The sequence below is a fragment of the Gemmobacter fulvus genome (assembly GCF_018798885.1).
Taxonomy (GTDB): Bacteria; Pseudomonadota; Alphaproteobacteria; order Rhodobacterales; family Rhodobacteraceae; genus Gemmobacter; species Gemmobacter fulvus.
Genome location: NZ_CP076361.1, coordinates 2,170,623 through 2,285,590 on the forward strand (window position 1 = coordinate 2,170,623; position 114,968 = coordinate 2,285,590).

At 64.9% G+C, this 114,968-nt stretch carries 105 protein-coding genes, 3 tRNA genes and 1 riboswitch (2 of these 109 cut by a window edge); of the genes, 53 read left to right on the plus strand and 55 right to left on the minus strand.

The features are described from left to right. The 15 genes from KM031_RS10485 to KM031_RS10550 all read right to left on the minus strand — a co-directional run. Positions 1-519, minus strand: partial view of a glycosyltransferase gene (locus KM031_RS10485; protein ID WP_215504946.1) — the 5' portion only. It extends 1,053 nt beyond the left edge of the window; only the first 519 of its 1,572 coding nucleotides appear in the window; its start codon is at positions 517-519; its stop codon lies off the left edge, out of view. A 94-nt stretch (positions 520-613) separates the two neighbouring features. Further along, complete coding sequence (locus tag KM031_RS10490) at positions 614-1,294, minus strand: Crp/Fnr family transcriptional regulator (RefSeq protein WP_215504945.1); 681 nt, start codon at positions 1,292-1,294, stop codon at positions 614-616. Further along, positions 1,291-2,223, minus strand: a complete 933-nt coding sequence (locus tag KM031_RS10495) for a hypothetical protein (protein ID WP_215504944.1) — start codon at positions 2,221-2,223, stop codon at positions 1,291-1,293. The genes KM031_RS10490 and KM031_RS10495 overlap by 4 nt, the downstream gene beginning before the upstream one ends. Further along, a complete protein-coding gene (locus KM031_RS10500; RefSeq protein ID WP_215504943.1) occupies positions 2,220-2,738 on the minus strand; it encodes a (2Fe-2S)-binding protein in 519 nt (172 codons plus the stop codon). Before KM031_RS10500 ends, KM031_RS10495 begins: the two co-directional genes overlap by 4 nt. Beyond that, complete coding sequence (locus KM031_RS10505; RefSeq protein WP_215504942.1) at positions 2,735-5,554, minus strand: xanthine dehydrogenase family protein molybdopterin-binding subunit; 2,820 nt, start codon at positions 5,552-5,554, stop codon at positions 2,735-2,737. Before KM031_RS10505 ends, KM031_RS10500 begins: the two co-directional genes overlap by 4 nt. A gap of 166 nt (positions 5,555-5,720) precedes the next feature. Further along, complete coding sequence (locus KM031_RS10510) at positions 5,721-6,749, minus strand: hypothetical protein (protein ID WP_215504941.1); 1,029 nt, start codon at positions 6,747-6,749, stop codon at positions 5,721-5,723. A 14-nt stretch (positions 6,750-6,763) separates the two neighbouring features. Further along, positions 6,764-7,312, minus strand: a complete 549-nt coding sequence (locus KM031_RS10515) for a hypothetical protein (protein ID WP_215504940.1) — start codon at positions 7,310-7,312, stop codon at positions 6,764-6,766. Positions 7,313-7,331: 19 nt separating this feature from the next. Beyond that, on the minus strand, positions 7,332-14,420 hold the full coding sequence (locus tag KM031_RS10520) for a LamG-like jellyroll fold domain-containing protein (RefSeq protein ID WP_215504939.1): 7,089 nt from the start codon (positions 14,418-14,420) through the stop codon (positions 7,332-7,334). A gap of 228 nt (positions 14,421-14,648) precedes the next feature. Continuing rightward, a complete protein-coding gene (locus KM031_RS10525) occupies positions 14,649-15,338 on the minus strand; it encodes a response regulator (protein WP_215504938.1) in 690 nt (229 codons plus the stop codon). Continuing rightward, on the minus strand, positions 15,335-18,016 hold the full coding sequence (locus tag KM031_RS10530) for an ATP-binding protein (RefSeq protein ID WP_215504937.1): 2,682 nt from the start codon (positions 18,014-18,016) through the stop codon (positions 15,335-15,337). Before KM031_RS10530 ends, KM031_RS10525 begins: the two co-directional genes overlap by 4 nt. After that, on the minus strand, positions 18,013-18,603 hold the full coding sequence (gene kdpC / locus KM031_RS10535; protein WP_215504936.1) for a potassium-transporting ATPase subunit KdpC: 591 nt from the start codon (positions 18,601-18,603) through the stop codon (positions 18,013-18,015). The genes KM031_RS10530 and kdpC overlap by 4 nt, the downstream gene beginning before the upstream one ends. 12 nt (positions 18,604-18,615) lie before the next feature. Next, entirely contained in the window at positions 18,616-20,652 is a 2,037-nt protein-coding gene (gene kdpB / locus KM031_RS10540; RefSeq protein ID WP_215504935.1) for a potassium-transporting ATPase subunit KdpB, read from the minus strand. Between the two features lie 8 nt (positions 20,653-20,660). Beyond that, positions 20,661-22,328, minus strand: a complete 1,668-nt coding sequence (gene kdpA, locus KM031_RS10545) for a potassium-transporting ATPase subunit KdpA (protein ID WP_215504934.1) — start codon at positions 22,326-22,328, stop codon at positions 20,661-20,663. Between the two features lie 12 nt (positions 22,329-22,340). Continuing rightward, positions 22,341-22,511, minus strand: coding sequence for a K(+)-transporting ATPase subunit F (kdpF, locus tag KM031_RS22695; RefSeq protein ID WP_370879000.1), 171 nt, complete (start codon positions 22,509-22,511; stop codon positions 22,341-22,343). Between the two features lie 216 nt (positions 22,512-22,727). Beyond that, positions 22,728-22,803, minus strand: a tRNA-Lys gene (locus KM031_RS10550). A gap of 106 nt (positions 22,804-22,909) precedes the next feature. Here KM031_RS10550 and dapF point away from each other — a divergent pair. Genes dapF through KM031_RS10565 form a run of 3 tightly spaced genes read left to right on the plus strand, consistent with a single transcriptional unit; the run spans position 22,910 to position 26,925 of the window. Next, positions 22,910-23,746, plus strand: a complete 837-nt coding sequence (gene dapF, locus KM031_RS10555; RefSeq protein WP_215504932.1) for a diaminopimelate epimerase — start codon at positions 22,910-22,912, stop codon at positions 23,744-23,746. Further along, a complete protein-coding gene (gene mtaB, locus KM031_RS10560; protein ID WP_215504931.1) occupies positions 23,743-24,996 on the plus strand; it encodes a tRNA (N(6)-L-threonylcarbamoyladenosine(37)-C(2))-methylthiotransferase MtaB in 1,254 nt (417 codons plus the stop codon). Before dapF ends, mtaB begins: the two co-directional genes overlap by 4 nt. Before the next feature lie 24 nt (positions 24,997-25,020). Next, positions 25,021-26,925: a heavy metal translocating P-type ATPase gene (locus KM031_RS10565; RefSeq protein WP_215504930.1), complete on the plus strand. Its 1,905-nt coding sequence runs from the start codon at positions 25,021-25,023 to the stop codon at positions 26,923-26,925. 48 nt (positions 26,926-26,973) lie between these two features. Here the strand turns inward: KM031_RS10565 and dnaJ are convergent, their stop codons facing one another. The 4 genes from dnaJ to KM031_RS10585 form a co-directional block, all read right to left on the minus strand. Further along, positions 26,974-28,137, minus strand: coding sequence for a molecular chaperone DnaJ (gene dnaJ, locus KM031_RS10570; protein ID WP_215504929.1), 1,164 nt, complete (start codon positions 28,135-28,137; stop codon positions 26,974-26,976). A 75-nt stretch (positions 28,138-28,212) separates the two neighbouring features. Further along, positions 28,213-30,123: a molecular chaperone DnaK gene (gene dnaK, locus KM031_RS10575; RefSeq protein ID WP_215504928.1), complete on the minus strand. Its 1,911-nt coding sequence runs from the start codon at positions 30,121-30,123 to the stop codon at positions 28,213-28,215. Between the two features lie 210 nt (positions 30,124-30,333). After that, positions 30,334-30,936, minus strand: coding sequence for an SH3 domain-containing protein (locus KM031_RS10580; protein ID WP_215504927.1), 603 nt, complete (start codon positions 30,934-30,936; stop codon positions 30,334-30,336). Beyond that, on the minus strand, positions 30,933-31,754 hold the full coding sequence (locus KM031_RS10585) for an ABC transporter permease (RefSeq protein ID WP_215504926.1): 822 nt from the start codon (positions 31,752-31,754) through the stop codon (positions 30,933-30,935). Before KM031_RS10585 ends, KM031_RS10580 begins: the two co-directional genes overlap by 4 nt. 133 nt (positions 31,755-31,887) lie before the next feature. Here KM031_RS10585 and cysQ point away from each other — a divergent pair, with 133 nt between their 5' ends. The 8 genes from cysQ to KM031_RS10625 all read left to right on the plus strand — a co-directional run bounded on the left by cysQ (position 31,888) and on the right by KM031_RS10625 (position 41,203). Further along, positions 31,888-32,682, plus strand: coding sequence for a 3'(2'),5'-bisphosphate nucleotidase CysQ (gene cysQ, locus KM031_RS10590; protein ID WP_215504925.1), 795 nt, complete (start codon positions 31,888-31,890; stop codon positions 32,680-32,682). Then, on the plus strand, positions 32,679-33,476 hold the full coding sequence (locus tag KM031_RS10595) for a 3-deoxy-manno-octulosonate cytidylyltransferase family protein (RefSeq protein WP_215504924.1): 798 nt from the start codon (positions 32,679-32,681) through the stop codon (positions 33,474-33,476). The genes cysQ and KM031_RS10595 overlap by 4 nt, the downstream gene beginning before the upstream one ends. Further along, the gene (locus KM031_RS10600; RefSeq protein WP_215504923.1) at positions 33,473-34,729 is read left to right on the plus strand and encodes a glycosyltransferase family 2 protein; all 1,257 of its coding nucleotides are present in this window, start codon (positions 33,473-33,475) and stop codon (positions 34,727-34,729) included. The genes KM031_RS10595 and KM031_RS10600 overlap by 4 nt, the downstream gene beginning before the upstream one ends. Positions 34,730-34,902: 173 nt before the next feature. Next, positions 34,903-35,802 (plus strand): UTP--glucose-1-phosphate uridylyltransferase GalU, encoded by a 900-nt coding sequence (galU, locus tag KM031_RS10605; RefSeq protein WP_215504922.1) that lies wholly within the window; start codon positions 34,903-34,905, stop codon positions 35,800-35,802. 3 nt (positions 35,803-35,805) lie between these two features. Beyond that, positions 35,806-37,041, plus strand: coding sequence for a glycosyltransferase family 4 protein (locus KM031_RS10610; protein ID WP_215504921.1), 1,236 nt, complete (start codon positions 35,806-35,808; stop codon positions 37,039-37,041). A gap of 35 nt (positions 37,042-37,076) precedes the next feature. Continuing rightward, entirely contained in the window at positions 37,077-38,087 is a 1,011-nt protein-coding gene (locus KM031_RS10615; protein ID WP_246567007.1) for a glycosyltransferase family 2 protein, read from the plus strand. 10 nt (positions 38,088-38,097) lie between these two features. Beyond that, the gene (locus KM031_RS10620; protein WP_439953532.1) at positions 38,098-39,795 is read left to right on the plus strand and encodes a DUF5927 domain-containing protein; all 1,698 of its coding nucleotides are present in this window, start codon (positions 38,098-38,100) and stop codon (positions 39,793-39,795) included. A 1-nt stretch (position 39,796) separates the two neighbouring features. Continuing rightward, a complete protein-coding gene (locus KM031_RS10625) occupies positions 39,797-41,203 on the plus strand; it encodes a nodulation protein NodH (RefSeq protein WP_307742823.1) in 1,407 nt (468 codons plus the stop codon). A gap of 5 nt (positions 41,204-41,208) precedes the next feature. On the opposite strand, the gene KM031_RS10630 is transcribed toward KM031_RS10625, so the two are convergent. From KM031_RS10630 to KM031_RS10665, 8 genes are all read right to left on the minus strand, one after another. Then, positions 41,209-41,673, minus strand: coding sequence for a PTS sugar transporter subunit IIA (locus KM031_RS10630; protein ID WP_215504919.1), 465 nt, complete (start codon positions 41,671-41,673; stop codon positions 41,209-41,211). Between the two features lie 36 nt (positions 41,674-41,709). Beyond that, positions 41,710-42,285, minus strand: coding sequence for a ribosome hibernation-promoting factor, HPF/YfiA family (gene hpf / locus KM031_RS10635; protein WP_215504918.1), 576 nt, complete (start codon positions 42,283-42,285; stop codon positions 41,710-41,712). A gap of 233 nt (positions 42,286-42,518) precedes the next feature. Further along, positions 42,519-43,274, minus strand: coding sequence for an LPS export ABC transporter ATP-binding protein (gene lptB, locus KM031_RS10640; RefSeq protein ID WP_215504917.1), 756 nt, complete (start codon positions 43,272-43,274; stop codon positions 42,519-42,521). Then, positions 43,274-43,765 carry an LptA/OstA family protein gene (locus tag KM031_RS10645; protein WP_215504916.1) on the minus strand — a complete coding sequence of 164 codons (492 nt, stop codon included), beginning with the start codon at positions 43,763-43,765 and terminating at the stop codon, positions 43,274-43,276. Before KM031_RS10645 ends, lptB begins: the two co-directional genes overlap by 1 nt. 19 nt (positions 43,766-43,784) lie before the next feature. Continuing rightward, the gene (gene lptC, locus KM031_RS10650) at positions 43,785-44,372 is read right to left on the minus strand and encodes an LPS export ABC transporter periplasmic protein LptC (RefSeq protein WP_215504915.1); all 588 of its coding nucleotides are present in this window, start codon (positions 44,370-44,372) and stop codon (positions 43,785-43,787) included. Positions 44,373-44,381: 9 nt separating this feature from the next. Beyond that, positions 44,382-45,353, minus strand: a complete 972-nt coding sequence (locus KM031_RS10655) for a KpsF/GutQ family sugar-phosphate isomerase (protein ID WP_215504914.1) — start codon at positions 45,351-45,353, stop codon at positions 44,382-44,384. Continuing rightward, positions 45,334-45,948, minus strand: a complete 615-nt coding sequence (locus tag KM031_RS10660; RefSeq protein ID WP_215504913.1) for a ribonuclease D — start codon at positions 45,946-45,948, stop codon at positions 45,334-45,336. The genes KM031_RS10655 and KM031_RS10660 overlap by 20 nt, the downstream gene beginning before the upstream one ends. Positions 45,949-46,058: 110 nt before the next feature. Then, positions 46,059-46,143: transfer RNA gene (locus KM031_RS10665), tRNA-Leu, on the minus strand. Between the two features lie 148 nt (positions 46,144-46,291). Here KM031_RS10665 and KM031_RS10670 point away from each other — a divergent pair. From KM031_RS10670 to KM031_RS10730, 13 genes are all read left to right on the plus strand, one after another. Further along, positions 46,292-47,278 carry a complex I NDUFA9 subunit family protein gene (locus KM031_RS10670; RefSeq protein WP_215504912.1) on the plus strand — a complete coding sequence of 329 codons (987 nt, stop codon included), beginning with the start codon at positions 46,292-46,294 and terminating at the stop codon, positions 47,276-47,278. Between the two features lie 3 nt (positions 47,279-47,281). Next, positions 47,282-48,088 (plus strand): undecaprenyl-diphosphate phosphatase, encoded by an 807-nt coding sequence (locus tag KM031_RS10675; RefSeq protein ID WP_215504911.1) that lies wholly within the window; start codon positions 47,282-47,284, stop codon positions 48,086-48,088. Positions 48,089-48,250: 162 nt separating this feature from the next. Next, positions 48,251-49,687, plus strand: a complete 1,437-nt coding sequence (locus KM031_RS10680; RefSeq protein ID WP_215504910.1) for an NAD(P)-dependent oxidoreductase — start codon at positions 48,251-48,253, stop codon at positions 49,685-49,687. Positions 49,688-49,810: 123 nt separating this feature from the next. Further along, the gene (locus KM031_RS10685) at positions 49,811-50,623 is read left to right on the plus strand and encodes an alpha/beta fold hydrolase (protein ID WP_215504909.1); all 813 of its coding nucleotides are present in this window, start codon (positions 49,811-49,813) and stop codon (positions 50,621-50,623) included. After that, positions 50,620-51,327, plus strand: a complete 708-nt coding sequence (locus KM031_RS10690; RefSeq protein WP_215504908.1) for a hypothetical protein — start codon at positions 50,620-50,622, stop codon at positions 51,325-51,327. Before KM031_RS10685 ends, KM031_RS10690 begins: the two co-directional genes overlap by 4 nt. Continuing rightward, positions 51,317-51,757, plus strand: a complete 441-nt coding sequence (locus KM031_RS10695) for a GFA family protein (protein ID WP_215504907.1) — start codon at positions 51,317-51,319, stop codon at positions 51,755-51,757. Before KM031_RS10690 ends, KM031_RS10695 begins: the two co-directional genes overlap by 11 nt. Positions 51,758-51,760: 3 nt before the next feature. After that, positions 51,761-56,299 carry a glutamate synthase large subunit gene (gene gltB, locus KM031_RS10700; RefSeq protein ID WP_215504906.1) on the plus strand — a complete coding sequence of 1,513 codons (4,539 nt, stop codon included), beginning with the start codon at positions 51,761-51,763 and terminating at the stop codon, positions 56,297-56,299. A 105-nt stretch (positions 56,300-56,404) separates the two neighbouring features. Next, entirely contained in the window at positions 56,405-57,160 is a 756-nt protein-coding gene (gene mtgA / locus KM031_RS10705) for a monofunctional biosynthetic peptidoglycan transglycosylase (RefSeq protein ID WP_215504905.1), read from the plus strand. 83 nt (positions 57,161-57,243) lie between these two features. Beyond that, positions 57,244-57,909, plus strand: coding sequence for an FtsZ-binding protein FzlA (fzlA, locus tag KM031_RS10710; RefSeq protein WP_215505019.1), 666 nt, complete (start codon positions 57,244-57,246; stop codon positions 57,907-57,909). 35 nt (positions 57,910-57,944) lie between these two features. Further along, complete coding sequence (gene queG, locus KM031_RS10715; protein WP_215505018.1) at positions 57,945-58,973, plus strand: tRNA epoxyqueuosine(34) reductase QueG; 1,029 nt, start codon at positions 57,945-57,947, stop codon at positions 58,971-58,973. A 51-nt stretch (positions 58,974-59,024) separates the two neighbouring features. Next, entirely contained in the window at positions 59,025-59,489 is a 465-nt protein-coding gene (locus KM031_RS10720; RefSeq protein WP_215504904.1) for a DUF1294 domain-containing protein, read from the plus strand. A gap of 47 nt (positions 59,490-59,536) precedes the next feature. Next, the gene (locus KM031_RS10725) at positions 59,537-59,722 is read left to right on the plus strand and encodes a hypothetical protein (protein ID WP_215504903.1); all 186 of its coding nucleotides are present in this window, start codon (positions 59,537-59,539) and stop codon (positions 59,720-59,722) included. A 120-nt stretch (positions 59,723-59,842) separates the two neighbouring features. Further along, positions 59,843-60,271 (plus strand): organic hydroperoxide resistance protein, encoded by a 429-nt coding sequence (locus KM031_RS10730; protein ID WP_215504902.1) that lies wholly within the window; start codon positions 59,843-59,845, stop codon positions 60,269-60,271. Positions 60,272-60,339: 68 nt separating this feature from the next. On the opposite strand, the gene KM031_RS10735 is transcribed toward KM031_RS10730, so the two are convergent. Next, complete coding sequence (locus KM031_RS10735; protein ID WP_215504901.1) at positions 60,340-61,206, minus strand: branched-chain amino acid aminotransferase; 867 nt, start codon at positions 61,204-61,206, stop codon at positions 60,340-60,342. Between the two features lie 146 nt (positions 61,207-61,352). On the opposite strand from KM031_RS10735, the gene KM031_RS10740 reads away from it, so the two are divergent. The 7 genes from KM031_RS10740 (at position 61,353) to dxs (ending at position 67,160) form a co-directional block, all read left to right on the plus strand. Next, positions 61,353-61,853 carry a MarR family winged helix-turn-helix transcriptional regulator gene (locus KM031_RS10740; RefSeq protein WP_215504900.1) on the plus strand — a complete coding sequence of 167 codons (501 nt, stop codon included), beginning with the start codon at positions 61,353-61,355 and terminating at the stop codon, positions 61,851-61,853. Then, positions 61,850-62,563, plus strand: a complete 714-nt coding sequence (locus tag KM031_RS10745) for a response regulator (protein WP_215504899.1) — start codon at positions 61,850-61,852, stop codon at positions 62,561-62,563. Before KM031_RS10740 ends, KM031_RS10745 begins: the two co-directional genes overlap by 4 nt. An 84-nt stretch (positions 62,564-62,647) precedes the next feature. After that, positions 62,648-63,124, plus strand: a complete 477-nt coding sequence (locus KM031_RS10750; protein ID WP_260691900.1) for a DUF1176 domain-containing protein — start codon at positions 62,648-62,650, stop codon at positions 63,122-63,124. A 72-nt stretch (positions 63,125-63,196) separates the two neighbouring features. Next, the gene (locus KM031_RS10755) at positions 63,197-64,123 is read left to right on the plus strand and encodes a histone deacetylase family protein (protein WP_215504897.1); all 927 of its coding nucleotides are present in this window, start codon (positions 63,197-63,199) and stop codon (positions 64,121-64,123) included. Continuing rightward, complete coding sequence (locus tag KM031_RS10760) at positions 64,120-64,359, plus strand: exodeoxyribonuclease VII small subunit (RefSeq protein ID WP_215504896.1); 240 nt, start codon at positions 64,120-64,122, stop codon at positions 64,357-64,359. Before KM031_RS10755 ends, KM031_RS10760 begins: the two co-directional genes overlap by 4 nt. Then, a complete protein-coding gene (locus KM031_RS10765; RefSeq protein ID WP_215504895.1) occupies positions 64,356-65,225 on the plus strand; it encodes a polyprenyl synthetase family protein in 870 nt (289 codons plus the stop codon). The genes KM031_RS10760 and KM031_RS10765 overlap by 4 nt, the downstream gene beginning before the upstream one ends. A gap of 21 nt (positions 65,226-65,246) precedes the next feature. Then, on the plus strand, positions 65,247-67,160 hold the full coding sequence (gene dxs, locus KM031_RS10770) for a 1-deoxy-D-xylulose-5-phosphate synthase (protein ID WP_215504894.1): 1,914 nt from the start codon (positions 65,247-65,249) through the stop codon (positions 67,158-67,160). Positions 67,161-67,176: 16 nt separating this feature from the next. Here dxs and KM031_RS10775 read toward each other — a convergent pair whose 3' ends face one another. Together KM031_RS10775 and KM031_RS10780 are read right to left on the minus strand one after the other, a co-directional pair. After that, entirely contained in the window at positions 67,177-67,824 is a 648-nt protein-coding gene (locus KM031_RS10775) for an exopolysaccharide biosynthesis protein (RefSeq protein ID WP_215504893.1), read from the minus strand. An 87-nt stretch (positions 67,825-67,911) separates the two neighbouring features. Further along, complete coding sequence (locus tag KM031_RS10780) at positions 67,912-68,772, minus strand: SDR family oxidoreductase (protein ID WP_215504892.1); 861 nt, start codon at positions 68,770-68,772, stop codon at positions 67,912-67,914. Positions 68,773-68,937: 165 nt separating this feature from the next. On the opposite strand from KM031_RS10780, the gene KM031_RS10785 reads away from it, so the two are divergent. From KM031_RS10785 to KM031_RS10795, 3 genes are all read left to right on the plus strand, one after another. Next, positions 68,938-70,413, plus strand: a complete 1,476-nt coding sequence (locus KM031_RS10785; protein ID WP_215505017.1) for an AMP nucleosidase — start codon at positions 68,938-68,940, stop codon at positions 70,411-70,413. 151 nt (positions 70,414-70,564) lie between these two features. After that, the gene (locus KM031_RS10790; RefSeq protein ID WP_215504891.1) at positions 70,565-70,852 is read left to right on the plus strand and encodes an HU family DNA-binding protein; all 288 of its coding nucleotides are present in this window, start codon (positions 70,565-70,567) and stop codon (positions 70,850-70,852) included. Between the two features lie 78 nt (positions 70,853-70,930). Then, entirely contained in the window at positions 70,931-71,824 is an 894-nt protein-coding gene (locus tag KM031_RS10795) for a DMT family transporter (protein WP_215504890.1), read from the plus strand. A 10-nt stretch (positions 71,825-71,834) separates the two neighbouring features. Here KM031_RS10795 and aroC read toward each other — a convergent pair whose 3' ends face one another. Beyond that, positions 71,835-72,935, minus strand: a complete 1,101-nt coding sequence (gene aroC, locus KM031_RS10800; RefSeq protein ID WP_215504889.1) for a chorismate synthase — start codon at positions 72,933-72,935, stop codon at positions 71,835-71,837. A 124-nt stretch (positions 72,936-73,059) separates the two neighbouring features. Beyond that, a riboswitch (TPP riboswitch) is annotated at positions 73,060-73,158 on the plus strand. A gap of 39 nt (positions 73,159-73,197) precedes the next feature. Between aroC and thiB the strand changes: the two genes are divergently transcribed. From thiB to KM031_RS10815, 3 genes are read left to right on the plus strand one after another with little or no spacing between them, the layout of a single operon-like run. Beyond that, positions 73,198-74,178, plus strand: coding sequence for a thiamine ABC transporter substrate binding subunit (gene thiB, locus KM031_RS10805; protein WP_215504888.1), 981 nt, complete (start codon positions 73,198-73,200; stop codon positions 74,176-74,178). Further along, positions 74,154-75,701: an ABC transporter permease family protein gene (locus tag KM031_RS10810; RefSeq protein ID WP_215504887.1), complete on the plus strand. Its 1,548-nt coding sequence runs from the start codon at positions 74,154-74,156 to the stop codon at positions 75,699-75,701. The genes thiB and KM031_RS10810 overlap by 25 nt, the downstream gene beginning before the upstream one ends. After that, complete coding sequence (locus tag KM031_RS10815; protein WP_215504886.1) at positions 75,685-76,374, plus strand: thiamine ABC transporter ATP-binding protein; 690 nt, start codon at positions 75,685-75,687, stop codon at positions 76,372-76,374. Before KM031_RS10810 ends, KM031_RS10815 begins: the two co-directional genes overlap by 17 nt. A 75-nt stretch (positions 76,375-76,449) precedes the next feature. On the opposite strand, the gene KM031_RS10820 is transcribed toward KM031_RS10815, so the two are convergent. The 4 genes from KM031_RS10820 to KM031_RS10835 form a co-directional block, all read right to left on the minus strand. Next, positions 76,450-77,238 (minus strand): cytochrome c1, encoded by a 789-nt coding sequence (locus tag KM031_RS10820; protein ID WP_215504885.1) that lies wholly within the window; start codon positions 77,236-77,238, stop codon positions 76,450-76,452. Positions 77,239-77,257: 19 nt separating this feature from the next. After that, positions 77,258-78,571, minus strand: coding sequence for a cytochrome b (gene petB, locus KM031_RS10825; RefSeq protein ID WP_215504884.1), 1,314 nt, complete (start codon positions 78,569-78,571; stop codon positions 77,258-77,260). Between the two features lie 12 nt (positions 78,572-78,583). Next, positions 78,584-79,144, minus strand: coding sequence for a ubiquinol-cytochrome c reductase iron-sulfur subunit (gene petA, locus KM031_RS10830; protein WP_215504883.1), 561 nt, complete (start codon positions 79,142-79,144; stop codon positions 78,584-78,586). Positions 79,145-79,353: 209 nt separating this feature from the next. Beyond that, the gene (locus tag KM031_RS10835; protein ID WP_215504882.1) at positions 79,354-79,965 is read right to left on the minus strand and encodes a glutathione S-transferase; all 612 of its coding nucleotides are present in this window, start codon (positions 79,963-79,965) and stop codon (positions 79,354-79,356) included. A 146-nt stretch (positions 79,966-80,111) separates the two neighbouring features. Here KM031_RS10835 and KM031_RS10840 point away from each other — a divergent pair, with 146 nt between their 5' ends. Further along, a complete protein-coding gene (locus KM031_RS10840) occupies positions 80,112-80,678 on the plus strand; it encodes a peroxidase-related enzyme (protein WP_215504881.1) in 567 nt (188 codons plus the stop codon). Between the two features lie 66 nt (positions 80,679-80,744). Here the strand turns inward: KM031_RS10840 and ykgO are convergent, their stop codons facing one another. Further along, positions 80,745-80,870 carry a type B 50S ribosomal protein L36 gene (gene ykgO / locus KM031_RS10845; protein ID WP_054302743.1) on the minus strand — a complete coding sequence of 42 codons (126 nt, stop codon included), beginning with the start codon at positions 80,868-80,870 and terminating at the stop codon, positions 80,745-80,747. Positions 80,871-80,935: 65 nt separating this feature from the next. Then, a tRNA-Val gene (locus KM031_RS10850) sits at positions 80,936-81,010 on the minus strand. A gap of 141 nt (positions 81,011-81,151) precedes the next feature. On the opposite strand from KM031_RS10850, the gene KM031_RS10855 reads away from it, so the two are divergent. Continuing rightward, positions 81,152-82,024, plus strand: a complete 873-nt coding sequence (locus tag KM031_RS10855) for an N-formylglutamate amidohydrolase (protein ID WP_215504880.1) — start codon at positions 81,152-81,154, stop codon at positions 82,022-82,024. Positions 82,025-82,076: 52 nt separating this feature from the next. Here KM031_RS10855 and KM031_RS10860 read toward each other — a convergent pair whose 3' ends face one another. Both KM031_RS10860 and KM031_RS10865 read right to left on the minus strand, forming a co-directional pair. Continuing rightward, a complete protein-coding gene (locus tag KM031_RS10860; RefSeq protein ID WP_215504879.1) occupies positions 82,077-83,330 on the minus strand; it encodes a DNA polymerase IV in 1,254 nt (417 codons plus the stop codon). An 82-nt stretch (positions 83,331-83,412) separates the two neighbouring features. Then, positions 83,413-84,864, minus strand: coding sequence for a D-amino acid dehydrogenase (locus KM031_RS10865; RefSeq protein WP_215504878.1), 1,452 nt, complete (start codon positions 84,862-84,864; stop codon positions 83,413-83,415). Between the two features lie 131 nt (positions 84,865-84,995). Here KM031_RS10865 and KM031_RS10870 point away from each other — a divergent pair, with 131 nt between their 5' ends. The 3 genes from KM031_RS10870 to KM031_RS10880 all read left to right on the plus strand — a co-directional run bounded on the left by KM031_RS10870 (position 84,996) and on the right by KM031_RS10880 (position 86,512). Continuing rightward, positions 84,996-85,871, plus strand: coding sequence for an SPFH domain-containing protein (locus KM031_RS10870; protein WP_370879022.1), 876 nt, complete (start codon positions 84,996-84,998; stop codon positions 85,869-85,871). Continuing rightward, positions 85,871-86,131 (plus strand): NfeD family protein, encoded by a 261-nt coding sequence (locus KM031_RS10875; RefSeq protein ID WP_215504876.1) that lies wholly within the window; start codon positions 85,871-85,873, stop codon positions 86,129-86,131. Before KM031_RS10870 ends, KM031_RS10875 begins: the two co-directional genes overlap by 1 nt. Positions 86,132-86,197: 66 nt before the next feature. Further along, positions 86,198-86,512 carry a hypothetical protein gene (locus KM031_RS10880; RefSeq protein ID WP_215504875.1) on the plus strand — a complete coding sequence of 105 codons (315 nt, stop codon included), beginning with the start codon at positions 86,198-86,200 and terminating at the stop codon, positions 86,510-86,512. A gap of 43 nt (positions 86,513-86,555) precedes the next feature. Here KM031_RS10880 and KM031_RS10885 read toward each other — a convergent pair whose 3' ends face one another. Beyond that, complete coding sequence (locus KM031_RS10885; protein ID WP_215504874.1) at positions 86,556-86,936, minus strand: winged helix-turn-helix transcriptional regulator; 381 nt, start codon at positions 86,934-86,936, stop codon at positions 86,556-86,558. A 106-nt stretch (positions 86,937-87,042) separates the two neighbouring features. On the opposite strand from KM031_RS10885, the gene KM031_RS10890 reads away from it, so the two are divergent. After that, positions 87,043-87,669, plus strand: a complete 627-nt coding sequence (locus KM031_RS10890; RefSeq protein WP_215504873.1) for an NAD(P)-dependent oxidoreductase — start codon at positions 87,043-87,045, stop codon at positions 87,667-87,669. Positions 87,670-87,711: 42 nt separating this feature from the next. Here the strand turns inward: KM031_RS10890 and KM031_RS10895 are convergent, their stop codons facing one another. Both KM031_RS10895 and KM031_RS10900 read right to left on the minus strand, forming a co-directional pair. Beyond that, positions 87,712-89,514: a flavin-containing monooxygenase gene (locus KM031_RS10895; RefSeq protein WP_215504872.1), complete on the minus strand. Its 1,803-nt coding sequence runs from the start codon at positions 89,512-89,514 to the stop codon at positions 87,712-87,714. A gap of 77 nt (positions 89,515-89,591) precedes the next feature. Next, complete coding sequence (locus KM031_RS10900; protein ID WP_215504871.1) at positions 89,592-90,662, minus strand: 2,3-butanediol dehydrogenase; 1,071 nt, start codon at positions 90,660-90,662, stop codon at positions 89,592-89,594. A 245-nt stretch (positions 90,663-90,907) separates the two neighbouring features. Between KM031_RS10900 and KM031_RS10905 the strand changes: the two genes are divergently transcribed. Beyond that, on the plus strand, positions 90,908-92,794 hold the full coding sequence (locus KM031_RS10905) for a sigma-54-dependent Fis family transcriptional regulator (RefSeq protein WP_215504870.1): 1,887 nt from the start codon (positions 90,908-90,910) through the stop codon (positions 92,792-92,794). Here the strand turns inward: KM031_RS10905 and KM031_RS10910 are convergent. From KM031_RS10910 to KM031_RS10970, 13 genes are all read right to left on the minus strand, one after another. Next, the gene (locus KM031_RS10910; RefSeq protein ID WP_215504869.1) at positions 92,773-94,464 is read right to left on the minus strand and encodes a hydantoinase B/oxoprolinase family protein; all 1,692 of its coding nucleotides are present in this window, start codon (positions 94,462-94,464) and stop codon (positions 92,773-92,775) included. The two genes, KM031_RS10905 and KM031_RS10910, sit on opposite strands and share 22 nt — an antisense overlap. Further along, on the minus strand, positions 94,464-96,491 hold the full coding sequence (locus KM031_RS10915; RefSeq protein WP_215504868.1) for a hydantoinase/oxoprolinase family protein: 2,028 nt from the start codon (positions 96,489-96,491) through the stop codon (positions 94,464-94,466). The genes KM031_RS10910 and KM031_RS10915 overlap by 1 nt, the downstream gene beginning before the upstream one ends. Then, on the minus strand, positions 96,492-97,187 hold the full coding sequence (locus KM031_RS10920) for an ABC transporter ATP-binding protein (RefSeq protein ID WP_215504867.1): 696 nt from the start codon (positions 97,185-97,187) through the stop codon (positions 96,492-96,494). It abuts the gene before it with no gap. Then, entirely contained in the window at positions 97,174-97,890 is a 717-nt protein-coding gene (locus tag KM031_RS10925; RefSeq protein WP_215505016.1) for an ABC transporter ATP-binding protein, read from the minus strand. Before KM031_RS10925 ends, KM031_RS10920 begins: the two co-directional genes overlap by 14 nt. Beyond that, the gene (locus KM031_RS10930; RefSeq protein ID WP_215504866.1) at positions 97,887-98,819 is read right to left on the minus strand and encodes a branched-chain amino acid ABC transporter permease; all 933 of its coding nucleotides are present in this window, start codon (positions 98,817-98,819) and stop codon (positions 97,887-97,889) included. Before KM031_RS10930 ends, KM031_RS10925 begins: the two co-directional genes overlap by 4 nt. Then, positions 98,816-99,691, minus strand: coding sequence for a branched-chain amino acid ABC transporter permease (locus KM031_RS10935; protein ID WP_215504865.1), 876 nt, complete (start codon positions 99,689-99,691; stop codon positions 98,816-98,818). The genes KM031_RS10930 and KM031_RS10935 overlap by 4 nt, the downstream gene beginning before the upstream one ends. A 36-nt stretch (positions 99,692-99,727) precedes the next feature. After that, a complete protein-coding gene (locus tag KM031_RS10940) occupies positions 99,728-101,014 on the minus strand; it encodes an ABC transporter substrate-binding protein (protein ID WP_215504864.1) in 1,287 nt (428 codons plus the stop codon). Between the two features lie 70 nt (positions 101,015-101,084). Then, a complete protein-coding gene (locus KM031_RS10945) occupies positions 101,085-102,461 on the minus strand; it encodes a hypothetical protein (protein ID WP_215504863.1) in 1,377 nt (458 codons plus the stop codon). After that, the gene (locus tag KM031_RS10950; protein WP_215504862.1) at positions 102,458-103,039 is read right to left on the minus strand and encodes an amino acid synthesis family protein; all 582 of its coding nucleotides are present in this window, start codon (positions 103,037-103,039) and stop codon (positions 102,458-102,460) included. Before KM031_RS10950 ends, KM031_RS10945 begins: the two co-directional genes overlap by 4 nt. After that, positions 103,032-103,868, minus strand: a complete 837-nt coding sequence (locus KM031_RS10955) for a UPF0280 family protein (RefSeq protein WP_215504861.1) — start codon at positions 103,866-103,868, stop codon at positions 103,032-103,034. Before KM031_RS10955 ends, KM031_RS10950 begins: the two co-directional genes overlap by 8 nt. After that, entirely contained in the window at positions 103,865-105,298 is a 1,434-nt protein-coding gene (locus KM031_RS10960; protein WP_215504860.1) for a 6-hydroxynicotinate reductase, read from the minus strand. Before KM031_RS10960 ends, KM031_RS10955 begins: the two co-directional genes overlap by 4 nt. Next, positions 105,295-107,979: a molybdopterin-dependent oxidoreductase gene (locus KM031_RS10965; protein WP_215504859.1), complete on the minus strand. Its 2,685-nt coding sequence runs from the start codon at positions 107,977-107,979 to the stop codon at positions 105,295-105,297. Before KM031_RS10965 ends, KM031_RS10960 begins: the two co-directional genes overlap by 4 nt. Beyond that, positions 107,976-108,806 carry an FAD binding domain-containing protein gene (locus KM031_RS10970; protein ID WP_215504858.1) on the minus strand — a complete coding sequence of 277 codons (831 nt, stop codon included), beginning with the start codon at positions 108,804-108,806 and terminating at the stop codon, positions 107,976-107,978. Before KM031_RS10970 ends, KM031_RS10965 begins: the two co-directional genes overlap by 4 nt. Before the next feature lie 66 nt (positions 108,807-108,872). On the opposite strand from KM031_RS10970, the gene KM031_RS10975 reads away from it, so the two are divergent. The 9 genes from KM031_RS10975 to KM031_RS11015 all read left to right on the plus strand — a co-directional run. Next, positions 108,873-109,373: a MarR family winged helix-turn-helix transcriptional regulator gene (locus tag KM031_RS10975; protein ID WP_246567002.1), complete on the plus strand. Its 501-nt coding sequence runs from the start codon at positions 108,873-108,875 to the stop codon at positions 109,371-109,373. Between the two features lie 57 nt (positions 109,374-109,430). Continuing rightward, a complete protein-coding gene (locus KM031_RS10980) occupies positions 109,431-109,901 on the plus strand; it encodes an Lrp/AsnC family transcriptional regulator (RefSeq protein ID WP_215504857.1) in 471 nt (156 codons plus the stop codon). Positions 109,902-110,027: 126 nt separating this feature from the next. Next, positions 110,028-110,807, plus strand: coding sequence for an ABC transporter ATP-binding protein (locus KM031_RS10985; RefSeq protein ID WP_215504856.1), 780 nt, complete (start codon positions 110,028-110,030; stop codon positions 110,805-110,807). Between the two features lie 25 nt (positions 110,808-110,832). Continuing rightward, on the plus strand, positions 110,833-111,600 hold the full coding sequence (locus KM031_RS10990; RefSeq protein ID WP_215504855.1) for a transporter substrate-binding domain-containing protein: 768 nt from the start codon (positions 110,833-110,835) through the stop codon (positions 111,598-111,600). 30 nt (positions 111,601-111,630) lie between these two features. After that, positions 111,631-112,353 carry an ABC transporter permease gene (locus KM031_RS10995; RefSeq protein WP_215504854.1) on the plus strand — a complete coding sequence of 241 codons (723 nt, stop codon included), beginning with the start codon at positions 111,631-111,633 and terminating at the stop codon, positions 112,351-112,353. Between the two features lie 7 nt (positions 112,354-112,360). Then, positions 112,361-113,050, plus strand: coding sequence for an ABC transporter permease (locus KM031_RS11000; protein WP_215504853.1), 690 nt, complete (start codon positions 112,361-112,363; stop codon positions 113,048-113,050). Positions 113,051-113,081: 31 nt separating this feature from the next. Beyond that, positions 113,082-114,320 (plus strand): trans-sulfuration enzyme family protein, encoded by a 1,239-nt coding sequence (locus tag KM031_RS11005; RefSeq protein ID WP_246567000.1) that lies wholly within the window; start codon positions 113,082-113,084, stop codon positions 114,318-114,320. Between the two features lie 12 nt (positions 114,321-114,332). Further along, complete coding sequence (locus KM031_RS11010) at positions 114,333-114,776, plus strand: Lrp/AsnC family transcriptional regulator (RefSeq protein ID WP_215504852.1); 444 nt, start codon at positions 114,333-114,335, stop codon at positions 114,774-114,776. A 182-nt stretch (positions 114,777-114,958) separates the two neighbouring features. Next, a protein-coding gene (locus KM031_RS11015; RefSeq protein WP_215504851.1) for a homoserine dehydrogenase crosses the window boundary here: on the plus strand, positions 114,959-114,968 show its beginning. It continues 1,055 nt past the right edge of the window; 10 of the gene's 1,065 nt are visible here — the first part of the coding sequence; the start codon lies at positions 114,959-114,961; the stop codon falls past the right edge of the window.

Consider the following 114,968-nt stretch of genomic DNA (forward strand, 5'->3'; position numbering starts at 1 on the left):
GTCCCGGCCCGCCATGGCCTGCGCCATTGCCGCGCTGGACTCGGCCTGACTGCGCGGGACTGGCTTGGGCATGTGGCCCAGCTGCTGTCCTTCGGTGATGAAGTGGCGGAACGGCTGCCGCTGATCCAGTGCCAGATAGCAGCGTTGATAGAAATCGGCATCAAACCCGGCAGAGGGCGCGCGCACCTCCGCATCGCCATGCGCCATGAAATGCAGCGCTGCTGCTGCGCCCAGCCCGGCCAGATCGGGATAACGCTCAAGGTAATAGGCCGGGTCAATCAGAGGATGCGGCTGGCGCATCTCTCCGGCGGCGATCCTTTGCAGAAAATCGGCTGCCGCCGTTGCTGCCCCGCCGACCTGCCAATCAGGATAGCGTTGTTTGTAATACCGCGTTGAAAAATAGGGCCCCGGATCCAGACCAAGCCTGTCTCCCCTGGCGATGAAATGCTTCAACGACCCGCGATCCCCCAGCCCGTGACGCTGGCCATAGAACGCAGGATCGAAAATCGCATCATACATCGGCGGTCCTCCTGGCCTTGGTCATCCCTGCGGATCAGGCGCAGCTTCGCATGGATGAAGGCCGGATCAAAACCGGGAAAGCGGCACTGCGGGATCAGACATCGAGCACGGCATTCTCGATCCGCTCGTCCAGCGCCTTGCGGTCCAGCACGGTGATCATGCCCTTGCCGATCTGGATCACCGCCTCGTCGCGCAGCTCTCCCAGCTTGCGGTTCACCGTCTGGCGCGAACAGCCGATGATCGCGGCCAGCGAGGATTGGCTGGCCCTGATCTGCGGGCGGTGTTCGCTGGTCAGCTGGCTCAGATAGATGCACAGCCGCTGATCCACCGAATAGAACTGGCTGACCGATTTCGCCACATTATCGCGCATCAGCCGATCATAATAGATCCCGGCCAGATTGCGCACAAAGACCGGCGATTGCAGATGGGTATAGATCAGCGGCGTGGCGCAGAATAGCACGCTGGTATTGGCCTGCGCCGTGCAATTGGCGGCACAGAGGTTTTCGGACAACGCCTCCACATCGCCCAAAACATCGCCGGGGGTCGAGATGTGGACCACGCTCAGGTTGCCCTGCGCATCGACATAACTCACCTCAACCTGCCCTTGCGCCACCAGATAGAGACCGGGGCAGGGTTCGCCCTGCGACAGGATTTCGGTCGGGCTGGCGAAACGGCGCAGGGCGCAGGCGTCCAGAAAGGTGATCTTCTGATCATCCGACAGATCGGCCAGCAGGCTAGCATCCAGAAGATGCGGGAAGGCAAGGCTGTTCTTCACGGAGCGGCTTTCGGCAGGGGCGTCAGCATACAGGCCTGTTGCGTCGGATCAGCGCAACACGAGGCGATCTGCGAGACCGCGTCGCCATAGATCACATGCCAGCTGGGCAGGCTCTGGCCAAAGGCGGGCGGCATGGCATGGGACAGCGGATAGCGGAGCGCTGCGGCATCGGCGCCGAGCGGTGGCTCCTTGCCGGTCATCAGCCGGGTCAGGTTGCCGCAGGTTTCGGCCATGCCGATGCGGTGGCAGCTGACACAGGTATTGTCGCGCAGCGCAAAGGTTTCGGTGGGCCATTGGTCAAACCCGAACTGGCCGCCGACATGGAAATAGGGGCCGAACGGCGCTTGCGGCACCGCGTGCCAGACCTGACCCACAAAGGGGGAATACATGAACGGGTCGTTGTCGTGGCAATTGCCGCAGCCATCGGCGGCGACCTGTTCGGGCTCATTCCAGAAACTGTTGTCCCGCGCGTCGGTGGGCGAGGGCACCGCGAGGCCAGAGACCGGCGCGTCACGGCTGCCCGAGGCCTGAAACCAGCAGGTCGCGCCGGTGGCGGGATTATGCGCCACGATATCGATCTCGTCAAAATCCATGCTGGCAGGATCGCGGATCACCTTCTGGCGGCACATGACCGATACCATCATGTCCCTGGTGGACAGCGACAGGATGCGCGAATGAGGCACACATTGGCCATCGGACCCGGCACCGTTGTCCAGCAGGGCAGGGCGGTCGCAGTCCATCTGCGGCTGTGGATCGGTGACCGGCACGCCATCCACCGTTACCGGCACCGGCACGCCATCGGCGCATGAAAATTCCGGCAGCGGGCCGACGGCGGCACGGCAGGCCTCGGCATAGGCTTCATTGCTGGTCTGGGCGATTGCCGGGCTGGCCAGCGCGATCAGGACCATGCAGAACAGGGGGCGGATCATTGCACGGCCCCCCGTGTGGCGATGACGGCCAGCGCGGTTTCGCGCAGCGCATCGACATAACGCACATAGCCGGAGCAGCGGCAGATATGGTCACCGATGGCGGTGGCCATCGCCGCCTCAAGATCGGCAGGCGGCGGGGCGAGGGCCAGCCCATCCAGAAACACCTTGGCCGCCATCACGAACCCCGGCGTGCAATAGCCGCATTGAAACGAGAAATGGCGCAGGAACGCCTCTTGCACCGGCAAAAGCTCGGCTCCGGCCGAGACGCCCTCGATGGTGGTGATCGCCGCCCCGGCGAGGATCGACAGCGGGGTGGAACAGGCGATGACCGGCGTTTCCACCGGGTTCGGCAGTTTTGCCATGGCCACGGTGCAGGCGCGGCAGACGCCGATCCCGCAGCAGAACTTGGTGCCGGTCAGGTTCAGATCGTCATGCAGAAAGTCGATCAGCCGATCTTCGCCCCGCGCATCGGGCACCTCTTGTGCCATGCCGTTCACGGTGAATTTGATGCTCATTGTGCCAGACCTTGCAGAATTTTCGCTTGGGTGATGGGCAGCGAGGCAAAGCGCCGCCCGGTGGCATCCAGCAATGCGTTGGAGATTGCGGGGGCAACGGAACACATCACCGCCTCGGCAATGCCGCGCCCGGCGCGCCCGTCTCCCGGTGTCTCGGGCAGGATGATCAGCTCTTGCGCCCGCCCGCCGCGCGTATAGGTCGTGGCCAGCGGCATGTCCTGCAAGCGCGCAAGGTGATAACGGTTCAGGTTCCAGCTGCCATTGGCCGGGCCGTCCATGCCGGGCAGCAGCTCTTCCAGCAGCGCGTAAGACAGCGCCATGGCAACCCCGCCCTGCGATTGCCCCGAGACGAGTTCGGGCACATGCACCCGGCCCGCGTTGAGGATGCTGATGACGTTTTCCACCTGCACCCGCCCTGTATGGCGATCCACGGTCAGGCCGATGATGTTCAGGCAGGGCGCCCAGACATAACGCGCATAGCGCTTGCTGGCGCTGCCGGGGCCTTGCGTGTTCTGCCGCACCACACGGGCAGGCGTGTCCGCACCTGCCGCGTAATAGGACAGGCCATCCAGCCGCAGATGCACCGATCCGCCGGGGGTGGGAAAATCGGCCTCGGCCCAGCTTGCCTGAAAATAGGCATGGCCCAAGGCACCGGTCGGCAGGCCGCTGTCATGCATGGTGCGGGCCAGATCGGCCAGCGGCAGCGGTGGCAGGCTACCGTCCACGGCGACCAGCGCGCCGTCCTGCCAGACGGTTTGCGCGGGGGCCATGTCGGGGCGCTGCCACAGCTGCCGCGCCGCCGCCATCACGCTGCCTTCAAACAGCGCGCGGGCGGTTTCCTGAACGGCATGAACCTGATGCAGCCCAGTCAGGCAGGCCGAGGACGAGCCGACGGATTTCGGCGTCCAGTCGGGGTTCTGCCAGCGGGTGCCGGTGCTGTCGGTGGTGGTCAGCCCGGTCTGACCCCAGAGCGCATAGCTGGCCATATCGACCCGCGCCGCATTGGCGCCAAGGATCGGGCCGATCACCACACCCAGCGTGGTGGCCGAGCCATTGCCCATATCCACCGCATCGGATTCCACCCGCAGCGTGCCATCCGCTGCCAGATGCACCGCCGCCACCATGCCATCGCCCGAGGTGCCATAGGCCTGCAAGGACAGCGCAATCCCGGTGCCATAGGTCAGGCCGCGTACCGCGTAGTCGGCCTTTATCGCCGCCCGGTCCTGCCAGAGCGGATGGGCTTCGGCCAGATCGAGCATTTCGGACAGCCGCAGTTCCTGTGCAATGGGGCCGCCCGCAACCGTTGTGCCATCATCCGCCACCAGATTGGCGCGGCGCAGCGCCACCGGATCCCAGCCCTGCCGCGCCGCCAGATCATCCAGCGCGGTTTCCATGGCGAAATAGGCCTGCGGCCCGCCAAACCCGCGCATGGATCCGGCGCTGACATTCTGGGTATGCACCGCATTGGCAAAGATATTCGCCATGGGCAGTTGATAGGCCCCCCCGGCGCAGAGCGCAGCAAGGCTGGCGACATAGGGGCTGAGGTTCTTGCGCCCGCCGCCATCAAAGCGCAGCACCATCTGCGCCGCCTGCAACTTCATGTCGGGGCCGACCGACAGGCTGCCGTCGATGCGGGTGGTGTGGCGCTTCAGCCCGGTGCGGAACTGTTCAAACCGGTCAAACTCCAGCCGCACCGGATTGCCCTCGGTAAAGGGGGCGGCAAGGGCCAGCAGCAGCGAGAAAGGCGAACTGTCGCGCCCGCCAAAACCCCCGCCGGGGTAACAGCTGGTCAGATTGACCGCCGTCACCTTGACCGGCGCATCCTCGGTGCCGAACATGCCCGCAATATCGGCAATATCGCCATCGGGCGACTGGGTGCCCAGCACGATGTTCAGCGCCTGCGCCGCGCCATCATACCAGGCGATGCCGGTTTCCGGCTCCATGAACATCGGATCGACCGAACCCATGTCGCAGGCAATCGGCTGGGTCAGCAGTCCGGGCTGGGCGGCAAGGGCGGCGTCGATCTTTTGCCGATAGGCGGGAACCTCTGTCATGTAGAGGTTCGGGTCCGCGGTGGCATAGCTGAAATTCTCGCCCGCCAGCGTGTATTTCACATAGGTGGTTTCGGGTGGGAACACGCTGCCCATCCCGATGGAATGGCCGGTATCCAGCGCATAGATCTGGAATTCGGCATCGCGGAACTGCAAGGCACTGCGGGCCGCGCGTAAGCCCCGCGCGCTGTCAAACAGCAAAAGCGCCACGGCCTGACCCAGAAAATCCGGCACATTGCCGGGCTGCACGATCAGGTCAAATTCGATGTCCGGCGGGCGGTCAAAGCTGCCGGTCTCGCCGGTTGCCAACAGGGCATCCAGCTTTTCATCAATATGCAGATCGCGGCGGGTCCGCAGTTTCGGCGCGGCGAACTGCCCGGACAGCTGATTGCCGAGGATCACCCGGCGCGGGCGGGCTGCATCCGGCAGGCCCGCCAGATCCAGCCCCAGAAAGGCGTGATCGGTGGTCAGCGCATACAGAAACAGCGCATACCATTGTTTTGCGGGCCAGCCCGGCATGTCGCGAGCGTTGAAATCGCGGGCAAAGACCTTCTGCCCGGTCACCTTGGCGCGGCCGTCAATCCGCTCGGCGGCAATGCCCGGCACCGGAGAGCCGTTGCGCCCCACCTGCGCCAGCGCATTGGCGGGGCTATCGGCGCGAGCAACCTGCGGCAGGCCGGTCACGCAACAGGCGATCAGGCCCGCCGTGGTCTTGATGAAACTGCGGCGGGTCAGACCCGGAAATGGCTTGCGGCTGTCAATCATGTGATCCTCAAAACGGCAAAAAAGCAGGACCCGGGAACAGCACGCTGGCCAGATGGGCGCGGCCAGCGTGCTGCAACTTTCAAGATAATTCAACAGACTTCACTCGCTAAAAGGGTGATCGGCTGCCGGAAGATTGGGGGCTTTTCTTCTGGCTGCCGATCCTCGGTCAAGGACCGAGATCGACGCACATGGTGGAAACCGATCCGGCGGTCATCACCTTGTAATCCTGTCCCAATTTATCGACCCGCCGCTTGCCTGTCAGCAGGCACGGCCCGGCAACGCGGGCGGCAGGGTGGTGGTAAAGACGATGCGTGCTGCCCATCACCACTTCGCCCTTGATGGTCAGCGTCGGGCGCCCGCCCTCTGGCACTTCGGACCAGTCATTGCCGAAGGTGATGGTGTAATCGAACATCGTGCTCCAGTTGGCGGGCACAAGGCGATCCGTCCAGCCCACCTTGAAATCGGAGGTCGTGGTGTTCTTGCCCTCAAGAAACAGCGATTTTCCATCCAGCTGGTCGCCCGAGCTGACGGTGTAGCTGCTGCCTTTGGGCACGTTGGAGAATTTCACCACAAGGTCCATCACCTCTTCCACGTCGCCATGGCTATAGGCGGCCTTGCTGACCATCTGCGGCACGGCGCCCCGGATCAGCTGCATGTTGCGCTGGGCGATATTGGCATTGTCGGCCATGGTTTCGGCCAGCGACGCCACATTGTTCACCCCGGCCAGCGGGTTGGGAAAACCCGGGCTCAGCGCCACGGCGATCATGCAGTAATGATCCGCAGTATCCGGTGGCACCCAGGTGAAGGCATCGCTGGAACAGCCGATCATGCCCGCCTTGATGGCGAAATCCGGCGACATGTTCCCGCCCGAAGTGGCGAGCTGGTTTTCCTGCCACAGGAACGGGTAAAGCAGGATGTTCGGCGTGGCCCAGAACAGGTTCCACTGCCCGGTGACATCGGTCTTGCCGAAATTCTTGCCCCGGACATAAAAGTAGTTCGGCAGGTTGATATACAGCGAATTGTCATAGGCGTTGCCGTAGTTCGATTCCTTCTCCAGATCCGATACCGGATTGAAGGGTTTGGTGCCGGCCGAGATGATATCGGGCGATCCGGCGGTATAGCCGCGCGGCAGGCTGCCGGTTTCGCCGATCTGGTTGCGCAGGGTAATCACGCCATCTTGCGGGTCGTTTGCCATCGGGAAATCTCCGGTCAATGCGAAAGGGGAAGGGCGATCTTTTGCAGCACGATCTTGCGATCATCCCCGCCGGGCGTCTGTTCGATGCGGGACAGGCTGAGCGTCAGGGACGAGCTGGACTTCAGCGCATCGGGATCCGCCAGCCACAGCCGCAACGACAGATCGGCGCTGAACTTGCCCAGCTTGCTGCCGGACATGCCGATCAGGCTGCTGCCCTCGACCGGCTGGCGCGGAATGGCCAGCGCGGTTTTGGTGCAGGCCACCTCGACCTCGGTGCCCTGCGGCAGATCGGTGAAGCGCAGGTCAAGATCGACCTCGGAATAGGCGACGTTCTGGGTATAGGTGGCACTCAGATCCAGCACCGGCGGTTCGGCCTGCACATCTTCGGAGGTCAGGCTGACTTGCAGGAACGGCAGGCCGTCCTTGCCGGTTTCGGTGGTCAGCGCATAACCCACCAAGGCGCGGGTGCTGATGCTGTTGCGGGTCAGCCCGCAGGTGGCCGCGGTTTCAATCCGATAGCCGCTGCGCAGCCCGGTCAGAACAAAGGTGGTGTCATCGCTCATCGTGTTCTCCGTTGCAGGATCAATGCCCGGCATAGGCCTGGGCTTCGTATTTGCTGGCCATGTAGCTGAGCAGATTGGCGCGCAGATCGGCCAGTTCGCGGAACTCTGCGCTGCCATAGGTCTGGGCGGCGGCGTAGAAATCGGTCCACCACGGCACGAGGCTGACCAGAATGCCCGCCCCGCTGTCGCGGCTGCCCAGCAGCGCATCAATGGCGCTGCCGATCTCCAGCGGGGTGGGATCGGGTTTGCCGATCACCTGATCCAGCACGCGGGTCAGCCAGCTGTTGCTGTCAAGATTGGCGGGTGGGGTGATATTGGGCGCGTCGGTATCGTCCTTCACCGGCTGGAACGGCGCGGGCACGCGGCTGACATAGGTGGTGCGATACAGCACCCGCCATGGCTGCGCCGGATTGGCCATCGCCTCGCGCATCGCTGCCGCCGCCGCCGTGGTGGAATTGTTCAGCCAGTTCGGTTCGACCACCTGCGACAGCGCGTCGAAATTCGCCTGTTCCGGTGCAATCAGGAACGACATGTAACGATAGGCATCCACCTTGCCCGGTGCCGCGTCGCGCTGGTAGCCGCCGAACAGCAGCTTGCCCGTGGCATCCCGTGTCAGGATCGGCGCGGCCAGAAAATCGGTCGGGATCACGTTGCAGGTCAGGCGGAAGCCGTTCTGTGTATTCGCAGCCTTGGTCGCCGTGGCCGTCCAAGTATTGCCCAGCATGGCATCGGCTTCGATATAGTAGCCACCGGCGGGCGAGGTCACCTTGGCCGCGAATTCCGCGCCGGCGGCGAATTTCAGCGAACTCGCGCCGGTATAGGTTTCGGTATAGGTGTTGGCCGTGCTCCATTCCTCGCGGTGCAGCCCGCCCGCCGCTGTCCAGACGTAATTGTTGAACATGCTGCGCAGGTTGCGATTTTCGCCGAAGTTGAAACCGGGCGACTCTGCCAGCCTGTCCTTGGCATCCTGATACTTGGCCAGAAGCCGATACTTGTCGGCATCGAATTGGTCGTACCAGGCCTTCAGCGCCTGTTCCTGCTGGCGGATTCTGGTCTTGATCGCATAGGCCTCGACCGGCTTGAAGTAGCTGCCGCGCTCCAGATCGGCCCCCGGATAATCGGGGTCATTCACCAGACCGACCTTGCCATCCAGCGTGCCGTTCTTGACGTAGCGCGGGTTGATCGGGAAATCGATGATATTGGTATCGACCGGGATCTGGGTGTTGGGCATCATCACATAGCCCACCGGGGTCTGCGTGCCTTTCAGCGCCAGCATGTAAAGATCGGCGGTGGCCGATTTGACCAGCGCGATGCCGACATTGTTCTGGATATAGCGCCGCCCCACAGTGGGGTTTAGGATGGCATCCTCGGCCTCCCAAGTGCCCGACGGCGTCATGCTGGTCGACAGGCTGACCGCGTTGGAATGGCTTTGCGCCACCTGATCGGTGCTGCCGATATCACCCGATAGCGTCAGTTTTGCGCCAAGCTTTACCTCATATTCCACCACCTGAACCTGAGCTTCCGCCCCCAGTCCGACCGAGGTTTCGGCCTTGCCTTTCCAGAGCGGCCCGCCCTTCACGTTAAACGAGCCGTTGAAGGTGGAACTGCGGCTGGCGCTGAAGCTCCAGGTCTTGGTTTCGGTTTCCTGATACAGCGCGGTGCTGATGCCCGCATAGGCCCGCGCCGGGCCGCCGCCATCGCCCACCCAATAGGCCAGCGTCTGGTTCTCGCTCGGCAGCGGCGGGCCGCCTTCGATATACCCGACGATGGTGGGTTTGCTTTGCACCTGGCCGACAAAGATCGTGTCCAGATCACCCACCTTGTAGCCGGTGCGCAGCTCCGTCTCGCCGGTGTCGGCGCGGTAGAAATACCCGCGCTTCATTACCGAATAGATCCGGCCATAAGCGTCTTTTTCGGCGGCGGCATATTCGGCGACGGCAGGCGCGCCGGCGATATGCGCCACATAATAATCGGGCACACCGCCCAACGCATTGACCACATACTGGCCTTCGTTCTGCAACGGCGCGGAGCTGGGCTTCCAGACCGGCGGGGTCGTGTCGGGTTTCAGCCGCCCGTTATTGCCGCGGCCCGTCATGTCATAGACCACCGGGCCGGAGCCTGCGTCGATGCGCCAATAGGCGGCCAGATGATCCTCGCCGCCAGACAGCGGCTTGTTCATGCTTTCGCGCAGTTGCTGTTCGGTCAGTCGGGTGTTGAACAGGCGGATATCGTCAATATCGCCATGCAGCGGCAGGCTGGGGGCCGTGGTGGCAAGCGATGCCCCGAAGCTCATCTGCAGGTCGCCATAACCGCCCATGTCTGCGGCGGAGACCGGCAGTGGCAGGCTGGTGCGGCCATTGACCACGATCTGCGCCTGCGCCACGTCCTGCCAGATGCACCACAGCTGGTTGCTGGTCAGATCCAGCGGATGATTGCCGGTCAGATCGGCGGCAGAGGTGCCGCTGGTTTCCTCAAAATCCCAGCCCGCCACCAGACCATCCTGATTGACCGGGGTCAGCCGCAGCGCGGTGGTGCGCGCGATGTCATCGGGGGTCAGATTGCGGCTCCAGACCCGTAGATGCGACAGCAGCCCGCGATACTGGAAGGTGCCCGAGGCGGCCTTGGCCACCATGAATTCCGATGTTTCGGTGCGCACCTGTGGCTGGCGGGTGAAATCAGCCTTGTTGTTGGTGATGGGCGCAGCGCCATTCACCGAAATCGCGGCATTGATGAAATAGCTTTGCTGGGCGTATTGATCGGTGCCCTTGCTGTCGGCATTGGCCCCAGTGGTGAAATTGGCCACCACGTAGCAGGTCTGTCCCAGCACGACGGGGATCTTGACCTCATGGCTGAACCGGATCGGCGGATCATCGTAATTCGCGCCGTCACGCTGCAATTCCACCTTCAGGCAGGCTTGCCCCAGCGTATTGATATAAAGTGACCAACTGCCGGGTTTTTCGGCGATGATCTGCTTCTGATTCAGCACCTTGGGCGAAACCCAGACCTCGACCGCAAAGGTGCCCGAGGGTTTGAACGCCTCGGCTTCCTTCACCTTGCCCGAATTCTGCCCGTCAAACTTCAGCGCGCGCCCTTGACGCGAGGCCAGCGCCACATTGGTCCAGCCCTTGAGGATGCGGTTAGAGGCGATGACCAGATCATTGCGCCCGGCATAGGGCACCTTGAAGGCCCCGTCCTTGTCCCAGCCGGGGCTGGCCAGATTGGTGATCGGCGCGTCATATTCCGCGCCCGAGGCCGCCGAATTGGCCGCCAGACTGCCGCCACCTTCGGCCAGATTCCAGCGGATCCCCAGCATCGGATCGGTATCGGGGAACCCGTAGCGCCAGCTGTTGGCCACATCCGCCGCAGACAGGGCGCGCTGCCAGAAGGCAAGGCCATTCACCGCCGCCACGATTCCCTGGCCCGTGCGGCTGCCCAGCGTCAGCGCACCCAGTTTGCCGGTAAAGCTGTTGGTGGCCTCGACCGTCACCGGGGCCTTGTCGTTCAGTGCCAGCCCAAGCGTGACCTTGCCGCTGCCCGCGTCGGCCACGGTGGCGGTGACGCAGCCCCACAGGCCCGGAGTCAGCGCCGTCGGCAGCGTCAGCTTGCCCGCGCCTGACAGGAAGGTCAGCGTCACCTTGCCAAAGGCATCCAGCGTGAGCGACAGATATTCGGTGCCGCCATTCACCTCGGATACCGTCAGGATCGTGCCCGTCACCACCGGATCGGGCAGCCGCAGATAGAGTTGCAGCGTCAGCGCGGGCGGATCGAAGTTGAACGATCGGCTGACGAAAGTGGTTTTCACCAGATTGAGCGCAGGCCCCTGCTTGGCCCCGAGCATCAGCCGGATCGGCATGTCGGGGTCGTCCTTGCAGCCGGTGACGTTATAGGTCAGCAGCCGTTCATTGGCGGCAGCGCGCGCTTCGTCCTGCCGCAGCCAGCCCTGCACTGTCAGATCGCCGGGAATGGCCATCGCCTCGGTTTGCGGCAGCGCCTTGTCGACGCTGACCTGCACGAAATTCGCGGTCTTGCCTGCCGTCATGCCCAGGCTGAAACGCGGGGTGACTGGCATCCAGCCGCCATTCACCCCCGGAACGCGCAGTGCCGCAATCCCGTTGCTGGCGGTGCGGGTATCGGCCAGCCGCCCGATGCCGCCATTGCTGGGCATGGCTTCGGTGACCGCGCCGAACATCAGCGAGCCGCGCAACACGCTGTCCTGCCCGTCAAAGCGCAGCACGGCCTTTTGAAAGACGGTGGCCAGCGTGCGGGCCTGCGGGGCGATCACCGCCCGGTCGAAACCCGATCCCTGATACAGCACCCGCACCATGCCGGCATAGGCCAGCGCAGCGCCCGGAACCGGCGCGACGGTATTGGTCACATCGGCGCTCAGCCCATTGCCAAGCGCATAGATCTGCGTCGCCAGCCCGTCGAGATATCCCGCTGGATAGGCATAATGCGGATCGTCGCCGTTCAGCGCGCGGATGAAGGCCGCCTGTTCGCGGGGCACCTCTTGCAGCAACTGGTCACAGACCTCCACCTTGCAGGTGGCAAGGCTGGACCCGTCGCTGATGCGCAGCGTGAAGGTTTTCAGGGCGTTGCGCACAAAGATCACAACATGGCCGATCTGATCGTCCGAGCGCGCAATGCTGATCCGCACCCCATAGGCGCGGCTGCCGGGCGTGGTGACGGCGGCATAATCATAGCGCGAGGCCTTGCCCGACAGCGCGTCGATCACCGATTGCGCATCGGCGGGCACATCGGGCCAGACCTGACGCAATACCTCGGTCGCGGGCCAGCGCGGCGGGTTGGCAGTTTCCACCGTCAGGGTCACGCGGTCGGCGCGGCTGCCCGAGGTGACGGTCAGCGCCGACAGCGGCAAGGGCAGGCGCGGCACCGAGGTGAACAGGAAAAACGCGCCATCCGTTCCGGCACCGCTGGCGGCGGCAACGGCGGGCGCGCGGCCCGAATAATCGTAATAGGGCCGGGCCCGGCTGATCACATCACGGTCGTCCGGGTTGTCGGAGGCCGCGCCGTTCCAGATGCGCTGGAATTGCGCGATGTCACGCGGCAGGCCCGACCACAGTTCGGTGCCCACATCGCCGGGGCCTTTCACCTCAACATCACAGAGCAGCGGCGACACATCCGACGGGCGAATGGTGATCGCGGTGGCGTTCATATAGGTGCCGACGCGATGCGCCACAAAATCGACAAAGCCGCTTTGCGCCTTGTCGGCGGCCAGCAGACGGGGCGCGACCGGCGTCCAGGCCGCGCAGGGCTGGCCATGGTGCAGCAGGATCAGCGGGTGGTCGGCGGTGTCATTTGCCTGAACCGAGGCCCCGACGGCCCAATCCGTCGACCAACCGCCCGCAAAGCCCGCGCGGGCCGCATCCACCGCGAATTGCGCCACCGACAAAGCATTGTCTGCCGCCTGATAATACAGATGCAGCAGCCCGTCCGACCCTTCGAGCAGGCAGAAATCCGAGGCGGGCGCAATGAAATCGGCCAGACCAGCGTAAAAGGTCAGTCCGCCTGCATCAATATGGAAGGCCCCGCTCATCGGGCTGTCCACCGGCGAGGTGGAAGGCTCCAGCTTGGCCCCCTGCACGGTGACGGTGATGCCGGAGGCCGCAAGGTTCGGCGTGACGGGCGGGGTGGTGCTGTAATCGACGCTTTCGCAGGGCAGGCGCAGGATTTCGGTGCCAGCCGACAGCAGGCGCAGCGATTTGAGCGCGCCCTTGAAGCCGGAAGAGGCCCCGCCGATCCGGTCCAGCACCGCACCCGAGGGGTTGGCCGGGGCAGAGCAGGGGGTCAGCGGCACGGCACTGCCATTCACCGTCAGGGTAAAGGGCGCATCGCCCGGCCCGCCATAGGCCAGAACGACCTGCGACCAGACGCCGGGCTGCAAGACCTGATGCAGGGTGGTGGCGCGCACCGCCACGGTGCCGGTGCCAAAGCCACATTCCAGCTTGTCCCCCTCGACGATGCGCAGGAAGGGCGCGGCGGTCTCTGCCGATGCGGTCGGATCGCCGCCGATCAGCCAGGTGCCATCGCCCTTTTGCGCCGGGGCAAACAGCGCCTCGATCTGATAGGGGCCATTCAGCCCGCGCGGATCGGGGCTGCCCTGCGGTGCGGCCAGCCGCAGTTCCGAGAGGCCGTCAAAGCTCAGATCAAACGGGGCCGGGGTCAGGGCGGTGGCGCTGACCGGCCCGCTCAGCCGTGCCATGCGGCCATCTGCACCAACCGCACAGTCGAGTGTCGCGCTCAGGGTCTTGCCGTTTTCGGTGACGGTCTGCACGATCATCACTCGCGTCGCGCGTTTCACGCCAAGGCTGCTGCCATCGGGCTGCATCACCTTTTCATGTTTCATATAGGTGGTGAGGCGCGGGGCTGCGGTCAGCGGCAGGGCATCCGCCGCCCCCTCGCGCTTCAGTGAAAAGCGGCTGTCGGGCAGGATGTGGTGATCGTCTCCCACGGCCTTGCCGGTCAGATCGAACAGACCGGCCTCATTCGCCGGAAAGCGGAACAGGCGCAGATCATTGGCCGCCTTGTCGCGGACGATGAATTGCCAGGCGAAACTGTCCTTGCCGCTGATCGGCAGCAACGCCACGTCAAAGGCCCCATCCTCCACCCGGTCGATCATCGCCAGTTCCAGCGTCGGCTCCAGAAACGGCTTGCCATCGGGATCGCGGTAATCGGGCTTGTCGGATTTGTCGGCGGGCACATCCTCGTTATGGCTGCGGGCAAAGCGCACTTCCCAGACCGGCGACAGGGTATAGGTCGTCACCTTCTGATTGCTGCCCGATTGCGCCGACAGCAGGCGATAGCGGTTCACGATCAGCGTGCCGCGCGCCGATTGCTGGATGATCGAGATGTATTTCTGATCGGTCACCACCCGGAAGGGCGTGTCACTCGGGGTGACAGTGTGGCTGTCGCGGTCCAGTGTGATCAGGCTCATCCCGACTTCGCGGACCTGCCGTGTTATGTCGAGTTTCGTGAACCCGGCCCAGTCCAGCACCGTATCATTGGCATCGGTATTCTGGCCAAGGACATTGAACCAGATATCGGTTTTCGCGATGCCCGCCGCGTCCAGCACAGGGCGACCAAATACCAAGACAACCCCTTGAAATGTAACCGAAACAAGATGCGAAAAATTTTGCATCACATACTTCCCTGTGCTGGCGGCGCATGGCGTCTTTCACAGGTTCCGCAGGTGCACAGTCGGTGCAGATCCGAGAACCTGCAGGAACGTTGCCAGACAAAGCTCAGGCGAGTGTCGCCCGGGCGACACTCGCGCAAAGATTGTTTTTTGATGTAGGAGGGGTGAGGCGGCGGCGAGGCCTCAGCCCATAAAGCGATAGCCGATGCCGGGTTCCGTCATGATGTAACGGGGGTTGGCGGCATCATCGCCGAGCTTCTGGCGCAACTGGCGGATATAGACGCGCAGATACTGGCTGTCCTCGACATGGGCAGGCCCCCAGAGCGATTTGAGGATCATGCTCTGGGTGATCAACCGGCCCGAATGGCTGGCCAGCATCCACAACAGATCGAATTCGCGCCGGGTCAGATGCAGCGGCACCCCGCCCTTGGTGACGCTGTGATTGGCCGGTTCGATCCGAAGATCGGCAATCTCGATCACCGTGGGGGCAGTCGGCCCGCCCCGGTCGCGCAGCAGGCTGCGGATCCGGGCCAGCAACTCCTTCATGCCGAAGGGCTTGACCACATAATCCTGCGCGCCCGCATCCAGGGCGGCCACCTTTCCCGCCTCGTCCGCGCGGACAGACAGCACCAGAACCGGCACCTGGCTCCAGCTGCGGATCTCGTGCAGCACGGTCAGCCCATCGGCATCGGGCAGGCCAAGATCCAGAATCACCAGCCCCGGCGCTTCGCGGGCCACCGCAAGGATGCCCTCGCGCGCGGTGCCCGCCTCGATCACGTCATGGCCATCGGCTTCAAGCGGCACGCGCAAGAAGCGCCGGATCGGTGCTTCGTCGTCAATCACCAGAATGCGGGTCGTGTCGGGGGCTGTCATGCAGAGGTCTCGGGGTTGAACAGGGGCAGGGTGATCACGATACGCGTGCCCGGCCCGTCTTGCGATGCGGTTTCTGCCCGGATCGTGCCGCCCATGGCCTCGATCAGGCCCTTGCAGATGGCCAGCCCAAGCCCGGTGCCTGCGCGCTGCCGGTCGCCTTCGGCCACGCGGTAGAACATGTCGAACACGCGTTGCTGTTCCGCGGGCGGGATGCCGATGCCGGTATCGCTGACCGACAGGTCCACCTTCGCGCCCGCCGTGCGCGCGGCCAGCACGATGGTCGATCCGGCAGGCGCATATTTCGCGGCATTGTCCAGAACATTCACCAACACCTGTTCCAGCAGCACGCCATCGGCCAGAACCAGCGGCAGGGTGTCGGGCACCTCGGCCAGCACCTGATGCGCGCGCAACGGGCCGCGCAGGCGGTGGCGGGCGCTGCCGACCAGCTCTGCCAGATCCAGCGGCGCCATATGCGGTTTCAGCGCGCCATGCCCCAGACGTGTCATGTCCAGCAGGTTCTGCACATAGCGGTCCAGCCGCTCGCCCTCTTCGCGGATGTTTTCGGCCAGATCCTGCCGGGCCGCCGGGGCCAGATCGGGGGCATCGGCCAGACTGCCAGCCGCGCCGATGATCGTCACCAGCGGCGTGCGCAGATCATGGCTGACCGAGGACAGCAGCGCCGTGCGCAGGCGTTCGGTTTCGGTGGCGAGCCGGGTTTCCGACAGCTCTTCGGTCAGGCGCAGACGTTCCAGCGCCAGCGCAATCTGATCGACCAGCGCGTCCAGCAGCCGCCGGTCGGTGCGGGCCAGCAGGCGGTCATCGGCAAAGGCGATGCCCAGAACCCCCAGACGGCGTTCGGCAGTGACGAGGGGCAGAAAGAACCAGCGCGCGGTCGGCAGCGTATCCGAGCCCCGCCCGGCAGGCTCGCCCTTGTCCCAGGTGAATTGCGCGGCAGATTGGTCGCGCACCTCCAGCCGGTCTTCGGGCGGGAATCCCCCGACCACCTGCAACTCGCCGCCCGGTTCCGGCATCAGCAGCACCGCCTCACAGCGCAGCGTCGTGGCCACATGGCTGACCGAGGCCCAGATCACATCATAGGCGGTGGCAGCGGCGGCAACCCGGCGGCTGAAATCGTAAAGCTTGTTGGTGCGCTCGGCGATGGTGGCCTGCGCCTCGATCCGCGCGCGCAGCCGGGCCGCCAGATTGCCGGTGATCAGCGAGGCAACAAGGAACAGGCACAGCGTCAGCAATTCGCTGCGGTCGGTTACGGTGAAGGTCAGGCGCGGATCCACGAAGAACAGATCGTAGGACAGGAACCCCAGAACCGAGGCTAGCGCCGATGGCCCCATGCCGCGGCGACTGGCCACCACCACCACCGCCGTCATGAAGATCAGTGACAGGCTGGCCACCGGGAACAGCCGCTCTGCCGCAAAGGCACAGACAGAGGCGAGCGTGACGGCGACCGGGGCCTCGGCCCAGGAGCGCGGCTCGCCGCCCGACCACGGCAGATGCCAGCGCCGCTTGGGTGAGCGTTCGTCCGGTTCGGCGGCCAGCGTGATCTCGAACCGGCCGGACTGGCGCAGCAGATGCGCCGCAACATCCTCTGTCACCAGCCGCGCCCAGAGCGGACGGCGGCGCGGCCTGCCGATGATGATGCGGCGCACGTTGCGGTCGGCGGCATAGGACAGGATCGCCTGCGCCACATCGCGTTCGGCGTCCAGCGTCGCCAGTTCCGCCCCCAGCCGCTCGGCCAGCCGCAGCGTGCCTGCCAGCCGGTCCTTATCGGTTTCCGGCAGGGTTTCGGCGCGGGTCTGCACGACGTTCAGCGCAATCCATTCGGCGCGCGCCCGATCGGCAGAGCGTTTGGCAACGCGGATCGCCTCGCGCGCGGCGGGGCTTTCATTGACGCAGACCAGAATCCGTTCCTGCGCAGGCCAAGGGCCGGTGATGGCATTGGCTGCCATATGTTCGCGCAGTTGCGCATCCACCCGGTCGGCGGCGGCGCGCAGCGCCAGTTCGCGCAGCGCCGTCAGGTTGCCCTTGGCAAAAAACGAGGTCAGCGCGCGGGCGGCCTGATCCTGCGGATAGATCTTGCCCTGTTTCAGGCGGCTGACCAGCTCATCCGGTGGCAGGTCGATCAGCTCGATCTCATCCGCCATTTCCAGCACGCGGTCGGGCACGGTTTCGCGCACACGCACCCCGGTGATGCGGGCCACCGTATCGTTCAGCGTTTCGATATGCTGGATGTTCAGCGTGGTGAATACGTCGATGCCCGCCGCCAGCACCTCTTCGACATCCTGCCAGCGCTTTTCGTGCCGCCCGCCATCGGCATTGGTATGGGCCAGCTCGTCGATCAGGGCCAGCGCGGGGCGGCGCTGCAGCAGGGTATCCAGATCCATCTCGGCCAGCGCGCGGCCCCGATAGATCACCGGCTTGCGCGGCAGTTGCGGCAGCCCGGCCAGCTTGGCCTGCGTTTCGGCCCGGCCATGGGTTTCGATCAGGGCGGCCAGCACGTCGATGCCTTCGGCATGTTTGCGATGCGCATCGTCCAGCATCGCCCATGTCTTGCCGACGCCCGGTGCCGCCCCGATGAAGATCTTGAGCCGACCACGCCCCTCACGCGCGGCATGGGCCAGCAGCGCATCGGGAGAGGGGCGTGGCCCGGTGACTGGGATCATTCGGACGTGGCTCCTGCGGCCTCCGGCATCGGGAATGCCGCTTCAAGGGCCAGATTGGTCAGCAGCACATTTACGCGCGGCTCGCCATAAAGCCAGAGGGTTCGGCCTTCCACCGCGTCTTCGATCAGCGCGCGGATGGCGGCAGGATCGGCGGCCCGTGCGGCGGCGATCCGTTCTACCTGCGCCAGCGCGGTGGCCGGGCTGATATGCGGATCCAGCCCCGAGCCGGAGGCGGTGACCGCATCTATCGGGGCCGGTGTCGCGCCGTTTTCGGCCTGCCACGCCACGCGCCGCGCCGCGACGTCGCTTGCCAGCAGCGCCGAGGTCGGGCCAAGGTTCGAGGCAGCGGTTCCGGCGGCGTTCCAGCCGCTGGCCGAGGGGCGCGGGTGCAGATTGCCGGGTGCGGCGAACGCCTGCCCGACAAGGGCCGAGCCGATCACCCTGTCACGCTGAACCACAAGGCTGCCATTGGCGGCGGTGGGGAACAGGGTCTGGGCAAGGCCGGTCATCGCCAGCGGATAGGCAAGCCCGGTCAGCAGGGTGAAGCCAAGCATCAGGGTGAGGGCAGGGCGCAGGTGCAGGAACATGATGGACCCCTTTCAGGCAAGGTTCAGGGCAACAAGGCACAGGTCGATGGCCTTGATCCCGACAAATGGCACGATCAGACCGCCGAGGCCGTAAACCGTCAGGTTGCGGCGCAGCAGGGCGGCGGCGCTGGCGGGGCGGTAGGCGACGCCGCGCAGGGCCAAAGGCACAAGCGCGATCAGGATCAGCGCGTTGAAGATCACCGCCGACAGGATGGCGGAGGTGGGCGAGGCCAGCCCCATGATGTTCAGCACCGCCAGCCCCGGATAGGCAGCGACAAAGATGGCGGGCAGTACGGCGAAATACTTTGCCACGTCATTGGCGATGCTGAAGGTGGTCAGCGCCCCGCGCGAGATCAGCAGCTGTTTGCCCACCATCACCACCTCGATCAGCTTGGTGGGATCACTGTCCAGATCAATCAGGTTGGCGGCCTCTTTCGCGGCAGGTGTGCCCGCGTTCATCGCCACGCCGACATCGGCCTGCGCCAGCGCCGGTGCATCATTCGACCCGTCGCCGCACATGGCGACCAGCCGCCCGCCCGCCTGTTCGCGGCGGATCAGATCCAGCTTCATTTCCGGCGTCGCTTCGGCCAGAAAATCATCCACCCCCGCCTCGGCCGCGATCGCGGCGGCGGTCAGCGGGTTGTCGCCGGTGATCATCACCGTGCGGATGCCCATGGCGCGCAATTCGGCAAAGCGTTCGCGTACGCCCGGTTTCACGATGTCCTTCAGATGCACCACACCGAGGATCTGCGTGCCCTCGGCCACCAGCAGCGGCGTGCCGCCCGACCGCGCAATGGCATCCACCTGTGCGGCCAGCGCGCCGGGCGGGGTTTGCCCGGTCAGCCGGATCACCGCATCAATCGCGCCTTTGCGAAAGCTGCGGCCGTCGGCCAGATCCAGTCCGGACAGCCGGGTCTGTGCGGTAAAGGCCACCGGCTGCGCGCCCTGCGGCAGGGCGGGCACCGTGCCCAGCATCTCGCGCGCCTTGCTGACGATGGATTTGCCCTCGGGCGTCTCGTCGGCCAGCGATGCCAGCGCCGCCGCCTCGGCCAGCCGCTGTGCGTCGATGCCCGGCGCGGGGATCAGCGCATCAGCCATGCGGTTGCCGAAGGTGATGGTGCCGGTCTTGTCGAGCAGGAGCGTGTCCACATCGCCTGCCGCCTCGACCGCGCGGCCCGATTTGGCGATGACATTGGCCTTCACCAGCCGGTCCATGCCCGCGATGCCGATGGCCGACAACAGCCCGCCGATAGTGGTGGGGATCAACGTCACGAACAGCGCGCCCAGTGTGACCACCGGGATCACCGTGCCGGAATAGCTGGCAAAGGCGGGCAGCGTAACCACGACGAACAGAAAGATCAGCGTCAGACCGACGAGCAGGATGTTCAGCGCGATTTCGTTCGGGGTCTTTTGCCGTTCGGCCCCTTCCACGAGCGCGATCATCCGGTCGAGAAAGCTTTTGCCCGGCTCTGCCGTGACCCGCATCACGATCCAGTCCGAGGCGATGGTGGTGCCGCCGGTCACGGACGAGCGGTCGCCGCCCGCCTCGCGGATCACCGGCGCGCTTTCGCCGGTGATGGCGCTTTCGTTGACCGAAGCCATGCCGCGCACCGCCTCGCCATCGGTGGGCACGATGTCACCCGCCGCGACATAGACGAACTGCCCGGCGCGCAGTGTGGTCGAAACCACCTCGGTTGCCGTGGCGGGATCGGCATCCGGCTCTGCCAGAACCCTGACGCGGGTTTCCGATTTGGTGGCGCGCAGCGTATCGGCGCGGGCGCGGCCCCGCCCTTCGGCCAGCGCTTCGGCAAAATTGGCAAACAGCACGCAGAGCCACAGCCAGGCGGCAATATGCAGCGCTGCCCCGCCGCCCACCGTGCCCGACACGAGGTCGCGCAGGCCCAGCAGCGTGGTCATCGCCGCCACGATGGCGGTGACAAACATCACCGGGTTGCGCCACAGCTGGCGTGGATCAAGTTTCGTGACGCTTTGCCGGATCGCGGCAGCATAGAGGCCGGACATATCGGCGGGTTTTTCAGGATGTGACATCGGATGCCTCAAAAGCTCTGCCCGGCGGCGCGTGCGGTTTCTTCCGCAATCGGGCCAAGGGCGAGGACGGGAAAGAAGGTGAGCGCGCCAAGGATCAGCACGATCAGCACCAGCAGGGTCACGAACAGCGGCCCATGGGTGGGGAAAGTCCCTGTCGTGACCGGAGCGCGGGTCTTGCGCACCATCGACCCGGCGATGGCCAGCAGCGGCACGATCATCGCATAGCGGCCCAGCAGCATGACCAGACCAAGGGCGGTCGTATGCCAGGGCAGCGCCGCGCCCCAGCCGCCAAATGCCGACCCATTGTTGCCGGTGGCGCTGGAATAGGCATAGAGGATCTCGCTCAGCCCATGGGGGCCCGCATCCTGCACCGCGGCCAGCGCCTGCGGCACCGTCGCGGCGATGGCCCCGCCCACCAGAATCCCCAGCGGCATCGACAGGAAGGCCAGCACCGCCAGCGTCACTTCACGCGCTTCCACCTTGCGGCCCAGATATTCGGGGGTGCGCCCGACCATCAGCCCGGCCAGAAACACCGCCAGCACCACATAAAGCAGCATCCCGTAAAGGCCGGAGCCGACGCCGCCAAAGATCACCTCGCCGATCTGCATGAACACCATCATGACCATGCCGGACAGCGGCATGAAACTGTCGTGCATCGCGTTGACGGCCCCGTTCGACGCGGCGGTGGTCGAGGCAGCCCAGAGCGCCGACAGCATCGCGCCAAAGCGTTGTTCCTTGCCTTCCATATTGGCGCCCTGGCCCAGCAGCGGGTTGCCTGCCACCTCGGCCCAGTGAATCACCGCAAGGCCCGCCACGAACATCACGGCCATGGCGGCAAAAATCGCCCAGCCCTGTCTGCGATCCCCGGCCATGCGACCGAACAGGAAGCAAAAGGCGACCGGAATCAGCAAAAGCGACAGGCATTGCGCCAGATTGGAGGCGATGGTCGGGTTTTCAAACGGATGGGCCGAATTGACGCCAAAGAAGCCGCCGCCATTGGTGCCCAATTGCTTGATGGCGATCTGTGCCGCCGCCGGGCCGCGGGCGATGACCTGTTCGGCCCCCTCCAGCGTGCTGGCGGTGATGGCCCCGTGCAGGGTTTGCGGCACGCCTTGCGCGGCCAGAAACAGCGCCAGCAGCGCCGAGAGCGGCAGCAGGATCCACAGGACAGAGCGGGTCAGATCGAGCCAGAAATTGCCCAGCGTCGTGCCCTTGGCGGCGGTGAACCCGCGCACCACGGCCAGCGCCACCGCCATGCCGGTGCCCGCGCTGACAAAGTTCTGCACGGTCAGCCCGGCCATCTGCGACAGATAGCTCAGCTGTGCTTCGCCCGAATAGGCCTGCCAGTTGGTGTTGGTGACAAAGCTGACAGCGGTGTTGAAGGCCAGATCGGGGGCCATGCCGCCGATGCCATCGGGGTTCAGCGGCAGTGCGCCCTGAAGCCGCAGCAGCGTGTAAAGCAGAACGAATCCCGCGAGGTTGAAGGCCAGAACGGCCATCGCATAGGCGGGCCATGTCATGCTGCGGTCAGGGTTCACCCCGGCCGCGCGCAGCACACCCCGCTCGATCCGCGCAAGGGCGGGCAGCCCGTCATAGACCCGCGCCATCCACAGCGCGAGCAGAAGGGCCGCGCTGACCAGCGCGGCGAAATAGAGGCCATATGCCAGAATGGTCATGCTATGCCCCCCTCAGAATCGGTCAGGCCGCAGCAAGGCGGCCCCGAGGTAGACAAACAGGCCCACCGCAACGACGAGTCCGAGACTCAGATCGAATATCGGCATGTCACATCCGCTCCAACCGGCGAATGGCCAGGGCGAACAGGGCAAAACTGCCCGCGCCCAGAGCAAGGTAAAGGACATCAAGCATCACGCTCTCCTTGGGATCAGATGGCGCGAGACTGGACCCTTGGGCCGTAAAGGGGCCATGCGTGTTGCGGGCCTGCCGCGTAAAGGCCGCGTAAAGGCCGGCTTGCGGCAGATTAGAATCAGCTTGGGCGCGGACGGGTGTTGGGCGGAAATGCGGCGGGGCTGAAACGCAAAATGCCCGGGCATTTCTGCCCAGGCATTTTGACACGGTGGTGAGCCGGACAGGATTCGAACCTGTGACCCGCTGATTAAAAGTCAGCTGCTCTACCAACTGAGCTACCGGCCCACAACGTAGCGGCTAACTAGAAAGTTCAGCGGGGGGGGTCAAGGGGCTAATCGCATAAAAGTGGCGCGCTCTGGCAAAAAGGTGGAATCTGCGCTAGGAGGCCCCCATGACACAGATGTTCCCCCAAGGCCTGCCGTTCATGAAGATGCACGGGGCGGGCAATGACTTCGTGGTGATCGACTCGCGCGGGCGCGGGGCGGTGACGACTGCGGCGCTGGCCCGCGCCGTGGGCGACCGCAATCGCGGCGTGGGATTCGATCAGCTGGCCGAGATCCACGATGCCGAAGGCGCGGATTTCGCACTGGATTTCTGGAACAGCGATGGCAGCCGGGCCGGGGCCTGCGGCAATGCCACCCGCTGTGTCAGCGATTACATGATGCGCCAGTTGGGCCGGGATGCCGTGACGCTGATCACCGCGCGGGGCGGTTTGCAGGCGGTGCGCCGCGCCGATGGTCTGGTGTCGGTCAACATGGGGCCGCCGCAGCGCGACTGGGCGGATGTGCCGCTGGCGCGCGCGGTGGATACCGATCATCTGCCGCTGCCCGGCGATCCGGTGGCGGTGGGCATGGGCAATCCGCATTGCGTGTTTTTCGTGCCCGATGCCGATGCGGTGGATGTGACCGGCGAAGGGCGGCGGTTCGAGCTGGACCCGCTGTTCCCGCAAAAGACCAATGTAGAATTTGCCAGCGTGATCGGGCCGGACCGGCTGCGGATGCGGGTCTGGGAACGCGGGGCGGGCATCACGCTGGCCTGCGGATCGGGGGCCTGTGCCACGGCGGTTGCGGCGCATCTGCGCGGCCTGACCGGGCGCAAGGTCGCGCTGGAGCTGGATGGCGGCGTGCTGGAGATCGACTGGCGTGACGATGGCGTCTGGATGGCCGGGCCGGTGGCGCATGTGTTCGATGCCGTGCTGTCGCCCGCCTTCCTTGCGGGGCTGCTATGAGCGCACCGATCTTCTCGACCCTAGGCTGCCGCCTGAACGCCTATGAAACCGAAGCGATGAAAGAGCTTGCGGCGGCGGCGGGTGTGGACAATGCGGTGGTGGTGAACACCTGTGCCGTCACCGCCGAGGCGGTGCGCAAGGCCAAACAGGAAATCCGCCGCCTCGCCCGCGAAAATCCCGGTGCGTCGATCATCGTGACCGGCTGTGCGGCGCAGACCGAACCGGAAACTTTTGCCAGCATGGCCGAGGTGACAAAGGTGATCGGCAATACCGAAAAGATGCAGGCTGAAACCTGGACCAGCCTGCGCGCGCCCGATCTGATCGGCCTGACCGAAAAGGTGCAGGTCGATGACATCATGTCGGTGCGCGAAACGGCGGGCCATCTGATCGACGGATTTGGGCGGCACCGCGCCTATGTGCAGGTGCAGAATGGCTGCGATCACCGCTGCACCTTCTGCATCATCCCCTATGGCCGCGGCAATTCCCGCTCGGTTCCGGCGGGAGTGGTGGTCGATCAGATCAAGCGGCTGGTCGACAAGGGCTTCAACGAGGTGGTGCTGACCGGCGTTGATCTGACCAGCTGGGGCGCGGATCTGCCCGCCACCCCGCGTCTGGGCGATCTGGTGATGCGGATTCTGCGGCTGGTGCCCGATCTGCCGCGCCTGCGCATCAGCTCGATTGATTCGATCGAGGCGGATGACGCGCTGATGGGCGCGATTGCGACCGAGCCGCGCCTGATGCCGCATCTGCATCTGTCGCTGCAAGCGGGCGATGACATGATCCTGAAACGCATGAAGCGGCGGCATCTGCGCGACGATGCGATACGCTTTTGCGAAGAGGCCCGCAGCCTGCGCCCGGATATGGTGTTTGGTGCCGATATCATCGCGGGCTTTCCGACCGAAACCGACGAGATGTTCGCCAACAGCCTGAAGCTGGTCGAGGATTGCGGCCTGACCTTCCTGCATGTGTTCCCGTTCAGCCCGCGCAAGGGCACGCCTGCCGCGCGGATGCCGCAGGTCCGGGGGCCGCTGGTCAAGGAGCGCGCGGCGCTGCTGCGGGCGGCGGGGGATGCGGCGCTGGCGCGGCATCTGGCGGCGCAGGTCGGGCGGCAGCATCAGGTTCTGATGGAAGGGCCGCGCATGGGGCGGACCGAACAGTTCACCGAAGTGCAGTTCACCGAAGATCGCGCGGAAGGACAGATCGTCACGGCGCGCATCGCGGGGTTTGCACAGACGGCGCTGACCGCCTAACCTCGGCCCCGACAGGGGGCCCTTATGGCACATGACCACGCGCTGCACGCTGACCACGCCGAAACAGAGGGGCGGCGCGATGCGGTGCTGGCCGCCATCACGCTGCTGGGCATGGCGCTGGCGCTGATGGATGCGTTTCTTTGGCCGGGGCCATGGGGCGTGGCCGGGCTGAGTGCGGTCTATCTGGCGGCGGGTCTGCCCACGCTGCTGTCGGCGCTGGGCAGCATCTGGCGGCAGCACCGTCTGGATATCGACCTGCTGATGGCCTTGGCCGCGCTTGCGGCGGCGCTGGTCGGGGCGGCGCTGGAAGGCGCTGTGCTGCTGACTCTGTTCACCCTGTCCGAGGCGCTGGAACACCGGGCCATGGGGCGCGCCCGCCGCGCGGTCGAGGCGCTGATGGCGCTGCGCCCCGATACCGCCCTGCGCAAGCGGGATGGCTTTGTCGCCGAGGTGCCCACGGCCGAACTGCGCCCCGGGGATCTTGTGGTGGTGCGGCCCGGCGCGCGGGTGCCGGTGGATGGGGTGATCGTCACCGGCTCTGCCGCGATGGACCTGTCGACCATCACCGGCGAATCGATGCCGGTGCGCAAGGAACCGGGCGACAAGGTGTTCGAGGCGACCGTGAACCTGAACGGCGTGCTGGAGGTCGAGGTCAGCCGTGCCGTGGCCGAAAGCACCGTGGCGCAAATGGTGGCGCTGGTGACGCAGGCCGCCGCTGCCAAAGCCCCGTCCGAGCGGTTCTCCGACTGGTTCGGGCAAAGATATACAATCGTTGTGCTGCTGGGGGCGGTGGCCGCCTTTACCGCCTTTTACCTGTTCGGGCACAGTTTTGACGTGGCGCTGTATCGCGCCGCCACCTTGCTGGTTGCCGCAAGCCCCTGTGCCATCGTGATCTCGGTGCCTGCCGCCATCCTGTCGGCCCTGTCTGCCGCTGCCCGGGGCGGGGTGCTGTTCAAGGGCGGGGCGGCTCTGGAAATGCTGGCCGATGTGCGGGCCTTCGCCTTTGACAAGACCGGCACCCTGACGACGGGCCGGGCCGAGGTGACGGGCCTGCACGCGGCGGATGAGGCCGGGTTCCTGCGCAAACTCGCCGGATTGGAGGCGCAGTCGGAACATCCGATTGCCGAGGCGATCCGGCGCGAGGTGGCCAGCCGGGCGCTAATCCCCGAGACGGTGCGCGATGTGCAGGCACATCCGAGCGAAGGCATCACCGGGCAGGATGACACCGGCCCGATCTGGGCCGGAAACCCGCGCATGGCGGCGCGGATGGGGGCCGACCTGCCGCATCTGCCGGGGCTGAGCGATGGGGCGCAGACGCTGGTCTGGCTGGGGCGCGGCCCCGCCGTGCTGGGCGCGCTGACGGTGGCCGACCGCCCGCGCGCCAGTGCGCGTGACGGGCTGACGGCGCTGCGGCGGGCCGGGGTTGGCCTTGCGATGATGACCGGCGACCGTCGTGCCGTGGCCGACCGGATCGGGGCCGAGCTGGGCCTTCTGCCGCCTGAGATCCATGCTGATCTTCTGCCGGAGGACAAGGTGCATCTGGTGGCCAGCCTTGCAGCGCAGGGGCGCGTGGCCTTTGTCGGTGACGGGGTGAATGATGCGGCGGCGCTGGCGCGGGCCGATGTGGGCATCGCCATGGGGGCGGCAGGCAGCGAGGTGGCCTTGCAGGCGGCGGATGTGGCTCTGCTGTCGGATGACATGGCGCAACTGGCCGCCGCGCATCGGCTGGCACAGCGCACGGCGCGGATCATCCGGCAGAACCTGATATTCGCGCTGGGGGCGATGGCGATATTGGTCGTGGGTGGGCTGTTCTTCGATCTGCCCTTGCCGCTGGCCGTGCTGGGGCATGAGGGGGGCACGGTTCTGGTGGTGCTGAACGGCCTGCGCCTGCTGGCCGATCCGATCCGCGCGGATCGCCGCAAGACGTGACGCCGCGCCTGCACATGCAAAGGGCACCCGAAGGTGCCCTTTGGTGGTTCAGTTCTTCATGCCATCCCAGAAGCTTTTGACCTTCGAGAAAAAGGACGACGCCTCGGGATTGTTTTCTTCCGACAGCTTTTCAAACTCGCGCAGCAGTTCTTTCTGCCGTGCGGTCAGGTTCACCGGCGTTTCCACCACCAGCTCGATCAGCAGATCACCGACACCACCACCGCGCAGCGCGGGCATACCCTTGCTGCGCAGGCGCATCTGCTTGCCGGTCTGGCTGCCTGCGGGCACCTTCACCCGGCTGCGGCCGCCGTCGATGGTGGGCACCTCGACCTCGCCGCCCATGGCGGCAGTGGTCATCGGCACCGGCACCCGGAAGAACAGATGCACGCCATCGCGCTGGAAGATCGCGTGTTCACGCACCTCGATGAAGATATACAGATCCCCGGTCGGCCCGCCGCGCAGCCCCGCCTCGCCCTCTCCGGCCAGACGGATGCGGGTGCCGGTTTCCACCCCGGCAGGGATGTTCACCGACAGCGCGCGCTCTTTTTCCACCCGGCCCGCGCCCTGGCAGACCTTGCAGGGGTTCTTCACCATCTGCCCCATGCCATTGCAGGTGGGGCAGGTGCGTTCGACGGTGAAAAAGCCCTGCTGCGCCCGCACCTTGCCCATGCCCGAACAGGTCGGGCAGGTGACGGGTTCCGCCCCGCCTTCGGCGCCGGTGCCGTGACAGCTGTCACAGGCGACCGAGGCCGGCACGTTGATGGTTTTCTGCACGCCCTTGTAGGCTTCTTCCAGCGAGATGCGCAGATTGTAGCGCAGATCGGAACCGCGCTGTGCGCGCGACCGCCCGCCTGCGCCGCCACCGCGCCCGCCGCCCATGAAATCGCCGAACAGATCTTCGAACACGTCGGAGAAAGCCGAGGCGAAATCGCCCTGACCTGCGCCGCCGGGATAGCCGCCGCGCGAGCCGCCGCCGCCCATGCCGCCCTCGAAGGCGGCATGGCCATAGCGGTCATAGGCGGCCTTCTTGTCGGCATCCTTCAGCACGTCATAGGCTTCGTTCACTTCCTTGAACTGGGCCTCGGCATTCGGATTGTCGGCATTGCGGTCCGGGTGCAGCTCTTTCGCCTTGCTGCGATAGGCTTTCTTCAGCTCCTCTGCAGAAGCCCCGCGAGATGCGCCGAGCACCTCGTAATAGTCGCGTTTTGCCATGCCAAACTAACTCCCCTGCGGAACCGGAGAGGGGCGGCCCGTCGCCGGACCGCCCCTTTGCCGATGCCTGCGGTCTTACTTCCGCTTGCCTTCGCCGAGATCTTCGAAGTCGGCGTCCACAATATCGTCATCGACCGAGCGGGGACCATCTTCACCGCCGCTGTCGCCTTCGGCAGCAGCCTGTGCCTTGTAGATCGCTTCGCCAAGCCGCATCGCGGCTTCCGTCAGGTTCTGGATGCCACCCTTGATCTTGCCCGCATCTTCGGTTTTCAGGGTTTCTTCCAGTGCGCCCATCGCCAGTTCGATCACTTCGACCGTGGACGGATCCACCTTGTCGCTGTGTTCATCGAGCGATTTCTTGGTGGAGTGCAGCAGACCTTCGGCCTGATTGCGGGTTTCCACCAGTTCGCGGCGGGCCTTGTCGGATTCGGCATTCGCCTCGGCGTCGCGGACCATCTTTTCGATATCCTCGTCGGACAGACCGCCCGAAGCCTGGATCGTGATGTTCTGCGACCGGCCGGTGCCCTTGTCCTTGGCCGACACCGACACGATGCCGTTGGCGTCAATGTCGAAGGTCACCTCGATCTGCGGCAGGCCGCGCGGGGCGGGCGGAATGTCTTCCAGATTGAACTGGCCGAGCATCTTGTTGTCAGCCGCCATTTCGCGTTCGCCCTGGAACACCCGGATCGTCACGGCGTTCTGGTTGTCTTCGGCGGTGGAGAACACCTGGCTCTTCTTGGTCGGGATCGTGGTGTTGCGGTCGATCAGGCGGGTGAACACGCCGCCCAGCGTCTCGATGCCCAGCGACAGCGGGGTCACGTCGAGCAGAACCACGTCTTTCACATCGCCTTGCAGCACGCCGGCCTGAATTGCCGCCCCCAGCGCCACGACCTCATCCGGGTTCACACCCTTGTGCGGTTCCTTGCCGAAGAACTTGGTCACTTCCTCGATCACGCGCGGCATCCGGGTCATACCGCCGACCAGAACCACTTCGTCGATGTCGGCAGTGGTCAGACCGGCATCCTTCAGCGCGGCCTGGCAGGGCTTGATCGAGGCCTTGATCAGATCGCCCACCAGGCTTTCCAGCTTGGCGCGGGTCAGTTTCATCACAAGGTGCAGCGGCGTGCCCGAATTGCGGTCCATCGAGATGAACGGCTGGTTGATTTCGGTCTGCTGGCTGGACGAAAGCTCGATCTTGGCCTTTTCGGCAGCTTCCTTCAGGCGCTGAAGCGCCATCTTGTCATTGGTCAGATCGACGCCATGCTCTTTCTTGAACTCATCCGCGAGGTAGTTCACGATCCGCATGTCGAAGTCTTCGCCACCCAGGAAGGTGTCGCCGTTGGTCGATTTCACTTCGAACAGGCCATCGTCGATTTCGAGGATGGTGATGTCGAAGGTGCCGCCGCCGAGGTCATAGACCGCGATGGTGCGGGTTTCCTTCTTGTCCAGACCATAGGCCAGTGCGGCGGCGGTCGGCTCGTTGATGATACGCAGCACTTCCAGACCGGCAATCTTGCCTGCGTCCTTGGTGGCCTGACGCTGGGCGTCGTTGAAATAGGCGGGAACCGTGATCACGGCCTGCGTGACGGTTTCGCCCAGATAGGCCTCTGCGGTTTCCTTCATCTTCTGAAGGATCATCGCCGAAACCTGGCTCGGCGAATATTTCTCGCCGCGCACTTCGACCCAAGCGTCGCCATTGCCGCCGTTCACCACGGCGTAAGGCAGGTTTTTCTTGTCTTTGGCGATATGCGCATCATCGGCGCGACGCCCGATCAGGCGTTTGACGGCAAAGACGGTATTTGCAGGGTTGGTGACAGCCTGCCGCTTGGCGGCTTGGCCCACCAGGCGTTCGGTTTCGGTGAAACCGACGATGGACGGGGTGGTACGGGCACCTTCGGAGTTTTCGATGACGCGCGGCTGCGACCCATCCATGATGGCAACGCAGGAGTTCGTGGTCCCGAGGTCGATCCCGATGACTTTGGCCATGATATGCTACCTCTTCTTACGGCGATGTTTTGGAGCCGGAGCCATTATGGCCTCCGTCCCCGATCCCAGATGAGCGGGCCGGGGCGGCCTGCCCCGATCCGGCTTCTCGGCGTATATAGGCAGGGGGCTTTCGCGCTGCAAGCGTAACGGCGCTGTGAAACCCGACAAGTCAGCGCGAAAATGCAGCCATATGCCGCATTGGGGCACGGGTCAGGGTTTGAGCGTGCAGCAACCCGTCAGCGCGGCAGGCTCCGCCGCCCCGTTCAGGCCGGGGCGCAGCGTGCCGGTCATGGAGATTCCGAAGGCGCGGTCGCTCATGCCATCGCTGCAGGCCTGTGCCACCATGGCGATCTCGCCGCCCTGCGCGTCCGTGCCAAAGCTGGCCTTGCCGTCGCCATGCGCGCCCAAGGCCATGCGCACCTCGTCCATGCCGGGCTGTTCCAGCCGCACATCCGCCGCGCCCGGGCTGAGGGTCAGCGACCAGAACGGTTCGGTGCCAAAGCAGCGCATGGTGCGCGCAATCTGCGCCCAATCCTCGCCGGGCTGGCGGCTGAGGTATTTCAGATAGACCCAGCCTGTCGCCTCTCCGGCGTTGATCTGGCCCCAGGTGCCGGATTTGGACAGGGCCACCAACTCCACCGCCTTTTCATCGCGCGCCAAAGTGCCGATCACCGGGGCTTTGGAACTGGCTTCGGCGCGGATGTTCAGGCTGTCGCCCGCCGAGACGCCGCTGACATCGAACAGGGCAGGCAGGGTGTCAGCCGTGGCAGGCGCGGCGGCAATGCCGAGGATCAACAGGGCGGCACGGATCATCGCTTGGCACTCCAGCTGGCAGAAATATGTTTGCGTGTGTAGAATTCACCCATCAACCCGATCAGCACGCAGACCGCCGTCACCTTCAGCGGATAACTGATCGAGCTGTAATGCGGATGATAATTCAGGAAGATATAACCGCGGCCCTGATCAATGGTGTGGAACAGCGGGTTCCAGTCAAACCAGGTCAGGATATAGCCGGGCATCATATTGGCCACGAACATCTTGCCCGAGGCAATCATGTTGGCGCGCATGTAGACCTGGCTGACGATGCCGATGAAATCCGGCGCCCAAGGTTTTGCCGCCAGCACGATCATGCCGATGCCCACACCCGACGCCCAGGACAAGAGCAGCATCCCCAGTGCGCCGACCGGCTGATAGATCGTGATCGGCTCGATCGCGGCGTGATAGACATAAAGCACGACCGTGGCCGACAGGATCTGCTGATAGAGCGCGGCGAGCGCTGCCGCCGAAATGGAAATCACCGTATTCATCGGCGCGTGCAGCATCATCGGCGATGTCGGCCCGTCCGAGCCGACCACCGCGCCCATGGCCTTGGTGTGTGTCATGAACATGAACACACCCGACATGACATAAAGCACGAAATTGCCGCGAATGGCGCTGCCGCGCGCGCCCATGATATTCAGCATGAAATAGAACACGCAGATCAGCAGCACGGTCTGCACGATGCTCAGCAACAGGCCGATCAGCGCATTGCCATGGCTTTTGCGGATATTGCGCACGGTTGCGTGGTAGATCAGCTCCATCTGGCCGAACATCGTCCGGGCCGGGGTGCGGGATCTGTCAGCCTCGAACATTCTGCCGGACCTCTCTGGCGGGGATGCGCCATTCTGCGCAGGAAATCTTGCCGTTCCCTTAGCAAGCGATGATAAGGAAGATTGGAATTTTTCGCAACTGCGCGGCCTGTGCCGCCCCCCGGAGCCTGCCCCCATGGATTTTTCGCTTCTCGTGCCGACCATCCGCCGCCTTGCACTGGAGGCGGGGGACCGGATCATGGAGGTCTACAACGCGCCGGATTTCGAGGTGAAATCCAAAAGCGATGCCAGCCCAGTGACCGAAGCGGATGAGGCGGCGGATGTGCTGATCTCGGCCGGATTGCGCGCGGCCTTCCCCGATGTGACGCTGATCACCGAAGAACAGGCCGCCAGCCACGCCCTGCGCGCCGAGACTTTCCTGATCGTCGATCCGCTGGATGGCACCAAGGAATTCGTGCAGCGGCGCGGCGATTTCACCGTGAACATCGCCTATGTCGAGGCGGGCGTGCCCGTGCGTGGGGTGGTCTATGCCCCGGCGCAGGGGCGGCTGTTCTACACGCAGGCCGATGGCACGGCGGTTGAGGAAACCGGCGCGCTGGACAAGGACAAGCCCGGCAATCTGCGCCGCATCGGCGTCAGCACGCCGGACAATGCGGCACTGATGGTGGTGGCGTCGAAAAGCCATCGCGATGCGGCGACCGATGAATATATCGGCAAATACGCGGTGAAGGACATGCGCTCGGCCGGCAGCAGCCTGAAGTTCTGTCTGGTGGCCACGGGCGAGGCGGATCTCTATCCGCGTCTCGGACGCACGATGGAATGGGACACGGCGGCCGGTGATGCGGTGCTGCGCGGGGCCGGTGGTCATGTGGTGCGCTTTGACGACCATACCCCGCTCGCCTATGGCAAAGAGGGCTGGGACAACCCGTTCTTCATCGCCTATGCGCCCGGCGTGGATCTGAAGAAATGAGTGTGCTGATTGCCATTCCGGCGCGTTATGCCTCGACCCGCTATCCCGGCAAGCCTTTGGTGTCATTGAAGGGCCCGGATGGCGACAAGACCCTGATCCGCCGCAGCTGGGAGGCGGCGGTCGCCGTCAAAGGCGTGGACCGGGTGGTGGTGGCCACCGACGACACGCGCATCAAGGATCACGCCGAGGCCTTTGGTGCCGAGGTGGTGATGACCTCGCCCCAGTGCCAGAACGGCACCGAACGCTGCGCCGAAGTGGCGGCGCATCTGCCGGGCCATGACATCGTGGTGAACCTGCAAGGCGATGCGCCGCTGACCCCGGCCTGGTTCATCGAGGATCTGGTGGCGGGGCTGTGGGCACAGCCCGAGGCCGAGATTGCAACGCCGGTGCTGCGCTGCGACGGGCGGGCACTGAACGGCCTGCTGGCGGACCGGCGCGCGGGGCGCGTGGGCGGCACGACGGCGGTGTTTGGCACCGGGGGGCGGGGGCTCTATTTCTCCAAAGAGGTGATCCCCTATACCGGGAAACCTTATGCCGACACGGACGAAACCCCGGTGTTCCATCACGTCGGCGTCTATGCCTATCGCCCGGCAGCACTGGCGGCCTATCCCGGCTGGGCTGTCGGCCCGCTGGAGACGCTGGAAGGGCTGGAGCAGCTGCGCTTTCTGGAGAACGGGCGGCAGGTGCTCTGCGTCGAGGTGCAGGCGCGCGGACGGCAATTCTGGGAGCTGAACAACCCCGAGGATGCGCCGCGCATCGAGGCGATGATGGCCGAGATGGCCGCACAGGGATGACGGATCTGCCCACGGTCAGCGTGATCGTGGTCAGTTGGCAGCGCCCGATGGCCCTGCGCCGCTGCCTGCTGGCGCTGGGTCAGCAGGACCATCCGCAACTGGAGCTGATCGTTGTGGCCGATGCCGCGGCGCAGGAGCAGACCCGGCAGGATCTGGCGGCAGCGCGGCGGCTGGCGAAGCTGGCGGTCAATGCCGCCCCCAATATTTCGGTGGCGCGCAACATCGGGCTGGCGCTGGCGGCGGGCACGGTTGTTGCCTTCATCGATGATGACGCGGTGCCGGAACCCAGTTGGGCCAGCCGCCTTTGCGCGCCCTTCGCGGCGGCAGAGGTGGTGGCGGCCACCGGATATACGCGCGGTCGCAACGGGCTGAGCTTTCAATGGACCGCTGCCGAGGTGGATCAGACCGGGCAGGACCATCCGCTGCCGCTGTCTGCCGGGGTCAGCCTGCATCGTGGCACGGCGCTGCGGGCGGTCAAGCCGGTGGGCACCAATTGCGCCTTTCGCGGTGCTGTGCTGCGGGCCATTGGCGGGTTTGATCCGGCCTATCGGTTCTATCTGGAGGATGCCGATATTGCGCTGCGGCTGGCCGGGCATGGGCTGACCGCCGTGGTGCCCGCCGCGCAGGTGCATCATGGCTTCGCCGCCAGCGCGCGGCGGCGTGCCGACCGGGTGCCGCTGTCCCTGCACGAGATCGGGGCCTCTTCGATGGTGTTCCTGCGCCGCCATGCGGCACCGGGGCTTTGGCCCGATGCGCTGGCGCGGCTGCGGGCCGAACAGCGGGCACGGGTGCTGCGGCATATGGTCGATGGCCGGATCGAGCCGGGCGGCGTGGCGCCGCTGCTGGCCACGCTGGAGGCCGGGCTGTCGGACGGCGCGGGTCGGGTGTTGGACCCTTTGGTCGCCCTTGATACCGCCCCGCCCGCTTTTCTGGCCTTGCCCGGCACGGGGCCGCGCCCGGGGCGGGTGATTGCGGGCCGGATCTGGCAGCGTGCGCGCCTTATCAAAGCCGCGCAGGCGGCGGTGCAGGCCGGGCATCTGACCACGGTCTTTCGCTTCAGCCCGACGATCCTGCGCCATCGACACGGCTTTCATACCGATGGATATTGGGAGCAATGGGGCGGCCTGTTCGGCGCGGCAGACCGGGCCGAGCCGGTCTTTCGCCTCTGGTCATTCCCGGCACGTCTCCGCCGGGAAGCAGCGCGATGGGCGGAGCTACGCCCAATCCCGGCCCCGCCCGATCAGAAAACTTGAGCGGTCTGGGCTGCTGCGCTAAATGCAGGCAGGAATTTGTCCAATCTGCCCCAATTTAATCCGTTTGATTCGTTTTTTTCGCTGAATGACGGACGATATTGGAGTAGGGTTGTTGGCAAATGCCCGTAATCGGCAGTCGATCGCGCATTGCAATGAGAGAATCGAGCGAGACCATGAAGACGAAAAAGGTGACCAAGGCGGTTTTCCCCGTAGCTGGCATGGGGACGCGGTTCCTTCCCGCCACGAAATCCATCCCGAAAGAAATCATGACGCTGGTGGACCGCCCGTTGATCCAATACGCGATCGACGAAGCGCGTGCGGCTGGCATCAAGGAATTCATCTTTGTCACCTCGCGCGGCAAGTCTGCGCTGGAAGATTACTTTGACCATGCGCCCGAGCTGGAAAGCTCGCTCAAGCGTTCGGGCAAGACCGAGCTGCTGGAAATCCTGAAAGACACCAATATGGATTCCGGGGCCATCGCCTATGTGCGCCAGAACCGCCCGATGGGTCTTGGCCATGCCGTGTGGTGCGCCCGCCGTCTGATCGGCAACGAGCCCTTCGCCGTGCTGCTGCCCGATGACGTGATTGCGGCAGAAAAGCCCTGTCTGGCGCAGATGGTGGAAGCCTACGAACAGACCGGCGGCAATATGGTTGCGGCCATGGAAGTGCCGCCGTCGAAAGCCTCGGCTTACGGCGTGCTGGATATTGCCGAAGACATGGGCTCCATCGTGCGCGCCAAGGGCATGGTCGAAAAGCCGAAGGCCGAAGACGCGCCGTCGAACTTGGCTGTGATCGGGCGCTACATCCTGTCGCCGAAGGTTCTGGTGAACCTGAACCGCATGAAGCAGGGCGCTGGTGGTGAAATCCAGCTGACTGATGCCATTGCCGAAGAGATTGGCGAAGAAGGCACCGGCGTTTACGGCTATCGCTTCCGTGGCCAGCGCTACGACTGCGGTTCCAAGGCAGGTTTCCTGCAGGCCACGGTGGCCTTTGGCATGGCGCGCCCGGATCTGTGCGAAGAGTTCAGCCAATACCTGCACGATACCATCGCGCAGCAAAAGGCCGCGCAATAAGCTGTGCCTGCGCCACGGCTGCTGGATCTGACGCGACTGGTGTCGCGGCTGGGGCGGGGGCCACTGACGGGCGTTGATCGGGTCGAATTGGCCTATCTGGATCGTTTCATCGAGGGGGATGCCCAGGAGGGCGTTCCCCTTTATGCATTGGTGCGCACGGCGCTGGGCTTTGTTCTGCTGGATGCGCGCGGGGCCATGGCAATCGCGGCGCGGGCGCGCGGCACGGTGGCCTTGGGCCGCGCGGATTGGCTGGGGCGGCTGAGCCGCCGCAAGGATCCGGCGCGGGCGCGGGCCGAGGCGGATCTGCGCCGTCTGGCATTGGCCCGGAGTTCCGGCCTTGGTCTGGCGCGGATGCTGATGCGGCACCTGCCGCCGGGGCCGGTGTATGTCAACGTCGGCCATGCCAATCTGGCGGCACCTGTGATGCAGGCGGTGCGTCGAGCCGGGGGGCGCATCGTGGTGCTGGTGCATGATGTGATCCCGCTCGATCACCCGGAGTTCACCCGCCCCGATATTCCCGCCGTGTTTTCTCGCAAGCTGGCCGTGACGGCCCATCATGCCGATCTGGTCATCCACACGGCTGAGGCCACACGCCAGCAGACCGAGGCGCATATGGCCCGGCTTGGCCGCGTGCCTCTCGGATGTGTGGCCGCGCTGGGGGTGCCGGTGGCCAGCCCCTGCCAGCCCGATCTGCCGGGGCTGGATCTGGCCCGCCCGTGGTTTGTGACCATCGGCACCATCGAGCCACGCAAGAATCATGCGCTGTTGCTGGATGTCTGGCAGGCGCTGTCACAACGGCTGCCTGCCGCGCAGATGCCGCAACTGGTGATCGCGGGCAGCCGGGGCTGGCGGAACGAGGCGGTGTTCCGGCGTCTGGATGCACGTCCGGCGGGCGTGATCGAGGCGGCAGGGCTGGATGATGCGGCCCTTTCCGGCCTGCTCATGGGCAGTGCGGGCCTGCTGTTTCCCAGTTTTGCCGAAGGCTTTGGCCTGCCCCCGCTGGAGGCGGCGGCGCTGGGCGTTCCGGTTTTTGCCCATGGCCTGCCGGTGATCCGTGAACTGCTGGGTGACTATCCCGTTTACCTTGATGCAACAGACAGTTATTCTTGGATGGAAACAATAGAGAGGGTCGTGGCCGCGCAGGGCAAAGGGGAATATATGTTACCTGTCCGTGGCTTGGCGCGGCAGGCACCAGAATGGGCCGCGCATTTCAACACGGTCTTAAGTATCGTCTGTTAGGCCAGACTGGATGGTCGGGTCGGAGTGAAGCGAGTTTGGGGATTTTATCGACATATCGGTTGCGACTGGCGCGCAAACGCTGGCGCATCAGGGCCTTCCGCAAGCGGCGGGAATTGCAACCTGTTGTGAGCCGTGTTGGTGATATCCGCCCCGATGGGCTGCTGCTGTTCTGCACCCTGCGCAACGAGAGGGTGCGCCTGCCGTTTTTCCTGCGCTACTACCGGGATCTGGGCATCAACCATTTCCTCTTTGTGGACAATGACAGCGATGACGGCACGCGCGAATATCTGGCGCAGCAGCCGGATGTGTCGCTCTGGACCACGAAACACAGCTACAAACGGGCGCGCTTCGGGGTGGATTGGCTGAACTGGCTGCAAATCCGCTATGGCCATGGCCATTGGACGCTGGTGGTCGACCCGGATGAGTTCTTTGTCTATCCGTTTTGCGATACGCGGCCGCTGCGCGCGCTGACGGATTGGCTGGATGCCAGCTCGATCAAGTCGTTTTCGGCCATGCTGCTGGATATGTATCCCAAAGGCCCGATCTCGGCGCAGCCCTACCGCGAAGGGCAGGATCCGTTCGAGATAGCCAACTGGTTCGACAGTGGCAATTATGTGATTTCCAAGAACCGCGCCTATGGCAATCTGTGGATCCAGGGCGGGCCGCGCGCGCGCATGTTCTTCGCCGATGTGCCCGAACGCGCACCGGCGATGAACAAGATCCCGCTGGTGAAATGGCACCGCGATTACGCCTATGTCAGCTCGACCCATATGCTGCTGCCGCGCGGGCTGAACCTCGTCTATGACGAATGGGGCGGCGAAAAGGCCAGTGGCTGTCTGCTCCATGCCAAATTCCTTGATACATTCGCAGCCAAGGCGAATGAGGAAATGGACCGCAAGCAACACTATGCCAACAGCCACGAATACCGCGCCTACAAGGAGGGTCTGAATGACAGCCCCGACCTGTGGTGCAAGTGGAGCGAGAAATACATCAACTGGCGACAGCTTGAGATTCTCGGGCTGATGTCGAAGGGCAACTGGGCATGAGGGGGCAGGGGTGAGCGTCGGCTTTGTCATGCTCTGCCATACGGCACTGGACCGGGCGGCGCAGGTGGCGCGGCACTGGGCAGAGCGGGGCTGCCCGGTGGTGATCCATGTCGACCGGCGGGTGAAAAAGGGCGCCTATCGCCGGATGGTGCGTGATCTGGCCGGGGTGGCGGATATCAAGTTCTCCCAACGCCATGCCTGTGAATGGGGCACCTGGGGGCTGGTATCGGCCACGCAGGCGGCGGCGCTGCTGATGCTCAAGCAGTTTCCAGGGGTGCGGCATGTCTACCTCGCCTCGGGTTCTTGCCTGCCGCTGCGCCCGGTCGAAGAGCTGGTGGCCTATCTGAACGAACGCCCGCGCACGGATTTTATCGAAAGCGTGACCACCGAAGATGTCGGCTGGACCATCGGCGGGCTGAACATCGAACGTTTCACGCTGCGCTTTCCGTTTTCGTGGCGCAAGCAGCGCAGGCTGTTCGATGCCTATGTGAAACTGCAACGCACCCTGCGTTTCAAACGCCGGATTCCGCCGGGCCTTGTGCCGCATCTGGGCAGCCAATGGTGGTGCCTGACCCGGCAAACCCTGTCGGCCATCCTCGAAGACCCGGAACGCGACAGTTATGACCGCTATTTCCAGCGCGTCTGGATCCCGGACGAGAGTTATTTCCAGACGCTGGTGCGTCAGGTTTCGGCCAATGTGGAAAGCCGCTCGCTCACGCTGTCGAAGTTCGATTTTCAGGGCAAGCCGCATATCTTCTACGATGACCACCTGCAACTGCTGCGTCGTTCGGATTGTTTTGTGGCGCGCAAGATCTGGCCGCAGGCCGAAAAGCTGTATCGCACCTTTCTGGCCGATGATGCCGGGGGCGCGGTTGCGGCAGAGCCGAACCCCGGCAAAATCGACCGGCTGTTCGCCAAGGCGGTGGAGCGGCGCACCAAGGGGCGGGCCGGGCTTTATATGCAAAGCCGCTTCCCCAACCAGAATTGGGAAAACGGCATGACCGCCGCCCCCTATTCGGTGTTCGAGGGCTTTGCCGAACTGTTCGATAATTTCGACATCTGGCTGGGCAAGGTGGCCGGAACGCGGGTGCATGGCCATCTGTTCGCCCCCGACCGGGTTGCCTTTGCCGGGGGCGAGACGGTCTATAATGGCGCGCTGGGGGACAGTGCGATGCTGCGCGATTACAATCCGCGCAGTTTTCTGGTCAATCTGGTGTGGAACACACGGGGCGAGCGGCAGTGTTTTCAGTTCGGCCCGAATGATTCCCAGAAGGTCGCGCCCTTCCTTGCCCGCGATCCGAATGCGCAGATTTCGGTGATCTCGGGCGCATGGGCGGTGCCGCTGTTCCACTCCAACAGCAATTTCAGCGACATCCGCAAAGAGGCCGCCCGGCTGCAAAAGATCGAGGCGGAACATCTGACGGTGCTGCGGGCGCTGAACGTGAAGGCGCGGGTGCGGATCTGGACGCTGGCGGAATTTGTCGAAAACCCGATGGAGCCGTTGCAGACCATCATTGATGAAATCAGCCCGCGCTCGTCACGCCGCCTGACCGAAGCGCCGCGCATCGCGGATCTGACCGGCTTTGGCCAGTTCTTGCAAAATCTGCGCAATCAGGGAATGCAGCCTGTGCTGATGGGCGATTTTCCGGCCGGAGATGATCCGAAGCCCACGACCTCGCGGCGCGGCCGCCCCTATCTGGTGAAGTGATTTGGCAGAGCAACGGTTTACCTCTTTCGTCATGTTCGCGGAAATGCGGACGGGCTCCAACTTTCTGGAGGCAAGCCTGAATGCCCTTCCGGGGGTGATGTGCCATGGCGAGGTGTTCAACCCGCATTTCATCGGCAAGAAAGACAATCTGGCGCTGTTCGGGATCGACCTTGCGCAGCGCGATGCCGATCCCATGGCGATGCTGGCGCGGATGCGCGCCGAAACCGATGGGCTGGCCGGGTTTCGCTGTTTCCACGATCACGATGCGCGGGTGATTGCGGCGGTGCTGGCCGATCCGGCCTGCGCCAAGATCATCCTGACGCGCAATCCGGTGGAAAGCTATGTCAGCCTCAAGATCGCGCAGGACACCGGACAATGGCGGCTGACCAATGCGGCCAAGCTCAAATCCGCCAAGGTGCATTTCACCCCGGCAGAGTTCGAAGCCCATCTGCGCGCGCTGCAAGAGTTTCAGATCACGCTGCTGCACGCGCTGCAAACCGGCGGGCAGACCGCCTTCTATATTGATTACGAAGACCTGAACGATACCGAGGTTCTGAACGGTCTGGCGGCCTTTCTGGGGGTGTCGGGGCGTCTTGAGGCCCCAGATGCCAAGCTGAAGAAACAGAATCCTGACGAGGTTGTCGACAAGGTTCTGAATCCGGCCGAGATGGAGGCTTCGCTGGCGCGGCTGGATCGGTTCAACCTTGCCCGCACCCCGAACTTCGAACCGCGCCGCAGCCCGGCGATTCCGTCATTTGTGGCGGCGGCAGATGCTGGCCTGCTGTACATGCCGGTGAAGGGCGGGCCAGAGGCGGCAGTGCGGCAATGGCTGGGCCAGATCGGCAAGGGCGGGCTGATCACTGATTTCGTGCAGAAATCGCTGCGGCAGTGGAAGCGCGGGGCGGTGCCGCATCGCAGCTTTACCGTGCTGCGCCATCCCTTGGCCCGCGCCCATGCCGGGTTTTGCAGCCATGTTCTGGGGGATCAGGGCGCAGACCTGCACCGGCTGCTGAGCAAGACCTACAAGATCGCGCTGCCCAAACCGGGCACCACTGTCACGCCCGAGGAACATCACGCCGCGTTCCTGGCCTTCCTGCGCTGGCTCAAGCTCTATCTGTCAGGCCAGACCGGGCAGAAGATTGATCCACATTTCGCCAGCCAGACGACGATTCTGCAGGGCTTTGCACAATTTCAGGGCCCGGATCTGGTGCTGCGCGAAGAGGGGCTGGCCGGGGCGCTGCCCTTCCTCGCCGCCGAAGTGGGCTGCGCTGCGCCTGCCTATGCCACCGAGGACGTCGCGGCGCCGCATCCGCTGGCGGCGATTTATGATGACGCCTTGGAAGACGCCGCGCGGGACGCCTATCAGCGCGACTATATGGGGTATGGGTTCAGCCGCTGGCGCGGCTGATCCGATCAGGCCGCTTGCGGCGCGCGGTTTTCCGTGAGGATCGCGTAGAGCTTGCCCGGATCGGTATTGGCGCGCAGCTTGGCGCAGACCGCCGCATCGCGCATCGTGCGGCTGACCAGCGCAAGCGCCTTCAGGTGATCCACGCCGGAATCCTTCGGCGCGAACAGGCCGAACACCAGATCGACCGGCTGGCGATCAACACTGTCATAGTCCAGCGGCTTTTCCAGCCGCAGGAACACGCCCACAATGCTGTTCAGGTCTTCCAGCCGCGCATGCGGCAGGGCGATGCCATGGCCCACACCCGTGGGGCCAAGGCTCTCGCGTTCCTGCAAACCATCAATGGCGGTTGCGGCATTCAGCTTGTAGGCCGCCGCAGCCATCTCTCCCAGTTCCTGGAAGAGACGTTTCTTGCTGGTAAGCTGACCGACGACCCTGACGGCCTGAGGGTTAAGAAGTTTGGAAAGTTCCATCAGGATCGCCGCCCGTCATGCACCGAAACTGGTGCTTCATTTGCTGTTGCGCGGGTCGATCCAGCCGATATTGCCATCATCACGGCGATATACGACGTTCACCCCGCCATGGCCTTCGTTGCGGAATACCAACATGCGTTGACTGCCCAGCTCCAGCTGCATCACGGCCTCACCCACGGTGATCGACGGAATCTTCGTTTCCATCTCGGCAATGACAATCGGCTGGAGCGTCGCGCTCTCGGCATCCTCGGTATCCTCGGATGCGGCGAGGATATAGGAGGAACTGGCGCCGAATTCAACCGGTGCAATGCGTTCATGGTGGTGTTCGCGCAGACGGCGTTTGTAGCGCCGCAGCTGTTTGTCCATTTTTTCGCGGCACGCTTCAAAAGCGGCATAGATTTCAGTGGCGTGACCCTTGGCCGCCGCGTTCAGCCCGGTCGAGAGGTGGATGGTCGCCTCGCAATGAAACTCATGCGCGCTGCGCGAAAACACCACGACGGCATCGGTCGGGCGTTGGGCGTATTTCTCCACCACCTCGCCCAGCTCGGCCTTCACATGCGTTTGAAGCGCCTCACCGATGTCAATCTGTTTCCCGCTGATCTGGTAACGCATGGCTCCTCCTTCACGATTGCAGCACGACAGTCCCCGCAACATGCAGGGGTGCCCGCTGATGGATTTTTGTGGGACCGCCAATGACTTGGCACCAAAACCGATGGGGCAGAAAACTGCCAGCGGGGCCGTGGTGTCAGGGGCGGGTATCGCACGCATCCAGAGCATTTGGTGGCAGGTCGGGCAGGTTTGTCAACAGCTACGTCGCAAACCGCGCGAAAGGCGCGAAGCCCCGCTCAGGTCATCCTGAAATTCTGGCCGAGATAGACACGGCGCACCGTCTCATCGCGCACGATTTCGTCGGTTGTGCCGCTCATCAGCACTTTTCCGTCATGCAGGATATAGGCGCGGTCGACGATCTCCAGTGTTTCACGGACGTTGTGATCGGTGATCAGCACACCCAGACCGCGCGATTTCAGATCCTGCACAAGATGGCGAATCTCGCCCACGGCAATCGGGTCCACCCCGGCGAAGGGTTCATCCAGCAGCAGGTATTTCGGATCGGCGGCAAGGCAGCGCGCAATCTCCACCCGGCGCCGCTCGCCGCCCGACAGGGCCAGCGCGGGCGCGCGCCGCAGATGGGTGATCGAAAAATCCGATAGCAGCTCTTCCAGACGCTCGCGGCGCTTGTGGCTGTCCTGCACGGCGATTTCCAGCACGGCGAGGATATTGTCCTCGACCGACAGCCCGCGGAAGATCGAGACTTCCTGCGGCAGATAGCCGACGCCCAGCCGCGCGCGGCGATACATCGGCAGGGTGGTGACATCCTTGCCATCCAGCAGCACCTGCCCGCCTTCCGGCGTCACCAGACCGGCGATGGAATAAAAGCAGGTGGTCTTGCCCGATCCGTTCGGACCCAGCAGCGCCACGACCTCGCCGCGTTGCAGGCTCATGGTCACATCGCGGATAACGGGGCGTTTTTTATAGCTTTTGCGCAGGCCGCGCACATGCAGCCCGGCGGATCCCTGCGTGACGGTCAGATCTGGGCCCATCAGTTGCCGCCCGGCACAAAAACGGTCGACACGCGCCCCTCCATCACCCCGGTGCCGGCCTTGAGGTCAATCACCAGCTTCTGCCCGGAAATCGCACTTTTGCCCTGGGTCAGCAGCACATCGCCCTGCATCTCCACCTTGCCCGACGCGATGGTGTAAATCGCCTCGCGCGCTTCGGCGGCATCGGTGGCGCTGGCCAGTGTCACGCCGCCTGTGGCGTGCAGCCGTTCGATTGCGGTGCCATTGGCGCCGTATTCCACCCGCACGCTGCCCGCAGTCAGCCGCATGTCGCCCTGACCCACCAGCACATTGCCGGTAAACACCGCCGTGCCATCCGCCTGATTGACGGCCAGCGTATCGGCCTGCACTTCGACCGGCAGCGACGTGTCCTGTTTCAGCCCGCCAAAAGCCACCGTCGCCTGTTGCGCAGCAGCGCCAAGCGGGGCAGCAAGGGCGCAGGCAAGCGCGAAAGCGCGGATCGGGGTCAGCATTCTGTGCCTCGGGACATGATCAATGGGGTTGGTATATCAGGGTGACGCGGTTGTTGAATACCAGAACGTAGGTGCCGGGGCTTTCCGGCGCCTGTCGGATCTGCATCGCTCCGGCGCGGATCTGCCCGGGCGGGCCAAAGCCTTCGACCGGGCCCGCGCTTTCAGCGCCGCTGCGGTCGAGCCCCAGGGTCAGCGTGTCGGTGCGCAGCTCGTAGCCGGTCGAGGTGGCGACAAGAACGCCGCCCTCCAGCAGCAGCTTGCTGTCGCGGCTCATCACGCGGGCGGTGCCCGCCGTGAGCGCGGTGCGCGCGCCATCCGGCGTGGCAAGCTGGGCATGAACCTTGACGGCAGAGCCATCGCCCTCCGCCTCGGGGCGGGCCTCGTCGGCGGTCAGGGTCAGGGTCGCGCCATCCTTGGTCACACCGGCATAGGCCGGGTCGGTCATGCGCGGCTCACGGATCCGCTCGGCGATATCCACTTCGGCATAGGGGATTGCCGCCTCGGGGTCGATCGTGCGGGCAACCAGAAACAGGGTGGACAAGATGGCGAGGGCCAGCAGCGGCAGCGCCACCTTGAGCCAGCCCACCAGCCGCGAATGTCCATCCATTGCCGCCCCCTATGCCACGCCTGCGCGCAGGCAATCATGAATATGGATCAGGCCGACCACCTGCCGCGATCCTTCGGGGTCCACCACGAACAGCGAGGTGATCTTTTTGTCGTTCATCACCGCCACGGCCTTTTCGGCCAGCGATTCGGGGCCGATGGTGCGCGGGTGGCGCGTCATCACCTGAGCCGCCGTCAGCGACAGCAGCCCGTCCATATGCCTGCGCAAGTCACCATCGGTAATCACGCCTTCAAGATAGCCAACCGCATCGGTCACGCCAACCACACCGAAACCCTTCTGGCTCATGCTGAGCAGGGCTTCGCTCATCGGCGTGTCTTCGGGCACCAGCGGCAGGTCGCTGTGCATCAGGTGCCGCACCAGCGCCAGTTTTGCGCCCAGTTTGCCGCCGGGATGAAAGACCCGGAACTGATCGGGGGTGAATTGGCGATGTTCCATCAGGGCAATTGCCAGTGCGTCGCCCAGGGCCAGCGTCATCGTGGTCGAGGTGGTGGGCACGATGCCGGTATCGCAGGCTTCCTGCGCCGGGGGCAGCAGAATGGCCACATCCGATTGCCGCAGCAGGGTCGAGCCGTCGCGGCTGGCCACGCCGATCAAAGGAATCGCGAAACGCCGCGTATGGGCGATGATATCCGCCAGTTCCGGCGTCTCGCCAGAATTGGACAGCACCAGCGCCACATCATTCTGCGTGACCATGCCCAGATCGCCATGGCTGGCCTCGCCTGGATGCACGAATTGCGCGGGCGTGCCGGTCGAGGCGAAGGTGGCAGTGATCTTGCGGGCGATATGGCCGGATTTACCCATGCCGCAGACGATCACCCGTCCACGCGCGCCCAGAATCGTACGCACGGCGGCGTTGAAGCTGTCGCCCAGATGATCGGCCAGCAGATCCAGCGCCTCTGATTCGCGGCGGATGACGCGGCGGCCCGTGGCCAGAAAATCGTCGTCAGTGATGGAAGATGTCATTCGGTTCATCCCAGCCCATCAGATCCAGCTCTGCCCGCGTGGGCAGAAAATCGAAACAGCGCTGCGCCAGCTCCATCCGCCCTTCGCGGATCAGCCGCGCCTCCAGAGCGGATTTGAGCGCGTGCAGATACAGAACGTCAGAGGCCGCATATTCCTTCTGCGCCTCGGTCAGCTCTGCCGCGCCCCAATCCGAGGTTTGCTGCTGTTTGCTGACATCCACGCCCACCAGCTCTTGCAGCAGGTATTTCAGCCCGTGCCGGTCGGTGAAGGTGCGGATCATGCGCGAGGCGATCTTGGTGCACCAGACCGGGGCGGTGGTGACGCCGAACGCCTTTTTCATCGCGGCAATGTCGAAGCGGCCAAAGTGGAAGAGCTTGATCACCGCCGGATCGGCCAGAAGCCGTTCCAGATTCGGGGCCGAGGTCTGGCCGCGCGCGATCTGCACCAGATGCGCATTGCCGTCGCCCGCCGACAGCTGCACCACGCACAGCCGGTCGCGGCGCGGATCAAGCCCCATGGTTTCGGTGTCGATGGCCACCACGCGGCCAAAGGTCACCCCGTCGGGAAGGTCGTTCTGATGAAGGAAAATCGCCACTGCTGTCTCCGCGCTGCGCTGCGCCGGGATAGACCTGTGATGGCTTCGGGTCAACCGCCGGGCCTTAAAACCCAAAGGCGCGGCACCTTGCGGAGCCGCGCCTTGGTAATTGGTGCCCAGAAGAGGACTCGAACCTCCACGTCTTGCAACACTGGTACCTGAAACCAGCGCGTCTACCAATTCCGCCATCTGGGCGATGTCGTGGGGCGGGGTTTACGGCGTGGTGCGGGGGCTGTCAACAGGGTCTGGTGAAAAAAGTGAAAGGGAAATGCAGCTTGTTTGCGAAAGCCCTTAAAGTTATGGAGTCAGACAACTTTGCAGCATTTCCGGGAAGGGCTCGCAGATGAGCAAGCTTGTCACGATCTATGGCGGTTCGGGCTTTGTGGGGCGTTATGTGGCGCGTCGGATGGCGAAAGAAGGCTGGCGTGTGCGCGTCGCCGTGCGCCGCCCGAACGAGGCGATCTTTGTGCGCCCCTATGGTGTGGTGGGGCAGGTCGAGCCCGTGCTGTGCAATGTGCGCGATGATGCGTCGGTGCGCGCGGCCATGATCGGTGCGGATGCCGTGGTGAATTGCGTGGGCATCCTGAACGCCGTCGGCAAGAACAAGTTCGATGCCGTGCAGGCCGAAGGAGCAGGGCGCATTGCCCGTCTGGCAGCCGAACAGGGCGTGGCCCATCTGGTGCATGTGTCGGCCATCGGCGCGGATGCGGCCTCGGCCAGCGATTACGCGCGCAGCAAGGCCGAAGGCGAGGCTGCGGTTCTGGCGGCGTTTCCCTCGGCGGTGATCCTGCGGCCTTCGGTGATTTTTGGCAACGAGGATCAGTTCTTCAACCGCTTTGCCTCCATGGCGCGCATGGGGCCGATTCTGCCGCTGGTCGGTGCGGCGACGCGGTTCCAGCCGGTGCATGTGGAAGATGTCGCCTCGGCAGCCGTCAAGGGCGTGCTGGGTCAGGCCGCGCCGGGCGTCTATGAGCTGGGCGGGCCGGACGTGGCCAGCTTCCGCGATCTGATGGGCGAAATGCTCAAGGTGATCGGCCGTCGTCGGCTGATTCTGCCGGTGCCGTTCTTTGTGGCCCGGCTGATGGCCTTCGGCTTTGATGCGGTTCAGGCGCTGACGCTGGGTCTGATCGAAAACAAGGTTCTGACCGGCGATCAGGTGAAGAACCTGCGCCATGACAATGTGGTGGCCCCCGGCGCCAAGGGCTTTGCCGACCTGGGCATCAAACCCTCGGCCATCGTGGCTGTTCTGCCCGATTACCTCTGGCCGTTCCGCCCCTCGGGGCAATATGCGGCGATCAAGGCTTCGGCAAAGAACCTGCGCAAAGCCTGATCCGTGGCAGATCCGACAACAGTGACGGCGGCCTTTCTGGGACTTCTGGAGGGGCTGACCGAATTCATTCCGGTGTCTTCGACCGGGCATATCCTGCTCGCCGGGCATTTTCTCGGTTTTGAAAGCAAGGGCAAGACCTTCGAGGTGGTGATCCAGCTTGGCGCGGTGCTGGCGGTTCTGTCGGTCTATGCGGCAAAGCTGTGGGCGGTGTTTTCCACCGCGCATCGCGATCCGCAGGCGCTGCGCTTTATCGTGGCGGTGGCGCTGGCCTTCTTTCCTGCCGTGGTGATCGGCGTTCTGGCGCATGACTTCATCAAGACGGTGCTGTTTGAAACGCCGATGCTGATTGCGGTCATGCTGATCCTGGGCGGCATCGTGCTGTTGCTGGTGGACCGCATGGCGCTGACCCCACGCTATGCCGAAGCGCAGGACGTGCCCTTGGGCGTCGCCCTGAAGATCGGCTTCATCCAGTGCCTCGCGATGATTCCCGGCGTGTCCCGCTCCGGCTCGACCATTGTCGGGGCGCTGTTGCTGGGCGTGAGCAAGCGGGGTGCGGCAGAGTTTTCATTCTTCCTGTCGATGCCGACCATGGCCGGGGCCTTCGCCTATGATCTGTGGAAAAACCGCGATGTGCTGGATGCCGGTGCGCTGACAGAAATCGCCGTTGGCTTCGTTGTGGCCTTTGTCGCGGCGGTTTTTGTGGTGCGCGTGCTGCTCGATTACGTGTCGCGCCATGGCTATCGGCTGTTCGGTTGGTGGCGAATCATTGTCGGCGTGATCGCTTTGGTGGCGCTTTTGCTGGGTTTTTAGGGTGATTGGTAACGCTTGCTGACCTAAAATCTGAAAAATACGACAGCAAAACTGATCTATCCGCGAAAAAACCGCAAAATAGGTCAGCATGACTGCCTTTTATTTCTTCCGAGGCCAAAGTATCAAGGCGCACCCACCGATTTGCCGCAGGGAGGCGCCACTATGGCCAAGGAACGGATGCTCCAGTTTGTGACCCTGAAACGGGAGATGCCGGAGAAAAGGCCCGCCAATCTGCGCGCACAGGATTTCCATGAAATCTACCGGGAATTCGCCGAGCAGAAGGCGACGGAACAGGCGAGCCGGTGCAGCCAATGTGGCGTGCCCTATTGCCAGTCGCATTGCCCGTTGCACAACAACATCCCCGACTGGCTTCGCATGACCGCTGAAGGGCGGCTGCAGGAAGCCTATGAACTGAGCCAGTCGACCAATACCTTCCCCGAGATCTGCGGCCGCATCTGCCCGCAGGACCGGCTGTGCGAAGGCAATTGCGTGATCGAACAATCCGGCCATGGCACTGTGACCATTGGCTCGGTCGAGAAATACATCACCGATACCGCCTGGGAAAATGGCTGGGTCAAGCCGGTGAAACCGGCGGTGGAGCGGACGGAAACCGTCGCGATCATCGGCGCAGGGCCGGGCGGTCTTGCAGCGGCGGACATGCTGCGCCGCAAGGGCGTTCAGGTCACGGTCTATGACCGGTATGACCGCGCCGGTGGCTTGCTGACCTATGGCATCCCCGGCTTCAAACTGGAAAAACCCGTTGTGATGCAGCGGATTGAACAGCTTGAAGCCTCTGGCGTGCAATTCGTGATGAATTGCAAGGTGGGCGAGGATCTGAGCTTTGATGCGATCCGTGGCCAGCATGACGCGGTGCTGATTGCGACCGGCGTCTACAAGATGCGCTGCGTCGGCGGACCGGGGTCGGGGGCGCAGGGCATTGTGCAGGCGCTGGATTACCTGACCGCCTCCAACCGCAAAAGCTTTGGCGATGAGGTCGAGGCCTATGACAGCGGCGCGCTGAATGCCATGGGCAAGCGCGTTGTGGTGATCGGTGGCGGTGATACGGCGATGGACTGCGTGCGCACCGCGATCCGTCAGGGCGCCGTCAGCGTGAAATGCCTCTATCGCCGCGACAAGGCCAATATGCCCGGCTCGCAGCGCGAAACCCAGAACGCCGAAGAAGAAGGCGTTGAATTCGTGTGGCTTTCGGCCCCCAAGGGCTTCACCGGTGGCGCATCGGTCGAAGGCGTGATGGTGCAGCGGATGCGGCTTGGTGCCCCCGATGCGTCGGGCCGCCAGACCCCGGAAGTGATCGAAGGCGCGGATTATGTCGAACCCGCCGATCTGGTGGTGACGGCGCTGGGGTTCGAGCCGGAAGAGCTGCCGACGCTTTGGGGCGTGCCGGAACTGGCTGTCACCCGCTGGGGCACCATCAAGGCCGATTTCCGCAGCCATGCAACCAGCCTTCCGGGCGTGTTCGCGGCGGGCGACATCGTGCGCGGTGCGTCTCTGGTGGTCTGGGCGATCCGCGACGGCCGCGAAGCCGCCGATGCGATCATGGACTATCTGGCGCAGCCTGCGAGCGTGGCGGCCGAATAAACGTCAGGCGGTCTGGCCTTCAGGGGCCGCACCGCCGTCGTGATGGCCGCATGGCGTGACATCATCATTCCCGAGTGCCGGTTATCCGGCAGTCTTACTGACCGATCTGAAGGGCCAAGGATCATGGACGAGGCGATGCAAGCGGAGCAGCAGGGCGGGGCGCAAGCTCCGGCTGCCGCACAGCCGCCCGCCCGCCCGCCCGTGGAGATCGAGCTGGTGCGGGATGATGCGCGGATGCGCCTGTGGCGGCATCGCGGCAAAAGTGACCGGCTTGTTGTGTGCTTTTCGGGCGTGGGCCGGGATCGGCGTCAGCCGCCCCGGCTGGAATTCGCGCGCATCGCGGCGCAATCGGGGCGCGATCATGTGCTGTATTTCGCCGATCCGCAGCGTAGCTGGCTGAACGCGCCCGGCCTGATCGAAGACATCGCAGCGCTGGTCGAGGCCGAGGAGGCACGGCTGGGCGTGGCGCATGTGGTGGCGATGGGCCATTCTCTGGGCGGGTTTTCGGCGCTGGTTCTGGGTGGCTTTACCAAGGTGGATGTCGCGCTGGCCCTGTCGCCGCAGCTGTCGATCGACCCGGCGCTGGTGCCGGACGAGCCGCGCTGGATGATGTTCCGTAAACATATCGAGACGATCCGCATCCGGCAGGCCGCTGATCACATGCAGGAGACGACACTGCATTATGTGATCTTCGGGCGCGACCGGCGTGAGGCGCCGCAGCGCGCGCTGCTGCGCCCGGCCCCGAATGTGCAATCGTTCGAATTGCCGCGCGTGCGGCACGATTCGGTCATGCGGCTTTATCAGGCCGGGATTCTGGAAGATGTGGTGCGGCTGGCCTTTGCCCGGCGCACCCGGAAACTGCGGCAGGTGCTTCAGGCGCAAATGCGCGCCGTGCATCTGAATACCCCCTTGGCATCAGAGGAGACGGAGACATGAGGTTTGCCCTGTTCATCCTTGCGCTGGTGGCGGCGGGGCCTGCGACGGCAGGCAGTTTCCGCCCACCGGCAGGCTGCGAAACCTTCATGACCGTGCAATCGCGCGGCTGCCGGGTGTCGAACCATTACCAATGCAGCGCCGATCAGAAGGGCGATCAATGGCGGGCGGATTTCGATCAGGAGGGCATGTTCTTCCTGAGCCGGATCGACCGCGAGGCGCAATGGGTCGAAAGTTTCGATCTGAATCCGACGGTGCGTCAGACACTTGACCCGAACCCGGCGGATGCGGCGAGCTTTACCGATCTTCTGGCCGGGCGCGATGATTTCGATTTCCGGCTCAGCAAGGAAACCGGCGAAAAAAGCCATGTCACCGGCCATGATGCACTGACCGGCAAAAGCATGACCATGGACGGCGTGACCCTGTTGCAGACCGCCTTCGATTTCACCGAAGTCGATGCCGAGGGCAATGAGCTGCGCCGGGCGCGTGGCAATGAATTCGTGCATCCCGAATGGCGGCTGTTCTTTGCCGGCCCGTCGGAATGGCATGATGGCAATGACTGGCTGCCGGTGAACGGCAGCCCGGTGCAATTCGTGTTTCCGGGCGAGCCGGGCTTTGAGTCGACGCAGCCGATTTTTGAATGTGGGGCGTTGATGTCGCGGGCCCCGCTGCACCCGCCGGTGCAGGAGGCGTCGTATGCCCGGTGAACGCAGCGGCCAATGCCTGTGCGGCGCAGTGCGGTTCCGGGCGCAGCAAGTGCCTGCGCATATGCACGCCTGCCATTGCAGCATGTGCCGGCGCAGCTCTGGCTCCGCGACGCTGAGCGTGGTGGTGCCGTTCGAGGCGATGCAGATTGATGGCGCCGCGAAGATCTCGACCTATGCGTCCTCGGATTGGGCGGCGCGGTCGTTCTGTGGCCGCTGTGGCGCAGGCCTGTGGTATCGGCTGACCCAGCCCGACGCAGACCGCGCCGATTATTACGTGTCGGCGGGGATCTTTGATGATCTGAGCGGGATCACGCTCGATCAGGAACTTTATATCGACAGAAAACCAGAGGGTTACGCCTTTGCAGGCACCCACAAAAGACTGACCGGAGCCGAGTTCGAGGCTTCGCTGCAAGCCAACCCAGAGGAGTGAGCCATGACGATCTATGATGAAGCCTGGGTGAAGGCCGAAGAAGAAAAGCGCGCCTGGATGGATGCGAACGGCCTTTACAAGGCGGATGATGAACATTCGTCTTGCGGGGTGGGGCTGGTCGTGGCGATCAGCGGCAAACCGTCGCGCAAGGTGGTGCAGGCGGGCATTGATGCGCTGCGGGCGATCTGGCACCGGGGCGCTGTCGATGCCGACGGCAAGACGGGCGATGGCGCGGGCATCCATGTGCAGATCCCGGTCAAGTTCTTTTACGATCAGGTGCGCCGCACCGGGCATGAACCGGATGTGAACAAGCTGATTGCCGTGGGGCAGGTGTTCCTGCCGCGCACGGATTTCGCCGCGCAGGAACGCTGCCGGACCATCGTGGAAACCGAAGTTCTGCGCATGGGGCACTATATCTATGGCTGGCGCCATGTGCCGGTCGACACCTCGGTTCTGGGCGAAAAGGCCAATGCGACCCGCCCCGAGATCGAGCAGATCCTGATCCGCTGCGACAAGGACATTGATCAGGAACAGTTCGAGCGCGAGCTTTACATCATCCGTCGCCGCATCGAAAAAGCGGCGCTGTCGGCGCAGATCCAGGGGGTTTACCTGTGTTCGTTGTCCTGCCGCAGCATCATCTACAAGGGCATGATGCTGGCCGAACAGGTCAGCGTGTTCTACCCCGATCTGCAGGATGAGCGGTTCGAATCGACCTTTGCGATCTATCACCAGCGCTACTCCACCAACACCTTCCCGCAATGGTGGCTGGCGCAGCCCTTCCGCATGCTGGCCCATAACGGCGAGATCAACACGTTGAAGGGCAACGTGAACTGGATGAAATCGCACGAGATCCGCATGGCGTCTTCGGCCTTTGGCGAGGCAGCCGAGGATATCAAGCCGATCATCCCCGGCGGCACCTCTGACAGCGGCGCGCTGGATGCGGTGTTCGAGGTTCTGGTGCGCTCGGGCCGTTCGGCCCCGATGGCGAAAACCATGCTGGTGCCCGAAGCCTGGAGCAAGACCACGACCGACATGCCGAAGGCCTGGGCGGATATGTATGCCTATTGCAACGCCGTGATGGAGCCGTGGGACGGCCCCGCCGCGCTGGCGATGACCGATGGCCGCTGGGTTTGCGGCGGGCTGGACCGCAACGGGCTGCGCCCGATGCGCTATGTCGTCACGGGTGATGGCCTGCTGATCGCCGGGTCCGAGGCGGGCATGGTGCCGGTGGATGAAACCACGATCCGTGAAAAAGGCGCGCTTGGGCCGGGGCAGATGATTGCCGTCGATACACGCGAGGGCAAGCTCTACCACGACGCCGAAATGAAAGACCGCCTTGCCGCCAGCCAGCCCTATGGCGAGTGGATCGAAAAGGTGGTGGATCTGAACAGCCTGCTGCGCGATGTGCCGGAAAACGCCACCTACCAGGGCGCGGACCTGCGCCGTCGCCAGATTGCGGCGGGTTATTCGGTGGAAGAGCTGGAGCAGGTTCTGGCACCGATGGCCGAAGATGGCAAAGAGATGATCGCCTCGATGGGCGATGACACCCCGGCAGCGGTGCTGTCCAAGCAATACCGTCCGCTGTCGCATTTCTTCCGCCAGAACTTCAGCCAGGTCACCAACCCGCCGATTGACAGCCTGCGCGAAAGCCGGGTGATGAGCCTGAAAACGCGGTTCGGCAACCTGAAGAACGTGCTGGACGAAAACAGCAGCCAGACGGAAATTCTGGTGCTGGAAAGCCCGTTCATCGCCAATGCCGAATATGCGGTGATGCTGAAGCAATTCGGCGCGCAGGTGGCGGTGATCGACTGCACCTTCCCCGCGGGGGCCGATCAGGAGGCCTTGCGCCTTGGGCTGGAGCGTATCCGCGCCGAGGCCGAAGATGCCGTGCGCTCGGGGGCGGCGCATCTGGTGCTGACGGATGAACACCAGTCCGAATCCCGTGTGGCCATGCCGATGATCCTTGCCAGCAGCGCAGTGCACAGCTGGCTGACGCGCAAGGGCCTGCGGACCTTCACCTCGCTGAACGTGCGGTCGGCGGAATGTATCGACCCGCATTATTTTGCGGTGCTGATCGGCTGTGGTGCCACCACGGTCAACGCCTATCTGGCGCAGGACAGCATTGCCGACCGGATCGCGCGCGGCCTGTTGGATGGCAGCCTGACCGATGCGATGCGGCGTTACCGCGATGCCATCGACGCTGGTCTGTTGAAGATCATGGCGAAGATGGGGATTTCGGTGATTTCCTCGTATCGCGGCGGTTTGAACTTCGAGGCGGTGGGGCTGTCCCGCGCCATGGTGGCCGAGTATTTCCCCGGGATGCACAGCCGGATTTCCGGCATCGGTCTGCATGGCATTCAGATGAAGGCCAGCGAAGTGCATGAAAAGGGCTGGCTTGGCGGCGCGGATGTGCTGCCGATTGGCGGCTTCTACAAGGCGCGCCGCTCGGGCGAGAAACACGCTTGGGAAGCGCAGACCATGCACATGCTGCAAGCGGCCTGTGACCGGGCGTCCTATGACATCTGGAAGCAGTATTCGGCTGCAATGCGGGCCAATCCGCCGATCCATATCCGCGACCTGCTGGATATCAAGGTGCTGGGCAAGCCGGTGCCGATCGAAGAGGTGGAAAGCATCACGTCGATCCGCAAGCGCTTTGTCACGCCGGGCATGAGCCTCGGCGCGCTTGGCCCGGAGGCGCACAAGACGCTGAACGTCGCGATGAACCGCATTGGTGCCAAGTCCGACAGCGGCGAAGGCGGGGAAGATCCGGCGCATTTCCTGCCCGAGGCGAACGGCGACAACCCGTCCGCCAAGATCAAGCAGGTGGCCTCGGGGCGCTTTGGCGTGACGGCGGAATATCTGAACGCCTGTGAAGAATTGGAGATCAAGGTCGCGCAGGGCGCAAAGCCCGGCGAAGGTGGCCAGCTTCCGGGGATGAAAGTCACCGAGCTGATCGCGCGTCTGCGCCACTCCACCAAAGGCGTGACGCTGATTTCGCCACCGCCGCATCACGACATCTACTCCATCGAGGATTTGGCGCAGCTGATCTATGACCTGAAGCAGATCAACCCGCGCGCCAAGGTGACGGTGAAGCTGGTGTCGGCGTCCGGCGTGGGCACGATTGCGGCGGGGGTGGCGAAGGCCAAGGCGGATATCATCCTGATTTCCGGCCATAACGGCGGCACGGGGGCTTCGCCGGGGACCAGCATCAAATATGCCGGTCTGCCGTGGGAAATGGGCCTGACCGAAGCGCATCAGGTGCTGTCGATGAACAACCTGCGCGAGCGGGTGACGTTGCGCACCGATGGCGGTCTGCGCACCGGGCGTGATGTGGTGATGGCGGCGATGCTGGGGGCCGAGGAATACGGCATCGGCACGGCGGCGCTGATCGCCATGGGCTGTATCATGGTGCGGCAGTGCCAGTCGAACACCTGCCCGGTGGGCGTCTGCACCCAGAACCCGGAACTGCGGGCCAAGTTCACTGGCACGGCTGACAAGGTGGTCAACCTGATCACGTTCTATGCCCAGGAAGTGCGCGAGATTCTGGCCAGCATCGGGGCGCGGTCGATGGACGAGATCATCGGGCGGGCGGATCTGCTGTCGCAGGTCAGCCGTGGCTCGGCGCATCTGGATGACCTTGACCTCAACCCGCTGCTGATCACCGTCGATGGCTCGCAGAAGATCACCTATGATCGCAGCAAGCCGCGCAACCATGTGCCCGACACGCTGGATGCGGATATCGTGAAGGATGGCGCGCGGTTCTTTGAGGATGGCGAAAAGATGCAGCTGAGCTATGCGGTGCGCAACACGCTGCGCACCATCGGCACCCGCGCATCGAGCCATATCGTGCGGAAATTCGGGATGCGCAACAGCCTGCAACCCGACCATCTGAACGTGAAGCTGACCGGCAACGCCGGCCAGAGCCTTGGGGCCTTTGCGGTGCGCGGGTTGAAGATCGAGGTGATGGGCGACGCGAACGACTATGTGGGCAAGGGGCTTTCGGGCGGCACCATCGTGGTGCGGCCGCAGATGTCCAGCCCGCTGGTGGCTAGCGAGAATACCATCATCGGCAACACGGTGCTGTATGGCGCGACGGACGGATATCTGTTCGCGGCAGGCAAGGCCGGCGAGCGGTTCGGCGTGCGCAACTCGGGCGCGTCGGTGGTGATCGAGGGCTGTGGCTCCAACGGGTGTGAATACATGACCGGCGGTGTCGCGGTGATCCTCGGGCGCATCGGGGCCAACTTCGGCGCAGGCATGACGGGCGGCATGGCTTACCTTTACGACCCGGACGGGACGGCAGAGGAGTTCATGAACCTTGAAAGCCTTGTCACCTGCGCGGTCAGCCACCCGCATTGGGAAGCGCAGCTTTTGGGCCTGATCGAACGCCATGTGGCCGAGACCGGCAGCCAGAAGGCGGCGCATATCTTGGCGCATTGGCCGGAAGAGCGGGCGAATTTCCTTCAGGTCTGCCCGAAGGAAATGCTGATGCACCTGCCGCAACCGCTCAGCGACGAGCGTCAGGCCGTGCCTGCCGAATAAACCGGTTGGCGGCACCTTTTGCAGGGCCGGGGGCAATGCCTCCGGCCCTGTGGCATTGCGCGGCGGGCGCTTGACCCCGGCGCGGGCTTCGTGGTTTTTGGCGGGATGGCAAATACCCCGCGCAAGACAACAAAACCCAAGGCAAAACCGGCCGCCCCGGCACCGGAACTGCTGGAGCCGGTGGCGCTGGCACTGCGGCACCGCCTGCGGATCTGGGGGGGGCGCGGACTGATGGGGGTGGCGGGGCTGTTTGGGGCGCTGATCCTGATCTATGCGCTGCTGCCGGTGCCGACCAATATCTATCAGATGCAGGAACGCTGGCGTCTGGGCGCAATCGAAAAGGATTGGGTCGGCTGGGACGATATTGCCCCGGTGATGGCGCGGTCTGTTGTCGCGGCAGAGGATGCCAATTTCTGCCTGCACTGGGGCTTTGACATGGCGGCAATCCGCGCAGCGCTGGAACAGGGCGGCAATCGGGGTGCCTCCACGCTCAGCCAGCAGGTCGTGAAGAACGTGTTCCTCTGGCATGGGCGCAACTGGGCGCGCAAGGCGATGGAGGGCGTGCTGACTCCGGTTGTCGAACTGGTCTGGACCAAGCGGCGCATCCTGCATGTCTATCTGAACGTGGCCGAATTCGGTGAAGGCGTGTTCGGGGTCGAGGCGGCGGCGCAGCATTTCTACGGGGTGTCTGCCGCGCAGCTGACGGCGCAACAGGCCGCGCGTCTGGCCGCCGTGCTGCCGGACCCGAAAACCCGCAATGCCGGCAAGCCCGGCCCGGTGACACGCAAGCGCGCCGCCCAGATCGCCTCGGGCGCCGAGACGATCCGCGTCGATGGCCGCGCCGCATGTTTCGAGGACTAGCGGGGCGTCCGGCCCTTACGGGTTGAATTTATGTCCGCTTCACGGCAATGAAGACCATCCCTTCTGTGAAAGTCCTGCCCGCTATGAACCGCCTGTATCACGTTCCGCTCTCGCCCTTCTGCCGCAAGGTGCGCCTGACGCTGGCCGAAAAGCGCATCGAGGTGGAACTGGTCGAGGAACGCTACTGGGATCCGTCGCCCGATTTCCTGCGGCGCAACCCGGCCGGAAAGGTGCCGGTGCTGCGCATGGAGGGCCGGGTAATGAGCGAAAGCCAGGCGATCTGCGAATATCTGGAAGAAGCGTTTCCCACCCCGGTGCTGATGCCGCGCGATGTGGATGGCCGCTATGAGGTGCGCCGGATCTGCGCCTGGTTCGATGACAAGTTCCATGACGAAGTGACCTCGAAGCTGCTGTATGAGCGGGTCAACAAGAAGGTGATGGCGCAGGGCTATCCCGACAGCAAGAATGTGAAATTCGGGGCCAGTCGGATCAAGTATCATCTCGATTACATGGCTTGGTTGCTGGATCAGCGGCGCTGGCTGGCAGGCGATGCGATGACGCTGGCCGACTTTACGGCAGCGGCGCATCTGAGCTGTCTGGATTACATCAGCGACGTGGACTGGAACCGCCATGCCGTCGTCAAGGACTGGTATGTCAAGATCAAGTCGCGGCCCTGTTTCCGCACCCTGCTGATGGATCAGGTGCCGGGCTTTCCGCCGCCCGCCCATTATGCCGATCTGGATTTCTGACCGGCCGCCGGGCCTTTGGATCAGGGTGAATGGGCATGGATGCCGCGGTGCTGAAGGAACGGCTGGTGCTGCGGGCCCTGGAGGAAGGCTTCTCCAAGGTTGGCATCTGTGCACCGGATGCCGTGCCGGAAACGGCGGGGCGGCTGCGCGCCTTTCTTGAGGCGGGCCGTCACGGCCAGATGGCCTGGATGGCCGAGCGCGAGGCCTGGCGCGGCTCTGCCGCCGCCCTCTGGCCCGAGGCGCGGTCTGTCATCATGCTGGCAGAGGTCTATACACCCGAGGCCGATCCGCTGGCGGTGCTGGAGCGGCCCGAGCGCGCGGCGATCAGCGTCTATGCCCAGGGCAAGGATTATCACGATCTGGTCAAGCGGCGGCTGAAGCGGCTGGGCGGTTGGTTCGCCCATCTCAGCGGGGCCGAGATCAAGGTCTTTGTCGATACCGCACCGGTGATGGAAAAGCCGCTGGCACAGGCGGCAGGGCTGGGCTGGCAGGGCAAACACACCAATCTTCTGGCGCGGGATCTGGGCAGCTGGTTCTTTCTGGGCGCGATCTTCACGACCGAGGATCTGCCGAAAGACACGGCAGAGACGGGCCATTGCGGGCGCTGCACCGCCTGTCTGGACATTTGCCCGACCAAGGCCTTTCCCGCCCCCTATCAACTCGATGCACGGCGCTGCATTTCCTATCTGACGATTGAGCACAAAGGGCCGGTGGACGCAGAGCTGCGCGGGTTGATGGGCAATCGCATCTATGGCTGCGACGATTGTCTGGCCATCTGCCCGTGGAACAAGTTCGCGCAGGCGGCAAAGGACATCGGCTATCAACCGCGTGTCGGGGCGCCGCTGCTGGCCGATCTGGCGGTGCTGGATGATGCGGCGTTTCGGGCGCGCTTTGCCGGATCGCCGATCAAGCGGATCGGGCGCGACAGGTTCGTGCGCAATGTCCTGTATGCCATCGGCAATTCCGGGGATCGCGGCTTGTGGCCTGTGGCCGCCGCGCTGCGCGGTGACAGCGACCCGGCGGTTGCCGATGCGGCAGAGTGGGCCTGTGGGCGGCTTGCCTGAATTTTGCCATCGCTTGGCGTCAGACTGCCCGGAGTGATTCAGGGTGAAACGATGTCGACATTTCTTGCGCCGGGCAGCACCGGCCTTTTTTATCTCAGCCTTCTGGCCCTTGGCCTTCTGGTCAACCTGCTGACGCTGCTGGCTTTCTGGATCGACAAACGCCGGGCCGAGGCTGACGAATGGCGGGTGCCCGAGGCCCTGCTGCTGCGGCTGGCCTTGCTGGGCGGCTGGCCCGCCGCAAAGCTGGCGCAGATCGGATTGCGCCACAAAACCCGCAAACAGCCGTTCGGGCGCAAGCTGAACCGGGTGCCGCTGTGGCAGGCGCTGGCACTTGTTCTGGTGCTGGGCATCAGCTTTGGCCGGTCCGACGCGCTGCAACTGCAAGCGCAGGAGATGCTGGGGCAGGCGTCAAGCCTTTGGGCGTCGGGCGGCAGCAACAGCGCGGAACCCCGCGTGAAACCGGCAGCCGCACCGGCGGAACCCGGCGCAGCGCGATGGATCACGGTTGGGGAATAGCCGATTCGGGCGTAGTCTGTTGCCAACTCACACAGGAGGAAGACAGGATGAGCAGACATCTGGCTGACAAACGCGCGCCTTCGAATGGCGGGCGTGTAAAACAATTTCTGCGCATCGCGCATCAGAATGCACAGGATCTGTGGCAGGATTCGCGCCGCCGCCCGGTTCCGGTGGCCGTGAACAACCGCCGCATGGTCGAATTCCTGCGCATTGCGCGCGGGCGGCAGGTCTAATGGTTTACGCTGACGCGGCATGTCTTGCCGCGTCAGACCACCTGACCAAAAGACGTTGACATAACTTCAAACATATATATCGTGCACGATATAGTCATGAAGGATTTAATGGAGGATCCAATGATCAAGGACGTAGTGTATCGCACGGTGGCAGAGGCCAAGGGCGGCGGGCGCAATGGCACGTCGGCAACGCTGGACGGCGCGCTGGCCGTGACGCTGAGCGTGCCGAAGGAAATGGGCGGCGAAGGCAAGGGCAACAACCCCGAACAGCTGTTCGCGGTCGGCTATGCGGCCTGCTATCTGGGCGCGATCCGCTTTGCGGCGGGCAATGAAAAGATCGGTGATGTGCCCGTGGATGCCAGCGTCAAGACGCAGATCGGCATTGGCCCGCGCGCCGAAGGCGGCTTTGGCATCACCGCGACGCTGACCGTCAGCCTGCCGGGGGTCGAGCGCAGCGTGGCGGAACGCATGGTCGAGCGCGGCCATTTCATTTGCCCCTATTCCAATGCGATCAAGGGCAATGTGCATGTGGTGACCATTCTGGAGTGACCGCCGCCGCAATGTAAAAAGCCCGGCGCATCTCTGCGCCGGGCTTTGTCATTTCCGGGCTGCCGCACTCAGGCGCGGACAAGCGCCTCGTATTCGGTGGCGATGTCGCGGGTCAGCGCGCCCACCTCGAAATGGTAATCGCCGATCTGGCCCACCGGGGTCACTTCGGCGGCGGTGCCGGTCAGCCAGCACTGTTCAAAGCCTTCCAGCTCTGCCGCCTCGATATGGCGCTCATGCACCGTGATACCTTTGGCCTTCAGCATTTCGATCACGGTCTGGCGGGTGATCCCATTCAGGATCGCATCCGGCAGCGGCGTATGCACTTCGCCATTTTTCACAAAGAAGATATTCGCGCCGGTGGCTTCGGCCACATAGCCGCGATAGTCGAACATCATCGCGTCAGAGCAGCCCTTGGCCTGTGCCGCATGTTTCGACATGGTGCAGATCATGTACAGACCGGCCGCCTTGGCCGCATGCGGGATGGTTTCCGGCGAGGGGCGCTTCCATTTGGAAATGTCGAGCTTGGCGCCCTTGAACTTGGCGTCGCCATAATAGGCACCCCAGGTCCAGCAGGCGATGGCAAGGCGCACCGGGTTGGCGAGGCTGGCCACGCCCATTTCTTCGCCCGCACCCCGGAAGGCCACCGCGCGCACATAGGCATCGGTCAGGCCATTGGCGGCCAGAACCGCATCCTTCGCCGCGTTGATCTGCTCCACCGTATAGGGGATCGGCATGTCCAGCAGATCACCCGAAGTCAGCAAGCGCTGCGAATGTTCCGAGGATTTGAAGATCTTGCCATTATAGCACCGCTCGCCCTCGAACACCGACGAGGCGTAGTGCAGCGCATGGGTCAGGATGTGGACCTTGGCCTCACGCCACTCCACCATCTCGCCATCCATCCAGATCTTGCCGTCACGATCATCAAATCCAGCCATCGAAACCTCCTCGGCTTTTCGGAATGTTGCGCAAGAAAGGTCCATATCGGGCATAAAGTTGCGCAAAAACTGAGATTCGCTAACAGTTGCGTCTTGGAAAGTCAACAAGGCTGACGTAAATTCAACGCAAGTGCAGGGAGGCGGGGATGAGTGAGCCGGGTGCGGGCGGGGAAAGCCTGCTGTTTCTGACGGATGAGCAATTGCGCAAGGGCATCGAGGCGATGTTCTTTGCCTATCGGGGATTCACCGCCGATCCCGACCGGATTCTGGACGGAATGGATTATGGCCGCGCGCATCACCGGGCGATCCACTTCATCCACCGCTCGCCGGGGACAACGGTCAACAATCTGCTGTCGATCCTGGGCGTGACCAAACAGAGCCTGAACCGGGTGCTGCGCACCCTGATCGACGACGGGCTGGTGGAAAGTCGCGTGGGCCGGGTGGACAAGCGCGAACGGCATCTGTTCCTGACCGAAAAGGGATCAGAGCTGGAACGGGCCCTGTCGGATGCCCAGCGGGCGCGGATGCGCGCGGCCTATCGTGCTGCGGGGCCGCAAGCGGTGCAGGGCTTTCGCACCGTGCTGGAGGCGATGATGGACCCGGATCTGCGCAAACAATACCAAACCATGAAGGAGAGCGGCGCATGAGCGATCCGCAAGCGCATCTTCTGGTGGTGGATGATGATGAACGCATCCGCGGGCTGTTGCAGAAGTTCCTGATCCGCAATGGCTTTCTGGTCACGATTGCCCGCGATGCGGCGCAGGCGCGGCGGTTGCTGGCGGGGCTGGAGTTCGATCTTCTGGTGCTGGATGTGATGATGCCGGGCGAGGATGGCATCGCGCTGACCCGCGATCTGCGCGCCAAGATGGGCGTGCCGATCCTGCTGCTGACGGCCAAGGGCGAAACCGTGAACCGGATCGAAGGGCTGGAGGCGGGGGCGGATGATTATCTGGTGAAACCGTTCGAGCCGAAAGAGCTGTTGCTGCGCATCAATGCCATCCTGCGCCGGGTGCCAATGAACAAACCCGCCGAAACCGGGCCGAAAGTGCTGCATCTGGGCACGGTGCGCTATGACATGGAGCGCGGAGAGCTGTGGCGTGGCACCGAACCCGTGCGCCTGACCGCGACCGAGGCGCAGCTGATGCGCATCTTCGCGGCCCAGCCCGGCGAGCCGGTCAGCCGCGAGCGTCTGGTTGGCGATCTGGGGCCAAGCGAGACCGACAGCGGCGAAAAGGCGCAGGAACGCGCGGTGGATGTGCAGATCACCCGGCTGCGCCGCAAGATCGAGGCGGACCCGAAACAACCGCGCTATCTGCAAACCGTTCGGGGTGCGGGATATATGCTTCAGCCCGATTGACGCAAAGGGCAGGCGCTGTAAGGTCGCGCGGCTGCCCCTCCGGCAGCGTTTGGGAGAGACGAGATGCGACCTGCGAAGTGTTTGGTGACTGGGCTTGCGGCGCTGCTGCTGTCCGGGGTGATGGTGCAGGCACAGGATTTGCAGGCTTTCGACACGGTCGAAGGGTGGGAAATTCTGGTGGATCCGACGGTGGGCAATGGCTGTCTGATCAATGCGGAATTCGAAGATGGATCGGATGTGCGCATCGGCTTCGATATGGCGGCGGACAGCGGCTATGTGCTGGCGGCGAACGCGGCTTGGGGCGACATCGAACAGGGCGCAACCTATCCGCTGACCTTCAGCCTGGATGGCGATGTCTATGAGGCCGAAGGCAAGGGCCTGTATATCGACGACCTGCCGGGCGTGGATATTGCCTTTGACAGCATGGATTTCCTGATGGGTCTGGCTGAAAAGAACAGCATGGAGCTTTCGACCTCCAATGGTCCGGTGATGACAATCGACCTGAGCGGCAGCGCTGCCGCCTTGCTGCGGGCGATTGAATGTCAGGAACAGCAGGGCTGATCCGGTCTGCGGTTTCGGGGCGCGGTCTGCCCCCGGAACCGCCTGAGGGCTTTGCACGGAAAGGGCAAGGATATGACAACGCTGGTCTATTCACACCCCGATTGTCTGGACCATCGCGAACCGCCGGGCCATCCCGAACAGGCCGCGCGGCTGTTGGCAGTTGAACGGGGGCTGGCCGGGCTGGATCTGGAGCGGCGGGAGGCCCCCTTGGCCGATGTGACGGATGTACTGCGCTGCCATCCGGCGCAATATGTGGCGCGGGTCGAACGCGCGGTGCCGCAGCAGGGCTGGGCGCAGCTGGATGGCGACACCTATATGGCCCCCGGATCCTGTCAGGCCGCCTTGCGCGCTGTGGGGGGCGTCTGCGCGGCAGTGGATGCGGTGATAGGCGCGCAGGCGCGCAATGCCTTTGTCGCCTGCCGCCCGCCGGGCCATCATGCCGAACGTGAAACGGCCATGGGCTTTTGCCTGTTCGGCAGCGTGGCGATCGGGGCGAAACGGGCGCTGGATCATCACGGGCTGGCTCGTGTGGCGGTGGTGGATTTCGATGTGCATCACGGCAATGGCACGCAGGATCTGCTGTGGGACGAGCCGCGCTGCCTGTTCGCCTCCAGCCAGCAGATGCCGCTCTATCCGGGCAGCGGTTTCGCGGATGAGCGCGGCGCACATGGGCAGATGGTGAATGTGCCGCTGCGTGGGGGCAGTGGCGGTGCCGAGATGCACGCCGCCTATCAGCGCGAGGTGTTTCCGCGCCTGACTGCCTTTCAGCCGGAGCTGATCCTGATTTCGGCGGGGTTTGATGCCCATGCCGACGATCCGCTGGCCGGGCTGATGTGGCGCACGGCAGATTTTGCCTGGCTGACGGAACAACTCTGTGATCTGGCCGATGCGCTGTGCGGCGGGCGGGTGGTATCCGCGCTGGAGGGCGGTTATGATCTGGATGCGCTGGCGGCATCTGTCGCGGCGCATGTGGGTGTATTGCAGCGGAGGGGCCAATGACCGGAAAACCGATTGCCGAGATGACATTTGAAGAGGCGATGGGCGCGCTGGAAGCCGTGGTGACCCAGCTGGAGCGCGGCGATGTGGCGCTGGAGCAGAGCATTGCCTTTTACGAACGCGGGGCGGCACTGAAAGCGCATTGCGCCGACAAGCTGAAAGCCGCCGAAGAAAAAGTGGAACTGATCCGCGCGCAGGAAGGCCGTGCCGTCGGCACCACCCCGGCGGAGGGGATGTGAGCTTTCCGGCCCTGTTGGCGGCAGATGCCGCATTGGTGCAGGCGCGGCTGGATGCGGCGCTGCGCGCGCGGGCCGAGGTGCCGGTGGTGCAGGCGATGCGCTATGCGGTGCAGGGCGGCAAGCGGCTGCGGGCCTTCCTCGTGCTGGAATCGGCCCGGCTGCATGGCATCGCGCCCGAGGCGGCGGTGAGTGCGGCAGCCGCGGTCGAGGCTTTGCACGCCTATAGCCTGATCCATGATGATCTGCCCTGCATGGATGATGACGATCTGCGCCGGGGCCTGCCCACGGTGCATGTGAAATGGGATGAGGCGACGGCGGTTCTGGCAGGCGATGCCTTGCAGACCCTGGCGTTTGAATTGCTCTGTGATCCGGCGCTGGGCGGGGCAGAGCGGCGGCTGGCGCTGGTGGGCGGATTGGCCCGGGCCAGCGGGGCCGAAGGCATGGTGCTGGGGCAGGCGCTGGATATTGCCGCCGAAACCGCGCCGGTGCCTTTGACGCTGCCCGAAATCACCCGGCTGCAAGCGGGCAAGACCGGCGCGCTGATCTGCTTTTCGGCCGAGGCCGGGGCCTTGCTGGCCGGGACCGATCCGGCCCCCTTGCGGGCCTATGCCACAGCGCTGGGGCTTGCTTTTCAGATTGCCGATGACATCTTGGATGTGGAGGGCGATGCGGCCTCGGTCGGCAAGCGTGTCGGCAAGGATGCCGAAGCGGGCAAAGCGACCTTCGTGTCCCTGCTGGGGCTGGAAGGGGCGAAAATCCGCGCAGCGGCGCTGGTGGCCGAGGCGGAAGCGGCCCTCGCGCCCTATGGCACTGCGGCCAGTGCCTTGATTGACGCGGCGCGCTTCGTTATCTCGCGCCAGAGCTGAACAACCCCGAGGAGGGGCGCCATGACTGACAGACCCAGGACGCCCGTATTGGATCGGGTGCGCGTGCCCGCCGACATGAAGGGCCTGACCGACCGGGAGCTGCGGCATCTGGCGGACGAGCTGCGCGCCGAGACGATCTCGGCGGTGTCGGTCACCGGCGGGCATCTGGGCGCGGGTCTGGGTGTGGTCGAGCTGACGGTGGCGCTGCATGCGGTGTTCGATGCGCCGCGCGACAAGATCATCTGGGATGTGGGCCATCAATGTTACCCGCACAAGATCCTGACCGGGCGGCGCGATCGGATCCGCACCCTGCGCACCGAAGGCGGGCTGTCGGGCTTCACCAAACGGTCGGAAAGCCCCTACGATCCGTTCGGCGCGGCGCATAGCTCCACTTCCATCTCTGCCGCGCTGGGCTTTGCCTGCGCCGCCGATCTGGGTGGTGATCCGGGCGATGCGGTGGCGGTGATCGGCGATGGCTCGATGTCGGCGGGCATGGCCTTCGAGGCGATGAACAACGCGGGCCACCTGAAAAAGCGGCTGTTCGTGATCCTCAACGACAATGAAATGAGCATCGCGCCGCCGGTCGGGGCGCTGTCCTCCTATCTGAGCCGCCTTTATGCGGGCGCCCCGTTTCAGGAGCTGAAAGCGGCGGCCAAGGGCGCGGTCAGCCTGCTGCCCGAACCGTTTCAGGAAGGCGCGCGGCGGGCCAAGGAAATGCTGAAAGGCATGACCGTGGGCGGCACCCTGTTCGAGGAGCTGGGCTTTTCCTACGTCGGCCCGGTGGATGGGCATGATTTGGACCAATTGCTGCCAGTGCTGCGCACCGCGCGGGCGCGCGCGACCGGGCCGATCCTGATCCATGTGATCACCAAGAAGGGCAAAGGCTATGCCCCGGCAGAGGCGGCCCGCGACAAGGGCCACGCCACCGCCAAGTTCGATGTGCTGACCGGCGCGCAGGTCAAGGCCAAAAGCAATGCGCCCAGCTATACCAAGGTCTTTGCGCAAAGCCTGATGGCCGAGGCGGGCCGCGATGACAAGATCGTGGCGGTAACGGCGGCTATGCCGGATGGCACCGGGCTGAACCTGTTTGCCGAACGCTTTCCGCGCCGCTGCTTTGATGTGGGCATTGCCGAACAACATGCCGTGACCTTTGCCGCCGGGCTGGCGGCGGGCGGGCTGAAGCCGTTCTGCGCGATCTATTCCACCTTCCTGCAACGCGGCTACGATCAGGTCGTGCATGACGTGGCGATCCAGCGTCTGCCGGTGCGCTTTGCGATCGACCGGGCCGGGCTGGTCGGCGCGGATGGTGCAACCCATGCCGGATCGTTTGACGTGGCCTTCATGGCCAATCTGCCGGGCATGGTGGTGATGGCTGCGGCAGACGAGGCGGAACTGGTGCATATGGTCGCCACTGCGGCGGCCTATGACGAAGGGCCAAGCGCCTTCCGCTTTCCGCGCGGCGATGGGGTCGGGGTGGAACTGCCCGAGCGGGGCGTGCCCCTGACCATCGGCAAGGGCCGGGTGATCCGCGAAGGCAGCCGCGTGGCGCTGCTGTCCTTTGGCACGCGGCTGGCCGAAGTGACCCGCGCAGCCGAGGCGCTGGCCGCGCGCGGCATCACCGCCACCGTGGCCGATGCGCGGTTTGCCAAGCCGCTTGACCGCGACCTGATCCTGCAACTGGCGCAGCATCATGAGGCGCTGATCTGTATCGAAGAGGGCGCGGTCGGCGGCTTTGGCAGCCATGTCGCGCAATTGCTGGCCGATGCGGCGGTGTTCGACCGGGGGCTGAAGTTCCGCTCGATGGTGCTGCCCGATACGTTCATTGATCAGGCCAGCCCCGAGGCGATGTATGCCGTGGCTGGCATGAATGCGCCGCAGATCGAGGCGAAGGTTCTGGAGGCCCTGGGCGTGGCGGTGGTGGGCCTGCGGGCCTGAAGCCCGCCTCTGGCCATCAGCCGAAAGCGTTTATCACCACAAAAATCGCCGATTTCACCAGCGCGTAGGCAATGCTGCCCACCCAGCCAAAGGCCGCGACGGTGCTGATCAGGCCGACGATCACCCACAGCCCGTCCCGCTCCAGCAGGGCGAGGGCGATCACGCAGATGGCGGCGGCGGGCAGAAGGTTGCCCAGCGGGATCGGCAGCGACAGCAGCACCGCAAGGGCCAGACAAACGCCACCCAGAACCCGCTCCATCACCGGGCTGACCAGCGGCCACCAGCGTTGTTGCAGCATCTTTTCGGCGCGGTTGAGGATCGGCGTGGCTTTCGAGACGATGTTGCGGAACGCGTCACGCGTCATCGACCGGTTGGCGATGAAGCCGGGCAGCCAAGGTTGCCGCCCCAGCATCAATTGCGATGACAGATAGATCAGCGGCAGGCCCAGCACCGCCGCAACGCCGGGCGGGGTGGGCAGGATGTTCGGAAAGGCAAACAGGAACAGCAGGGCGGCAATGGCCCGCCCCTGCATCGCAGTCAGCAGATCGCCCACCGTCACCCGCTCTGCGGTATGGTCTTCGGCAAAGGCTTGCAGCAGTTCCGAAAACCGTCGGCGGGCTTTGGCAGGCACGGCAGACGGGTCGGTATTCGTGTCACTCATCATCTTCGCTGCTCTTGCCCTTGCTCCGCCTAGAGGTAGGGGCGGGGCCCCGGCTGCGCAAGGGTGATGATACGCCGCAGGCAAGGGCGGTCAGCGCGCGCCCTTTGTCGGGATCTGGGCGTGAAGGGCGGCCAGACCGTCGCGATAGGTCGGATAGCGCAGGGTCACCCCCAGATCGGTTTTCATCCGGTCATTCCGCACCCGTTTGCTTTCGGCATAAAAGCTGCGGGCCAGCGCGGTCATGTCGGCCTTGTCGATCTCAACTTCGGGAGGCAGCGGCACGCCCAGCAATTCGGCGGCATGGCCCAGCACATCTTGCGGCGGCGACGGATCATCGTCGCAGATGTTGTAGATTGCGCCGGGGGCCGGGCGGTGGATCGAGGCCTCCAGAACCTGCCCGATATCCTCGACATGGATGCGCGAAAAGAACTGGCCGGGTTTCACGATGCGCTGTGCCGTGCCCTCCAGCACCTTGCGGAACGGGCCACGCCCCGGCCCATAGATCCCCGCCAGCCGGAAAATATGCAGCGGCAGCCCCAGCGCCTGCCATTGCGCCTCGGCCGCGACCCGGTGATGGCCGCGCGCGGTGCCGGGGGTCAGCGCCGTGGTCTCGTCCACCCAACCGCCCTGATGATCGCCGTAAACGCCGGTGGTGGACAGATAGCCGACCCAGCGCGTCGGCGCCTGTGCAAGCTGTGCCGCATGGGCGGCCAGCACCGGATCACCCGCTGCATCCGGCGCGATGGAGCTGAGGATATGCGTCGCCTGTGCCAAGGCCGGGGCCAGATCGGCCCCCGGCCAGATCAGCGGCTCCACCCCCTGCGCGGCCAGCCGGGCCGCTTTTTCGGCGCTGCGCGTGGTGCCGATCACCCGCCAGCCCTGCGGCAACAGCCGCGCCGCCAAAGCCTGCGCCGAATATCCATGGCCAAGCGAAAGAAGAACCTGTGTCATGCCGCCCCTGCGCACTGCCTGTTCGCACCCATTTTCCGCGCTGTGCTGCGCGGATGCAAGCCGCGTCATGCCGCTGTGACGCCGGGCCGCTATCTGCGGCAGGACTTGATTTGCTCCGCACAGACAGTGCAGAAAGGGCGATCAAAAAATGGATAGACAGACGTGATGCAGATTTCACAGACCATACTGACGCCGCCCGATGCGGCGCATGAAAGTTTCACCGATCCCGCCGCAGCCGTGGCGCGGCTGGAGGCGCTGTATGACGAGGCGACCGCCTTCCTGTCGGCCCAGTTCAGCACGGTGGTGATGGGGCAGCGCCCGACAGCGCGGCTGCGCGCCTATTACCCCGAGATCCGCTTTACCACGACCAGCTTCACCAAGACCGACTCGCGTCTGTCCTTCGGCCATGTGGCGCAGCCCGGCAGCTATGCCACCACCGTCACCCGGCCCGATCTGTTCCGCAATTACCTGACGCAGCAGATTGCGCTTCTGATCCACAATCACGGTGTTCCGGTCAGCATCGGCCCGTCGCAGACACCGATCCCGGTGCATTTTGCGGTGGCGGGCAACCCCGGCGTGGCCGTGCCGCAGGAGGGCGTGCTGGACTTCTCGCTGCGTGATGTGTTCGACGTGCCGGATCTGGCCACCACCAATGATGACATCGTGAATGGTGTGCTGACCGAATATGCCGATGGCTCGCGCCCGCTGGCACCGTTCACTGCGCAGCGGGTGGATTATTCGCTGGCCCGGCTGGCGCATTACACCGCAACCGATCCGCGGCACTTCCAGAACCATGTTCTGTTCACCAACTATCAGTTCTATGTCGATGAATTCGAGGCCTATGCCCGCAAGGTGCTGGGCGACCCGGACTCCGGCTATACCGGCTTTGTCGCCCCCGGCAATCACGAGATCACGACGCCCGACGCGGTGCTGCCGCTGAACCCGAAAATGCCGCAGATGCCGACCTATCACCTGAAACGGGCGGATGGGCAGGGCATCACGCTGGTGAATATCGGGGTCGGCCCGTCGAATGCGAAAACCGCCACGGACCACATTGCCGTGCTGCGCCCCCATGCCTGGCTGATGGTCGGCCATTGCGCCGGGCTGCGCAACAGCCAGAGCCTTGGCGATTTTGTGCTGGCCCATGCCTATCTGCGCGAAGATCACGTGCTGGATGCCGATCTGCCGATCTGGGTGCCGATCCCGGCACTGGCCGAGATCCAGATTGCGCTGGAAGATGCGGTGGAACATGTGACCCAGCTGGAAGGTTACGAGTTGAAACGCATCATGCGCACCGGCACCGTCGCCACCATCGACAATCGCAATTGGGAGCTGCGCGACCAGTCCGGCCCGGTGCAGCGCCTGTCGCAATCGCGCGCCATTGCGCTGGATATGGAAAGCGCCACCATCGCCGCGAATGGCTTTCGCTTCCGGGTGCCCTACGGCACCTTGCTTTGTGTCAGCGACAAACCGCTGCATGGCGAATTGAAACTGCCGGGCATGGCGTCGGATTTCTACAAGACGCAGGTGTCGCGCCATCTGCTGATCGGGATTCACGCGATGGAGCTGTTGCGCGAAATGCCGGTGGAACGTATCCACAGCCGCAAGTTGCGCAGCTTCGAGGAAACCGCCTTCCTCTGAGCCCTGCCAGCTTTGGCAAAACGCCGCGTAAACGGGCGATCGGGGCTTGCACTTTGCCGCGAAAACCTGTGTAGCGGGGCGCATCACGCCCCCGATGGGGCAAAGACAGACCCCGCGAGGCAGCGGGGCCAAAGACGATAAGGAACAGGACATGTCGAAACCGATGACCAAGACGCAGCTGGTGGCCGCTCTGGCCGAAACCATGGGCGCCGACAAGAAAGTCGCCGGCTCTGCTCTGGATGCGATTGCCGAAGTCGTGGCGCGCGAAGTGGCCGCCGGTGGCGCCGTGACGCTGCCGGGCCTTGGCAAGGTCGTGTGCCGCGAGCGTCCCGAGCGTCAGGTCCGTAACCCGGCCACGGGCGAAACCGTGACCAAGGCGGCTGACAAGCAGGTGAAATTCACCATCGCCAAAGCCCTGAAAGACAGCGTGAACGGCTGAGCCATTCCCGCCTTGCAGCCCCCGGGCTGCACTCATAGGGTCGCCTCGGGCGGCCCTTTTGCTTTTGCGGAGACGGAGATGGATATACGCGCGCTTGCGATGGGTCTGGCCTTCGCGGTGATCTGGTCTTCGGCCTATGCCACCGCGCGGGTGATCGTGGCGGATGCGGCGCCGCTGCTGTCGCTGGCCATCCGCTTCTCCATCTCGGGGGCGCTGGCCTTGGCTGTCGGGCTGGCGCTGGGGCAGCGGTTGCGGCTAACGCCTGCGCAATGGCGCGCGACGCTGATCTTCGGCCTGTGCCAGAATGCGATTTACCTCGGGCTGAATTTCGTGGCGATGCAATGGATCGAGGCCTCCCTGGCCGCAATCATCGCCTCGACCATGCCGCTGCTGGTGGCGGCTCTGGGCTGGATGCTGTTCGGCGAACGCATCCGCCCGCTGGGAATCGTCGGCCTGTTGACCGGCATGGCCGGGGTGGCGCTGATCATGGCGGCGCGGATGCAGGGCGGGGCGGCCCCCTTGGGGCTTGCGCTGTGCCTGATCGCCGCGCTGGCCTTGGCGCTGGCCACGCTGATGATGCGCGGGGCCAGTTCGGGCGGCAATCTGTGGATCGTGGTGGGTTTGCAGATGTGGGTCGGCGCAGCACTGCTCTGGGTCGCGGCGCTGGGGTTCGAACCGTGGCGGCTGACCGCCTCGCCCGCCTGGATGCTGGCGATGGCGTATCAGATCGTCATGCCGGGCATTGTGGCGACGGTGCTGTGGTTCGGGCTGGTGGCGCGGATCGGGGCGGTGAAAGCCTCGACCTTTCACTTCCTCAACCCGTTCTTCGGCGTGCTGATCGCCGCCGTGCTGCTGGGCGAGGCGGTGCGTCTGACCGATATGATCGGCGTGGTGATCGTGATGGCGGGGATTCTGGCGGTGCAGATTTCCAAACAGGTGCCGTCAGTTCAGGCCCCTGCGCGCGGGGCCTGAACTGGCAGGTTCAGCCGATCTTGCCGCGTTGCCCGCCGGTCTGGCCACGATCCAGCAGCAGGTGATCCAGCAACACTGCCGCCATCATCGCCTCGCCCACCGGCACGGCGCGGATGCCGACACAGGGATCATGCCGCCCCTTGGTGATCAGATCCACCTCTTCGCCGCCCTGCGTGACCGTCTGGCGCGGTGTGAGGATCGAGGAGGTGGGTTTCACCGCAAATCGCACCACCACATCCTGCCCGGTGGAGATGCCGCCCAGTATACCGCCTGCGTGGTTTGACAGGAACTCCGGGCCATTTGGCCCCATGCGGATCTCGTCGGCATTCTCGACCCCGGTCAGGCAGGCGGCGGCCATGCCTTCGCCGATCTCCACCGCCTTCACGGCATTGATGCTCATCATCGCGGTGGCCAGATCGCTGTCGAGCTTGGCATAGATCGGCGCGCCCAGCCCCGCAGGCACACCCGAGGCGACAACCTCGATCACCGCGCCGACGGAATTGTGGGCCTTGCGCAGGTCATCCAGATAGGCCGCCCAATCGGCCACCGCGACCGCATCGGGGCACCAGAACGGGTTCTGGTCGATCTGCGCGGCGTCAAACCGGCTGCGGTCAATCTGATGCGGGCCGATCTGCACCATATAGCCGGTAATTTTCAGCCCCGGCACCAGCGCAGCCAGCGCCGCCCGCGCCACGCCGCCCGCCGCCACCCGCGCCGCGGTTTCGCGCGCGGACGACCGGCCACCGCCGCGATAATCGCGCAGGCCGTATTTCTGATGATAGGTGATGTCGGCATGGCCGGGGCGGAAGGCGCGGGCAATCTCGCCATAATCCTTGCTGCGCTGATCGGTGTTGTCGATCATCAGCTGGATCGGCGTGCCGGTGCTGCGCCCCTCGAACACGCCCGACAGGATCTTCACCTGATCGGGTTCCTGCCGCTGGGTGGTGTATTTGTTCTGCCCCGGCTTTCTGCGGTCCAGCCAGTGCTGCAAGGCTTCGGCCTCGATCGGCACACCGGGCGGGCAGCCATCCACCGTGGCCCCCAGCGCAGGTCCATGGCTTTCGCCCCAGGTGGTGACGCGAAACAGATGTCCGTAGGTGTTGAAGCTCATGGCGCGCACTCCTTCTTGCGTTTGTGCATATGCCAAGCCCCGCTGCGGATAAACCCGAAATTCGTCTGATAGGGCGGGGCGAAGAGGGCTCCCCCTTGCGCCTGTCGCGCTTTGGCTTATGGTCTGCGCCACCTCGGGGTGCCTTGAGTGGCTGAGATGCGAAAGCGGACCCGTTGAACCTGAACCGGTTAAGACCGGCGGAGGGAAGGTGTGACCAACTCTGGCACGCTCCGTCTCCGCCCGTCGCAGATGGAGGATGACGATGAAATCACCTATGTTTGCTGCGGGTTTTCTGGCTGTCGCGTCGGTCGCGCAGGCAGAAACCCCAGTGCTGAATGTGCTGACCTATGACAGTTTTGTCAGCGAATGGGGCCCCGGCCCGGCGATTGAAAAGGCGTTCGAGGCCGAATGTGGCTGTGATGTGGTCTTTACGGCGGCGGGGGACGGTGCGGCCCTGCTGGCGCGGGTGCAGCTTGAGGGCGCGAAAACCGATGCGGATGTGGTGCTGGGGCTGGATACCAACCTGACCGCCGCCGCCCGCGCAACCGGGCTGTTTGCCGCGCATGGCCAGACGCCCGACCTTGCGCTGCCACTGGCCTGGACCGATGCCGATTTCCTGCCCTATGACTGGGGCTGGTTCGCCTTTGTCCACAACAAGACGCTGACGGCGCCGACCTCCTTCAAGGCGCTGGCCGAGTCGGATCTGAAGATCGTGATTCAGGATCCGCGCTCCTCCACCCCCGGTCTGGGCCTGCTGATGTGGGTGAAAGCGGCCTATGGGGACGAGGCTCCGGCGATCTGGGCGGCGCTGGCTGACAATATCGTGACCGTGACCCCCGGCTGGTCCGAGGCGTATGGCCTGTTTCTGGAGGGCGAGGCCGATCTGGTGCTGAGCTATACCACCTCGCCCGCCTATCACCTGATCGCCGAAGAGGATGACAGCAAGACCGCCGCCGTGTTCGAGGAAGGCAATTACCTGCAGGTGGAGGTGATGGGCAAACTCGCGGCCAGCGATCAGTCCGACCTGGCGGATCGGTTCATGGCCTTCGTTCTGTCGGATGCGGCGCAAGAGATTCTGCCCACGACCAACTGGATGTATCCGGCCAAACTGCCGACGGCGGGTCTGCCCAAAGGCTTCGAGACCTTGGTGCAGCCGGGCAAATCGCTGTTGCTGGGCGCGGACGAGGCCGAAGCGGCCCGCGCGGGCGCGTTGGAAGAATGGCGCGCCGCGCTGTCCCGCTAGGGGCTTTTGCCACGGCCATCGGTCTGGGGGCGCTGACCCTCGGGCCGCTGGCCGTGGTGATGATGCAGGCGGGCGGCGGCGGGGGTATCACCGCCGCCGACCTTGCGGCCCTGCGGTTCACCGTGACACAGGCGGCGCTGTCGGCGCTCGCCTCGGTTGCCTGTGCAGTGCCGGTGGCGCGCGCGCTGGCGCGGCGGCGGTTTCCGGGGCGCAGGCTGGCGATTGCCGCGCTGGGTGCGCCGTTCCTGTTGCCGGTGATCGTGGCGGTGCTGGGCCTGCTGGCGATTTTCGGGCGGTCGGGCCTGATCAATCGCGGGCTTGAGGCCCTTGGCCTGCCGGAAGTGTCGATCTATGGCATGGGCGGCGTGGTGCTGGCGCATGTGTTTCTGAACATGCCTCTGGCCACCCGCATGATCCTGCAAGGCTGGCAGGCGGTGCCGGGCGAGCGGCTGCGGCTGGCCGAAAGCCTTGGCTTCGGGCCGGGCGCGATCTTTCGGCATATCGAAGCGCCCATGCTGCGCGATGTGTTGCCGGGGGCGCTGCTGGCGGTGTTTGCGATCTGCCTGACCAGTTTTGCGGTGGTGCTTGTGCTGGGCGGCGGGCCGGGCGCGACCACGGTGGAACTGGCGATCTATCAGGCCGTGCGGTTCGAATTCGATCTGCCCAAAGCCGCCACGCTGGCGGTGATGCAGGTGCTGGCCTGCGGGGCGGCGGTGCTGCTGGCCGGGCTGTTCACCGTGCCCAGCGGCTTTGGCGCGGGCCTGGACCGGGCTGTGGCGCTTCCGCGCCCGGCGGGCTGGCGGCGTCTGCTCGACGCGGCGGCGATTGCGCTTGCGCTTGGCTTCATCGCTGCGCCCCTGCTGGCGGTGGGCTTTCGCGGGCTGCCGGGGCTGATGGCGCTGCCTTCGGCGGTCTGGCCTGCACTGGCGGCCTCGTTGACGGTGGCGGTTCTGGCCGCCCCGCTGGCGGTGGGTGCGGCGTTGCTGCTGGCGCTGGCGCTGGCGGTGGCGCGCGGCTGGCGCGGGCTGGAGCCCGTGGCGATGCTGCCGATGGCGGGATCGTCGCTGGTGCTGGGCACCGGGCTGTTCCTGCTGGTGTTTCCCTTTGTCTCTCCGGCGCGGGTGGCGCTGCCGGTCACGGTTCTGGTGACGGCGGTGATGGCGCTGCCCTTCGCCTTTCGCATCCTGCTGCCCGAGGTGCGGGTGCTGATGGCGGATTATGGCCGTCTGGCCGATGCGCTGGCGCTGCGCGGCTGGGCGCGGCTGCGCTGGCTGATCCTGCCCCGGCTGCGCCGCCCGCTGGGCTTTGCGCTGGGGCTGACGGGTGCGATGGCGGTGGGGGATCTGGGCGTGATCGCTCTGTTCGCGGCGGAAAAGGGGGCCACATTACCTTTGGTCGTGCAGCGGCTGATGGGGGCGTATCGGACTGAGGCGGCGGCGGGGGCGGCGCTGCTGCTGGTGGCGGCGGCCTTTGCGCTGTTCTGGATCTGCGATTGGTGGGGGCGGCATGGATCTGACACTTGAGGCGCTGCGGCTGCGGCAGGACGACTGGACGCTGAGCGCCGATTGGGCGGCAGTGGCTGGCCAACGCATCGCGGTGATCGGGCCGTCGGGCGCGGGAAAATCAACGCTGCTGAATGCGATTGCCGGGTTTGGCGCGCTGGATCAGGGCATGATCCGCTGGCAGGGCAGGCGCATTGATCTGCTGCCGCCCGGTGCGCGGCCGATCTCGATGCTGTTTCAGGATCAGAACCTGTTTCCACATCTGACGGTGGCGCAGAATCTGGGCCTCGGGCTCGACCCCGCCTTGCGCCGGGTGGATTGGGCGGCGGTGGATCAGGCGCTGGAGCGTGTGGGGCTGGCCGGGCTGGGGGCGCGCAAGCCTGCGCAGCTGTCGGGCGGGCAGCAAAGCCGGGCGGCGCTGGCGCGGTCTTTGCTGCGGGCGCGGCCCATCCTGCTGCTGGACGAACCCTTTGCGGCGCTGGGGCCTGCGCTGAAGGCCGAGATGCTGGCGCTGGTGGCCGAGCTGGCCGGGCAGGCGCTGGTTCTGATGGTGACGCATGACCCCGAAGATGCCCGCGCCTTTGCCAGCCATACCGTGCTGGTGGCCGAGGGGCGGGCCGATCCGCCGGTGCCCACGAACGCGCTGTTTGCCGATCCGCCTGCGGCGCTTGCGGCCTATCTGGGGCAGGGCTGACGGCGCAGAACGCCCCCCTGATACAGAAAAACCCCGCAGTCGCCTGCGGGGTTCTTTTATGCCGTGATCCGAAGATCAGGCGTGTTTCTTGCCTTTTACCCCGGCCCACAGCCGTTTGTTGGTGAGGTAAAGCAGGGTCGACAGCCCGATCAGGAACAGCACGGCGACAAAGCCCATGTGCTTGCGCGCCATCAGCTTCGGTTCTGCCGTCCACATCAGGAAGGCCGACACGTCTTCTGCCATCGCATCGACCGTGGCCGGGTGGCCATCGGCATAGGTCACGATGTCATCCGACAGCGGCGGTGCCATCTTGATCCAGCCGCCCGGGAAGGCGTGGTTTTCATAGTAGGTTTCCCCGGCTTCTTCCTTGGTCTCGCCGCTGTAGCCGGCAAGGATCGCATGGATGTATTCCGGGCCGCCGATGCCGTTGAACAGCTGGCTCATGCCGGTGCCATAGGGGCCATGAAAGCCCGCCCGCGCCTTGGCCATCAGGCTGAGGTCGGGGGCACCCGCGCCAGTGTTGGCCGGGAAGTGATCGGTGGCAACCGCTTCACGGTCTTCGCCCGTGTCCTTGTCGACCACGGAGAAGTTCTTGGCATAGGCGCGCACCTGATCTTCGGGCAGCTGCGGGCCGCCTTCATCTGCAAGCGTGCGGATCGGCACGAATTTCAGGCCGTGGCAGCTGGAGCAGACCTCGGTGTAAACCTGAAGCCCGCGCTGAAGCTGGTTCTTGTCAAACTTGCCGAACGGCCCTTCGAACGAGAAGGCCACGTCTTCGATATGGCCTTCGCCACCCGCCGCCATGGCCCCGCCCGACATCAGGACGAGGGCAGAGACGGCGCTGATTGCGATTTTGCGAAACATCTCAGTCAGTTCCTTTCTGTCACTCGGCCGGAGTGCCGTAGTGCGATTTGAAGTCTTCCTCGATCGTTGCCGGTTGCGGCAGCGGTTTTTCGATCACACCCAAAAGCGGCAGGATCACGAGGAAATAGGCGAACCAATAGGCCGAAGCGATCAGCGAGATATAGGGGTAGATCCCGTCGGTCGGCATCGCGCCCACCCACATCAGCACCATGAAGTCGATGGCGAGCAGGGCGAACCACCACTTGAACATCGGGCGATAGCGGCCCGACCGCACCGAGGAGGTATCCAGCCAGGGCGCCAGCGCCATCACGGCAATTGCGCCGAACATCGCCAGAACGCCGAAGAACTTGGCGTCAACGATACCGAAGGTGACGAAGTTGGTGATCTGCACCACCCAGACATCGGCGGTGAAGGCGCGCAGGATGGCGTAGAACGGCAGGAAGTACCATTCCGGCACGATATGCGCGGGCGTCGCCAGCGGGTTCGCCTCGATGTAGTTGTCGGGGTGGCCGAGGTAGTTCGGCATGAAGCCGACCACGGCAAAGAACACGGCAAGGATCACGACAAGCGCGAACAGGTCCTTGATCACGTAATAGGGCCAGAAGGGCAGGGTGTCCTTCGCGGCCTCTTCTTTCGAGGTGCGGCGCACTTCGACACCCGTCGGGTTGTTGTTGCCCGTGGTGTGGAAGGCCCAGATGTGAACGGCCACAAGGGCGGCGATCACGAAGGGCAGCAGATAGTGCAGCGAGAAGAAGCGGTTCAGGGTGGCATTGTCCACCGCCGGGCCACCCAGCAGCCAGGCCTGGATCGGCTCGCCCAGACCGGGAATCGCGCCGAACAGGCCGGTGATCACCGTGGCGCCCCAGAAGGACATCTGGCCCCAGGGCAGAACATAGCCCATGAATGCGGTGGCCATCATGGCGAGGTAGATCAGCATGCCGATGATCCAGGTCACCTCACGCGGAGCCTTGTACGACCCGTAGTAAAGCCCGCGGAAGATGTGCAGATACACAGCGACGAAGAACAGCGACGCGCCATTGGCGTGCAGATAGCGGATGGCCCAGCCGCCGTTCACGTCGCGCATGATATGTTCGACCGACGAGAAGGCCAGATCGACATGCGGCGTGTAGTGCATCACCAGCACGATGCCGGTGACGATTTGCAGGGCAAGGCAGAAGGTCAGGACGATGCCCCAGATCCACATCCAGTTGAGGTTCTTGGGGGTGGGAATCATCAGGGTGTCATACAGCAGCCCGATGATCGGCAGGCGCTTGTGAAGCCATTTCTCGCCGCCCGTCTTGGGCTCGTAATGGTCGTGCGGAATACCGGCCATGTGGTCTCTCCCTCAGCCCAGCTTGATGGTGGTTGCATCGGTGAATTGCGCCACCGGAACATCGAGATTGCGCGGGGCAGGCCCTTTGCGGATCCGGCCCGAAGTGTCGTAATGCGACCCGTGGCAGGGGCAGAACCAGCCGCCGAAATCGCCAGCGGCATTGCCGATCGGAACGCAGCCCAGATGGGTGCAGACGCCGATCATCACCAGCCACTCGCCTGCTTCGTCAAGGGCGCGGTTGGCGTCCGACGCATCGGCGCCGGGCTTGTTCTGGTTCTCGGCCTGCGCGTCGATCAGCTCGGACAGTTGCACGCCACGCGCCGCTTCGATTTCTTCCGGGGTGCGGCGGCGGATGAACACCGGCTTGCCGCGCCATTTCACCGTCAGCTGGGTGCCCACCTGCACACCCGACACATCGACAAAGATCGAGGCAAGGGCGCGCACGTCGGCGGAGGCATTCATCTGGTTGACAAGCGGCCAGACGGCAGCGCCGGTGGCCACAGCCCCGGCACCAGCCGTGGCATAATACAGGAAATCCCTGCGGGTGCCTGCGTGATCTTCTGCGTGGGACACGAGATCTTCTCCCTCTCAAGGGTCGCCTCATGCGACCCATGCAAAATCTGGGCCACGGTTTCCCGCAGCCTTGACGGGCGGGTTTTAGCCAACGCCCGCCCCCACGTCCAGCGGTCAAAGGCGCGCAGGGGCAGGGATTTGGCGGTTTTGTCGCAATGTGGCCTTGAAGGCGCGCCATCCCCTCCCTAAGGGGCGCGCCCGCGGCGCTGTCAGCCCTCTGGCGGGCGGGTGGCCTGCATCGACGGGCGGGCGGCGAATGTGGCCTCCCATGCCGCAAGGCGCGGGCGATTGTCGCGCCAGTTGCGGGCATCGTGGCGGAAGTCCACATATCCCAGCGCACAGCCCAAGGCGATCTGCGCAATGTCCAAGGGGCCTGCCAGATGGTCGATCCAGCGGCTTTCCACCGCATCCAGCGCGCGGTCGATCTTGGCCCATTGGCCTTCTACCCAGGGTTCATGGCGGCGCGCCTCGGGGCGGATGCGCGATTCGTAGACCATCAGCAGGGCCGCATCCAGAATTCCGTCGGCCGTCGCCTCCAGCGTCAGCGAATCCCACAGGCGCGGCGCTGCCGGATAAAGCCCGGCCCCGGCCCGCGCATCCAGATAGCGGCAGATCACCCGGCTGTCATAGAGCGCAGGCCCGTCGTCCCGCTCCAGCGCCGGTATCTTGCCCAGCGGGTTCTGTTCCAGCGGCATGGAGCCGGGATCCACCGGGGTGCCCGCCGTGGCAATCAGCGCCACCTGCGACAGCAGGCCGGTTTCGTGCAGCACGACCATACATTTGCGGACATAGGGCGAGGTGGGCGAGTGATAGAGGCGCATGGGCAGGCTCCGGGCGATTCGCGGGCGAAAGGGGCAGGCGGCGACGGCTTCGCCCGGATGCTAGGCGCGGCATCGGGCAGAGTAAATGCGCAACGCCTTGGCCTTGGCCAGCAGATCGGGCAGGCTTTGCCAAAAGGGAGGACACCATGACCAACACGGTAACCGCACTGGATCTGGAGCCGGAGCATCCGCTGCCCGAGGATATCGCCAGCTATTTCGGCAAATGTCAGGAAAAGCTGGGCATGATTCCCAATGTCTTGCTGGCCTATGCCTTCGACGCTGAAAAACTGCGCGCCTTCAGTGCCATGTATAATGATCTGATGCTGGCGCCCTCGGGGCTGACCAAGGCCGAGCGCGAAATGATCGCGGTGGCGGTCTCGGCGCAGAATGCCTGCGTCTATTGCCTGACCGCGCATGGGGCTGCGCTGCGGCAACTGACCGGCAGCCCGGCCCTGGCGGAAACCATCGCGCAGAACTGGCGTGTGGCCGAGATCACGCCCCGCCAGCGCGCCATGCTGGCCTTTGCGGTCAAGCTGACCAATCACCCGGCGGAAATGGGCGAGGAGGACCGCGCCACCCTGCGCCAGACCGGGTTCAGCGATGCCGACATCTGGGACATTGCCGCGGTCGCCGCATTTTACAACATGTCCAACAGGTTGGCGGCAGCGGTCGAAATGCGGCCCAACCCGGAATATCACGCGATGGCGCGTTGACCCCGCGCAATGAAAAAGACCGCCGGGTTTCCCTCGGCGGTCTTTATCTGTCTCAGGCAGAAAGCCTCAGCCCTGACGGGCCTTGTAGCGCTTCTGGGTCTTGTTGATCACATAGACCCGGCCTTTACGACGCACAACCTGACAGTCGCGGTGACGCGTCTTCAGCGAGCGCAGCGAGTTCTTGACCTTCATGGCCATCTCCTTATCGCGGCGCGCGTGCGCCTTGAATATCGTGCCTTCTTGCGAAAGCGGTGAAATGGTGGGCGGTACTGGGATCGAACCAGTGGCCACTACGATGTCAACGTAGTGCTCTACCGCTGAGCTAACCGCCCACACCCGTCTGGTATAACCTGCGTCCCTGCCGAAAAACAAAGGACGCGGGCACTACCGCGTCGGTGAGGGGTCTATAAATAGAGTCGCAGCGGTGTTCAAGGGGTTTTGGCGGAAGAAAAAACCGGGCTATATCTTTTCGCATGAGCCCACGCACCGTGTCAGAAGCCTATCGCCTGTCGCAGCCGGTTTGCCGCGATACCCCCGTCGTGTTTTCTTCGCCGCACAGCGGACGGCTCTATCCGCCTGCGTTTCTGGACGCAACCGCGCTGGACGCGCGGCTGATCCGGTCTTCCGAAGATGCCTTTGTCGATGATCTGTTCGCCTCGGCCCCGGCACAGGGCGCGCCGCTGATTGCAGCCCAGCTGCCGCGCGCCTTTCTGGATCTGAACCGCGCCTGTGACGAGCTGGACCCGGCGCTGATCGAGGGAATCGTGCGCGCGCCGCACAATCCGCGCATCAGCTCCGGTCTGGGGGTGATTCCCCGCGTGGTGTCGCAGGGGCGGCCGATCTACCGGGGCAAGATCCCGCTGGCCGAGGCGGAAATGCGGCTGCGCCACTATTGGCACCCCTATCACGACGCGCTGATGCGCCTGCTTCAGGAATCGCATCGGGCCTTCGGGCAGGCGGTGCTGATTGATTGCCACTCCATGCCGCATGAGGCCATCGAGGGCCATGCCCGCCCCGGCGTGCCGCATCCCGAGGTGGTGCTGGGGGATCGCTTTGGTGCCGCGGCCGGCCGCGAGGTGGTCGAGCGGATCGAGGCGGCCTTCCGCGCCGCAGGCCTGCGCGTGGTGCGGAATGCGCCCTTCGCCGGGGCCTATATCACACAGGCCTATGGCCGCCCCTCGCGCCGTCAGCATGTGGTGCAGATCGAAATCGACCGGGCGCTCTACATGGACGAGGCCCGGATCGAGAAAACGGCAGACTTTCCCGCGTTTCAGGCGCTGATGGCGGGGGTCGTGGCCGAAATCACCTCGGGTCTGCGCGAAAACCGCGCGCTCGCCGCCGAATAGCGCCGCGATCCCTATTTGAACTTTGCAAAAATACTCATCTGCCCCGGCAGGGCTAGCGCAACGCCCGGCCCTTGATGATGGCATCCCGCCCGAATCGGGCGCGGATCCGGTCGGTGGCGCGTTCGGCGCGGGATCGGGTGGCGGCCTCGGGGTCCAGCAGATCGGCGGTCAGATCGGCCTCACCCCCCGGCGCAAGATCGGCAATGCCGACCCCGATCAGGCGATAGGCCACGCCCCTGGGCACGGTGTCGAACAGGGCGCGGGCCTCGCGATAGATGCGGTCGGCAATCTGGGTCGGCCCGTCGAGGCTGTGACGGCGGCTGATCTGGCTGAAATTGCTGCGTTTCAGCTTTAATGTCACCGTGCGCCCGGCCAGATCCTTGGCCTTGGCACGATCTGCCACCTGTTCGGCCAGCCGCCACAGATGGCCGTCCAGCAGATCGGCATCAGCGGTGTCTTCGTTGAAGGTGGTCTCTTTCGAGATCGACTTCACCGCCTCGTCCCGGCTGACGCGCCGGTGATCCTCGCCCCGTGCCAGATGCCACAGCCGATCCCCCATCTGGCCAAAGCGCGCCGTCAGATCGGGCCTGTCCCAGCGCAGCAGATCGGCGATGCTGCGGATGCCCGCCTGCTCCAGCGCGGTCTGCGTGGCGGTTCCCACGCCCCAGAGAATGCGCACGGGTTTCGGGGTCAGAAAGGCCTGTGTCTCGGCCCGGCCCACCACGGAAAAGCCGCGCGGCTTGTCCAGATCCGAGGCGATCTTGGCAAGGAACTTGTTGTGCGACAGGCCGATGGAGCCGGTGATGCCCAGCTCCTCCTCCATGCGCTGCACCAGCCGGGCCAGCGTCACCGCAGGCGGTGCGCCATGCAGCCGCGCCGTGCCGGTCAGATCCAGAAAGGCCTCGTCGAGGGACAGCGGTTCGATGGCCGGGGTCAGCGCCTCCATCATGGCGCGGATGGCCCGGCTGACCTCGACATAGGCCTGCATCCGCGGTTTGATCACCACTGCCTCGGGGCAGAGCCTGAGCGCCTGAAACATCGGCATGGCCGAGCGCACACCCGAAATCCGCGCGATATAACAGCAGGTTGACACCACGCCCCTCGTGCCGCCACCAACAATCACCGGCTTGTCGCGCAGGTCGGGATTGTCGCGCTTTTCAACCGAGGCGTAGAAGGCATCGCAATCCATATGCGCGATGGACAGCTGAAACAGCTCGGGATGCGACAGGATGCGCGGACTGCGGCAGGCCGGACAACGGGTGCCGGTCTCGAACTGGGTCAGGCAGGATCGGCACAGCGCGGGCATGGCGATTGATACCACGCCGCGCGGGCGTGGTCACGCAATGTTCTCATGCTCCGCCCGGCAGAAGCGGGCGGGGGAGGCGGGATTATTCCGCTGGAACGGCGCGCAGCGCCGGGGCTGCCGCGCTCCCGCCCTGATAGCGCGCAAAGCCCAGATCCGAGGCGTCGATCTCTGCCGCCCGGCCAGAGATGACATCGGCCAGCACCCGGCCCGAGCCGCAGGCCATGGTCCAGCCCAGCGTGCCATGCCCGGTGTTCAGGAACAGGTTGCCAATCGGCGACCGGCCCAGAATCGGCGTGCCATCCGGGGTCATCGGGCGCAGGCCGCTCCAGAACGTGGCGCGCGACTGATCACCCGCGCCGCCGAACAGATCCTCAACCGAATGTTCCAGCGTCGCACGGCGTTTCAGCGGCAGCGATTGATCATAACCCGCGATTTCGGCCATGCCGCCCACGCGGATCCGGTCGCCCAGACGGGTGATGGCGATCTTGTGGGTTTCGTCCATCACGGTTGACACCGGCGCGCGCTCGGCATCGACGATCGGCACGGTGATCGAATAACCCTTCACCGGATAGACCGGCAGCTTGATGCCCAGAGGCGCGGCCAGCAGCGGGGAGTAGCTGCCCAGGGCCAGCACAAAGGCATTGGCGTCGATCCGGCCTGCCGAAGTATCGACTGAGGTGATGCGGTCGCCGCTCTTGTTCAGGCGGTGGATGCTGACGCCATAGCGGAAGGTCACCCCCAGCGCCTCGGCCCGGGCCGACAGCGCATTGGTGAATTTGAAGCAGTCGCCGGTCTCGTCATTGGGCAAGCGCAGCCCGCCCGCGATCTTGTCAGCCGAACTGGCCAGACCCGGCTCTGCCGCGATGCAGCCCGCGCGGTCCAGCACCTCGAACGGCACGCCATCGGCGCGCAGCACGTCAATGTCCTTCGCCGCGCCTTCCACCTGCTTGGCGGTGCGGAACAATTGCAGCGTGCCCTGCATCCGTTCGTCATAGGCAATTCCGGTTTCGCCACGCAGATCAATCAGGCAATCGCGCGAATATTCGGCCAGCCGCACCATGCGCGATTTGTTGCGCTTGTAGGCGGGGGTGGTGCAGTTCATCAGCATCTGCGCCACCCAGGAGAGTTTGGCCAGATCGGGCCGGGCCTGAATGATCAGCGGCGCATGTTTCATGAACAGCCATTTCATCGCCTTGACCGGAATACCGGGGGCGGCCCAGGGCGCGGAATATCCGGGGCTGACCTCGCCCGCATTGGCAAAACTGGTTTCCAGTGCTGGCGCAGGCTGGCGGTCGATCACCGTCACCTCATGCCCGGCGCGGGCCAGATACCAGGCCGAGGTCACACCAATGACGCCTGCACCAAGGATGACGATTTTCATGGGCCTGAACTCCGCGCTGAAGGGATGCGGCAAGAATACCGAAGATCGCAGAAATGTTCTGGCGATTTTGGCGGTAATCCGGGTAGAATGTCGAAGGAAAGTTCGGAAATTACTTTTATATCGAAGATTCCTTCGGTCATGTCGGATAATCATGCAAGCATTGCGCGATCTGTCCGCGCTTTGCGCGGGAATCGCCCGGCCCTTGCCTCAGGCTCTGGCACAGGCCATGCTTGGTCAAAGCATTTGCGGCCTGTTTCCGGGCCAGGCTGGAGGTCAGTGTGGATATCGAGGCATTTCTGGGCGGCAACGCCGTTTTTCTGGCCATTGCCGCCTTTGTCATCCTGTGCATTTTTCTGGGCGTGCGCATCGTGCCGCAAAGCGAAAAGCATGTGGTGGAACGGTTCGGGCGGCTGCGGGCGGTTCTGGGGCCGGGCATCAACTTTGTCGTGCCGTTTCTGGATCGGGTGCGCCACAAGGTCAGCGTGCTGGAGCGTCAGCTCCCCACCGCGCATCAGGATGCCATCACCACCGATAACGTGCTGGTAAAGGTGGAAACTTCGGTGTTCTACCGCATCACCGAACCGGAAAAGACCGTCTACCGGATCCGCGATGTCGATGCGGCGATTGCCACCACCGTCGCCGGGATCGTGCGCAGCGAGATCGGCAAGATGGAACTGGATCAGGTGCAATCCAACCGCACCGGCCTCACGGCGCAGATCCGCGAACAGGTGCGCGCCATGGTCGATGACTGGGGCATCGAGGTGACGCGGGCCGAATTGCTCGATGTCAATCTGGACGAGGCGACCCGTGCCGCGATGTTGCAGCAACTGAACGCTGAGCGCGCCCGCCGTGCGCAGGTGACCGAGGCCGAGGGCAAGAAACGGGCGGTCGAGCTGAATGCCGATGCCGAGCTTTATGCTGCCGAACAAGAGGCCAAGGCCCGCCGGATTCTGGCCGATGCCGAGGCCTATGCGACCGGCGTGATTGCCGAGGCGATCAAGATGAACGGGCTGGAGGCGGCGCAGTATCAGGTGGCGCTGAAACAGGTGGAGGCGCTGGCCGAGGTTGCCAAGGGCGAGGGCAAGCAGACGATCCTGCTGCCCGCGCATGCACTGGATGCCTTTACCGATGCGTTCAAACTGTTGAAGGGGCGAGGCTGATGGTCTGGTGGCTGTGGCTGGTGGCCGGCTTTGCCATCGGCATCATCGAGGTGCTGGTGCCCGGGTATATCTTCCTCGGCTTTGCCGTGGGGGCCTTGGCGGTGGGTGTGCTGCTGTGGTCGGGGCTGCTGGCGGTGGGGCTTTCGGCGCAGCTGGCGATATTTGCGCTGGTGTCGCTGGTCGCCTGGTTCGTGTTGCGCGCGGCCTTTCCAGGCCAGCGCGGCGCGGTCAAGCGGTGGGAGCGTGACATCAACGACTGACGGGCAGGGAACCCTTTGCCCGCTGTGACGTTGGTCTGGCAGCAACCGTAACCTACGGAGACTGACATGACCGATTATCGTACAGACTATCGTGCCGATGCACCCGCAGGCACGCAAACCACCATCAACACCACCCGCCCCCGCGGCAATGGTTTTGTGCTGTTCATCCTTGGCGGCGTTGTCGCCGTGCTGGCGATCCTGTTTTTCGCCTTTTATGCCCCGGATGAGGCAGGCCCGGTGGCAGATCCCGCCCCGGCCGTGCAAAGCGAGGGCGACGTGAATATCACCGTCGATCCCACCCCGCCCGCCGTGACCGACAGCACCACGCCGGAGGCTGCCCCGGCAGCACCTGCCCCCGCAGCGCCGGCCACGCAGCCGTAACGACCCGATACCAGTGACGTGTTTTGTGTAGGGAAAGGCGACCTCAGGCCGCCTTTTCTGCGCTGGCGTCGCGTGCATCATAAGCCGCGCGGGCTTGCCAGACCTGCGGCTGATGTTCGACCGCCCAGTCGCGCAACAGATTGACGCGGGCGATCAGGCTGCCGCCCAATCCGGTCAGCGCATATTCCACCTGCGGCGGCGACAGCGGCAAGACCTGCCGCGAAATCAGCCCGTCCCGCTCCAGATGCCGCAGGGTGACGGCCAGCATCCGCTGCGAAATGCCATCAACCACCCGGCGCAGCGCGTTGAAGCGGCACGGCCCGCGCGACAGTTCCAGCATCACCAGCAAGGACCAGGCATCGCCCATGCGGTCCAGCACATCCCGTATCGGGCATTGGTGGTTGATCTGGTCGCGCGGCGGCATGGCAGTTCCTTTGGTGATACTATCTGACGAAAAGATACGTATTCCGCACTACGGCACGGCAGCGTATCTGGTACCTAATAGTAACTTGATGCGGATGGAGACGACAATGAAAATCTTCCTGATGGGCGCCAGCGGCATGATCGGCGCACGGATTCTGGCCGAAGCCGTGGCACGTGGGCATGAGGTCATCGCAGCGGCCCGCAATCCCGAAAAGATTGCCGCCCTGCCCGGCGTGACGCCGGTGGCGGTCGATGCCAATGACGCGGCAGCGCTCGCCGCACAGGCGGCGCAGGCGGATGTCTATGTCAGCGCCGTGTCGCCGCGCTCGACCGGTGATGCCGTGACCGAGGCCGCCGGATACCGCGAGGCGCTGCTGGCCGCGGCCAGAACCGCTGGCAAGCGGGTGATCGTGGTCGGTGGGGCGGGCACGCTGACATTTTCCGATGGCTCGCCCGTCATGGCGAAACTGCCCGATTTCATCGTGCCCGAAGCAACCGGGATGAAGGCGCTGAAAGACGCGCTGGCGCAATCGGATCTGGATTGGACTTTCTTTGCCCCTGCGGCCACCATCGCGCCCGGATCGCGCACCGGGCAGTTCCGTCTGGGCGGTGAGGTGCTGCTGGCCGACGCGGGTGGCGACAGCAGGATCAGTGCCGAAGATTACGCCATGGCGCTGCTGGATGAGGTAGAGACCCCGGCCCATCGCCGCGCCGTGTTTACCATCGCCTATTGATGGATGATGCCGCCGCGCCGGTGCGGGCGCGGCGGCGCAGGTTCAGCGCAGGTGATGCGGCGGCTCCAGCCCCCAGACCGGGGTTTCAAGCCCCTCATACCGGGCCTTGAGCTGAAGCGAGAGATAGCGGGAATAATGGCGCGACTGGTGCAGGTTGCCGCCGTGGAACCACAGCCCTTCCTGCATCGTCGGTTTCCACATATTGCGCTGCTCGCCCTCCCACGGGCCGGGATCCTTGGTGGTGTTGGAGCCAAGGCCCCAGCATTTGCCCACCTTGTCAGCCACTTCGGGGCTGATCAAATCCGCCGCCCAGCCATTCATCGACCCATAGCCGGTGGCATAGACCACCAGATCGGCGGGCAGTTCGGTGCCATCGTCCAACACCACCGACGTTTCCGTCAGATGGCTGATGCCCTTGCCGGAATGCAGCTTGATCGACCCGTCAATGATCAGATCACAGGCACCCACGTCGATGTAATAGCCCGAGCCGCGACGCAGGTATTTCATGAACAACCCGCTGTCATCATCGCCGAAATCGAGCATGAACCCGGCTTTTTCCAAGGCGGCATAAAACTCCGCATCGCGGCGTTTGATCTCGGCATATTGCGGCACATGGAAATCGGCCAGAATCCCGTAAGGGATCGAGGCAAAGATCATGTCGGCCTTGTCGGTGGTGATGCCATTGGCCACCGCCTGTTCCGAATAAAGCCCGCCCAGACAGACCTCCATCAGGCTGTCGGACTTGACGATATGGGTGGAAGAACGCTGCACCATCGTCACATCGACGCCGTTTTCCCAAAGGGCGGCGCAGATGTCATGGGCCGAGTTGTTCGCGCCGATCACCACGACCTTCTTGCCACGATAGGCATCGGGGCCGGGGTGCTGGCTGGAGTGTTGCTGTTCCCCCTTGAAGATGTCCTGCCCGTTGAAGGTCGGGACATTCGGTTTGCCCGACATGCCGGTGGCCAGAACAAGCTGTTTTGGGCGCAGCACGATCTCTTGGCCCTCGCGTTCGATCACCACGGTCCATTCGCCCACCTCGGCGTCATAACTGGCCGATTTGGCGATGGTGGAGGACCAGTAGTTCAGCTCCATCACCTTGGTATACATCTCCAGCCAGTCGCCGATCTTGTCCTTGGGCGCAAAGACCGGCCAGTTGTCGGGGAAGGGCAGATAGGGCAGGTGGTCATACCAGACCGGATCATGCAGGCAGAGCGATTTGTAACGGTTGCGCCACTGATCGCCGGGGCGCGGATTCTTGTCGATCACCAGCGTCGGCACCGACAGCTGACGCAGACGCGCGCCGAGGGCGATGCCGCCCTGCCCGCCACCGATGACCAGAACATAGGGCTGATCCTCATGGCCCAGCCGCGCGGCCTCTTCCAGACGCTTTTCCTTCCAGGTCTTGCGCAGCGGATCATGGCCATGTTCGGCCCCCATCGGGCGTCGCATCCCGCGCGGTTCTTCAAAGCCCTTCAATTCGTGCAATGTGGTCAGCAGGGTCCAGACCTTGCCGTCCTTCATGCGGATATACCCGATACCGCGCCCGGCTGCGGTTTCCAGCGTCAGCCAGCCTTCGGTGACGCCATCGGCATGGCCGATCGCTTCGGCGGGGTCGAGCGTCAGGCTTTTCGGGGCAATCCTGGGCAGTTGCGCGGTGGCCATCCGGGCAATATCGGCGCGGCCCTCGCAGGTTTTCAGGTTCCAGGTGAAGGCGGCCAGATCGCGCCAGAATCCGGTTTCCAGAAACAGCTCCGCAACAGCGGCACCATCCTGTGCCACCATGGCGCGTTCCAGATCGGCAACCAGCGCGGCCAAGGCGCCGTGGGCTGTGGTATCAAGCATGGTTTCCTCCCTAATGCTTATGATGTCAGACCGCGCAGAGGCCCTCCCAAGCCTGTGCGCTGCGCGGCCCGTGTGTGTCAGGTCAGGTCGATCAGGATCTTGAGCTGCGTGCCCGCCGGATCCAGCAGCACGTCAAAGCCCTGGGTGATGGCATCCTCCAGTCGGATCTTCCGGGTCACGACCTTCATCGCGGGAATCGCCCCTGAGGCGATCAGGTCAATCACGCGCGGCCACAGATGGGTCGGATAGGCCCAGGAGCCGCGGATATCGACATCCTTGAAGGTCACATTGTGCCAGTTCAGCCCGGAATTGCCCGGATGCAGGCCCACCTGCACGATGGTCCCCTGTTTGCGCACGGCATCAAGGCAGGCTTGCAGCGCCTTTTCATTGCCCACACATTCCAGCGCCACATCGCAGCCGACGCCGCCTTCGGTTTGCGCCCGGATCACCGCGCCCACATCATCGCGTTTGGGGTTCAGCGTCACCACCTCGGGCAGGATCTGCCGGGCAAGCTCCAGCCGGGTGTCGTTCAGATCCGACACGAACAGCTTGGTGGCCCCGAAGGCCTTGGCGGTCAGCAGGGTCAGCATCCCGATAGGCCCGGCCCCCGTCACCAACACGCTGTTGCCGGCGCTGACAGTGCCCCGGTCGCAGGCATAGACGGCAACAGCGGTGGGTTCGACCAGCGCCGCTTCCTCGTCGGTCATGCCATCGGGGATGCGCACCACGTTGTAATCATTCAGCAAGGCGGCTTCGGCCATGCCGCCGGAAATCCAGCTCAGCCCAGCCAGCGCCAGATTTTCGCTCAGGTGAAACAGGCCGCGATCCGCGAAATAATCGCCCGAGCGCGGCATGATCAGCGGCTGCACCGACACCCGGTCGCCGGGGCTGACATGGGTCACGCCCGCGCCCACGGCGGTGACGACGCCGCCAAATTCATGGCCGAGCACCTGCGGCAGCTTGGCCCCGGTAAAGGGATGCGGCGTGCTGGGCACAAAGATCGGGCCATAGGCATATTCATGCAGATCGGTGCCGCAGATGCCCACAAACCTGTTCCTGATCGCCACCTGCCCCGGTCCGGGTGGGGTGATGGCCTCGATATCCTCCAGCCGCAAATCCTTTGCCGCGTGGAAACGCAATGCTTTCATGGTCTGTCCTCCTCTTGGCCCTTACCTTGCGCCCTTGCGGCGGCAGGGCGAAACCAAAACGTCGGGGTGAACGATTTCAACACCTTGCGCGTCCGGGCTGTTGCAGCCCCTGCCGCATCTGTTGCACCGGGCTGCAACAGATGCGCTGCACCGCAGCGCGGATGCTGCGCCATGCAGACAACCCGGTTCTCAAATGCGCATTGTCCGCTAAGATTGCGGCTGATACCGTCGGGTCAGGATGGGACATGCAGGCCGATATTGACCATATCCAGGAAATCGAGGCGATGTCGCAACGGGCGGCCTTTCGGGGTGCCCGCAGCGTGCGTGACCCGATCGTGGTCGAAAGCTGGCTGCGCTGCCTTGAAAAGCACGGGCTTGATCCGGCAGCCCGGTCCGAGGCATATATCGTGCCCGACAGCGCCCTGCGCTTTCACCGCCAGCGATCCGAAGATCTGATCTCCATTGCGCGGTCGGGGATTGACGGGCTCTACAAGCTGGTCGCCGGGCAGAACTATGTCCTGCTGCTGTCGGACAGCGCCGGGGTGACGGTCGAATATCTGGGCGAAGCGGCGCAGAAGGATGCGCTGCGCAAAAGCGGGCTGTATCTTGGGGCCGAATGGTCCGAGGCACGGGCGGGCACCTGTGCGCTGGGGGCGTGTATTGAATCGGGCGAGCCGCTGATCATCCATCAAAGCGACCATTTCGATGTGAGCCATGGTGCGCTGTCCTGCACCGCCGCGCCGATCTATGACACCAGCGGCGCGCTGACGGCGGTTCTGGATGTCTCGTTGCTGTCATCGCCGATGCCGCGCGCCAGCCAGTTTCTGGCGCTCAATCTGGTGCGGCAAGCGGCACGGCGGATCGAGATGGCCAATATCATGGCCGAAAGCCGCCGCGACTGGGTGCTGCGCCTTGCGGGCAGCCCGGACTTTCTGGATGTCGACCCCGAAGCGGCCCTGTCGCTGGACAGTGGCGGGCGGGTGATCGGCATGACCAATGGCGCGGCGCGGCTGATGGCGCGTTCGCTGGGGCTGGACTGGCGCGAGGGCGCGCGTCTGATCGGGCGCCATGTCTCGGAAGTGTTCGATCTGGGGCTGGAGACGCTGGAGGGCCTGACCCGCCAGCGTGATGCCCGCGACCGTTTCATCGAAACCCGCGACGGCTATCGCCTGTTCGCCCATGCCATCGAGCCGCAGCGCAGCTTCGTGCCCCGGATTGCGCGGGCGCGGCACATCCCGGCAGAATTGCGCGATCTGGCGGGCGATGATCCGGGGATGACGCAACTGCTGGAACAGGCGGCGGCGCTGGCCAATGGGCAGATGCCGTTGTTGATCGACGGGGAATCGGGTGCAGGCAAATCGACGCTGGCCCGCGCCATCCATGCCATTGGCCGCCGGGGGCCTTGTATCACCGTGGCCTGCGAAACCATTGACGAGGATGAGTCCGCGATCCTGTTCGGGCGCGAGGACAAACGCCATTTCGAGCCGGGATGGATTGACGCGGCCGAGGGCGGCACGCTGATCCTCGACAATCTGGAAGACCTGCCGCCCCGGCTTCAGGCGCGGTTGGTCTCGCTGCTGACGGAACACAGCTATCGCCCGGTCGGGGCCACGCGCGAACGGCGCTCCACCGCGCGGATCATCGTCACCACGGCGGCGGATCTGGCCGACCTGGCGGCCCGCAACAGCCTGCGCCGCGATCTGCTGCATCGGGTCTCGGGCACCCGCCTGAGCCTGCCCGCGCTGCGCCAGCGGCGCGATATTCTGGGCCTTGCCGACAAGCTGTTTGCGCAGGCCTTTGGCACGGCGGTCCGGTTCGATGCGACGGCGGTGGCGGCGCTGGCCAATCACGACTGGACCGGCAATCTGCATGCCTTGACCAGCCTTGCCACCACGCTCGCCGCGACCATCCGCCAGACCGGCGACAGCGCCGAGGCGATCACGCTGACGGACAAGGATTTTCCGCCGCATCTGCGGGCGCAGGGCGGCGATCACACGCCCAATGCGCAGGTCATTCTGGCCCGGTTGCTGGACGAGGCGGGGTGGAACGTCTCGGCGGTGGCGCGCCAGCTTGGCGTGGACCGCAGCACCATTCACCGGCAGATCCTGCGTTACGGTTTGTCGCGGGCCTGATCGGGGAACAGCGCGGCGCTTTGTTCGGCGCTGTAACGGCCCAGCCGCAGATCTTCGGCAATTGCGGCGGGCGCGCGCAGGGCAGGCGGGCCATAGCCACCGCCGCCGGGGGTGCGGACGCGCACGCGGTCGCCCGGTTGCAGCGCGATGTCCTGCGCTTTGGACAGGTGCGGCGGCACCCAGACGGTATCCCCCCGGATCACCTCGACGCGGTTCACCGCCCCGTCCTGCCCGCCCATCGCGCCTTGCGGCCCGCTGCGGCCATGATCCATCACAAAGCTCGCCTGCGCTGTGCCGCGCAGCAATTCGATCTCGTAATCCAGCCCAAAGCCGCCCCGGTGCTGCCCGGCCCCGCCCGAGCCGTCATGCAGCGCATAGCGGCGATAGAGCACGGGGAAATTCTGCTCCATGATCTCCACCGGCGGGGCTTTGGAAATGCCGATGGTCGAACAGCCGTTGCTCAGCCCGTCATGGTCGGCATTGCCGCCATACCCGCCGCCCGAAATCTGATACATGACGTAATCCCGACCGCGTTCGGGATCATGCCCGCCAAGGCCGAAATTGCCCGAGGTTCCGGCAGGGGCGGCGGTCACGCGGTCCGGCAGGGCCTGCACCAACGCCGCAAACACCGCCTCGGCAATGCGCTGACTCACCTCGGCGGCGCAGCCCGAGACGGGGCGGGGATACTGCGCATCCAGAAAGGTGCCCGCGATGCCTGTCACCGTCAGTGGCACAAAGGCCCCGGCGCTGATCGGCACATCGGGAAAGATATGCCGCATCGCCAGATAAACCGATGACAGCGTGGTCGCCCGCACCGAATTCATCGGCCCCCGGCAGGGCGGCGACGAGCCGGTGAAATCGAAGCTGAGCGTCTCACCCTCACGCGTCACGCAGAGCGCAATGGTCAGCGGCGCATCGACCACGCCGTCGCTGTCGATGAAGGCCGTCGCGTGATAGTGGCCCGCCGGGATCAGTGCGATATTGGCCTGCATCTGCTGCGTGGCGAAGCCGTGCATTTCGGCAATCGCCGCCGCCACCTCGGCATCGCCATAGCGGTCAAGCAGTGCGCCCAGCCGCGCCGCCCCCACCAGCAGCGCCGAGGCCTGCGCCTTCACATCGCCGATCCGCTGTTCCGAAACCCGGATATTGGAGCAGATGATCTGCCAGATCTCGCGGTCCTTCACACCGCGCTTGAACAGTTTGACCGGCGGCAACCGCAGCCCTTCCTGTTCGGCGGCGGTGGCCGAGGCGGAAAAGCCACCCGGAACTGCGCCGCCAGTGTCGGGCCAGTGGCCGGTGTTCGACAGCCAGCACCACAGCGCGCCGTTGCGATAGAAGGGCAGGGCAAACCGCACATCCATCAGATGCGTGCCGCCTAGGTAGGGGTCGTTGACGATATAGATGTCATCCGGCTCGGGCGCTGCCGTCTCGCCCCGCGCGATACGTTCGATCAGGTGGCGGGTCGAAAACTGCATCGTGCCGACAAAAACCGGCAGACCCTGCGCGCCCTGTGCGATCAGGCTGCCATCGGTCGCGGCATAGATACCGTCCGATCTGTCATTCGCCTCGGCGATCACCGGCGAAAAGGCGGCGCGGGAAAAGGTCAGGTCCATCTCGTCGCAGACCTGCTGCAACCCGGCCTGAATGACGGCGAGGGTGACGGGATCCATTAGGCAGGCCCTCCGATTGTCAGGATAAGATTGCCCATGGCATCGCTGGCCAGATCATCGCCGGGGGCGAGGATCGTGGTCGTGTCCATCTGTTCGATGATGGCGGGGCCGGACAGCCGCGCGTCCAGCGGCAGGTGATCGCGCCAATAGACCGGCGTGTCGATCCAGCGCCCGAACCAGACCGGACGGCTGCCGGTTTGGGCCTCGGTCAGGCTGCGGCGCCCCGCCGGGTCGATCAGCGCCGAAAGATCCAGCTCGGGCCTTGTGCCGATGACCGAACAGTTCAGATTGACCAGATTGGCGCGGATCATCGGCAGATCGACATGGAAGCGCGCGTGATAGGCCGCCTCGAACAGCGCTTGCAGCGCCGCGCGCGTGGGGCGGCCTTGCGGCAGCGGCACCCGCAGCAGATGGGTCTGGCCGATGAACTGCATGTCGGCGGAATATTCGGCGCGGATGTCGGTCAGGGTCAGCCGTTCAGCCGCAATTTGGGCGCGGCCCTGTGCCTCTTGGGCGGCCCAGAGCGCATGGACCTCGGCCATATCCACATCATCCAGCGGGCGGTTCAACGTGCGCACGAAATCATGGCGCAGATCGGCCACCGTGCAACCCAGCGCATTGGTGATGCCGGGGCGGGCCGGGATCAGCACGCGCGGAATGGCCAGCTCGCGCGCCAGATCGGCGGCATGCAGCGGCCCGGCCCCGCCAAAGGCGAACAGGGCGAAATCGCGCGGATCCGCCCCCAGCGACAGGCTGACCATGCGGATGGCCCCCGCCATATGGGTATTGGCGATTCGCAGCACCGCCGCCGCCGCCGCCTCGGCGGGCAAGCCCAGCGGGGTGGCAATCTGATCCTGCATCGCCTGCCGTGCGGCCTCGGCCGCCTGTCCGAACCGGCTGGCGGGCAGGCGGCCCAGCAACAGATTGGCGTCGGAAATGGTGACACGGCTGCCGCCCCGCCCATAGCAGACCGGGCCGGGGGTCGCCCCGGCGCTGTCTGGCCCGACGCGCAGCATCCCGGCGGCATCGACCCGCGCGATGGAGCCGCCCCCCGCGCCGACGGTGCGCACATCGACCATCGGCACATGGATCGGCATGGCATATTCCACCTCGATCTCGTTCGAGACGGGGGCCTGTGCGTTGCGGATCAGCGCCACATCGGTCGATGTGCCGCCCATGTCATAGGTGATCAGGTTTTCGATCCCGGCCCGGCGTCCGGTATAACAGGCGGCCATCACGCCCGAGGCGGGGCCGGACATCACGGTTTTCACCGCCTCGCGCGCCACAGACCCCGCATTGACCATACCGCCATTGCCATTCATCACCAGCAGATCCGCCGTATAGCCCCGGTCTTTCAGGCTGTCCGACAACCGGCGCACATAGCGCTCCAGCAGCGGTTGCACCGCCGCATTGACGGCGGCGGTCACGCCCCGCTCGTATTCCCGCGCCTCGGACAGCAGGGCATGGCCAAGGGTGATATAGGGCGTGGGCCAGAGCGTGCGGGCAATTTCGGCGGCGCGACGCTCATGCGCCGGGTTGGCATAGCTGTGCAGGAAATGGATCACCAGACTTTCACAACCCGCTTCGATCAGCTGTGTCAGGGCGCGGCGCAGCGCGTCCTCGTCCAGCGGGGTCAGCACGCGCCCCTGAGCATCCATGCGTTCCGGCACGCCCAATCGCAGATCGCGCGGGATCACCGGCACAAACCGCCCGGTCATGCCGTAAGGCTGTGGCCGGGTGCGGCGGCCCAGCTCCAGCACATCGCGGAAGCCTTCGGTGGTGATCAGCCCGGTGCGGCACAGGTTGCGCTCCAGCACGGCATTGGTGGTGGTGGTGGTGCCATGCACGATCAGCGCCACATCGGCCAGATCAACCCCGGTCTGCGCAAAGGCGTCGAGCACGCCGCCGGCCTGATTGTCCAGCGTGGTCGGGGTCTTGGCCAGGGTCACGCGGCCCGTTGCGGGATCGAAGATCACCAGATCGGTGAATGTGCCCCCCACATCGACGCCCGCGACCAAACCCGCCATCTATACCCCCACATAGGTCTGAAACTGCGGCGCATCGGGGCGCAGCCCCTGTGCCGCCACGGTTTCCGCCACGCTGCCCTGCGCCATGAAGGCAACGCTGTCGGCAACCGACAGCACCGCCTCGACCCGCTGTTCCACCAGAATCGTGGCAACGCCGGTCGCCTTCAGCCGGATCAGCGTCTCGCGGATCAGCTGGATCATCGAGGGCTGCAAACCCTCGGTCGGCTCGTCCAGCAGCAGCACGGCGGGTTCAAGGCACAGCGCGCGCGCAAGGGCCAGCATCTGCTGTTCCCCGCCCGAAAGGGTGCGCGCGGGCTGGCTCAGCCGTTCGCGCAGCCGGGGAAACAGGTCCAGCACATGATCGCGGGTGGCCGCGCCCTTGCGCCGCGTCATCAGCCCGATATCGAGGTTCTCGGCCACCGTCAGCGGCCCGAACAGGCGGCGGCCCTGCGGCACATAGCCGATGCCATGGCGCGGCACCTCATGCGCGGGCATGCCATGCAGGGCCATGCCATCCAGATGGATGGTGCCCGAGGTCAGCGCCAGTTGCCCCATGATGGCGCGCATCAGGGTGGTCTTGCCCACGCCATTGCGCCCCATCACGCAGGTCACCTTGCCGGGGGCCGCCGTCAGGGTCAGCCCGCGCAACACCTGAACAGAGCCATAACCGCCGGACAGGCCTTCAATCGTCAGCATGGGCAGCCCCCAGATAGGCGTCCTGCACGGCGCGGTTGCGGCGGATCTCGGCCGGGGTGCCGGTGGCCAGCACCTGCCCGAAATTCAGCACGGTGATGCGGGTGGCGAGTGTCATCACCACCTCCATGTTATGTTCGATCAGCAGAACCGTGGTCTGCGGCGCCAGCGCGCGGATCAGCGCGGTGAAACCCTCGATCTCGCTGTTGGCCAGCCCCTGCGTCGGTTCATCCAGGATCAGCAACCGGGGGGCCAGCGCCAGCCCCATGCCGATTTCCAGCAAGCGCTGGTGGCCATAGCTGAGCGTGCCTGCCACCTGATCCAGATAGGGGGCCAGCCCGACCCGCGCGGCGGCGGCCTCGGTCTCGGCCTGCAGTGCCCTAGGGTGGCGGCGCTGCACCGCCAGCGCCAGATTGTCGAACACCGACAGCCCGGCATAGATCGAGGTGATCTGGAACGTATAGGCGATGCCTTTGGCGACGCGGGCATGAGCGGGCAGGTGGGTGATGTCTTCGCCGGCAAAGCGGATGCTGCCCGCATCCGGGGCGATCCGCCCCGACAGCAGGCTGACAAAGGTGGTCTTGCCCGCGCCATTCGGGCCGATCAGCGCGTGGATCTCGCCGGGGTGCAGCGCGAAATCCACCGCCTCCACCGCGCGCAGCCCGCCGAAATGTTTGGTAAGGCCACGCGCCTCCATCAGGGTCATGGCAGCCATTTCAGCCCCCGGTCGCGCAGGGTGCCAAGGATGCCTTTCGGGGCAAACAGCACCAGCACCAGCAGCGCCCCGCCCACCACCAGCAGATGCGCCGAGGTATAGGTGGACGACAGGTCGATCAGATAGAACATCAGCACCGCCCCCAGCAGCGGCCCCAGCGTGGTGCCCGCACCCCCCAGCAGCACATAAAGCATCGGCAGGATGGAATACTGGATCGTGGCAAAGCTGGCCCCGACATAACCGAACAGCACGCCGTAAAACGCCCCCGCCGCCCCCGCATAAAGGCCCGAAAGCGCCAGTGCCGCCAGTTTCACGGTGAAGGGATTGTAGCCGAGCATCCGGCTGCGTTCCTCATTCTCGCGCATCGCCACCATGATCCGGCCAAAGCGCGACCGGACCAGCGCCAGCTGCGCCAATAGCCCCGCCGCGAACAGCGCAAGCGCCGCCAGATAACGCGGCCCCGGCTGTGTCAGATCAAAGCCGAAGGCCTGCCGGGCGGCAGCGGGCAGCGGGAAGCCCTCGTCGCCGCCGGTGATTGCCCCGAAATACAGCAGGGTCAGATAGCCGGCCTGCGCGAACATCAGCGTCACGATCATGAAGCTGACCCCGGCGGTGCGCAGCGCCAGAAGCCCGGTCAGCGCCGCCATGGCCGCCCCGGCAAGGCTGCCTGCGATCAGGGCGGGCAGCGCGCCCAGCCCGACATGCTGGATGAGCAGCCCGCTGCCAAACATGCCCGCCGCCAGAAACAGCGCATGCCCGAGGCTGAGCAGCCCGGTATAGCCAAAGGCGATGTTGTAGCCCATGGCAAACACCGCCAGCACCATGATGCGCGCCAGATTGCCGTGATGATAGACGGGCAGCAGGAAATGCAGCGTCAGCAGCCCGGCCAGCACCGCACCATGCAGGATCAGCGCCTTCATGCGCGCCCCCCGAACAGGCCCTGCGGGCGGAACACCAGCACCAGCGCCACCGCCAATGTGGCGATGATCTTGGCCAGCGTGGGCGAAAAGAACATCGAGATGATGCCATCTGACAGCCCGATCATCAGCGCGGCAATCAGCGTGCCACGGATCGACCCCAAGCCGCCGATGATCACCACGATGAAGCTGAGCAACAGCGGATCATGCCCCATCAGGTAATGCGCCTGCTGGATCGGCACGATCAGCACGGCGGCAATCGCGGCCAGCCCGGCCCCCAGTGCGAAGGTGCCCGCATAGACCCGGTCCACATGGATGCCAAAGGCGCGGGCGGTGGCGCGGTCCACCTGCGTCGCGCGCATCACCAGCCCGGCGCGGGTGCGGGTGATGAAGGCCCAGACCGCCAGCAGGATCAGGGCCGCCGCCAGCACCACGAACAGCTTGTAGCCGGAATAACCGAACCACGGAAATTGCAGGCGCAGGGTGAAGGGCGGCTCCACCGCCCGCGCATCGGGGCCAAACAGGCTGAGCGCTGCCTGTTGCAGGATGTAGCTGAGGCCGATGGTCGCCACGATGGTCGCCTCGGCATCGTAGTTCAGCCGCTTCAGAACCGTCGTATCGGCCAGCGCGGCCAGTGCTGCCACCACCAGCGGCACCACGATCAGCGCGCAGGCAAAGCCCAGCAGCGGCGTGGGCATGGCCTGCGCCACGAACCACGCCAGCACTGCGCCCAGCATGAAGAACTCGCCATGGGCGACATTGACCACCCGCATGACGCCGAAGGTGAGGCTCAGCCCCACGGCGGTCAGCGCCAGCACCGCCGCCATGACGGTGCCTTCCAGCGTGGCAAGCAAAAGGAAAGGGCCAAATCCCATGGATCACGGCGGGGGCACGCGGCCCCCGCCCCCTTTTCAGAAGCTTTGGGCGGTGTAATCCACCGCATCGGCATACTGCCCGTCTTCGATGCTGGTGGTGTGAACCCGCATCAGCTTGCCCCCTTCGACCTTGGAGATGAACTGCGAGCCGAACACCTGATGGGTTTTGCCGTTGAACAGCTTTGCCCCCTGCGGATGGTCGATCCCGGCATCAAAGCCGGTCATCGCCTCGATCGCCTCCACCAGCTTCTGCCGGTCGGCGGGGGATTGATACCCCGCCGCCTCCATGCCCTTTTTCAGCACGAACAGCGTTTCCCAGCAGGAAAACATATGGCTGTAGGTCGAGACATCCTTGGCATCCGACACCGAGGCCCCGAAGTCATCCACCCCCACCGCCGCGCGATAGGCCGTCTCGAACTCTGGCGCGTCGGCCTGTTTGACGCGGTTGTGGCCTTCCCAGAAATGCGTGCCTTCCAGAAATTCCAGCCCCGGTGCGGCGGTATCCACCGCCTCCAGACTGTCGATGAAGCCAAAGATCTGCGGCCGCGCGCCGCTGCCATAGAACTCGCCCAGTTCCTTCACGAAGGTCAGCACGGCTGGGCCGACCATGACGTGATACAGCACTTCGGTTTCGGTCGGGATCTGCGGCAGATAGCGGGTGAAGCTGGTTTCGGTGGGCGGAATGGCGATATGGGCAATCACCTCGCCGCCCTGCGCCTTCACCGCTTCGGTAAAGAAATCGCGGTGGTCATGGCCAAAGGCATAGTCGGGGAACACCATCGTGACCTTCTTGCCAAGGTTCTGCGTGACCCAGGGTGCCATCGAGGACACCTGTGCCCGCACATCGGTGATGCCGGGTTGCAGGGTCCAGCGGTTCAACATGCCCGAGGCAACGTGATAGCCTTCCGAACAGACCAGATAGGGGATTTTCAGCTCGCCCGCGCGGGGGGCCGATCCGATCACCACATGGCTGAACAGCGGGCCGAAGATCGCATCGACGCCCGCCTGATTGGCCAGCTTTTCCACCACTTCGGCCCCGCGTTTCGGGTCGGTGCCGTCATCCTCGAAGATCACCTCGACGGGGCGGCCATTGATGCCGCCCTGATCGTTCAGCAGTTTGAGCGCGGCCTGCGTGGTGCGCTCATACCAACGGCCATAGGCCGCGCCGATGCCGGTGCGGTGCAGCTGGAACCCCAGCTTGATCGGGGCCGAGGATTGCGCCTGTGCAAAGCGCGGCAAGCCGCCAAGGGCGAGCGCGGATCCGGCGGCAAGGCCGGTCAGAAGGCGGCGGCGGGTGGGTCCGGTCGTGGGCTGGCTGGTCATGGTCGTCTCCGCTGTTGCTGTGCCTTTGTGTGTAGGCTTATGAATTTCGCAATGATTTCTTCAACTTGTGTCACGCCCCGCGCGGGGAGGACAAGAGCCATAACCCCAGTGTGGTGTAACCGATCATCAACAGGGTCATCGGCAGATGGGCCAGCGCCGGGCTGTGCCCCAAGCGCCGCGACAGGTGCAGCGCCAGAACCAGCGCCAGCAGATGTGCTGCAAGGATCAGCACGAATTGCGCCGTCCAGATCGCCTGCATCAGGGTCCGGTCGGTCAGAAACCCGAAGCTGACATAAAACGGTTCCAGCCCCAGCAGGGCATCGCCGCGAAAGAACGGATCGTTCAGCGCGGCCAGCGCATATTGCCCGGTGGTCAGCAGCGTCAGCAGGTAATGCGCCGCGTGATAGCCTGCGGCGATGGCCAGAAAGGCCAGCATCGCCGGACCAGCCTCGGCCCAGAAGGGCCGGGCGGACCGGCTGACGGCGCGACCCAGCGCCAGCGCGCCCAGGATGGTGGCCGCCGTCAGGGCCCAGACCGCCAGCAGGCCCGCTGTGTTCACCCCCTGCACGGCAGAGCGTCCGGTAAACTCCAACGGATTTTCACCGATCAGCGCCAGCCAGAAGAAGGTTTCCATCAGCCCGTCAAAGGTTAGCGCGGCGAGGGCGAGTGTCAGGAATATCACCGCCGAGGGGGTGAGTGCGGGCATATGCAGCACCTGAGCGCCGGGCAGGCCCGCATAGCGCCGGGCGCGGGTGCCGTCGATCTGCACCCAGAATGGCGCTATGCGCGACAAGGCGGTCAGATAGACCGTCAGAAACTCGCCATGATGCAGCCAGTCTTCGCCCTCCAGCACCGCCAGCACGAAGATCAGCCCCCAATAGGCGGCGATGGCGGTTGCCAGAACCTGCGGATCCTCGGGGGTCATCGACATCAGCTGGAACCAGGTGAAGGCCAGCAGCCCCGCCGTTGCAGGCCAATACCCCAGCCGCGCCAGCCCGATGCTGCCCTGCCAGCCCAGCAAAAGCCGGGTCAGCCGCACCGGCCCGGCCCAGGGGGTCAGCCCGCGCCACAGATTGCCCAGCAGCATCGTTGCCAGCGGCAGCACCACCCAGAGCCCGACCCAGATCACCAGTGGCAACAGGTTGTGCATCGGATCGCGCGCGCCGGTCAGCCCCAGAAACAACAGGCCCAGCAGCCCGAGGAAGCTGAGATAGGAGGCCAGCGTGTCGGGCAGCAGCACCGGCCGGTCCCACAGCAGATGGGCGCGGAACGCGGGCAGCCGGTGCGTACTGGCCGCGATCAGCGCCGTCAGCGCCACCGTGGCCGCCGCGCCTGCCATGTAATAGCCGGTGGGCAGGGTCAGGATCACCGAAGGCGGCAGCGCGCAGGCCAGCGCGCTTGCCGGGGCAAGCGCCAAGCTGACACCGAGGGCGGCCCGTCCTGTCATCGCAGCCCGTCCTCGCCCTTCACCTGCGCCACTTCCAGCCCACCCATGCGGGAATGGATGCGCGGCCCCTTGGCCATGACCAGCACGAACACGATCTCATCCGGTTTCGGCCCATCCGGCACGGCGACCGACATCGCATCGAAATGGCCGCGCACATAGGCGGCGTTGATATGGCCGATCGGAATGTCGATGCTTGCCCCCATCGGGCCGAGCTTTTTTGACGAAGGCACGATGGCGCGGCTTTCGCCAAGGCGTTCGCGCATCGCGTACCCGCCGGGCACATGCCAGAGCGCGCCATGCTCCAACTCGCCTGCCGCGCCGACAATCGCGCCCTTGCCATAGGCGTCGATGCCGTCGCGCCCGCCCATTGCGCGGATCAGGTGGTCGGTCATTTGCAGGCCCAGCGGTTTCAGATTCTCCATCGCGCCTTGCAACTCCGGTTCATAGCGCCCGGCAAACGGGTTTTTCACCACGGCCAGAACCGCGCCGCGCAGACGCGGCTGCGCCGGGGCGGGGCCGCCGTCATGGTGGATTTCCTCGATCTGAACGACAAGTTTGCGCAGGATGAAATCAGCCAAGGCAAGGCTCCGGGTGTTGGGTCAGCAAGGGCTGGCCGAGGGTAATGACCTGAGGGTGCAGGAAAACTGCCGCCCCCGCAATGAGGCCCTGATGCAGCAACTGGCGGGCATGGTCCGCGCCGCTTGTCAGCGCGCGCGAAATCTCGGTGGGTGACAGGGGGCCGACGGCGGTGGTCACAGCGCGCGCGCCCAGATCACTGTCATGCTGAAGGCTGTTCGCGGGCTGGCGGGTGATGGCCGGATGGCCGGGCAGGGTGACGGCATTGGCGATCATCGTGGCCGCCGCATCGGCCTGCGCAGCTGTGGCCGCCAGCACCGTCACGCTGTCTGCGATGCCGAAGGACCAGGACCGCCCGCGCCAGCCCGAGGTGGCAATGCCGCGCACCGGATCGGCATGGCTGATGACGATCTGCTGCGATTGCCCGGCAATGGCGGTGGTGTAATGGGTGCCGGGGGTCAGGTAGAGCGCGATGTCGCCGCCATTGTTCACATAGGCGCGGCGCAGGCCGGGGCGTGGCAGGGCGGCGAGCACGGTTTCGGCCACCGCCCCGGCTACTGCCGCCATCGGCGTGATGAAGGCCGGGCGATGCGGGGCCACGGCTGCGGCCATCCGCCGGGCGGTGGGGCCGTGCAGGGGCTGCGGCTCTGGCGCGCGCAGGGCGGGCAATTCGGCGACCAGCGCTGCCAGCAGCGGCGCAAAGCAGGCCCAAGCCGCCTCATATGCGGCGCGGATCACCGCAGGCGGGCCATCGCAGCCGAGGATCAGATCCATCGGCCCATGGTGCAGATGCAGCCTGCCATCCGGCAAAAGATGGGCGGTGGCACTCATTCCACCTCCTTCGGCCACAGCCGGGCAGAGGTGACATATTCGCCACCGCTGGCCTGCACCTCGTCCAGCGCGCGGATCGCCGCCGCATGACCGCCGAGCGCGAGATAGGCGGCGCGCGGCAGGGTGAACTCCAGCGGCGCGACCAGCGCCGGGGTGGGCACATAGCCGAAGGCTCTGGGCGGCAGGCGCGTCACATCAACCATGAAGGTGATGCCGCCGCCGGGCCAGATGTAACATTCGGCCCCGCCCGAGGTGAGCCGGGTTTCGCCAGCCTGCACCGATCGGGTCAGCCGCACCGGGTTGCGGGTGACACCTGCGCGCAACGATCCGCCGGCACCGCCCATGAACAACACGGTGCAGAGCGAGGTTTCACAGTTTTCGGCAATCAGGTCCACCGTGGCGCGCAGCGCCTCTGGCAGCGGTGCGGGTTGTGGGGTCAGGGCCGCATCCAGCACATAATATGCAAAATCCTCGCCCGTGGTCGATACCATCAGCAGGCGCAGCCCGGCGCGCGCGCCCTTGGCCGGATTCCACGGGCCCAGAATGTCCAGCGGATCGGTCAACCGGGTGCCGCCCCAGCCAAGGCCCGGCTCCGAGACGCGGAAATAGCGCCCGGGGGTGGAGCGGTGGCCCTTGATGCGGATGCCCGTCGGCGGCCAGCCGATCACCCGGCCCGCCTGATGTTCCGACACGACGCCGGTGATATGGTCATCGACCACCACCACCTCATCCACCAGCCCCTGCCAGCCCGCCGCGAACATGCCGATGGTGGCCGAGCCGCAGCCGACCCGCATCCGCACCTCGGCCCGCCCATCTACCACCGGCGGCCGGCCCGCCTGCACGATGACCGAACAGCCGCCCTCGATCTCCAGCGGCACCGCCGCGCCATTGCACAGCGCCAGCAGACTGGCACAGGTGGTGCGGCCTTCGGCTTTTTCGCCGCCGGTGAGGTGATGCACCCCGCCCAGCGACAGCATCTGGCTGCCATATTCGGCGGTGGTGACATGGCCGATGGCCTGCCCTTCGGCGCGCACGATGGCGCCTTCGGGGCCAAGGTGGCGGTCGGTGTCGATCTTCACCTTGACCCCGCAGTAGGAAAAGATCGCCTCGGTGACCACCGTCACCATATCGGCCCCTGCCACCACCGATGACACGATGAAGGGCGCGGGTTTGAAATCCGGGTAGGTCGTGCCCGCGCCGATGCCGGTGATGATCGCATCGACGGGGGCGAGCGTGTCCTTCCACCCGGCGCTGGCAAAGGGGATGATGCGGCCGCCGCGCTCGGCAGTGCGCGACAGCAGCAGCACCGGATCGCTGCGCAGGATGCGCCCCTCGACATTGGCATAACGGTCGCAGGCGCCGGTCTGGCCGGGGGCGATGTAACACATCACCGGGCAGGCATCGCAGCGGATCTTGTCGCCGGAGGTCATGGCCCGGCCTCGCGCAAGGCGGCCCGCAGGCGGTGCGGCAGGGCGGGCACCTGCGTCAGCACAACGCCGGTGGCGTGACGGATGGCGTTCAGGATGGCGGGGGCGGTGGGGATCAGCGTGTGTTCGCCCAGACCTTTCGCGCCGAACGGGCCTTCGGGATCCGGCACCTCGATCAGCAGGCTGGTGATCGGCGGCACATCGCCGGTGGTGGGGATCAGATAATCGTGCAGATTGTCGGTGCGGCCGGGCAGATATTCCTCCATCAGCGCCAGCCCGATGCCCTGCGCGATGCCGCCTTCGATCTGCCCGCGCGCCAGCGTGGGGTTGATCGCGCGGCCCACGTCATGCGCGGCGGTGATGCGGATCAGGCGGGTGGTGCCCAGCGTGATGTCCACCTCCAGCTCCACCATCTGCGCGCCAAAACCGTAGACGGCATAGGGGGTGCCCTGACCCGCCGCATCCAGCGGCGCGGTGGGCGGATCATAACTTTCCTCGGCCATCAGCGCATAACCGAAGGCATTGGCGGGCAGCGGATCCAGAGCCAAGCTGGCGGTTTGCCCGCCTTCGGTGGCGGTGAGCACGCTATCCGCCAGCGACAGCCGCGCGCCGTCTCCCATGTTCAGGCGGCGCAGGATCTCGGCCCGCAGGGCTGCCCCTGCCGCCAAAGCGGCCCGCCCCGACACATAGGTCTGGCGGCTGGCCGAGGTTTTGCCCGCATCCGGGGTCAGTGCGGTATCCGGCCCGATCAACTGAAACGCCGCCAGAGGCAGGCCCAGCGCCTGTGCCGCAATCTGCGCGATCACGGTGTTCGATCCCTGACCGATATCCGTGGCCCCCTGATGCAGCACCAGCGCGCCTTGCGGCGTCAGCCCCAGCCGGATGGTCGAGGGGTTGGGCAACGAGGTATTGCCACAGCCATACCAGCAGGCGGCAATCCCCACGCCGCGTTTCAGGGTCGGGTGCGGGGTGGCCTCAGTCAAGGCGCGCTGCCAATGCGGCACCAATGCGGTCAGGCAGGCATGGATGCCGGGCGCGCCAAGGCGCTGGCCGGTGGCGGTGGCATTGCCCGCACGCAGGGCGTTGTGCAGACGAAACGCCAGACGGTCCCTGCCCGCCGCCTCGGCCAGCTGATCCAGCAGGGTTTCCTGCAACAGCGTCGCCTGCGGCACACCAAAGCCACGAAACGCCCCGGAGACCGGGCCATGGGTATGGATCGCCCGCGCCTTGGCGTGCAGCGCGGGCATCCGGTATGGCCCGGAGGCATGGACCGGCACCCGGTTTGCCACGGTCGGGCCCCAGCTGGCATAGGCCCCGGTGTTGAAGCTGCCATCAAAGGTCATGCCGACCAGAGTGCCCTCGGCATCGCAGCCCAGCGTCGCGCGCATCTGCCCCGGATGGCGTTTGGTGGTGGAAGCCATGCTTTCGGCCCGGCCATAGGTCATCCGCACCGGCCGCCCGGTTTTCAGCGCCACCAGCCCCAGCAGCGGTTGCAGGCTGACATCCAGCTTGGAGCCAAAGCCGCCGCCCACCGCCGAGGGCAGGATGCGCACACGGTCGGGCGGCAGGGCCAGAATGGCGGCCACCTCGTCGCGGTCCATCACCGGGGCCTGGGTGCAGGCACGGATGCACAGCGTCTCGCCCTCCATCCACGCCGATCCGGCTTCGGGTTCGATATAGGCATGTTCGACAAAGGCGGTGTCCATCCGGCCCGACACGGTGAAGGCCGCCTTTGTCAGTGCCGCGTCCGCATCGCCCTTGATCACCCGCCCTTCGATCAGCCGGTTGCCGGGGCGGTCGGGGTGAAGCTGCGGCGCATCGGCGGCCTCGGCCAGGGCCAGATCCAGCAGCGGCGGCAAGGGCTGCCACTGGATCGGGAAGCTGGAGAGATCAGGGGTGGGGCCCAGATCCTCGAACGCCAGCAGTGCCACCGCCTCGCCCTGAAACCGCGTGGGGCTGGTGGCAAGCGCGGGCTGATCGGCAAAGGCGGGAATCACGCCAAAGGCATTGCGGCCCGGAATATCGGCGGCGGTAAACACCTGCGCCCGGTGATCGGCAGCCCAGCCCGCCAGATCGCCAAAGCGGAACGCGGCATGGGGATGCGGTGCGCGAATGGCGCGCAGCACCAAGCCGCCCGCCTGCCACAGATCCGCGCCGAACAGATCGCCCGCCACCTTGGCCGCCCCGTCCAGCCGGGGGATCGCCTCGCCTACCGCCCCGGTCAGCTTCGCCATGGGGTCGGGGGCAAGCGCGGTGCAGACGGCGGTCAGAATGGCGGCATAGCCGGTGCAGCGGCACAAGACGCCGCCCAATGCCGCCTCGGCCTCGGCCCGGGTCGGAGCCGGGTTCTGCCGCAACAGCGCCGTGGCGGTCAGCAACATGCCGGGGGTGCAGATGCCGCATTGCGCCGCGCCATGGCGCAGAAAGCTGTGGCGCAGCGCATCGAGGATCGGGTCGGATGCCTCGATCGTGGTGATGCTGCGGCCTTCGGCGCGGGCGGCGGGGGTCAGGCAGGCACAGACCGGCTGGCCGTCCAGCAGCACGGTGCAGGCCCCGCAATCGCCCGCATCGCAGCCGACCTTGGTGCCGGTCAGCGCCGCCTCTTCGCGCAGCACATCCGACAGGCGGCGCGTCGGGTTGACGGTCAGGCGGGCGGGGTGGCCGTTGAGGGTGAAGCCGGTCATGCGGCCTCCGTCACGGCGCGGCGCAGCAATTCGGCGGCGGCTTCCAGCCGGTAATCCGCCGATGCGCGGATGTCATCCAGCGGCGACAGATGCGGGGCCAAGACCGTCGGGGTCAGGACTGGGACGGCCTGCGCCGGGGTCAGGCCGATCAGTGCCGCCTCCAGCACCGGCAGGCGGCGCGCGGTGGCGGAACAGGCCCCGACGGCAAGCGCGGCCTGCGTGATCCGCCCCCCGGCCATGGTCAGACGCACCGCCACCATGGCGATGGAAATCACCAGATAGGCGCGCGCGCCCAGCTTGTGAAAGGCCGCGCGCCCGGCAAGCGCACTGGCCGGAATATGGATCGCGCACAGCACCTCATCCGGCTGCCGCGCGGTCTGACGCGGGCCGCGCAGAAAGGCGTCCAGCGGCAGACGGCGCGCACCACGGGCCGAGACCAGCTCCAGCTCTGCATCCAGAACCAGCAGCGGTGGCACGCCATCTGCGGCAGGCGAGGCATGGCAGAGATTGCCGCCAAGCGTGCCCGCATTCTGGATCTGCCAGCCGCCGACCTGACGCGCCGCCTGTTGCAACGCGGCCAGCGCCGGGGGCAGCGTGGCGGTGGCAAGCTGGGTCCAGCGGGTGGCGGCCCCGATGCGCAGGCCCTGTTCCGAGGCGCTGATGCCGTGCAGATCGGCCAGATCGGCAATGTCGATCATCGGGTCGCCCAAAACCTGCGCCGTGGTGGCGGGATACAGATCCGTGCCCCCCGCCATCAGCCGCCAGCCGCCCTGCGCCAATAGCGCGACGGCTTCGGGTAAGGTGCTGGGGCGCGCGTAACTGTTCATCAACTCCCCCGCAAGGCGCAGGTTTCGGACAGATCGGGTGACGGTTGACCGGCAGGAATTGTATGTATGCAAACACTCTGCGGCGGTTTCGCCCCCTCTGTCAATTATCTTGCACAAGCCTTGGGGCGCAGCTATCGGGAAAGGATGGAACAGCCCGCAGAAACCTATGTTCTGGACGATCAGGTCGGTTATGTGCTGCGCCGGGTGACGCAGCGGCATCTTTCGATCTTTTCGGAACATATTCCAGACGTTACCGCAATTCAGTTCGCCGTCATGGCGCGGCTTGCCGCAATGGGGCCGCTCAGCCAGAACCAGTTGGGCCGGGCGGCGTCGATGGATGCGGCGACGGTGAAGGGCGTGGTGGAACGGCTGGAGGCGCTGGGCCATGTGCAGCGCAGCGCCGATCCCGCCGACAAACGCCGCCTGACCGTGGCGCTCACCGTGGCGGGCACGGCGCTGGTGACTCGGCTGTTTCCGGTGGGGCTGCGGGTCAGTGCGGCGACGCTGGCGCCGCTGGACCCGGATGAGCAGACCGAGCTGATGCGGCTTCTGGCCAAACTGGTCTGAGCCCCGGCGCGAACATCCCGCTTTCGCCCCGTCGGGCAAGAACAAGGAACGATCCGGGTGGACAGTTTTGATCGCAAGATTCTGGCGCTGGTGCAGCGCGATTGCCAGCTGAAGGCGGAAGCCATCGCCGAAGAGGTCGGCCTGTCCACCTCGGCGGTGCAGCGGCGATTGCGGCAATTACGCACCGACAAGGTGATCACCGCAGAAATCGCCGTGGTCGACCGGCAGTCGGTGGGGCAGAGCATGACCTTCATCACAGGGCTGGAGATCGAGCGCGAAAACTATGATGCGCTGGCCCGCCTGCGCCAATGGGCGGCGCGGCAGGACAATATCCAGCAGCTCTATTACGTCACCGGCTCGGTTGATCTGATTGCGGTGATCACGGCGCGTGATGTGGCCGAATATGATGACATCGCGGCGCAGATCATGCGCGAGAACTCGCAGATCAAGCGCATGAGCACCAATGTCGTGCTGAAAGAGGTGAAGGTCGGCCTCTATGTTCCGGTGGCCGAGGATGGCGCGGCCTGACGCGCAAAATCCGCATGACAGGGGGCATTTTTGCCGTCTGGCTTTGCGCAACCCGGTCACTTCGCGGTCTTGCGGCGCGGTCAGCCGTTATGATGGCGTCGAACCATAGCCGGGGAGACAGCCTGCATGACCGAACAGGCCACGACAGCACTACAGATCGAGGATGTTCACAAGAGCTATGGCTCGCATGAGGTGCTGAAAGGCATTTCCCTGACCGCAAGGAAGGGCGATGTCATTTCGATCATCGGCTCGTCCGGGTCGGGAAAAAGCACCTTTCTGCGCTGCATCAACTTTCTGGAGATGCCCGACCGCGGGCGTTTCGTCATCAATGGCGAAACCGTGGCGTTGAAGGCCGGGCGCGACGGGCGCAGCCATCCGGCTGACATGCGCCAGATCGAACGGATCCGCAGCGGTCTGGGCATGGTGTTCCAGAACTTCAACCTCTGGCCGCATATGACCGTGCTGGAAAACGTGATCGAAGCGCCGGTGCATGTGATGAAGCGCACGCGCGCCGAAGCGGTGGAGCAGGCCGAGGCGCTGCTGGCCAAGGTGGGGCTTTATGACAAGCGCCACGTTTATCCGGCGTTCATGTCAGGCGGTCAGCAGCAGCGCGCCTCCATCGCGCGGGCGCTGTGCGTCGATCCTTCGGTGATGCTGTTCGACGAGCCGACCTCGGCGCTGGACCCCGAACTGGTGGGCGAGGTGCTGAAAGTGATCCGCGATCTGGCCGACGAAGGCCGGACGATGCTTCTGGTCACACATGAGATGCGCTTTGCGCGCGATGTGTCCAGCCATGTGATGTTCCTTCACCAGGGCCGGGTGGAGGAGGAAGGCGCGCCGGAGCAGATCTTCAGCGCGCCGCAAACTGCACGGGTGCGCGAGTTCACCGGCACTCTGGCCGCATAACAAAACAGCAACAGGACGTCCGACCATGATCAGAATTTCTCTCGCCCTTGCGGGCGCTCTTTTTGCCTGCGCGGGGGCTGCCCAGTCCGAAATCCGCTTTGGTGTGATGAACGAAGCCTATCCGCCGTTTTTCACCAAGGATGCCAGCGGCACCTGGGTCGGCTGGGAAATCGAGCTGATGGACGCGGTCTGCGCCGAGCTGAAGGAAGAGTGCAGCATCGTCGATATGTCTTGGGACGGGCTGATCCCCGGGCTGGCCTCGAAGAAATTCGATGTGATCTGGTCGTCCATGTCGATCACGCCGGAGCGGCGCGAAACCATCGACTTCACAGACCGCTATTACAACACGCCCAGCAAGCTGATCGGTTACGCTGACGGCGTGCTGGGGGCGGGGCCGCAAGACGTGGCGGGCAAGACCATCGGCATTCAGGTCTCGACCATCCAGTCCACCTATTATGCCAAGTATTTCAAGGATGTTGCCTCGGAAAAGACCTATAGCACGCTGGACGAGGCGTTTCAGGATCTGGCGGCAGGCCGCATTGACTATGTGTTCGGCGATTCCATCCCGCTGATGGAGTTCCTCAAGACCGATTTCGGCAAAGGTTGCTGCGAGGACAAAGGCAATGTCGTGCATGACGCCGAAATTCTCGGCGAGGGCATCGGTGGCGGCCTGCGCAAGGAAGATGCAGCCCTGCGGGATCGGCTGAACACGGCCATTGCCGCCCTGCGCGCAAATGGCACCTATGCCGAGATTTCGGGCAAGTACTTCACCTTTGATCCCTATGGCAAATGATCCGGTGCCGGTCATCGGAAAGGAGGCTGCATGTCGGATCTGATCGACAAACTCGCGCTTCTGGCAATCACGCCCCCCGGCTGGGGGGGCGTCTTGCTCGATGGGGCGCTGGCGACCCTTGCCATTTCGGGCGGGGCCTATGCGGTGGGGCTGGTGATCGGTCTGGCCGGGGCGCTTGGCAAACTGTCGGGCATCCGGCCGCTGGTTGCGGGGCTGAACCTCTATACCACCGCCGTGCGGGCCATTCCTGAACTCATCCTGATCGTCGGCCTCTATTACGCGGGCACCGATGGCCTGAACCGGGGTCTGGCGCTGATCGGCCTGCCGCCGGTCGAGATCAATGGTTTCATGGCCGCCGTGCTGGTGCTGGGCATCGTGCAGGGCGCCTATATGACCGAGGTTCTGCGCGGTGCGATCGTGGCGATCCCGTTGGGGCAGGTCGAGGCGGCCAAGGCCGTGGGCATGGCGCCGTTGCTGCGCTTTCGCCGGGTGGTGTTTCCCGCGCTGATGCCGAATGCGCTGCCGGGGCTGGCCAATCTGTGGATGTCCGTCACCAAGGACAGCGCGCTGATTGCCGTGGTCGGCTATCAGGAACTGGCGCTGGCCACCCGTATCGCGGCGGGAAATACCAAACAGTATTTCCTGTTCTTTCTGGCGGCGGCGCTGCTGTATCTCGTCATCACGCTCGGCTCCAATGTCGTGTTCCGCTTTGCGGATCGGCATTTCCGCCGTGGCTTGCCGCTAAGCGCATGAGGCTGGCATGAATTTTTCCTGGTTGTCCGACTATCTGCCGCTGCTGGTCTGGGGGGCGGGGCAAACCATCGCCCTGCTGGTGATTTCTGTCGCGCTGGGCTTTCCGCTCGCCATTGGCGTGGCCCTGATGCGCCTCAGCCGGTTCCGGGGTCTGCGCGGTCTTGCCAATGGCTATTGCACCTTCCTGCGCGGCACGCCGCTTCTGGTGCAGCTTTGGCTGTTTTACTACGGCATCGGGTCGCTGTTGCCGATGGTGCCGGGGCTGCGCGGCAGCTTTCTGTGGCCGGTGCTGAGCGAAGGGTTCTTTTTCGCCGCCGTCGCCTTCACACTGAACTATGCCGCCTACGAGGCGGAGGTGCTGCGCGGGGCGCCACTGGCGGTGCCCAAGGGCGAGATCGAGGCGGCGCGCGCCTTTGGCATGCCGCCGGGCAAGGTGCTGCGCCGGGTCTGGTTGCCCCGCGCCATCCGCACCGCGCTGCCCACGATTGCAGGCGGTGTGGTGTTGCAGCTGAAAGCAACGCCGCTGGCCTTCAGCGTGACGGTAATGGATCTTTATGCCGTTGCCTACAAGATCCGGCAGGATACGCTTCTGGTCTATGAACCGCTGATCGTGGTCACGGTGTTTTTCGTGCTGGTCGCGGTGTTGATTGCCCAAGTGTTCCGCCGGATCGAAGCCCAGATCCCGATCCGGCGCTGACAGTCGTTTGACGTATATAAGAAGGTGAACCATGACAAAGACCATGGGCGTATCGACCCTGACGGCGCAGCCTGCCTTGCGTCCCGAAACCCTCGCACTGGATGCGGGCCTGATCATTGATCCGGCCACCGGGGCCATCCAGCCCAATATCGCCATGTCGGTCAACAATGTGCTGGTGCCGGGCGAAGGGGCCTTTTCGGCGGATGGGGTAGAGGATCTGACGGCGCTGCCCTATCTTTATGCCCGCTGGACCAACCCGACCGTGCGCGCGCTGGAAACCCGGATGGCGGCGCTGGAACAGACCGAAGACGCGCTGGCCACCGCAACCGGGGTGGCGGCGCTTGCGGCGATCTTTCTGACTTTCCTCAAGGCGGGCGATCATCTGGTAGTCAGCGATGTCTGCTATGCCGGCGCGAATGAACTGTCGCGCCGCATCCTGCCCGATTTCGGGATCGAGGTGACGGCGGTCAATCTGTCCTGCCCGGAGGCATTGCGGGCGGCGCTGCGGCCCAATACCCGGCTGGTGCATTGCGAAACCCCCTGCAATCCGCTGCTGCGCCTGACCGATCTGCGCCAGATTGCCGGGATTGCCCATGCGCATGGGGCGCTGATGTCTGTGGACAGCACGCTGGCCACGCCCGTCTCGACGCGGCCACATGCGTTTGGGGCGGATCTGGTGATGCACTCGCTGACCAAGTTCATCAATGGCCATGGCGATGCGCTGGGCGGGATCGTGACGGGGCGCAAGGCGCTGGTGGCGCAGATGCGGGCGCGGGCCGGGGTCTATCTCGGGGCGTCGATCTCGGCGATGAATGCCTGGCTGATCCTGCGCGGCATCGACACGCTGTTCCCGCGCCTGCGCCAGATCAACGCAACGGCGCAGACCCTTGCCGCGTTTCTGGAAACGCACCCCGCCGTGTCGCGGGTGATCTATCCCGGTCTGCCGTCGCACCCGCAATATGCGCTTGCACAGGCGCAGATGGATCATCCGGGCGGCATGATCGCGTTTCAGACGGCGGATGTGCAGGGCATGGCTCGGCAATTGGCCGCGCGTCTGAAGGTGGCGCATTACGCCTTTTCGCTGGGTCATCAGCGCAGCATCGTTGTGCTGCTGGACACGGCCGAGATGATGGCAAGCACCTATGGCCTGCAAGATGCGCCGCTGGAGGATTACCGGCGTTACGCCGGGGACGGCATCTTCCGGCTGTCGGTCGGGTTGGAGGCTGCCGAGGATCTGATGGCCGATCTTGATCAGGCCCTGCGCGGCTGATAAAGGGGGCGCATGAAACAGCTACCCGACGCGCTGGATCTGCGCTTGCTGGACGAGCTGAGCCGGAATGCGCGCATCCCCCATGCCGAACTGGCCGAGCGGGTCAGCCTGTCGCGCAATGCGGTCCGTCAGCGGATCGACCGGCTGGAGCGGGATGGCTTCATTGCGGGCTACACCATCCGGCAGGGCGATGGCCTGCCGGTATCGGCCCCGATCGTGGCACTGATGTTTGTCTATCGTCAGGACAGGATGCGCGGCGGCGAGGTTCTGGCCGCGCTGAAACGCCTGCCCGAAGTGGTGAATTGCGATGTGATGAGCGGCGAGTTCGACATCGTGCTGCGGGTGGAGGCGACGGCGGCAGACCGCATCCGCGCCATCTGGCAGGAAATATCGGCCATGCCGGGGGTGCGCGATACGCTAACATCCTTTGCCCTGACCAGCCTGCGCAAACGCTGATCCCGGCACATACCACCCCGAAGGCCCTGCATCCCGGATGCGGGGCCTTTTGCTGTGCACCGGGGCCATGCAGCGGTGCTGTCTCCTGTGCAGATCGGCCTGAACTTTGGTCAGTTTGCGCGCTGTCGCGGTGCGATCTGCCCGCGCAAACTTGTCTGAACCGGATCAGGGAGACCGCAGACATGACCATCT

Bases quoted from the DNA above. Each gene is read 5' to 3' on its own strand.
- hpf (WP_215504918.1), bottom strand. From the start codon at position 42,285: ATGCGTTACCAGATCAGCGGGAAACAGATTGACATCGGTGAGGCGCTT.
- KM031_RS10645 (WP_215504916.1), bottom strand. From the start codon at position 43,765: ATGCTGACCCCGATCCGCGCTTTCGCGCTTGCCTGCGCCCTTGCTGCC.
- KM031_RS10505 (WP_215504942.1), bottom strand. From the start codon at position 5,554: ATGATTGACAGCCGCAAGCCATTTCCGGGTCTGACCCGCCGCAGTTTC.
- KM031_RS10875 (WP_215504876.1), top strand. From the start codon at position 85,871: ATGGTCTGGTGGCTGTGGCTGGTGGCCGGCTTTGCCATCGGCATCATC.
- KM031_RS10865 (WP_215504878.1), bottom strand. From the start codon at position 84,864: ATGATTATCCGACATGACCGAAGGAATCTTCGATATAAAAGTAATTTC.
- KM031_RS10945 (WP_215504863.1), bottom strand. From the start codon at position 102,461: ATGACAGGACGGGCCGCCCTCGGTGTCAGCTTGGCGCTTGCCCCGGCA.
- KM031_RS10740 (WP_215504900.1), top strand. From the start codon at position 61,353: ATGAGTGAGCCGGGTGCGGGCGGGGAAAGCCTGCTGTTTCTGACGGAT.
- queG (WP_215505018.1), top strand. From the start codon at position 57,945: ATGGATGCCGCGGTGCTGAAGGAACGGCTGGTGCTGCGGGCCCTGGAG.
- KM031_RS10680 (WP_215504910.1), top strand. From the start codon at position 48,251: ATGGCCAAGGAACGGATGCTCCAGTTTGTGACCCTGAAACGGGAGATG.
- KM031_RS10855 (WP_215504880.1), top strand. From the start codon at position 81,152: ATGAGCCCACGCACCGTGTCAGAAGCCTATCGCCTGTCGCAGCCGGTT.
- KM031_RS10965 (WP_215504859.1), bottom strand. From the start codon at position 107,979: ATGACCGGCTTCACCCTCAACGGCCACCCCGCCCGCCTGACCGTCAAC.
- KM031_RS10895 (WP_215504872.1), bottom strand. From the start codon at position 89,514: ATGCTTGATACCACAGCCCACGGCGCCTTGGCCGCGCTGGTTGCCGAT.
- KM031_RS10840 (WP_215504881.1), top strand. From the start codon at position 80,112: ATGACCAACACGGTAACCGCACTGGATCTGGAGCCGGAGCATCCGCTG.
- KM031_RS10995 (WP_215504854.1), top strand. From the start codon at position 111,631: ATGTCGGATCTGATCGACAAACTCGCGCTTCTGGCAATCACGCCCCCC.
- KM031_RS10890 (WP_215504873.1), top strand. From the start codon at position 87,043: ATGAAAATCTTCCTGATGGGCGCCAGCGGCATGATCGGCGCACGGATT.
- kdpC (WP_215504936.1), bottom strand. From the start codon at position 18,603: ATGTTCCTGCACCTGCGCCCTGCCCTCACCCTGATGCTTGGCTTCACC.
- fzlA (WP_215505019.1), top strand. From the start codon at position 57,244: ATGAACCGCCTGTATCACGTTCCGCTCTCGCCCTTCTGCCGCAAGGTG.
- KM031_RS10835 (WP_215504882.1), bottom strand. From the start codon at position 79,965: ATGCGCCTCTATCACTCGCCCACCTCGCCCTATGTCCGCAAATGTATG.
- KM031_RS11000 (WP_215504853.1), top strand. From the start codon at position 112,361: ATGAATTTTTCCTGGTTGTCCGACTATCTGCCGCTGCTGGTCTGGGGG.
- KM031_RS10695 (WP_215504907.1), top strand. From the start codon at position 51,317: ATGCCCGGTGAACGCAGCGGCCAATGCCTGTGCGGCGCAGTGCGGTTC.
- KM031_RS10885 (WP_215504874.1), bottom strand. From the start codon at position 86,936: ATGCCGCCGCGCGACCAGATCAACCACCAATGCCCGATACGGGATGTG.
- KM031_RS10525 (WP_215504938.1), bottom strand. From the start codon at position 15,338: ATGACAGCCCCCGACACGACCCGCATTCTGGTGATTGACGACGAAGCA.
- ykgO (WP_054302743.1), bottom strand. From the start codon at position 80,870: ATGAAGGTCAAGAACTCGCTGCGCTCGCTGAAGACGCGTCACCGCGAC.
- KM031_RS10810 (WP_215504887.1), top strand. From the start codon at position 74,154: ATGGCGCGCCGCGCTGTCCCGCTAGGGGCTTTTGCCACGGCCATCGGT.
- KM031_RS10820 (WP_215504885.1), bottom strand. From the start codon at position 77,238: ATGTTTCGCAAAATCGCAATCAGCGCCGTCTCTGCCCTCGTCCTGATG.
- KM031_RS10735 (WP_215504901.1), bottom strand. From the start codon at position 61,206: ATGGCTGGATTTGATGATCGTGACGGCAAGATCTGGATGGATGGCGAG.
- KM031_RS10515 (WP_215504940.1), bottom strand. From the start codon at position 7,312: ATGAGCGATGACACCACCTTTGTTCTGACCGGGCTGCGCAGCGGCTAT.
- KM031_RS10910 (WP_215504869.1), bottom strand. From the start codon at position 94,464: ATGGATCCCGTCACCCTCGCCGTCATTCAGGCCGGGTTGCAGCAGGTC.
- KM031_RS10955 (WP_215504861.1), bottom strand. From the start codon at position 103,868: ATGAGTGCCACCGCCCATCTTTTGCCGGATGGCAGGCTGCATCTGCAC.
- KM031_RS10720 (WP_215504904.1), top strand. From the start codon at position 59,025: ATGTCGACATTTCTTGCGCCGGGCAGCACCGGCCTTTTTTATCTCAGC.
- KM031_RS10815 (WP_215504886.1), top strand. From the start codon at position 75,685: ATGGATCTGACACTTGAGGCGCTGCGGCTGCGGCAGGACGACTGGACG.
- KM031_RS10795 (WP_215504890.1), top strand. From the start codon at position 70,931: ATGGATATACGCGCGCTTGCGATGGGTCTGGCCTTCGCGGTGATCTGG.
- KM031_RS10690 (WP_215504908.1), top strand. From the start codon at position 50,620: ATGAGGTTTGCCCTGTTCATCCTTGCGCTGGTGGCGGCGGGGCCTGCG.
- dapF (WP_215504932.1), top strand. From the start codon at position 22,910: ATGACACAGATGTTCCCCCAAGGCCTGCCGTTCATGAAGATGCACGGG.
- KM031_RS10930 (WP_215504866.1), bottom strand. From the start codon at position 98,819: ATGAAGGCGCTGATCCTGCATGGTGCGGTGCTGGCCGGGCTGCTGACG.
- KM031_RS10565 (WP_215504930.1), top strand. From the start codon at position 25,021: ATGGCACATGACCACGCGCTGCACGCTGACCACGCCGAAACAGAGGGG.
- cysQ (WP_215504925.1), top strand. From the start codon at position 31,888: ATGGATTTTTCGCTTCTCGTGCCGACCATCCGCCGCCTTGCACTGGAG.
- petB (WP_215504884.1), bottom strand. From the start codon at position 78,571: ATGGCCGGTATTCCGCACGACCATTACGAGCCCAAGACGGGCGGCGAG.
- KM031_RS10510 (WP_215504941.1), bottom strand. From the start codon at position 6,749: ATGGCAAACGACCCGCAAGATGGCGTGATTACCCTGCGCAACCAGATC.
- KM031_RS10780 (WP_215504892.1), bottom strand. From the start codon at position 68,772: ATGACACAGGTTCTTCTTTCGCTTGGCCATGGATATTCGGCGCAGGCT.
- galU (WP_215504922.1), top strand. From the start codon at position 34,903: ATGAAGACGAAAAAGGTGACCAAGGCGGTTTTCCCCGTAGCTGGCATG.
- KM031_RS10785 (WP_215505017.1), top strand. From the start codon at position 68,938: ATGCAGATTTCACAGACCATACTGACGCCGCCCGATGCGGCGCATGAA.
- KM031_RS10970 (WP_215504858.1), bottom strand. From the start codon at position 108,806: ATGAACAGTTACGCGCGCCCCAGCACCTTACCCGAAGCCGTCGCGCTA.
- KM031_RS10530 (WP_215504937.1), bottom strand. From the start codon at position 18,016: ATGATCCCAGTCACCGGGCCACGCCCCTCTCCCGATGCGCTGCTGGCC.
- KM031_RS10755 (WP_215504897.1), top strand. From the start codon at position 63,197: ATGACAACGCTGGTCTATTCACACCCCGATTGTCTGGACCATCGCGAA.
- mtaB (WP_215504931.1), top strand. From the start codon at position 23,743: ATGAGCGCACCGATCTTCTCGACCCTAGGCTGCCGCCTGAACGCCTAT.
- KM031_RS10940 (WP_215504864.1), bottom strand. From the start codon at position 101,014: ATGACCAGCCAGCCCACGACCGGACCCACCCGCCGCCGCCTTCTGACC.
- KM031_RS10790 (WP_215504891.1), top strand. From the start codon at position 70,565: ATGTCGAAACCGATGACCAAGACGCAGCTGGTGGCCGCTCTGGCCGAA.
- KM031_RS10585 (WP_215504926.1), bottom strand. From the start codon at position 31,754: ATGTTCGAGGCTGACAGATCCCGCACCCCGGCCCGGACGATGTTCGGC.
- KM031_RS10915 (WP_215504868.1), bottom strand. From the start codon at position 96,491: ATGGCGGGTTTGGTCGCGGGCGTCGATGTGGGGGGCACATTCACCGAT.
- dxs (WP_215504894.1), top strand. From the start codon at position 65,247: ATGACTGACAGACCCAGGACGCCCGTATTGGATCGGGTGCGCGTGCCC.
- KM031_RS10905 (WP_215504870.1), top strand. From the start codon at position 90,908: ATGCAGGCCGATATTGACCATATCCAGGAAATCGAGGCGATGTCGCAA.
- lptC (WP_215504915.1), bottom strand. From the start codon at position 44,372: ATGGATGGACATTCGCGGCTGGTGGGCTGGCTCAAGGTGGCGCTGCCG.
- KM031_RS10900 (WP_215504871.1), bottom strand. From the start codon at position 90,662: ATGAAAGCATTGCGTTTCCACGCGGCAAAGGATTTGCGGCTGGAGGAT.
- thiB (WP_215504888.1), top strand. From the start codon at position 73,198: ATGAAATCACCTATGTTTGCTGCGGGTTTTCTGGCTGTCGCGTCGGTC.
- KM031_RS10655 (WP_215504914.1), bottom strand. From the start codon at position 45,353: ATGACATCTTCCATCACTGACGACGATTTTCTGGCCACGGGCCGCCGC.
- KM031_RS11010 (WP_215504852.1), top strand. From the start codon at position 114,333: ATGAAACAGCTACCCGACGCGCTGGATCTGCGCTTGCTGGACGAGCTG.
- KM031_RS10960 (WP_215504860.1), bottom strand. From the start codon at position 105,298: ATGACCTCCGGCGACAAGATCCGCTGCGATGCCTGCCCGGTGATGTGT.
- KM031_RS10670 (WP_215504912.1), top strand. From the start codon at position 46,292: ATGAGCAAGCTTGTCACGATCTATGGCGGTTCGGGCTTTGTGGGGCGT.
- KM031_RS10495 (WP_215504944.1), bottom strand. From the start codon at position 2,223: ATGATCCGCCCCCTGTTCTGCATGGTCCTGATCGCGCTGGCCAGCCCG.
- KM031_RS10595 (WP_215504924.1), top strand. From the start codon at position 32,679: ATGAGTGTGCTGATTGCCATTCCGGCGCGTTATGCCTCGACCCGCTAT.
- kdpF (WP_370879000.1), bottom strand. From the start codon at position 22,511: ATGTCCTTTACCTTGCTCTGGGCGCGGGCAGTTTTGCCCTGTTCGCCC.
- KM031_RS11005 (WP_246567000.1), top strand. From the start codon at position 113,082: ATGACAAAGACCATGGGCGTATCGACCCTGACGGCGCAGCCTGCCTTG.
- kdpB (WP_215504935.1), bottom strand. From the start codon at position 20,652: ATGTCACATCCTGAAAAACCCGCCGATATGTCCGGCCTCTATGCTGCC.
- KM031_RS10580 (WP_215504927.1), bottom strand. From the start codon at position 30,936: ATGATCCGTGCCGCCCTGTTGATCCTCGGCATTGCCGCCGCGCCTGCC.
- KM031_RS10600 (WP_215504923.1), top strand. From the start codon at position 33,473: ATGACGGATCTGCCCACGGTCAGCGTGATCGTGGTCAGTTGGCAGCGC.
- dnaJ (WP_215504929.1), bottom strand. From the start codon at position 28,137: ATGGCAAAACGCGACTATTACGAGGTGCTCGGCGCATCTCGCGGGGCT.
- KM031_RS10975 (WP_246567002.1), top strand. From the start codon at position 108,873: ATGCAAACACTCTGCGGCGGTTTCGCCCCCTCTGTCAATTATCTTGCA.
- aroC (WP_215504889.1), bottom strand. From the start codon at position 72,935: ATGAGCTTCAACACCTACGGACATCTGTTTCGCGTCACCACCTGGGGC.
- lptB (WP_215504917.1), bottom strand. From the start codon at position 43,274: ATGGGCCCAGATCTGACCGTCACGCAGGGATCCGCCGGGCTGCATGTG.
- KM031_RS10880 (WP_215504875.1), top strand. From the start codon at position 86,198: ATGACCGATTATCGTACAGACTATCGTGCCGATGCACCCGCAGGCACG.
- KM031_RS10725 (WP_215504903.1), top strand. From the start codon at position 59,537: ATGAGCAGACATCTGGCTGACAAACGCGCGCCTTCGAATGGCGGGCGT.
- KM031_RS10630 (WP_215504919.1), bottom strand. From the start codon at position 41,673: ATGGAACTTTCCAAACTTCTTAACCCTCAGGCCGTCAGGGTCGTCGGT.
- gltB (WP_215504906.1), top strand. From the start codon at position 51,761: ATGACGATCTATGATGAAGCCTGGGTGAAGGCCGAAGAAGAAAAGCGC.
- kdpA (WP_215504934.1), bottom strand. From the start codon at position 22,328: ATGACCATTCTGGCATATGGCCTCTATTTCGCCGCGCTGGTCAGCGCG.
- KM031_RS10935 (WP_215504865.1), bottom strand. From the start codon at position 99,691: ATGGGATTTGGCCCTTTCCTTTTGCTTGCCACGCTGGAAGGCACCGTC.
- KM031_RS10685 (WP_215504909.1), top strand. From the start codon at position 49,811: ATGGACGAGGCGATGCAAGCGGAGCAGCAGGGCGGGGCGCAAGCTCCG.
- KM031_RS10760 (WP_215504896.1), top strand. From the start codon at position 64,120: ATGACCGGAAAACCGATTGCCGAGATGACATTTGAAGAGGCGATGGGC.
- KM031_RS10925 (WP_215505016.1), bottom strand. From the start codon at position 97,890: ATGACCCTGATGGAGGCGCGTGGCCTTACCAAACATTTCGGCGGGCTG.
- KM031_RS10990 (WP_215504855.1), top strand. From the start codon at position 110,833: ATGATCAGAATTTCTCTCGCCCTTGCGGGCGCTCTTTTTGCCTGCGCG.
- KM031_RS10860 (WP_215504879.1), bottom strand. From the start codon at position 83,330: ATGCCCGCGCTGTGCCGATCCTGCCTGACCCAGTTCGAGACCGGCACC.
- dnaK (WP_215504928.1), bottom strand. From the start codon at position 30,123: ATGGCCAAAGTCATCGGGATCGACCTCGGGACCACGAACTCCTGCGTT.
- KM031_RS10730 (WP_215504902.1), top strand. From the start codon at position 59,843: ATGATCAAGGACGTAGTGTATCGCACGGTGGCAGAGGCCAAGGGCGGC.
- mtgA (WP_215504905.1), top strand. From the start codon at position 56,405: ATGGCAAATACCCCGCGCAAGACAACAAAACCCAAGGCAAAACCGGCC.
- KM031_RS10985 (WP_215504856.1), top strand. From the start codon at position 110,028: ATGACCGAACAGGCCACGACAGCACTACAGATCGAGGATGTTCACAAG.
- KM031_RS10775 (WP_215504893.1), bottom strand. From the start codon at position 67,824: ATGATGAGTGACACGAATACCGACCCGTCTGCCGTGCCTGCCAAAGCC.
- KM031_RS10920 (WP_215504867.1), bottom strand. From the start codon at position 97,187: ATGCTGACGATTGAAGGCCTGTCCGGCGGTTATGGCTCTGTTCAGGTG.
- KM031_RS10745 (WP_215504899.1), top strand. From the start codon at position 61,850: ATGAGCGATCCGCAAGCGCATCTTCTGGTGGTGGATGATGATGAACGC.
- KM031_RS10500 (WP_215504943.1), bottom strand. From the start codon at position 2,738: ATGAGCATCAAATTCACCGTGAACGGCATGGCACAAGAGGTGCCCGAT.